The 112,851-nt window shown below is 70.9% G+C and carries 100 protein-coding genes, 1 tRNA gene and 2 pseudogenes (1 of these 103 only partly in view); 46 read left to right on the top strand and 57 right to left on the bottom strand.

Annotation, left to right across the window (positions count from 1 at the left end; genetic code table 11):
* From K8556_RS22440 to K8556_RS22415, 6 genes are all read right to left on the bottom strand, one after another.
* A protein-coding gene (locus tag K8556_RS22440) for a trypsin-like peptidase domain-containing protein (protein ID WP_223742117.1) crosses the window boundary here: on the bottom strand, window positions 1-1,451 show its 5' portion. It extends 85 nt beyond the left edge of the window; only the first 1,451 of its 1,536 coding nucleotides appear in the window; it begins with the start codon at window positions 1,449-1,451; the stop codon falls past the left edge of the window.
* Between the two features lie 73 nt (window positions 1,452-1,524).
* Window positions 1,525-2,115, bottom strand: coding sequence for a nucleotide exchange factor GrpE (locus tag K8556_RS22435; protein ID WP_223742116.1), 591 nt, complete (start codon window positions 2,113-2,115; stop codon window positions 1,525-1,527).
* A gap of 84 nt (window positions 2,116-2,199) precedes the next feature.
* On the bottom strand, window positions 2,200-2,448 hold the full coding sequence (locus tag K8556_RS22430) for an RNA polymerase sigma factor region1.1 domain-containing protein (RefSeq protein WP_014396380.1): 249 nt from the start codon (window positions 2,446-2,448) through the stop codon (window positions 2,200-2,202).
* Window positions 2,449-2,554: 106 nt separating this feature from the next.
* Window positions 2,555-4,600 carry an ATP-dependent zinc metalloprotease FtsH gene (gene ftsH, locus K8556_RS22425; RefSeq protein ID WP_370639956.1) on the bottom strand — a complete coding sequence of 682 codons (2,046 nt, stop codon included), beginning with the start codon at window positions 4,598-4,600 and terminating at the stop codon, window positions 2,555-2,557.
* Window positions 4,601-4,748: 148 nt separating this feature from the next.
* Entirely contained in the window at window positions 4,749-5,687 is a 939-nt protein-coding gene (locus K8556_RS22420) for a hypothetical protein (protein ID WP_370639953.1), read from the bottom strand.
* Between the two features lie 2 nt (window positions 5,688-5,689).
* The gene (locus tag K8556_RS22415; RefSeq protein ID WP_223742115.1) at window positions 5,690-6,097 is read right to left on the bottom strand and encodes a (deoxy)nucleoside triphosphate pyrophosphohydrolase; all 408 of its coding nucleotides are present in this window, start codon (window positions 6,095-6,097) and stop codon (window positions 5,690-5,692) included.
* Between the two features lie 332 nt (window positions 6,098-6,429).
* On the opposite strand from K8556_RS22415, the gene K8556_RS22410 reads away from it, so the two are divergent.
* On the top strand, window positions 6,430-6,666 hold the full coding sequence (locus K8556_RS22410) for a helix-turn-helix domain-containing protein (RefSeq protein ID WP_043321491.1): 237 nt from the start codon (window positions 6,430-6,432) through the stop codon (window positions 6,664-6,666).
* 49 nt (window positions 6,667-6,715) lie between these two features.
* On the opposite strand, the gene K8556_RS22405 is transcribed toward K8556_RS22410, so the two are convergent.
* The 4 genes from K8556_RS22405 to K8556_RS22390 all read right to left on the bottom strand — a co-directional run bounded on the left by K8556_RS22405 (window position 6,716) and on the right by K8556_RS22390 (window position 13,861).
* Window positions 6,716-7,588 (bottom strand): MaoC family dehydratase, encoded by an 873-nt coding sequence (locus K8556_RS22405; protein ID WP_223742114.1) that lies wholly within the window; start codon window positions 7,586-7,588, stop codon window positions 6,716-6,718.
* 58 nt (window positions 7,589-7,646) lie between these two features.
* Window positions 7,647-8,897, bottom strand: a complete 1,251-nt coding sequence (locus tag K8556_RS22400; protein ID WP_223742113.1) for a sigma-54-dependent Fis family transcriptional regulator — start codon at window positions 8,895-8,897, stop codon at window positions 7,647-7,649.
* A 197-nt stretch (window positions 8,898-9,094) separates the two neighbouring features.
* A complete protein-coding gene (locus K8556_RS22395) occupies window positions 9,095-11,323 on the bottom strand; it encodes a hypothetical protein (RefSeq protein WP_223742112.1) in 2,229 nt (742 codons plus the stop codon).
* A gap of 177 nt (window positions 11,324-11,500) precedes the next feature.
* On the bottom strand, window positions 11,501-13,861 hold the full coding sequence (locus tag K8556_RS22390; protein ID WP_223742111.1) for an FdhF/YdeP family oxidoreductase: 2,361 nt from the start codon (window positions 13,859-13,861) through the stop codon (window positions 11,501-11,503).
* A gap of 228 nt (window positions 13,862-14,089) precedes the next feature.
* Here K8556_RS22390 and K8556_RS22385 point away from each other — a divergent pair, with 228 nt between their 5' ends.
* The 5 genes from K8556_RS22385 (at window position 14,090) to K8556_RS22365 (ending at window position 19,267) form a co-directional block, all read left to right on the top strand.
* Window positions 14,090-14,527 carry a hypothetical protein gene (locus K8556_RS22385; protein ID WP_223742110.1) on the top strand — a complete coding sequence of 146 codons (438 nt, stop codon included), beginning with the start codon at window positions 14,090-14,092 and terminating at the stop codon, window positions 14,525-14,527.
* Between the two features lie 129 nt (window positions 14,528-14,656).
* Window positions 14,657-16,312, top strand: coding sequence for a urocanate hydratase (hutU, locus tag K8556_RS22380; RefSeq protein ID WP_120588127.1), 1,656 nt, complete (start codon window positions 14,657-14,659; stop codon window positions 16,310-16,312).
* Between the two features lie 10 nt (window positions 16,313-16,322).
* Window positions 16,323-17,042, top strand: a complete 720-nt coding sequence (locus K8556_RS22375) for a hypothetical protein (RefSeq protein ID WP_223742109.1) — start codon at window positions 16,323-16,325, stop codon at window positions 17,040-17,042.
* A gap of 2 nt (window positions 17,043-17,044) precedes the next feature.
* Window positions 17,045-18,310, top strand: a complete 1,266-nt coding sequence (gene hutI, locus K8556_RS22370) for an imidazolonepropionase (protein WP_223742108.1) — start codon at window positions 17,045-17,047, stop codon at window positions 18,308-18,310.
* 87 nt (window positions 18,311-18,397) lie between these two features.
* Window positions 18,398-19,267 (top strand): class II glutamine amidotransferase, encoded by an 870-nt coding sequence (locus K8556_RS22365; RefSeq protein WP_223742107.1) that lies wholly within the window; start codon window positions 18,398-18,400, stop codon window positions 19,265-19,267.
* Between the two features lies 1 nt (window position 19,268).
* Here the strand turns inward: K8556_RS22365 and tsaE are convergent, their stop codons facing one another.
* The 9 genes from tsaE to tilS form a co-directional block, all read right to left on the bottom strand.
* Window positions 19,269-19,754, bottom strand: a complete 486-nt coding sequence (gene tsaE, locus K8556_RS22360) for a tRNA (adenosine(37)-N6)-threonylcarbamoyltransferase complex ATPase subunit type 1 TsaE (protein ID WP_223742106.1) — start codon at window positions 19,752-19,754, stop codon at window positions 19,269-19,271.
* Window positions 19,751-21,283, bottom strand: coding sequence for an NAD(P)H-hydrate dehydratase (locus K8556_RS22355; protein WP_223742105.1), 1,533 nt, complete (start codon window positions 21,281-21,283; stop codon window positions 19,751-19,753). The genes tsaE and K8556_RS22355 overlap by 4 nt, the downstream gene beginning before the upstream one ends.
* A gap of 14 nt (window positions 21,284-21,297) precedes the next feature.
* A complete protein-coding gene (locus K8556_RS22350; protein ID WP_223742104.1) occupies window positions 21,298-21,672 on the bottom strand; it encodes a holo-ACP synthase in 375 nt (124 codons plus the stop codon).
* A gap of 5 nt (window positions 21,673-21,677) precedes the next feature.
* Window positions 21,678-22,403: a pyridoxine 5'-phosphate synthase gene (locus tag K8556_RS22345; protein ID WP_223742103.1), complete on the bottom strand. Its 726-nt coding sequence runs from the start codon at window positions 22,401-22,403 to the stop codon at window positions 21,678-21,680.
* A gap of 101 nt (window positions 22,404-22,504) precedes the next feature.
* A complete protein-coding gene (glmM, locus tag K8556_RS22340; protein ID WP_223742102.1) occupies window positions 22,505-23,899 on the bottom strand; it encodes a phosphoglucosamine mutase in 1,395 nt (464 codons plus the stop codon).
* A 164-nt stretch (window positions 23,900-24,063) separates the two neighbouring features.
* Window positions 24,064-25,287 carry a dihydropteroate synthase gene (folP, locus tag K8556_RS22335; RefSeq protein ID WP_223742101.1) on the bottom strand — a complete coding sequence of 408 codons (1,224 nt, stop codon included), beginning with the start codon at window positions 25,285-25,287 and terminating at the stop codon, window positions 24,064-24,066.
* A 153-nt stretch (window positions 25,288-25,440) separates the two neighbouring features.
* Window positions 25,441-27,432: a DNRLRE domain-containing protein gene (locus tag K8556_RS22330; protein ID WP_223742165.1), complete on the bottom strand. Its 1,992-nt coding sequence runs from the start codon at window positions 27,430-27,432 to the stop codon at window positions 25,441-25,443.
* Between the two features lie 269 nt (window positions 27,433-27,701).
* Window positions 27,702-29,618, bottom strand: a complete 1,917-nt coding sequence (gene ftsH, locus K8556_RS22325) for an ATP-dependent zinc metalloprotease FtsH (RefSeq protein ID WP_143904946.1) — start codon at window positions 29,616-29,618, stop codon at window positions 27,702-27,704.
* A 181-nt stretch (window positions 29,619-29,799) separates the two neighbouring features.
* Window positions 29,800-31,170, bottom strand: coding sequence for a tRNA lysidine(34) synthetase TilS (gene tilS / locus K8556_RS22320; protein ID WP_370639952.1), 1,371 nt, complete (start codon window positions 31,168-31,170; stop codon window positions 29,800-29,802).
* Window positions 31,171-31,606: 436 nt separating this feature from the next.
* Here tilS and K8556_RS22315 point away from each other — a divergent pair, with 436 nt between their 5' ends.
* Both K8556_RS22315 and K8556_RS22310 read left to right on the top strand, forming a co-directional pair.
* Window positions 31,607-31,816 (top strand): TIGR04563 family protein, encoded by a 210-nt coding sequence (locus K8556_RS22315; protein ID WP_014396356.1) that lies wholly within the window; start codon window positions 31,607-31,609, stop codon window positions 31,814-31,816.
* Window positions 31,817-31,825: 9 nt separating this feature from the next.
* Entirely contained in the window at window positions 31,826-32,107 is a 282-nt protein-coding gene (locus K8556_RS22310; protein WP_120530711.1) for a TIGR04563 family protein, read from the top strand.
* A 48-nt stretch (window positions 32,108-32,155) separates the two neighbouring features.
* Here the strand turns inward: K8556_RS22310 and K8556_RS22305 are convergent, their stop codons facing one another.
* Both K8556_RS22305 and K8556_RS22300 read right to left on the bottom strand, forming a co-directional pair.
* A complete protein-coding gene (locus K8556_RS22305; protein ID WP_223742099.1) occupies window positions 32,156-32,986 on the bottom strand; it encodes a 5'-nucleotidase C-terminal domain-containing protein in 831 nt (276 codons plus the stop codon).
* Entirely contained in the window at window positions 32,986-36,075 is a 3,090-nt protein-coding gene (locus K8556_RS22300; RefSeq protein WP_223742098.1) for a TonB-dependent siderophore receptor, read from the bottom strand. Before K8556_RS22300 ends, K8556_RS22305 begins: the two co-directional genes overlap by 1 nt.
* 112 nt (window positions 36,076-36,187) lie before the next feature.
* Between K8556_RS22300 and K8556_RS22295 the strand changes: the two genes are divergently transcribed.
* On the top strand, window positions 36,188-37,747 hold the full coding sequence (locus K8556_RS22295) for a ChaN family lipoprotein (protein ID WP_223742097.1): 1,560 nt from the start codon (window positions 36,188-36,190) through the stop codon (window positions 37,745-37,747).
* A 60-nt stretch (window positions 37,748-37,807) separates the two neighbouring features.
* Window positions 37,808-38,485 (top strand): hypothetical protein, encoded by a 678-nt coding sequence (locus K8556_RS22290; RefSeq protein ID WP_223742096.1) that lies wholly within the window; start codon window positions 37,808-37,810, stop codon window positions 38,483-38,485.
* 58 nt (window positions 38,486-38,543) lie between these two features.
* Here the strand turns inward: K8556_RS22290 and K8556_RS22285 are convergent, their stop codons facing one another.
* From K8556_RS22285 to K8556_RS22235, 11 genes are all read right to left on the bottom strand, one after another.
* On the bottom strand, window positions 38,544-38,939 hold the full coding sequence (locus tag K8556_RS22285; RefSeq protein WP_223742095.1) for a LysM peptidoglycan-binding domain-containing protein: 396 nt from the start codon (window positions 38,937-38,939) through the stop codon (window positions 38,544-38,546).
* A gap of 109 nt (window positions 38,940-39,048) precedes the next feature.
* Window positions 39,049-39,993 (bottom strand): hypothetical protein, encoded by a 945-nt coding sequence (locus K8556_RS22280; protein ID WP_223742094.1) that lies wholly within the window; start codon window positions 39,991-39,993, stop codon window positions 39,049-39,051.
* A gap of 72 nt (window positions 39,994-40,065) precedes the next feature.
* Entirely contained in the window at window positions 40,066-40,452 is a 387-nt protein-coding gene (locus tag K8556_RS22275) for a hypothetical protein (protein ID WP_223742093.1), read from the bottom strand.
* 127 nt (window positions 40,453-40,579) lie between these two features.
* Window positions 40,580-41,131 carry a hypothetical protein gene (locus K8556_RS22270; protein ID WP_223742092.1) on the bottom strand — a complete coding sequence of 184 codons (552 nt, stop codon included), beginning with the start codon at window positions 41,129-41,131 and terminating at the stop codon, window positions 40,580-40,582.
* A 91-nt stretch (window positions 41,132-41,222) separates the two neighbouring features.
* Entirely contained in the window at window positions 41,223-42,017 is a 795-nt protein-coding gene (locus K8556_RS22265) for a class I SAM-dependent methyltransferase (protein WP_223742091.1), read from the bottom strand.
* Window positions 42,007-42,783, bottom strand: coding sequence for an SDR family NAD(P)-dependent oxidoreductase (locus tag K8556_RS22260; RefSeq protein ID WP_223742090.1), 777 nt, complete (start codon window positions 42,781-42,783; stop codon window positions 42,007-42,009). Before K8556_RS22260 ends, K8556_RS22265 begins: the two co-directional genes overlap by 11 nt.
* Window positions 42,784-43,001: 218 nt before the next feature.
* Window positions 43,002-43,829 (bottom strand): 3-keto-5-aminohexanoate cleavage protein, encoded by an 828-nt coding sequence (locus tag K8556_RS22255; protein WP_223742089.1) that lies wholly within the window; start codon window positions 43,827-43,829, stop codon window positions 43,002-43,004.
* On the bottom strand, window positions 43,826-44,224 hold the full coding sequence (locus K8556_RS22250; RefSeq protein WP_206795532.1) for a hotdog fold domain-containing protein: 399 nt from the start codon (window positions 44,222-44,224) through the stop codon (window positions 43,826-43,828). The genes K8556_RS22255 and K8556_RS22250 overlap by 4 nt, the downstream gene beginning before the upstream one ends.
* The gene (locus K8556_RS22245) at window positions 44,221-45,006 is read right to left on the bottom strand and encodes an OAM dimerization domain-containing protein (RefSeq protein WP_223742088.1); all 786 of its coding nucleotides are present in this window, start codon (window positions 45,004-45,006) and stop codon (window positions 44,221-44,223) included. Before K8556_RS22245 ends, K8556_RS22250 begins: the two co-directional genes overlap by 4 nt.
* A 4-nt stretch (window positions 45,007-45,010) precedes the next feature.
* On the bottom strand, window positions 45,011-45,499 hold the full coding sequence (locus tag K8556_RS22240; RefSeq protein WP_223742087.1) for a hypothetical protein: 489 nt from the start codon (window positions 45,497-45,499) through the stop codon (window positions 45,011-45,013).
* Window positions 45,496-47,046: a lysine 5,6-aminomutase subunit alpha gene (locus K8556_RS22235; RefSeq protein WP_223742086.1), complete on the bottom strand. Its 1,551-nt coding sequence runs from the start codon at window positions 47,044-47,046 to the stop codon at window positions 45,496-45,498. The genes K8556_RS22240 and K8556_RS22235 overlap by 4 nt, the downstream gene beginning before the upstream one ends.
* A gap of 327 nt (window positions 47,047-47,373) precedes the next feature.
* Between K8556_RS22235 and K8556_RS22230 the strand changes: the two genes are divergently transcribed.
* The 3 genes from K8556_RS22230 (at window position 47,374) to K8556_RS22220 (ending at window position 51,582) form a co-directional block, all read left to right on the top strand.
* Window positions 47,374-48,918: a catalase gene (locus tag K8556_RS22230; protein ID WP_304503988.1), complete on the top strand. Its 1,545-nt coding sequence runs from the start codon at window positions 47,374-47,376 to the stop codon at window positions 48,916-48,918.
* A gap of 79 nt (window positions 48,919-48,997) precedes the next feature.
* Complete coding sequence (locus K8556_RS22225; protein ID WP_223742085.1) at window positions 48,998-49,585, top strand: ankyrin repeat domain-containing protein; 588 nt, start codon at window positions 48,998-49,000, stop codon at window positions 49,583-49,585.
* 236 nt (window positions 49,586-49,821) lie between these two features.
* Entirely contained in the window at window positions 49,822-51,582 is a 1,761-nt protein-coding gene (locus tag K8556_RS22220; protein ID WP_223742084.1) for a glycosyl hydrolase family 18 protein, read from the top strand.
* On the opposite strand, the gene K8556_RS22215 is transcribed toward K8556_RS22220, so the two are convergent.
* From K8556_RS22215 to K8556_RS22205, 3 genes are read right to left on the bottom strand one after another with little or no spacing between them, the layout of a single operon-like run.
* Entirely contained in the window at window positions 51,579-52,604 is a 1,026-nt protein-coding gene (locus K8556_RS22215; protein WP_223742083.1) for an L-erythro-3,5-diaminohexanoate dehydrogenase, read from the bottom strand. The two genes, K8556_RS22220 and K8556_RS22215, sit on opposite strands and share 4 nt — an antisense overlap.
* A 13-nt stretch (window positions 52,605-52,617) precedes the next feature.
* Window positions 52,618-53,625: an esterase family protein gene (locus K8556_RS22210; protein ID WP_223742082.1), complete on the bottom strand. Its 1,008-nt coding sequence runs from the start codon at window positions 53,623-53,625 to the stop codon at window positions 52,618-52,620.
* 34 nt (window positions 53,626-53,659) lie between these two features.
* Window positions 53,660-54,673, bottom strand: a complete 1,014-nt coding sequence (locus K8556_RS22205) for a uracil-DNA glycosylase (protein ID WP_223742081.1) — start codon at window positions 54,671-54,673, stop codon at window positions 53,660-53,662.
* A 213-nt stretch (window positions 54,674-54,886) separates the two neighbouring features.
* On the opposite strand from K8556_RS22205, the gene K8556_RS22200 reads away from it, so the two are divergent.
* Window positions 54,887-55,450: an NADPH-dependent FMN reductase gene (locus K8556_RS22200; RefSeq protein WP_223742080.1), complete on the top strand. Its 564-nt coding sequence runs from the start codon at window positions 54,887-54,889 to the stop codon at window positions 55,448-55,450.
* Between the two features lie 5 nt (window positions 55,451-55,455).
* On the opposite strand, the gene K8556_RS22195 is transcribed toward K8556_RS22200, so the two are convergent.
* Window positions 55,456-56,274, bottom strand: coding sequence for a helix-turn-helix domain-containing protein (locus K8556_RS22195; protein WP_223742079.1), 819 nt, complete (start codon window positions 56,272-56,274; stop codon window positions 55,456-55,458).
* A gap of 146 nt (window positions 56,275-56,420) precedes the next feature.
* Here K8556_RS22195 and K8556_RS22190 point away from each other — a divergent pair, with 146 nt between their 5' ends.
* The 3 genes from K8556_RS22190 to K8556_RS22180 all read left to right on the top strand — a co-directional run bounded on the left by K8556_RS22190 (window position 56,421) and on the right by K8556_RS22180 (window position 59,133).
* Complete coding sequence (locus K8556_RS22190; protein WP_223742078.1) at window positions 56,421-56,828, top strand: hypothetical protein; 408 nt, start codon at window positions 56,421-56,423, stop codon at window positions 56,826-56,828.
* Window positions 56,829-56,900: 72 nt separating this feature from the next.
* On the top strand, window positions 56,901-57,800 hold the full coding sequence (locus tag K8556_RS22185; RefSeq protein WP_223742077.1) for a hypothetical protein: 900 nt from the start codon (window positions 56,901-56,903) through the stop codon (window positions 57,798-57,800).
* 130 nt (window positions 57,801-57,930) lie between these two features.
* The gene (locus K8556_RS22180; protein ID WP_223742076.1) at window positions 57,931-59,133 is read left to right on the top strand and encodes a hypothetical protein; all 1,203 of its coding nucleotides are present in this window, start codon (window positions 57,931-57,933) and stop codon (window positions 59,131-59,133) included.
* Between the two features lie 58 nt (window positions 59,134-59,191).
* Here K8556_RS22180 and coaBC read toward each other — a convergent pair whose 3' ends face one another.
* The 5 genes from coaBC to K8556_RS22155 form a co-directional block, all read right to left on the bottom strand.
* On the bottom strand, window positions 59,192-60,409 hold the full coding sequence (gene coaBC / locus K8556_RS22175; RefSeq protein ID WP_223742075.1) for a bifunctional phosphopantothenoylcysteine decarboxylase/phosphopantothenate--cysteine ligase CoaBC: 1,218 nt from the start codon (window positions 60,407-60,409) through the stop codon (window positions 59,192-59,194).
* Between the two features lie 40 nt (window positions 60,410-60,449).
* Window positions 60,450-63,425, bottom strand: a complete 2,976-nt coding sequence (locus K8556_RS22170; protein ID WP_223742074.1) for a carboxypeptidase regulatory-like domain-containing protein — start codon at window positions 63,423-63,425, stop codon at window positions 60,450-60,452.
* Window positions 63,426-63,536: 111 nt separating this feature from the next.
* On the bottom strand, window positions 63,537-64,829 hold the full coding sequence (locus K8556_RS22165) for a Stp1/IreP family PP2C-type Ser/Thr phosphatase (protein ID WP_014396319.1): 1,293 nt from the start codon (window positions 64,827-64,829) through the stop codon (window positions 63,537-63,539).
* Between the two features lie 57 nt (window positions 64,830-64,886).
* Window positions 64,887-65,399, bottom strand: coding sequence for an FHA domain-containing protein (locus K8556_RS22160; protein ID WP_223742073.1), 513 nt, complete (start codon window positions 65,397-65,399; stop codon window positions 64,887-64,889).
* A 70-nt stretch (window positions 65,400-65,469) separates the two neighbouring features.
* Window positions 65,470-66,090, bottom strand: coding sequence for a hypothetical protein (locus tag K8556_RS22155; RefSeq protein WP_223742072.1), 621 nt, complete (start codon window positions 66,088-66,090; stop codon window positions 65,470-65,472).
* 110 nt (window positions 66,091-66,200) lie between these two features.
* Between K8556_RS22155 and K8556_RS22150 the strand changes: the two genes are divergently transcribed.
* The gene (locus tag K8556_RS22150; protein ID WP_223742071.1) at window positions 66,201-66,395 is read left to right on the top strand and encodes a hypothetical protein; all 195 of its coding nucleotides are present in this window, start codon (window positions 66,201-66,203) and stop codon (window positions 66,393-66,395) included.
* 15 nt (window positions 66,396-66,410) lie between these two features.
* Here the strand turns inward: K8556_RS22150 and K8556_RS22145 are convergent, their stop codons facing one another.
* The 3 genes from K8556_RS22145 to K8556_RS22135 form a co-directional block, all read right to left on the bottom strand.
* The gene (locus K8556_RS22145; RefSeq protein WP_223742070.1) at window positions 66,411-66,995 is read right to left on the bottom strand and encodes a DUF2716 domain-containing protein; all 585 of its coding nucleotides are present in this window, start codon (window positions 66,993-66,995) and stop codon (window positions 66,411-66,413) included.
* Window positions 66,996-67,213: 218 nt separating this feature from the next.
* Window positions 67,214-67,753, bottom strand: coding sequence for a hypothetical protein (locus K8556_RS22140; protein ID WP_223742069.1), 540 nt, complete (start codon window positions 67,751-67,753; stop codon window positions 67,214-67,216).
* Between the two features lie 112 nt (window positions 67,754-67,865).
* Window positions 67,866-69,269 carry an RluA family pseudouridine synthase gene (locus K8556_RS22135; protein WP_223742068.1) on the bottom strand — a complete coding sequence of 468 codons (1,404 nt, stop codon included), beginning with the start codon at window positions 69,267-69,269 and terminating at the stop codon, window positions 67,866-67,868.
* A gap of 351 nt (window positions 69,270-69,620) precedes the next feature.
* Here K8556_RS22135 and K8556_RS22130 point away from each other — a divergent pair, with 351 nt between their 5' ends.
* The 4 genes from K8556_RS22130 (at window position 69,621) to K8556_RS22115 (ending at window position 79,689) form a co-directional block, all read left to right on the top strand.
* A complete protein-coding gene (locus K8556_RS22130) occupies window positions 69,621-74,852 on the top strand; it encodes a copper oxidase (RefSeq protein WP_223742067.1) in 5,232 nt (1,743 codons plus the stop codon).
* A gap of 99 nt (window positions 74,853-74,951) precedes the next feature.
* A complete protein-coding gene (locus tag K8556_RS22125; protein ID WP_223742066.1) occupies window positions 74,952-76,958 on the top strand; it encodes a YncE family protein in 2,007 nt (668 codons plus the stop codon).
* A complete protein-coding gene (locus K8556_RS22120) occupies window positions 76,955-78,079 on the top strand; it encodes an SCO family protein (protein WP_223742065.1) in 1,125 nt (374 codons plus the stop codon). Before K8556_RS22125 ends, K8556_RS22120 begins: the two co-directional genes overlap by 4 nt.
* A gap of 11 nt (window positions 78,080-78,090) precedes the next feature.
* Window positions 78,091-79,689 (top strand): ABC transporter substrate-binding protein, encoded by a 1,599-nt coding sequence (locus K8556_RS22115; RefSeq protein WP_223742064.1) that lies wholly within the window; start codon window positions 78,091-78,093, stop codon window positions 79,687-79,689.
* Here K8556_RS22115 and K8556_RS22110 read toward each other — a convergent pair.
* Window positions 79,681-81,084 carry a sensor histidine kinase KdpD gene (locus K8556_RS22110; RefSeq protein WP_223742063.1) on the bottom strand — a complete coding sequence of 468 codons (1,404 nt, stop codon included), beginning with the start codon at window positions 81,082-81,084 and terminating at the stop codon, window positions 79,681-79,683. The two genes, K8556_RS22115 and K8556_RS22110, sit on opposite strands and share 9 nt — an antisense overlap.
* A complete protein-coding gene (locus K8556_RS22105) occupies window positions 81,081-81,773 on the bottom strand; it encodes a response regulator transcription factor (RefSeq protein ID WP_223742062.1) in 693 nt (230 codons plus the stop codon). The genes K8556_RS22110 and K8556_RS22105 overlap by 4 nt, the downstream gene beginning before the upstream one ends.
* A 202-nt stretch (window positions 81,774-81,975) precedes the next feature.
* Here K8556_RS22105 and K8556_RS22100 point away from each other — a divergent pair, with 202 nt between their 5' ends.
* Window positions 81,976-83,346, top strand: coding sequence for an FAD-binding oxidoreductase (locus K8556_RS22100; RefSeq protein WP_223742061.1), 1,371 nt, complete (start codon window positions 81,976-81,978; stop codon window positions 83,344-83,346).
* Window positions 83,347-83,468: 122 nt separating this feature from the next.
* Complete coding sequence (locus K8556_RS22095) at window positions 83,469-83,879, top strand: VOC family protein (protein ID WP_223742060.1); 411 nt, start codon at window positions 83,469-83,471, stop codon at window positions 83,877-83,879.
* Between the two features lies 1 nt (window position 83,880).
* On the opposite strand, the gene K8556_RS22090 is transcribed toward K8556_RS22095, so the two are convergent.
* Entirely contained in the window at window positions 83,881-84,339 is a 459-nt protein-coding gene (locus tag K8556_RS22090; RefSeq protein ID WP_223742059.1) for a GNAT family N-acetyltransferase, read from the bottom strand.
* 34 nt (window positions 84,340-84,373) lie between these two features.
* Window positions 84,374-85,582, bottom strand: a complete 1,209-nt coding sequence (locus K8556_RS22085; protein ID WP_304503987.1) for a multicopper oxidase family protein — start codon at window positions 85,580-85,582, stop codon at window positions 84,374-84,376.
* A gap of 445 nt (window positions 85,583-86,027) precedes the next feature.
* Between K8556_RS22085 and K8556_RS22080 the strand changes: the two genes are divergently transcribed.
* Complete coding sequence (locus tag K8556_RS22080) at window positions 86,028-86,390, top strand: hypothetical protein (RefSeq protein WP_223742058.1); 363 nt, start codon at window positions 86,028-86,030, stop codon at window positions 86,388-86,390.
* 28 nt (window positions 86,391-86,418) lie between these two features.
* On the opposite strand, the gene K8556_RS22075 is transcribed toward K8556_RS22080, so the two are convergent.
* Together K8556_RS22075 and K8556_RS22070 are read right to left on the bottom strand one after the other, a co-directional pair.
* A complete protein-coding gene (locus tag K8556_RS22075; RefSeq protein ID WP_223742057.1) occupies window positions 86,419-86,928 on the bottom strand; it encodes a hypothetical protein in 510 nt (169 codons plus the stop codon).
* Between the two features lie 205 nt (window positions 86,929-87,133).
* The gene (locus K8556_RS22070; protein WP_223742056.1) at window positions 87,134-87,310 is read right to left on the bottom strand and encodes a hypothetical protein; all 177 of its coding nucleotides are present in this window, start codon (window positions 87,308-87,310) and stop codon (window positions 87,134-87,136) included.
* Between the two features lie 125 nt (window positions 87,311-87,435).
* On the opposite strand from K8556_RS22070, the gene K8556_RS22065 reads away from it, so the two are divergent.
* From K8556_RS22065 to K8556_RS22025, 10 genes and pseudogenes are all read left to right on the top strand, one after another.
* Window positions 87,436-89,148, top strand: coding sequence for a serine/threonine-protein kinase (locus K8556_RS22065; RefSeq protein WP_223742055.1), 1,713 nt, complete (start codon window positions 87,436-87,438; stop codon window positions 89,146-89,148).
* A gap of 238 nt (window positions 89,149-89,386) precedes the next feature.
* Window positions 89,387-90,730 carry a hypothetical protein gene (locus K8556_RS22060; protein WP_223742054.1) on the top strand — a complete coding sequence of 448 codons (1,344 nt, stop codon included), beginning with the start codon at window positions 89,387-89,389 and terminating at the stop codon, window positions 90,728-90,730.
* 143 nt (window positions 90,731-90,873) lie between these two features.
* Window positions 90,874-90,947: transfer RNA gene (locus K8556_RS22055), tRNA-Ile, on the top strand.
* Between the two features lie 162 nt (window positions 90,948-91,109).
* Window positions 91,110-93,488, top strand: coding sequence for a zinc finger-like domain-containing protein (locus tag K8556_RS22050; protein WP_223742053.1), 2,379 nt, complete (start codon window positions 91,110-91,112; stop codon window positions 93,486-93,488).
* Window positions 93,437-93,616, top strand: a pseudogene (locus tag K8556_RS39825) (YHYH domain-containing protein); the annotation flags it as partial. The gene K8556_RS22050 and the pseudogene K8556_RS39825, both read left to right, overlap by 52 nt.
* A gap of 123 nt (window positions 93,617-93,739) precedes the next feature.
* Window positions 93,740-93,874, top strand: a complete 135-nt coding sequence (locus K8556_RS39195) for a hypothetical protein (protein ID WP_255652015.1) — start codon at window positions 93,740-93,742, stop codon at window positions 93,872-93,874.
* Window positions 93,875-93,967: 93 nt separating this feature from the next.
* Window positions 93,968-95,509, top strand: a complete 1,542-nt coding sequence (locus tag K8556_RS22040) for an AlkA N-terminal domain-containing protein (RefSeq protein WP_223742052.1) — start codon at window positions 93,968-93,970, stop codon at window positions 95,507-95,509.
* Window positions 95,502-96,023: a methylated-DNA--[protein]-cysteine S-methyltransferase gene (gene ogt, locus K8556_RS22035; RefSeq protein WP_223742051.1), complete on the top strand. Its 522-nt coding sequence runs from the start codon at window positions 95,502-95,504 to the stop codon at window positions 96,021-96,023. Before K8556_RS22040 ends, ogt begins: the two co-directional genes overlap by 8 nt.
* A gap of 25 nt (window positions 96,024-96,048) precedes the next feature.
* Window positions 96,049-96,864, top strand: coding sequence for an isocitrate lyase/phosphoenolpyruvate mutase family protein (locus tag K8556_RS22030; RefSeq protein WP_223742050.1), 816 nt, complete (start codon window positions 96,049-96,051; stop codon window positions 96,862-96,864).
* A 20-nt stretch (window positions 96,865-96,884) separates the two neighbouring features.
* Complete coding sequence (locus K8556_RS22025) at window positions 96,885-97,445, top strand: bifunctional 2-polyprenyl-6-hydroxyphenol methylase/3-demethylubiquinol 3-O-methyltransferase UbiG (protein WP_223742049.1); 561 nt, start codon at window positions 96,885-96,887, stop codon at window positions 97,443-97,445.
* Here K8556_RS22025 and K8556_RS22020 read toward each other — a convergent pair.
* Complete coding sequence (locus K8556_RS22020) at window positions 97,412-97,924, bottom strand: DUF1579 domain-containing protein (protein WP_223742048.1); 513 nt, start codon at window positions 97,922-97,924, stop codon at window positions 97,412-97,414. The two genes, K8556_RS22025 and K8556_RS22020, sit on opposite strands and share 34 nt — an antisense overlap.
* Before the next feature lie 119 nt (window positions 97,925-98,043).
* Between K8556_RS22020 and K8556_RS22015 the strand changes: the two genes are divergently transcribed.
* Window positions 98,044-99,087 (top strand): NAD(P)-dependent alcohol dehydrogenase, encoded by a 1,044-nt coding sequence (locus K8556_RS22015; RefSeq protein ID WP_223742047.1) that lies wholly within the window; start codon window positions 98,044-98,046, stop codon window positions 99,085-99,087.
* Between the two features lie 52 nt (window positions 99,088-99,139).
* On the opposite strand, the gene K8556_RS22010 is transcribed toward K8556_RS22015, so the two are convergent.
* Window positions 99,140-99,706, bottom strand: coding sequence for a TMEM165/GDT1 family protein (locus K8556_RS22010; protein WP_223742162.1), 567 nt, complete (start codon window positions 99,704-99,706; stop codon window positions 99,140-99,142).
* Window positions 99,707-100,076: 370 nt separating this feature from the next.
* Between K8556_RS22010 and K8556_RS22005 the strand changes: the two genes are divergently transcribed.
* Together K8556_RS22005 and K8556_RS22000 are read left to right on the top strand one after the other, a co-directional pair.
* Window positions 100,077-100,331 (top strand): ribbon-helix-helix domain-containing protein, encoded by a 255-nt coding sequence (locus K8556_RS22005; RefSeq protein ID WP_014396286.1) that lies wholly within the window; start codon window positions 100,077-100,079, stop codon window positions 100,329-100,331.
* Window positions 100,332-100,496: 165 nt separating this feature from the next.
* Window positions 100,497-100,964, top strand: coding sequence for a hypothetical protein (locus K8556_RS22000; protein ID WP_223742046.1), 468 nt, complete (start codon window positions 100,497-100,499; stop codon window positions 100,962-100,964).
* 12 nt (window positions 100,965-100,976) lie between these two features.
* Here the strand turns inward: K8556_RS22000 and K8556_RS21995 are convergent, their stop codons facing one another.
* Entirely contained in the window at window positions 100,977-102,050 is a 1,074-nt protein-coding gene (locus K8556_RS21995; protein ID WP_223742045.1) for a lysylphosphatidylglycerol synthase transmembrane domain-containing protein, read from the bottom strand.
* 155 nt (window positions 102,051-102,205) lie between these two features.
* Window positions 102,206-102,409, bottom strand: coding sequence for a DNA gyrase inhibitor YacG (locus K8556_RS21990; RefSeq protein ID WP_120556957.1), 204 nt, complete (start codon window positions 102,407-102,409; stop codon window positions 102,206-102,208).
* Window positions 102,410-102,461: 52 nt separating this feature from the next.
* Between K8556_RS21990 and K8556_RS21985 the strand changes: the two genes are divergently transcribed.
* A complete protein-coding gene (locus K8556_RS21985; RefSeq protein ID WP_223742044.1) occupies window positions 102,462-103,463 on the top strand; it encodes a magnesium transporter in 1,002 nt (333 codons plus the stop codon).
* A 33-nt stretch (window positions 103,464-103,496) separates the two neighbouring features.
* Window positions 103,497-104,486, top strand: a complete 990-nt coding sequence (locus tag K8556_RS21980) for an NAD(P)H-quinone oxidoreductase (RefSeq protein ID WP_223742043.1) — start codon at window positions 103,497-103,499, stop codon at window positions 104,484-104,486.
* A 6-nt stretch (window positions 104,487-104,492) separates the two neighbouring features.
* Here the strand turns inward: K8556_RS21980 and K8556_RS21975 are convergent, their stop codons facing one another.
* Window positions 104,493-104,918 (bottom strand): MmcQ/YjbR family DNA-binding protein, encoded by a 426-nt coding sequence (locus tag K8556_RS21975; RefSeq protein WP_223742042.1) that lies wholly within the window; start codon window positions 104,916-104,918, stop codon window positions 104,493-104,495.
* 77 nt (window positions 104,919-104,995) lie between these two features.
* Here K8556_RS21975 and K8556_RS21970 point away from each other — a divergent pair, with 77 nt between their 5' ends.
* Complete coding sequence (locus K8556_RS21970; RefSeq protein WP_223742041.1) at window positions 104,996-106,033, top strand: agmatinase family protein; 1,038 nt, start codon at window positions 104,996-104,998, stop codon at window positions 106,031-106,033.
* 4 nt (window positions 106,034-106,037) lie between these two features.
* Here the strand turns inward: K8556_RS21970 and K8556_RS21965 are convergent, their stop codons facing one another.
* Window positions 106,038-107,045 (bottom strand): hybrid sensor histidine kinase/response regulator, encoded by a 1,008-nt coding sequence (locus K8556_RS21965; RefSeq protein ID WP_223742040.1) that lies wholly within the window; start codon window positions 107,043-107,045, stop codon window positions 106,038-106,040.
* A gap of 260 nt (window positions 107,046-107,305) precedes the next feature.
* On the opposite strand from K8556_RS21965, the gene K8556_RS21960 reads away from it, so the two are divergent.
* The 4 genes from K8556_RS21960 to K8556_RS39820 all read left to right on the top strand — a co-directional run bounded on the left by K8556_RS21960 (window position 107,306) and on the right by K8556_RS39820 (window position 111,494).
* Window positions 107,306-108,646, top strand: a complete 1,341-nt coding sequence (locus K8556_RS21960) for a trypsin-like peptidase domain-containing protein (RefSeq protein WP_223742039.1) — start codon at window positions 107,306-107,308, stop codon at window positions 108,644-108,646.
* A gap of 53 nt (window positions 108,647-108,699) precedes the next feature.
* Window positions 108,700-110,730: a serine/threonine-protein kinase gene (locus K8556_RS21955; RefSeq protein ID WP_223742038.1), complete on the top strand. Its 2,031-nt coding sequence runs from the start codon at window positions 108,700-108,702 to the stop codon at window positions 110,728-110,730.
* A 61-nt stretch (window positions 110,731-110,791) separates the two neighbouring features.
* On the top strand, window positions 110,792-111,163 hold the full coding sequence (locus K8556_RS21950) for a YccF domain-containing protein (RefSeq protein WP_223742037.1): 372 nt from the start codon (window positions 110,792-110,794) through the stop codon (window positions 111,161-111,163).
* 139 nt (window positions 111,164-111,302) lie between these two features.
* Window positions 111,303-111,494: a Tsi3 family protein gene (locus K8556_RS39820; protein ID WP_223742161.1), complete on the top strand. Its 192-nt coding sequence runs from the start codon at window positions 111,303-111,305 to the stop codon at window positions 111,492-111,494.
* A gap of 27 nt (window positions 111,495-111,521) precedes the next feature.
* Here the strand turns inward: K8556_RS39820 and K8556_RS21940 are convergent, their stop codons facing one another.
* Window positions 111,522-112,148, bottom strand: coding sequence for an IS630 family transposase (locus K8556_RS21940; protein ID WP_370639955.1), 627 nt, complete (start codon window positions 112,146-112,148; stop codon window positions 111,522-111,524).
* Window positions 112,149-112,192: 44 nt separating this feature from the next.
* Between K8556_RS21940 and K8556_RS21935 the strand changes: the two are divergent.
* Window positions 112,193-112,851 (top strand): annotated as a pseudogene (locus tag K8556_RS21935) (ISNCY family transposase); the annotation flags it as partial.

The raw sequence follows: 112,851 nt of genomic DNA, 5'->3' as shown, positions 1-112,851 counted from the left end.
GCGGCCTTCACCGCGGCGGTGTCCTTCACGCGGCGGCGGTTCACCTCCATGACGACGTCACCCGCGCGCAGTCCGGCCTGCTCCGCCGGGCTGCGCGGCACCACGCCGGACACGAGCGCGCCCAGGAAGGCCTCGTAGCCCAGGGGCGCGGCCACCTCTGGCGTCAAATCCCTCAGCACCAGCCCCAGGTCGTTCGCGCTGCTGCCGCCCCGGTGGGAGAGCCCCTCCGTGGCCTCCTGCGCGGGCCGGGCGACGAGCCGCACCGCCACCTCCTGGGTGCCGCCGTCGCGCAGCAGCGTCAGCTTCGCCTCCGTGCCCGGGGCCAGCAGCGCCACCTTGCGCAGGAGCTGGAGGTAGCTGCCAATGGGCCGGCCGTTCACCGCCACCAGCCGGTCCCCGGGGCGGATGTGCGCCTGGGCGGCGGGGCTGCCCCGGTAGACGTCCTTCACCACCGGCGCCGTGGCGGTGGCGTCCGCGCCGTCCTCGTTGATGACGACGCCCAGCCAGCCGCGCTCCAGCTTCCCGTTCTCCCGCAGGTTGGGCAGCAGGTCCTTCACCAGGTTGATGGGCACCGCGAAGCCAATGCCCTGCCCCTCGCTGATGATGGCGGTGTTCACGCCAATCACCTCGCCCTTCATGTTGAAGAGCGGGCCGCCGGAGTTGCCGGGGTTGATGAGCGCGTCCGTCTGGATGAAGTCGTCGAACTGGCCCACGCCCAGCACGCGCTCCTTCGCGGAGATCATCCCGTGCGCCACCGAGTGGTCCAGGCCGAACGGGTTGCCGATGGCCACCACCCAGTCCCCCACCTCCAGCGCGTCCGAGTCCCCCAGGTACACCGCGGGCAGCGTGCCCAGCCCCGCGCCGTTCAGCCGCAGGAGCGCCACGTCCGTGGACGCGTCGCGGCCCACCACCTCCGCGGGGAACTCGCGGCCGTCCGCCAGCCGCACGGACACCTGCTGCACCGGCACCTCGCGGGGGCCGTCCTTGCCCGGCGTGACGCCGGAGCCGGTGGGGTATACCGACGGCCCCTGCGCGTTGGCCACCACGTGGTTGTTGGTGACGACGAGCCCGTCGGGCGTCAGCACGAAGCCGGAGCCGGTGGAGCGCTTCACCGCGCCCGCCACCGCCCCGGGCCCCACCGTGGTGATGTTCACCACGCCCGCCTCCACCGCGCGGATGAGCGGCGCCAGCGACGTGGGGGGCGTGAAGCGGGGCAGGCCCGCGTAGCCGGCGGGGCGCTCGCGCCACAGCGAGGCCGCGCCCGCGGGGGCCGGGGCGTCCACCGTCGGGGGCGGAGGGGACGCGAACCAGGCCAGGTGCTCGCGCACGCGGGCCTGGAGCCAGGGCTTGAGCGGATCCTCGGCGGCCCCCGCCACAGGGGCGAGCGCCACCACGAGAAGGACGCTGAACAGTCGAACGGACACGGGGCGGCAGCTTACACGGCGGGCCATGGCGTCAGGGCCCAACAGACCGCTGGCCGCTCCCCTTCCCGTCCCGAGGGCACCCCGAAGGCCCCGCGGGCCCTCAGGCCTGGGCCGGGGCCACGTACCGGGCCACCTTCACCCGGGCGGGGCGGATGATGCGGTCCTTCAGGCGGTAGCCCGCGCGGAACTCGGCGACGACCTTCTGGTCGTCCGCCGGGATGGGCGTCACCTCCATGTCCGCCGCCTCGGCCACGTTCGGATCGTAGGGGCGCCCCACCACCTGGATGCGCTCGATGCCGGTGGCCTGGGCCTTGGAGAGCAGGCTGTCGCGGATCATCCGCACGCCCTGCACCACGGGGGACGTGTCCTGCTGGCTGGCGTTCAGCACCAGGTCCAGCTCGTCAATGGCCTCCAGCAGCGTGCGGGCCACGTTGCCGCGCTCCACGTCGAGCATGCGCTCGCGCTCGCGGGTGATGCGCTGCTTGAACTCCTCGCGGTCCTTGGTGAGGTCCTGGAGCCCCCGGGCCAGCTCGTTCACCCGGCGGCGCGCCGCATCAAGCTCGGCCTGGAGCCGGGCGACTTCGCCGTCCTCCACGGGCTCGGCCTGCGTGTCGGAGCCCGCGGCCTCCGCCTGCGTCTCGGCGGGGGCCTGCGTCTCCGGGGTCTCGTCGCTGCGGGGATTGCCGTCCATTGTCGAACCTGCGCCAGGGGTTGGGAGAAACGAACCTCGATGAGCGGCGCGAACGTAACCGCGAGGACGGTCCTGTCAACGCGCCTAGTGGTTGGACGGGGCCTGGGGCGGCGCTTCCGCCATGAAGCCGTGATCCACCTGCCCGGTCACCTCGTCGATGATTTCCACCTGCGCGGCCCGAAGCGAGTAGTAGAGGAGCCACCGCTCGGCGGCCGTCAGCGTCCCCGCGGGTAGCGCCTCCTCGATCTCCTGCACCGTGAGCCGGCCGTCCTTCAGGCCCTTGGCGAACAACGCTTTGCGCGCGACGTAGCTCTTTCCAATCCGGTTCTCCACGGCGACGCCTCCTTGTCGTTGGAAAGTAATTTCGCCCACCGGCCACCGCAGGCTGGCGGTGGATCCGGTGGGCGAAGGGCTGCCCGGAGGGCAGGCAGGCGTGGGCTCAGGAGTCGAGCTTGCCTTCGGCGTGCTGCGTGGGCGGTACCGGCGGCTCGGACTCCGTGCCCCCCACGGGGTGCGCGGAGATGACCGTGCGGGCCTCCGGGTGGAGCAGGCCGCGCTGCGCCTGCACCTTGGGCCCCAGGATGGTGATCATCGCCTCCTCCTCGATGACCTCCGTCGCCAGGAGCCGCGCCGCCAGGGCCTCCACCTTTTCACGGTGGGTGTGGAGGACCTCCCGGGCGCGGTCCAGCGCCTCGGCGACCATCTTGCGGACCTCGTCGTCGATCATCCGCGCCGTCTGCTCGGAGTAGCTGCGCGACTCCGGCATGCCCGCGGACCTGAGGAAGCCCGGCCCCTGCTCACCGCTCAGCGCCACCGGACCCAGCGTGCTCATGCCGTAGTCGCGGACCATCATCTTGGCGATCTCCGTCGCCTGCTTGATGTCGTTGGACGCGCCGGTGGACACCTCGCCGATGAAGATCTCCTCCGCCGCGCGGCCGCCCATCATGCCGGCCATCTTGTCGCGAAGCTCGTCGAAGGACATGAGGTAGCGGTCCTCCAGGGGCAGCGACATGGTGTAGCCCAGCGCCGCCAGGCCGCGCGGGATGATGGACACCTTCGTCACCCGCTCCGCGTAGGGCAGCATCCAGCCCACCACCGCGTGGCCCGCCTCGTGGTGCGCGACGATCTCCTTCTCGCGCTCGTTCATGCGGCGGTTCTTCTTCTCCAGGCCCGCCACCACGCGCTCGATGGCCTCCTCGAAGTCCGCCCGCATCACCGCGTCGCGGTTCTTGCGCGCGGCGAGCAGCGCCGCCTCGTTGACCACGTTGGCCAGGTCCGCGCCGGCGAAGCCCGGGGTGCGGCTGGCGATGACCTTCAGGTCCACGTCCGAGGCCAGCTTCACGCCCTTGGCGTGGATCTCCAGCACCCGCTCGCGGCCGCGCTTGTCCGGGCGGTCCACCAGCACCTGCCGGTCGAAGCGGCCCGGGCGCATCAGCGCGCTGTCCAGGATCTCCGGGCGGTTGGTCGCCGCCAGGATGATAAGGCCCGCGCGGCTGTCGAAGCCGTCCATCTCCGCGAGCAACTGGTTGAGCGTCTGCTCGCGCTCGTCGTGGCCGCCGGCCACGCCCGAGTTGCGGCTCTTGCCGATGGCGTCCAGCTCGTCGATGAAGATGATGCACGGCGCCTTCGCCGTGGCCTGGGCGAAGAGGTCGCGGACGCGGGCGGCGCCCACGCCGACGAACATCTCCACGAACTCCGAACCGGAGAGGTTGAAGAAGGGCACGCCCGCCTCACCCGCCACGGCGCGCGCCAGCAGCGTCTTGCCCGTGCCCGGAGGGCCCACGAGCAGCACGCCCTTGGGGATGCGGCCACCCAGGCGGCGGAACTTCTCCGGCGTCTTGAGGAACTCGACGATTTCGCGGAGCTCGTCCACGGCCTCGTCCACGCCGGCCACGTCCTTGAAGCCCACGCCGGTGTCGGCCTCGGCCTGCACCTTCGCGCGCGTCTTGCCAAAGGACATGACGCTCTGCGGGCCCTGCCCCATGCCGCCGGACATCCGGCGCATCATGAAGCTCCAGAAGAGGATGAGCAGGCCCATCGGGATGAGCCAGATCCACAGCACCTCACTGAAGCTGGACTGCGGCACGGCCTCGAACTGGATGCCCTTCTGCTCCAGCAGGGGCACCAGGCCCTCGTCACCGGGGACGCGGTAGGCCATCCACGGCAGGGCGCTGGGCTCGCTGCGCAGCGTGCCGCGCTCGCCCGGAGGCGGCTGGGCGTTCTCCTTGAGGAAGCCCTTCACCCACTCGTTGGAAATCTGCACGCGGCTGAACTGGTTGTTCTCCACCGCGTCGCGCAGTTGGCTGTACGACACCCGGCGCACGCCCGCGTCCTGAAACACGTTCCGGAACAGCAGGAACCCCAGGACGAGCAGGAGGATGTAGCCCAGTGGTGAGCCGAACTTGAACCCACCTTTCGTGGGTGTTGGCTTGTCGCTCTTCTTTCCGCGCGGGCCCATCCCCGGCGGCAGGTCCTGTGGCTTCATCGTCGGCACGCTCGCCCTCCCCCTCCCCCGTGCACACGACACCATGTCGTATGACGGTTCCCTCAGCCGGCCAAAGATGGTCACCACCGCCAAGCCGTCAACCGCAGGGCGTGATCGGATGACGACGAACGGGGTCGGGACTGTCCGATCAGCGGCAGTCGAAGCGGACCAGGGGCTCGCCCGCGAACTCACTGCCCAACAGGTAGCCGCGGCCGTCCTGGAGGAACGTCACGGCCTCCGACTGGGCCTGGCTGGCGCCGGGCACCTCCACCACCTGCGCCTGGACGAAGTCCTCCAGCCGCTTCGCGTCCGGGCGGCGCAGCTCCCACACGCGGGTGTACGTGCGCACCAGCAGGCGCTCGCCGGAGGGGTGCAGGGCGGCGGCGGTGGCCAGGCGGTCCACGTCATCCGGCACGCGCAGGGTGCCCAGCTTCCGCGCCCTGCCGGTGGCGCCGGGCTTCAGGCCCTCCACCGCGTACAGGTCGCCCAGGGACGCGCGCGTCTTGGTGAGGATGCCCACCTGCCCGGAGCGGCTGTCGACGATCAGCGACTCGGCGTCATGGGCGCCGTCCTCGTAGACGAAGGGCAGCGCGTCCACCGGGAGCGTGGCGTTGGTGACGGACGTGGGCTCCGGCAGCCGGAACAGGCGCGGCTCCTTGCGCCGCTCGAAGTTGTCGCCGGTGTCCGCCAGGAAGATGCAGGAGTCCTTGTCCCCGGGCGCGCACGGGCCCACGGCGACGTCCTCGATGTCGCGGGGGGCCGCGCCGGTGAGCGTCAGCGTGGCCTTCACCGCGCCCGTCTCGTCCAGGGCGAACAGCTCGAAGGCGTTGTTGGAGTCGTTGTGCCCCCAGAAGATGCCCGGGTGGCGCTGGCTGGCGGCCAGGCCGGACAGCTCCGGGACCTGGCGGGGCACGGCGCCCGTCGGGTGGCCTTCCGTGTAGAGCAGGCAGCCCTCCATCCCCGTGGCGGGCACCTGCCGCAGGCCGGCGTCCGGGGCCTGGGAGGCCGTGGGCGCCGGACGGGAGCTGGAGCAGGCGGCGGACAGCAGGAGGCCCGCGGCGGCGACGAGGCGGGTGGTGGGGCGCACGGTCAGTGGTCCAGGTCCAGCAGCCGGGCCAGGGTCTTCGCGTCCGCGTCCGGGAAGCGGTACTGGCCCATCTCCTCCAGCGCCACCCAGCGGTGGTCATGCACGCGCAGGTGGTGGATCTGCGCGTCCGGGTCGCTCAGGCGGCAGCGGAACACGCGGAAGTCGATGTCGTAGGTCGGGTACTCGTGGCGGGTGTGCATGACCTGCTCGAGCACCTCGATGCGGACCCCCATCTCCTCCAGCAGCTCGCGGGCGAGCGCCACCGTGTCCTGCTCGCCCTCCTCCACCCGGCCGCCCGGGAACTCCCACAAGAGGGGCAGCGACGCGGTGGGAGGACGCTGGGTGATGAGGTAGCGACCCATCTCGTTCTGGAGCATCGCGCCGACGACGCGCACGTGACGACGGGTCATTCACTTCTCCTCGATTGGGGTCCCAAAGATGGAAGGCAGGGTGCGGCGGCGTAACACAGCCCCTGTCCGGCGCCAATGCGCAAGGCCCTCCTGGGCAGCAGCGTGCGCACGCCCGGGACGCGCGGCCACCCCACCGGGCCCCGTCCTCCAGGGTGGCCCCGGGAACGCGGAAGGCGGGGGGCCGGAGGGGATGGAGCCGCCTGGAACCGGGGGACGGCGGGCTGTTGGGGACTTCACGTCCCGGGGAGGCGCTCCCTGGCCGGCCCACCGTCCATGAGGGGTGCGTGTGGGATTCAAGTGACGCGCGGGCCGGATGGCGCCATGCTCGGGGGATGACACAGAGTCGGAGAGAGCGGGCCGAAGCGCTTGGCGCCGCGCTGAAGGCAGCGCGGCAGCAGGCGGGGCTCTCCATGGAGGAAGTCGCGGAGCATCTGGAACTGGGCGTGGAAGTCCTGGCCCGCGTCGAGCGAGGGGTGATGGTCCCCACCATCCCCACGCTGAGCCGGCTGTGCGCCCTGATGAAGCTGGACCCGGACAGCCTGCCGGACCTCCCGGAGCTGAGTGATTGACGCGTCTGGCGGGCTCCTGACCGGCCCGCCGGCGCGTCGCCCGCCTCCTTCAGCCCAGCCGCCCCACCAGGTGCGGCTTCCCCTCCTCCGACAGCACCCGGAACGCCACGCCCGCGGGCTCGCGGGCCGTCTGGAACGTCACCTGGGACGGCAGGAACAGGGGCTTCTTGAAGTCGCAGTCCAACTGGAGCGCGTCCGCCTGGGCCGCCTCGCCCAGCTCCGCCACGCAGCGCGCGAGCGTCCACATGCCGTGCGCGATGGCGCGAGGGAAGCCGAAGGGCTTCGCGGTGACGGCCGTGAGGTGGATGGGGTTGAAGTCGCCGGAGGCCCGCGCGTAGCGGCGCCCGGTGTCAGCGGGGATGCTCCAGGGCGCGGGGCGGCTGGACGCGAAGCGCGTGTCCTCCGGCGGCGGGGCCTTGCGCGCGCCGTCCTTGTCCTTCCGGTCCGCGTGGCGGCGCAGCATGGTGCTGACGGCCTGCCAGAGCAGCTCGCCGGTCTCCTGGGCCTCGACGCGCGTCTCGATGTCGAACTCGTGGCCGGCTGGCACCTCGCGCTGGCCGTCGAAGCGGCAGGCCACGGTGAGCGCGGCGGTGTCCGGCAGGCGGCGGTGCTGCTGGATGCGGTTGCGCACGTGCACGGTGCCCAGCACGGAGTACGGAAAGTCGGGCTGGCCCAGCAGTTGGAGGTGCAGCGGCGTGGCCATGACCTGGGGGTACGTGAGCGGCAGGAAGCCGTCGGCGTCGAAGCCGCACGCGGCGCGGTAGCGCTCCAGCAGCACGGGCGACGCGCGGCAGCCGTGCGCCCGCAGCGTCAGGGCCGGCAGCGTGGCGCGGCCCCGGGACTTCCCGAAGGGAATGGCCGCCCGCAGGAGCGTGGCGGGCATCGCCGGGAGCGAGTGCAGGTCGAGGATGGGAGCGGACATGCGGCGGATTCTCCGACACCCGCTCCCGCCGCGCGCGGGATTTGTGAGCCCGCTCGCGTCAGCTCTTGAGCCCGTGCCGGCGCAGGAGCCGGTACAGGTAGACGCGGTCCATGTCCGCGGCGGCGGCGGCCCGGGACACCTTGCCGCCGTGCAGCTTGAGGAGCGCTTCGACGTAGTCGTGCTCGAAGGCCTCCAGCGCCCGGCGGCGCGACTCCGCGTACGTCAGCGAGGCGTCCACCGCGCGAGGGGCCACGGGACTCGAGGCCTCGGGCGCGGAGGGCGGCAGCGCGCTCTGGAAGACGAGGCAGCGCTCCAGGTGGTTGCGCAGCTCGCGCACGTTGCCGGGCCAGGCGGCGCGCTGGAGCCGCGCGAGGAAGTCCGGCGAGGTGAGCGTCGCGAGCTGTTCGGGCGTGGCGCCGAGCCCCGCGAGGATGTGCTCGACGATGAGCGGGATGTCCTCCGTGCGCTCGCGCAGCGACGGGAGCGGGATGCCCACCACCGCGAGGCGGAAGAAGAGGTCCGCGCGGAAGCGGCCGGCTTCGACCTCCGCGCGCAGGTCGCGGTGCGTGGCCGCGATGACGCGCACGTTGACGGCCTGGTACGTGTTGGAGCCCAGGCGGCGGATCTCCCGGTTCTCCAGCACGCGCAGCAGCTTCGGCTGGAGCTCGGCGGGCAGCTCGCCAATCTCGTCCAGGAAGATGGTGCCTCCGTCGGCCTCCTCGAAGGCGCCCACGCGGCGCTGGATGGCGCCGGTGAAGGCGCCCTTCTCATGGCCGAACAGCTCGCTCTCCAGGAGGTTGGCCGGGAGCGCGCCGCAGTCCACGACGAGGAACGGCGCGTTCGCGCGAGCCCCGGCCCGGTGGATGGCGAGCGCCGCGCGGCTCTTGCCCGTGCCCGTCTCCCCCTCCAGCAGCACCGTGGCGTTGCACGCCGCCGCGCACGCCATGCGCTCGAAGCTGGCCCTCGCCGCGGCCGACGTGGCCACCAGCTCTCCGAAGGTCGCCTGCTCCCGCGCCGGCTCCGGGAGCGCCCCCACGGGCTCCGGAGCCACCTGCATCCGGAGCGCGCGCTGCGCCTCATCCAGGCTCAACGGCCCGGGCGTCACCGGCTCGGACCGCGCTTCGTGTCGCGCGGGCGGATGGCCCCCCGTGGATCCGCTCCGCACCCGGGCCCGGGACTGGCGCCACCGGACCCCGTCCACGTACGTCCCCGGACGTTCATCCTGGGCCCGCGCGCGCGCCCCCTTGTGCTCCGACTTCATCTCGCAGTGGAAACGCGGCACGGCGGACTCCTCGCTCGACAGGTTCATGGAGGAAGCGGTCCCCCCGGGACCGGTGACGGATGGTGAACGGCGCTCAAGGACACGGCGACGACGCGCGCGTGGAGGCATGCCATCCCGTCAGCCGACGGACCTGTGACCCGGGACCCCTCCCGGGCATGTTCCAGCACCCCTCGTCGTCCATTACGCCCGGGGATCTGGATATTCCCGGACATTTTCCGGCGCGGTCAGCGCACGGTGAGGTCCACCACGAAGCCGGCGGCGGCCTCACCCTCGCGGGAGGCGTCGATGACGTCGGGGCGCTCGTCGCCCACCCACAGGCCCAGCACGTCGTACACCAGCCACTGCGCGAGGGACCGGGAGGCCCCCTGCGCGGCGTCGCGCGGCACGCCGGACAGGGCGCCCTGCGCGTCCATCAGGGCCCGGGTCAGCCGGGCCGGCATCACCCACAGCTCCGGGCGCACGAAGGCGGGCACCAGGAAGAGGCAGAACGCGGCCTCCGTGCGCGCGAGCAGCGCGTCCAGGCGCTCACGGCCCAGGCGGAGCGTCGGCAGCCACTGCCCCTCTCCGCGCTGCTCCAGCTTCGCCACCGGCACGCGGACGACGCGGCGCGTGCGCACGAAGCCCTCGCGCTCCACGGACACGACGAAGGCGATCTCGGACGCGGCCTCCGGCGGAGGCTCGGGGTGGCGGTGCACCGTCATGGAGAGCGACAGCGGCGAGGCCACCAGCGAACCCAGCGCCGCCTGCACGTACGCCAGCTCCGAGCGCAGCCCTTCGAGCAGCCTCGCGACCAGCTCCGGCGTCTCCTCGCGGAAGCGCTGGGGATGGTGCTGGGCGGCCTCCGCCTCCACGCGGCCCACCGCGCCCACCAGCACGTCCTCCAGGTCGCGGTCGCGCAGCCAGGTGCGCCCGCCCAGGGGCACCGCGCGCGTCACGTGCAGGTGGCGCAGGGAGGCCGTCAGCGTCGCGGGCTCGGAGGACTCGGGGGGAGGTTCGTGCTTCCCCTGCCCTGCTCCGGCCTGGAGATAGGACTGGAGTGAGCGGGCGCGGAAGCGGGCCCGGGGGGACGGGTGCTCCAGCATCTTGCGCACCAGTCGCCGATCCGTGGCGTTGCGGACGAGCGACAGCGTGGCCAGCTCCGCCTCCGACGAGGCCTCGTCCGGCGCGCACCACAGAAGGAACTCGATGGCCGCCTTGCGCAGCACGGGCTTCCTGCCCATGCGCCAGGTCACCTCCTTGCGCCAGGCGACCAGCCCATCCAGGCCGGGCCGCGCGGGCGTGCGGAAGCGCGGCCACATCTCCGCGCACTCCTCCGCCAGCCACACCAGGTGCGTGAAGCCGGGCAATGACTCCAGCTTCGCGCGGGCGCGGGTGCGCCGCTCGAACGCCTCCGGCACGCCCCGCCGCACGGAGGCGCGGAACAGGCGCTCCTCCAGCCACAGCAGCGTGAGCGCCAGCGCGGGCTCGGCCTTGCGCATCGTGCCCTGGCAGTGGTCGAGCACGAAGCGCGCGTGGCCCAGGTCGGCGGCGGTCTCGAAGTCGCTCTGCACGAGCGCGCCCAGTGCGCCGCGCAGGCCGTCCACCGGAGGCGCGTCGAAGAGCGTGAGCAGGTCGCAGAGGTTCTCCACCACCGCGGGCGGTCCGCCCACCTCCACGGTGCGCGCCAGCAGGAGCCCCGCGCGCGAGCACCAGTCCGGCTCCTTGCGCCCGTTGGGGTAGCACGCGAGGAAGCCGCGCATGCCGCTCCGTCCGTCCTGCGACGTGGCCAGCGCGAAGAGCCGCTCGCCCAGCACCTCGCTCGCCTCGCGCCACGGGATGCGCGCGGCGCGCGTGCGGATGAAGTCGGTGAGCTTGTCGCGGCCACCGTCCCGGGTGTCGGGGAGCAGCGAGCGCAGTTGCTCCAGCAGGTCCACGGACTTCGCGCCCGTGCCCATGACGTACTTGAGGTCCACCTCCACCGAGTCCTGGAAGCGCAGCGCGCGGCCGTCGTAGGTGCAGGGCACGTCGCGCACCAGCGTCGACAGCGCCTCCGGGTGGCGCTTGAGGTAGCGCGTCAGCACCGTGGAGACCGTGACGGTGCTCTCCCGGTGGATGCGCTCGGCGCTCTCCGCTTCGCCCGCTTCACGCAGCGCGGTCACCGCCGCGTCCCGCCTCGCGAGCAGTTGCTTCAGGAGCCCCGCACGGGGCTCTTCATAGGGCCAGAGCAGCTCGCTGAGCGAGGCCAGGAGGAAGAGGAGCTCGGCCGGGGTGCGCTCGCCCGGGGACAGCCGCTCCCACGCGGCGGCCTGGGCGCGCGTGCGATCCTCCAGCGAAGCCCCGCGCACCCAGCGGGCGAAGTCCTCGCGCCACTCCGCGCTCGACGCCACGGCCTCTTGCGGCGCCGTCGCGGCGACGCGCGCATGGAGGGCCTGGAGCGGCTCCGGCCAGGAGGAGGCTTCAACCAACGGCTGCATGGGACCTCGAGAGGCTCACGCGAATCGCACGCGGGTGCAAGCCATGAGCGCCAGGACGCAGGGGCTCGGGGCCCACCGCCCACGACATTGCATGGCTCACGCGCATCGCGCGGCGGTGCCGGCGACACGCGCCGCGAGGCAGTGGCGCCGGGTTCACCGCAGGGAGCATCGACGGCCTCACCCGGGCCTCGGAGCGCTGGCGGGGACCAGGGCCGTGGGCTCGGGGCTGGGGGCCACGGTGATGATCACGGACTTCGACGTGGGCGTGCGGCTCTTCTCCGCGAAGCTGCCCACCGGCACCAGCACGTTCGCTTCCGGGAAGTAGGTGGCCGCGCACTGGCGCGGGATGTTGTACGGCACCACCAGGAACTCGCGCGCCACCCGCGTCTCTCCCTGGAAGTGGCTGGTGAGGTCCACCTTCTGCCCCGCCGTCAGCCCGCGCGCCGTCACGTCCTCCGGGTGCAGGAACACCACGCGCCGCCCCTGGTGGATGCCCCGGTAGCGGTCGTCCAGCCCGTACACGGTGGTGTTGTACTGATCATGCGAGCGCAGCGTCATCATCATGAGCTGCCCGGGCTCCAGCCGGTGGCGAGGCATCTCGTGCACCGTGAAGTGCGCCTTGCCGTCCTTCGTCGTGAAGCGCCCCTCGCGAGGCCCGTTGGGCAGCGCGAACCCGCCGGGCTGGTGCACGCGGCGGTTGAAGTCCTCGAAGCCCGGGATGCAGCGCTGGATCAGCTCGCGCACCCGGTCGTAGTCCTCCACCAGGGACATCCACGGCACCTTCGAGCGCGCCCCCAGCACCGCGTGCGCCAGCCGCGCCACGATGACGGGCTCGCTGAGCAGGTGCTCGGACGCGGGGGCCACGGCGCCGCGCGACGCGTGCACCATCCCCATCGAGTCCTCCACCGTCACGAACTGCCGCCCCGACGCCTGCACGTCGTGCTCGGTCCGCCCCAGGCACGGGAGGATGAGCGCGCGCCGTCCATGCACCAGGTGCGCGCGGTTGAGCTTCGTGGACACGTGCACCGTGAGCCGCGCGCGCCGGAGCGCTTGCGCGGTGAACTCCGTGTCCGGCGTGGCGGACAGGAAGTTGCCGCCCATGGCGAAGAACACCTTCACGCGCCCGTCGTGCAGCGCCTGGAGGGTGCCCACCGTGTCCAGCCCGGTGTGGCGCGGCGGCGCGAAGCCGAACTCCTTCGACAGCGCGTCCATGAACTCGGGCTTCGCGTGCTCCCAGATGCCCATGGTGCGGTCGCCCTGCACGTTGCTGTGACCGCGCACCGGGCACACGCCCGCGCCCTGCTTGCCGATGCTGCCGCGCAGGAGCGTGAGGTTCACGATCTCCTGCACGTTGCCCACCGCGTTCTTGTGCTGCGTGAGCCCCATGGCCCAGCAGAAGATGGTGCGCTCCGAGCGCGCCAGGATGTCCGCGGCCTCTTCAATCTGCTCGCGAGGCACCCCGCTCTCCTCCACCACGTCGTCCCAGGACACCGTGGCCAGGTGCGCCACGTACGCCTCGAAGCCCGTCGTCCTGCCCTCGACGAACGCCCGGTCCACCACCGTGCCCGGGGCCTGCGCCTCGCGGTCCAGCAGCGCCTTGCCCAGCCCCTGGAGGAGCGCCACGTCGCCGTTGATGCGCACCTGGAGGAACAGCTTGTTCAGCGCCGTGCCCGGGCCGAACAGGTGCAGCACCTCCTGCGGGTGCTTGAAGCGGTTGAGCCCCGTCTCCGGCAGCGGGTTGACGCTGACGATCTCACAGCCCCGGCGCGCGGCGGCCTGGAGCGCCGTCAGCATGCGCGGGTGGTTGGTGCCCGGGTTCTGCCCGATGACGAAGATGGCCTGCGCGTGGTCGAAGTCCTCCAGCGTCACCGACCCCTTGCCAATGCCAATCGTCTCCGACAAGCCCGTGCCGCTGGACTCGTGGCACATGTTGGAGCAGTCCGGCAGGTTGTTGGTGCCGAACTGCCGCACGAACAACTGGTAGAGGAACGCGGCCTCGTTGCTCGTGCGGCCGGACGTGTAGAAGGCCGCCTCGTCCGGCGAGCCCAGCGCGTTCAGCTCCTCCGCCACCAGCGCGAAGGCGTCATCCCAGGAGAGGGGCTCGTAGTGCGCCGAGCCCTCGCGCAGCACCATGGGGTGCGTGAGCCGGCCCGCCTTGCCCAGCCACAGGTCGGACTGCTCCGCGAGCCTCGCCACGCTCCACTCGCGGAAGAACTCCGGCGTCACGCGCTCCTGCGTGCCCTCCTCCGCCAGCGCCTTCGCGCCGTTCTCGCAGTACTCCTGCACGGACCGGTGGGAAGGGTCCGGCCACGCGCAGCCCGGACAGTCGAAGCCGTCGTGCTGGTTGACCTTCCAGATGAGCTTGCCGCCGCGCCACGGGCCCGCCTCCCCCAGCACGTGCTTGAACGCGCTCAGCACCGCCGGCACGCCGCCCGCCACCGTCTTCACCGGCCCCACGTCCGGAGCCCGGTTCTCCAACGGAGGCTGGGCCGCCGGCACCGCCAACGCGCTCCCCTTCCCGTCCTGTCCCTGATCCATGTCCCACCTCTGCGCGGCGGGACTCTACCGCGCCCGCGTCCTCCCGGCAGGCGGGGGCCCGGGCCGGCGGTCCCGCCATCGCCGGGATGGACGCACGTGATGACGCCTGAGTCCACGCAACTCCACGGAAAACCACGATTTCAAGCCTAGCGGGGCTCATGCAGCATGGGTTTCACGTGGAGTGCCCCCCGGCGCTCCGCGTCAACCCCCGCAGCAGGAGGCACCCCCATGAAGGCCTTCCGTTCCGCTGTCGTCGCCGCGCTGTTCCTGTCCCTCCCCGCCCTGGCCGCCCCGGTGGTCCACAGCATCTGGTCCAGCCACGGCCTCTACGTCGCCGACAGCACCGGGCGCTACACGGTGACGAGCTCCAACACCGTCGTCGCCTGGAACCAGTCCACCAACACCGCGTTCGTGAACTTCCACGGGTTCGCGGGCGGCAACGAGTACGACTTCGAGCTGGTGGGCTCGCCCGCGATCGCGACCACCGTCGACGACATCACCGGCGTCTGGAACATCCGCCGCAACGGCGCGTTCATCTGCACCGGCTGCACGGGCACCGCCTACTGGCTGAGCCAGCCCGCGGGCACCGGCAGCTACTTCAAGTTCTACGACTCCACCAACGTGTTCCACTTCAGCGCCTACATCGACGCGCGCAAGGACTACTGACGCACGGCGTCCAGCGTGTCCTGGAGTGACGCTGGCCCTGCACGCAAGCCCCCCGCGGCCCCGGGGGTTCGGTTAGGGTGCCCGCGCTGAGCGCCCCTTCCTGGCGCCCTCTTTCCAGGAGTCTTCCGCATGTCCCGCATCATCCGCGCCTCTCGCGGCACCACCCTCTCCTGCAAGGGCTGGGTGCAGGAGGCCGCGCTCCGGATGCTGATGAACAACCTCGACCCGGAGGTGGCCGAGCAGCCCGGAGACCTGGTCGTCTACGGCGGCACCGGCAAGGCCGCCCGGGACTGGCCCTCGTTCGACCGCATCGTCCAGAGCCTCCAGAGCCTCACGGACGAGGAGACGCTGCTCGTGCAGTCCGGCAAGCCCGTGGGCATCCTGCGCACGCACCCGGACGCGCCGCGCGTGCTCATCGCCAACTCCAACCTCGTGGGCCACTGGGCCAACTGGGAGCACTTCCACGAGCTGGAGAAGAAGGGCCTGATGATGTACGGCCAGATGACGGCCGGCTCGTGGATCTACATCGGCACGCAGGGCATCCTGCAGGGCACCTACGAGACCTTCGCCGCCGCGGGCCGCTTCCACTTCGGCAGCGAGGACCTGGCCGGCCGGCTCATCCTCTCCGGCGGCCTGGGCGGCATGGGCGGCGCGCAGCCGCTGGCCGCGACCATGAACAACGCCGTGTTCCTGGGCGTGGAAATCGACCCGCACCGCGCCCAGCGCCGCGTGGAGACGCGCTACCTGGACGTCGTCGCCAAGGACCTGGACGAGGCGCTGGCGCTGGCGAAGGACGCGCAGCAGAAGCGCGTGGGCCGCTCCATCGCCATCATCGGCAACGCGGCCTCGGTGTTCCGGGAGCTTTACAAGCGCGGCATCAAGCCGGACCTCGTGACGGATCAGACGAGCGCGCATGATCCGCTCAATGGGTACATCCCCACGGACCTGTCGCTGGAGGCCGCCGCGGAGCTGCGCAAGCGCGACCCGGAGGGCTACGTGAAGCGGGCCCGCGAGTCGATGATCATGCACGTGCAGGCCATGAACGACTTCCAGGCCGCCGGCAGCCACGTCTTCGACTACGGCAACAACCTGCGCGGCCAGGCGAAGGTGGGCGGCATGGAGAACGCCTTCGAGTTCCCCGGCTTCGTGCCCGCGTACATCCGCCCGCTGTTCTGCGAGGGCCTGGGGCCCTTCCGCTGGGTGGCGCTGTCCGGAGACCCGGAGGACATCCGCCGCACGGACCGCGCGGTGCGCGAGCTGTTCCCCCAGAAGGCGTCGCTCAACCGCTGGCTGGACATGGCCCAGGAGCGCGTGGCGTTCCAGGGCCTGCCCGCGCGCATCTGCTGGCTGGGCTACGGCGAGCGCGCCAAGGCGGGCCTCGCCTTCAACGAGCTGGTCCGCAAGGGCGAGGTGAAGGCGCCCATCGTGATTGGCCGCGACCACCTGGACTGCGGCAGCGTGGCGTCCCCCAACCGCGAGACGGAGGCCATGAAGGACGGCTCGGACGCGGTGGCGGACTGGCCCATCCTCAACGCGCTGGTGAACGCGGTGAACGGCGCCTCCTGGGTGTCGTTCCACCACGGCGGCGGCGTGGGCATGGGCTACTCGCTGCACGCGGGCCAGGTCATCGTCGCGGACGGCACGCCGGAGGCCGCGCGCCGCATCGAGCGCGTCCTCACGTCCGACCCCGGCATGGGCGTGCTGCGCCACGCGGACGCGGGCTACCCGGAGGCCATCGACGTGGCGAAGGAGCGAGGCGTGCGCATCCCCGGCCTCACCGCCTAGAGTGCGGCGGATGCCACGACGCGTCCGACCCTTCGTGATGACCGCGGTGATGGGGGTGCTCGCGGGCTGCACCCCCACCACCGCCGGGCCCATGGTGATGCGCCTGGGCCCGGGCATGCCCCGGGAGAACTTCTTCCAGCTTGGCCTGCGCGCCGGTCCCCGCCTCAACGCCCCGCAGTTGTCGGAGCTCGGGGAGAACGGCACCTTCCAGGGTGACGCGAAGCCCTTCCAGAATGATCAATGGGGCATCGACCTCGACGGCTCGGTGACGGTGCCCGTGAGCGACCGGCTGTCGTGGCACCTGGGCCTGCAGGGCGAGTTCGTCGGCCTGCCGGTGCCCGGCTACGGCGTGTACTCGGGCGTGTCGTACTACGTCGGCTCGGAGAAGGTGGGCCTGGCGCCGGCCCTCTCCGTGCGCGGCGCGTCCGACTTCGGGCTGGGTGAGCCGAAGAGCACGAACAGCCTGTTCGGCGCGGAGGCCACCTGCGCCTTCACCGTGCAGCCGGAGCCCGGCACGTCGCTGGGGCTGGTGCCGTTCTTCAGCGTGCAGCAGTCGCTGGTGAACCCCGGCTCGCAGGTGACGACGTACTTCTACGGCGCCGTGGTGGCGGCGCAGCTCAAGTTCGGCGAGACGCGCACGAAGCTGGAGCTGTCCGGCGGCTTCGGCCGGGCCCACTCAGGTGACACGAGCTGGAACGCGCCCGTGGTGGGCGCGCGCGGAGGACGCTGAGCATGGAAGCCCTGGACCTGTGGGTGCGCAACACCTCCGAGGTGCTCACCGTGGAGGGCACGCACCGCGAGCCCGCGGAGAAGGCCCTCACCCCCCGCCCGGGCGCGGGCATCGGCGTGAAGGACGGCCGCGTGGCCTACGTGGGCCCGGAGTCCGGCCTGCCGAAGGGCGCGCTCACGGACGCCACGGAGATCCTCGACGCCGAAGGCGGCTTCGTGGGCCCGGGCTTCGTGGATCCGCACACGCACCTGGTGTTCGCGGGCGAGCGCTCCCACGAGTTCGACCTGCGCAACCAGGGCGCCACGTACCTCGAGATCGCCAAGGCGGGCGGAGGCATCGCCAACACGGTGAGCGCCACGCGCGCCGCGAGCGAGGAGGAGCTGGCGAGGCTCGCCCTGCCCCGCATGGAGCGGCTGCTCGCGCAGGGCGTGACGACCGCCGAGGTGAAGAGCGGCTACGGCCTGAACCTGGCGGACGAGCTGAAGATGCTGCGCGCGGTGCGCCGCCTGGGCGCGCTGTCACCGCTGGAGCTGGTGCCCACGCTGCTGTGCGCGCACTCGGTGCCCCCGGAGTACAAGGACCGCCGCGCCGACTACCTGGACCTCTGCATCAACGAAATCCTCCCCGCCGTGGCGCGCGAGGGTCTGGCGCGCTTCTGCGACGTCTTCACCGAGGACAGCGCCTTCACCGTGGAGGAGTCCCGCCGGCTGCTCAACGCGGGCAAGGCGCTGGGCCTCACGCCGCGCCTGCACGCGGATCAGCTCACCGCGTGTGGCGCCTCGGCGCTCGCCGCGGAGGTGGGCGCCGCCAGCGCGGACCACCTGGAGCAGGTGACGGACGAGGGCATCCGCGCGCTCGCCGCCGCCAACGTCACCGCCGTACTCGTGCCCACCTCCACCCTCTTCCTGCGCATGCGCCCCTACGCGCCCGGCCGGAAGCTGCGCGACGCGGGCGTCAACATCGCTTTGGGTTCAAACGTGAATCCCGGCTCCTCCATGACGGAGAACCTGGCGCTGGTGCTGGGGCTCGCCTGCCTGGAGAACGGCCTGTCGGCCGCGGAGGCCTACTGGGCCGCCACCCGAGGGGCCGCGCAATGCTTGGGGTTGCAACGGCAGGGGCGGCTGGCCGTGGGTGACGCGGGCGACCTGGTGGTCTTCTCCTGTCGCAGCTACAGGCATCTGCCTTATCATCTGGGTATCAGTCACGCGCGCGTGGTGGTGAAGGGCGGACGTGTGGTGTTCCACGCGCGAACGAATCACTGCCCCTGAGTGGATGCCGCTGAACAACTGGCATCGGCCGAGGGGGCAGGTGGAACTTCCCTCGTGGGCCGGCCGTTGTAGAGATCAGCTGCCACCATGTGCCGATTATTTGGATTCAGGAGTGCTGTTCCCGCCGCTGTCCACACCGCCCTCGTGACGGAGAGGAATTCCCTCCTCATCCAGTCGCGTGAACACAAGGACGGCTGGGGCATCGCCACGTACGGGCCGGAGTCCTCTCCGCTCGTCGCGCATGGCGTGGGCCCCGCGCACAGCGACCCCGACTTCGAGCGCGTGTCGAGCCAGGTCTCCGCGCGCACGGTGGTGGCGCACATCCGGCTGGCGAGCGTGGGGGCGGTGGAGCTGCGCAACTCGCACCCGTTCCACTTCGGCCGCTGGTCCTTCGTGCACAACGGCACGCTGCGCGAGTTCGCGAAGCACAAGCCCGCCGTGGAGGCGCTCATCCACCCGGAGCTGCGCGTCAACATCAAGGGCACCACGGACAGCGAGCGCTGCTTCTACCTGTTCCTGTCGCGGCTGTCGGCGCGCGGGCCGCTCGACGGCACGGTGGGCGTGGAGGCGATGGCGCAGGCGCTCGCGGAGACGATGACGCTGGTGTCCACGCTGACGGACGTGCCAGGGAGCCGCGAGCCGAAGGAGCGCTCCGCGATGAACTTCCTCGTCACGGACGGCGAGGCGATGGTGGCCACGCGCCGCAACCGCACCCTCTTCATCTCCTCCGGCATCGGCGGTTGCCCGGAAGCGCTGCGCACGCCGAACACGGGCGTGCCGCTGCGGCAGTTCCTGGTCGCCAGCGAATCCCTGTGCGGCGGGCCGCACTGGGTGCCGGTGGACGAGGAGGACGTGGTGGGCGTGGACTCGCGGCTCACGTTCCACCGCTGGAAGGTGCAGACGCTGGCGGACGGGGTGCTGAACCCGCGGCCGGAAGCCCGGCACGCCACGGTCTGAGTCAGCCCAGCCACGCGTCGAGCAGCGCGGCCGGGCGCGCGCCGAAGGCCTCCACGTCGAGGCTCCGCGCGTCCTCTCCCTCATGGCGGAGCGTGACGCGCAGGAAGTCGCGCGGCGCGGCCTGGGGGATGCGGTCCAACCACTCCACCAGCATCGCGTGGTCGCCGCCCACCAGGTCCAGCAACCCGGTGGCGTACAGCTCGTCGTAGTCCGACAGGCGGTACAGGTCCGCGTGGTACAGCGGGATGCGGCCCGCGTACGGGTACACGATGGCGAAGGTGGGGCTGGCCACCTCGGACTGCGCCACCCCCGCCCCTTCCGCCACGCCGCGCACCAGGTGCGTCTTGCCCGCGCCCAGGTCGCCAATCAGCCCCACGAAGTCCCCGGGCTGGAGCAACCGCCCCAGCTTCACGCCCAGCCGGTGCGTCTCCTCCGGCGAAGGCGACACGAGCCGCCGAGAGCGCGTGGGCTGCGCATCTCCGCTCATCGCTCCCACCGCGTCCAGACGTGGCCCAGGCCCACCAGCAGGTCCGTGGCGATGAGGCCCATCAACCCGCGCTCCCGGGCCATCAGGTCGCCCGCGAGCCCGTGCGCGTAGACGGCGGTCCACGCGGCCTTGGGCAGCGGAATGCCCTGCGCGAGCAGCGCGCCGCACACGCCCGACAGCACGTCGCCCGTGCCGCCGGTGGCCATGCCCGCGTTGCCCGTGGGGTTGATGAACACGCGCCCGCCGGCCTCCGCGATGAGCGTGCGCGAGCCCTTGAGCACCACCGTGACGCTGAGCGACGTGGCCAGGTTCAGCGCCACGCCCACGCGGTGCGCCTGCACGTCCTTCGTCGTCCGGCCCCACAGCCGCGCCATCTCCCCGGGGTGCGGCGTGAGCAGCACGGGCCCCTTCGCCTGGCGCAGCACCTTGAGGTCCTCCGCCACCGCGTTGAGCGCGTCCGCGTCCAGCACCGCGGGAACCTCCACGGACGCCAGCAGGTCGCCAATCAGCGCGCCCGTCTCCGGCCCCCGGGGGATGCCCGGCCCCATCACCAGCGCGTCCTTGCCCTCCAGCGCGGCCTTCAGCGCCTCCAGGTCGCCCTTCCCCAGCGGGCCTTCACCCGGCAGCGGCAGGCCCATGATCTCCGGCGAGTGCGCCATCACCCACGGCAGCGCCTCCGGGCGCGTGGCCACCGTGACGAGCCCCGCCCCGCTGCGCAGCGCGGCCAGCGCCACCATCGCCGCGGCGCCCGTCTTGCCCGGGCTGCCCGCCACCACCAGCACGTGGCCGTAGGTGCCCTTGTGCGAATCCGCGCGGCGCCTGGGCAGCGCCTCGCGCGCGTCCTTCTCCTCCACGCGGAACAGCTCCGCCCCGGACACCGCGCGCGTGGACTCACCGCCCAGGCCGATGTCCACGCGCCGCACGTCGCCGCACAGCGACGCGCCGGGCTCCAGCTCATGCGCGGGCTTCACGAAGCCGAAGGCCACCGTGACGTCCGCCTCCACGCACGGCGAGAAGGGCTCCGCCGTGTCGCTCTGCAGGCCGGACGGCACGTCCGCGGCCACCACCTTCGCCCCCGCGCGCCGCCACCGCGCCACGGTGCCGATGGCGTCCGCGAAGAGGCCCTCCGGCGCGCGCTTCAGGCCGGTGCCGAAGAGGGCGTCCACCACCACGTCGCCCGGGCCCGCCTCCGGCAGCGCCTCGAAGGCGCGGGGCGACTCACCGAAGCCCTCCAGCGCCTGGAGGTTTCGCTTCGCCTCCGGCGTGAGCTTGCCGGTGTCCCCCACCAGCGACACCACCACCCGGGCGCCTCCCTCCAGCAGGAAGCGCGCGGCGACCAGGCCGTCCCCGCCGTTGTTGCCGGGGCCGCAGAGCACCGTGAAGCGCCCGCCCGGCCCGGCCACGCTCCGGGCGGCCTCCGCGAGCGCCCGGCCCGCGTTCTCCATCAACAACCCGGACGGCATCCCGTGCTGATCCTGGGCGGCCTTCTCGGCCTCTCGCATCTGGTTCGCGGTGAGCACGCGCTGCATGGCTTCCAACCTCCCTACTTCGTCTGGAGCACCACCGTGGCCGCGGCCACGCCGGCATCATGGGTGAGGGCGAGCATCGCCTCCCACCCCCGCGCTTCCATCACCTCACGGGCCACGCCGGAGAGCACGAAGCGCGGCGGGCCGCCCTCGCGCACCACCTCCATGTCCCGCCACTTCACGCCGGGAGGCACGCCCATCGCCTTCACCAGCGCCTCCTTCGCCGCGAACCTCGCCGCGTACGCGCTGGCCGCGTCGTGCCGGGGCGCGCAGTACGCGCGCTCACCGTCGGTGTACACGCGCGTCAGGAACGCCTCCGCGCGCGGGCCGTCGAGGATGCGCTGGATGCGCTCGATGGAGCAGAGGTCCAACCCCAGTCCGACGATGGGCATGCGGGCTACCCCGGGTCGCGCATCAGTTCGAGCATCTCGCGCACCGCGCGCTCGAAGCCCACCAGCACCGCGCGCGCCACGATGGCGTGCCCGATGTTCAGCTCGTCGATCTCCTGGATGCGAGCGATGGCCTGCACGTTGTCGTAGTTGAGCCCGTGCCCGGCGGCCACGCCCATGCCCAGCTTGGCGCTCGCCTTGGCCGCGTCCACGATGCGCGCCAGCTCCCGCGCGCGCTCCTTCTCGTTGCGCGCCTCGCAGTAGCGGCCCGTGTGCAGCTCCACCCGGTCCGCGTTCACCTTGTGCGAAGCGCGCACCTGGTCCAGGTCCGGATCGATGAACAGCGAGACGGAAATCTCCCCGTCCTTGAGGTTCTTGATGATCTTCGCGATGGACTCGCGCTGGCCGGCCACCTCCAGGCCGCCCTCGGTGGTGAGCTCCTCGCGCCGCTCGGGGACGAGCGTCACCACGTCCGGCTTGTACTCGTAGGCGATCTTCACCATCTCCGCGGTGGCGGCCATCTCCAGGTTCAGGAGCGTCTGCACCGTCTCGCGGAGGATGCGCAGGTCCCGGTCCTGGATGTGGCGCCGGTCCTCGCGCAGGTGGATGGTGATCTGCCGGGCGCCGGCCAGCTCCGCCATCGCCGCGGCCGTCACCGGATCCGGATACACGGTGCGCCGCGCCTGCCGCAGCGTCGCCACGTGATCCACGTTGACACCCAGTCGCTGTCCCATCGTCCCGCTCCTTGCGCTGGCGCGGTGCGGGATTGTCCAGGGACCCGGGCCCGCGCCGGCCCCTCTATTCGTGGCCGGCGTCCGGAAGTCAACCGCTGTCGCTAGCCGTTGAGCGCCTTGGAGAGCGCCTCGACGATTTCGCGGGCGTACGCCTCGTTGCGCGCCGCGTCCTCGCCTTCAATCAGGACGCGGGCCTTGGGCTCCGTGCCGGAGAAGCGCACCAGCACGCGGCCGTTGCTGCCCAGCTTCTGCTCCACGTTCTTGATGGCCTTCATCACCGTGGGCAGCTCACCCAGCTCGCGCTTCTGCTTCACCACGACGTTGAGCAGCGTCTGCGGCACCGGCTGGAAGATGGAGGCCAGCTCCGACAGCGGCTTCTGCTGGCGGCACATCACGGCCAGCAACTGGAGCGCCGCGAGCGTGCCGTCGCCCGTGGTGGTGTGGTTCAGGAAGATGAGGTGGCCGCTCTGCTCGCCGCCCAGGCTGTAGCCGTTGCGGCGCATCTCGTCCACGACGTGCCGGTCGCCCACGCGCGTGCGGACCACCTTCACGCCCCACTGGGACACCGCGCGCTCCAGGCCGATGTTGCTCATCACCGTGGAGACGAGCGTCTTCTTCTTCAGCTCCTTGCGCGCGACGAGCTCACCCGTGCAGATGGCCATGATGGCATCGCCGTCCACGACGTTGCCCTTCTCGTCCACGACGATGAGGCGGTCCGCGTCGCCGTCCAGCGCCACGCCCAGGTGGGCGCCGTGCTTCACCACCGCCTTGGCCAGGCCCTCCGGGTGGAGCGCGCCGCACTTGTGGTTGATGTTCTTGCCGTCCGGGGACACGCCCAGCGCGATGACCTTCGCGCCCAGCTCCTCCAGCACCGCGGGCGCCGTGCGGTACGCCGCGCCGTTGGCGCAGTCCACCACGATGGTCATCCCCTCCAGCGTCAGCTCGCGGGGGAAGGTGGCCTTCAGGTAGACGATGTAGCGGCCGCGCGCGTCGTCCAGGCGGATGGCCCGGCCGATCTTCGTCGCCGTGGGGCGGATGTTGTCGATTTCGCCGCTGGAGACCAGCTCTTCGATCTTGGCCTCGGTCTCGTCCGGCAGCTTGAAGCCGTCCCGCCAGAAGAACTTGATGCCGTTGTCCTGGTACGGGTTGTGGGACGCCGAAATCACGGCGCCCGCGTCCGCGCGCATGGACGTGGTGAGGTTGGAGATGCCGGGCGTGGGCAGCGGGCCCACCTGCTCCACGTCGACGCCCATGGAGATGAGGCCGGCGGACAGGGCCTGCTCCAGCATGTAGCCGGACAGGCGCGTGTCCTTGCCCACGATGACGCGGTGGCGGTGCGGACCGTTGCGGATGAGGTACGCCAGGGCGCGGCCGAGCTTCATCGCGACCTCGGCCGTCATCGGATAGACGTTGGCCACGCCACGAACGCCGTCCGTGCCGAACAGTCGCTCCGTCTTCTGCGCTTCCTTCGGGGGCATGTCCATCCTGTACGCCATGTGTGCCGCTCCACCTTTCCCATTGCCGGAAGGGCTCCGGCCACTCGCGTCCGGGGCTTATACCCCGTCCAGCACATGGGCCCGAAGCTAGGGATGCGGTGCCACCCAGGCAAGCGCCCGGGCGGGGGGACCCGGCCTGTTTCGGACGCCGGGGCTTGTCCCCGTCAGCCGCCGTACAGGTCGCCGCCGCCCCGGGCCCTCCGGATGGCGTCCGCCACCGCCAGCGCGTCCCGCGCCTCTCCCACGTCATGCACCCGTACCACGTCCGCGCCCCCCAGGACGGCCATGGCCGCCACGGAGCCCAGGGTGGCCGCCAGGCGCTCCTGGGGGCCCTTGCCGCCCGTCAGCTTCCCGAGGAAGGACTTGCGGCTGGTGCCCACCAGCAAAGGCTGCCCCAGCCCCCGCAGCTCCTCCAGCCGGCGCAGGAGGAAGAGGTTGTGCTCCAGCGTCTTGCCGAACCCGATGCCCGGGTCCAGGAGGATGCGCTCGCGGGGGATGCCCGCCTCGGTGGCCTGGAACATCCCCTCCTCCAGGTAGTCCATCACCTCGCCCACGACGTCCGCGTAGCGCGGCGCGTCCTGCATCGTCTTCGGCAGGCCCTGGGTGTGCATGAGGCAACACGCGGCGCCCGCGGCGGCCACCACCCCGGGCAGCGCCGGGTCCGAGTGGAAGCCGGTGACGTCGTTGACCAGGTGGGCGCCGGCCTTGAGCGCCTCCTTCGCCACCGCCGCCTTGGTGGTGTCCACGGAGATGGGCACGGTGGAGCGGCGCTTGATGCCCTCCACCACCCGGAGGACGCGCGACAGCTCCTCGTCCGCGGACACCGGGAGCGAGCCCGGCCGGGTGGACTCACCGCCCACGTCGACGATGTCCGCGCCCGCGTCCACCAGCCTCAGCGCGTGCTCCACGGCGCTGGCCGCGTCCGGGAGGCTGCCGCCGTCGGAGAAGCTGTCCGGCGTCACGTTCACCACGCCCATGAGGTACGTGCGCGTGCCCCACTCGAACCGGCGCCCGCTCAGCGTCAGCGCCGGCATGGGCGCGGGGGCCAGCACCTCCTCCAGCACGCGCGCCAGGCCGTCCGTGCGGGGGGACCTGCGGGCGAGGGAGATGAGCCGGTCGAACTGCTGGCGGCTGCCGGACAGGAGCACCTCGCCGGGGTGGTCCACGTGGCCTCCCGCCGTCCAGGTGGGCAGCTTCTCGCGCTCCTTGGAGCCGTACGGCGGCACCAGCTCCTCCTCGTAGGAGGGGCGGCCCCCGGTGACGAGCACGTGCGCGTAGCCCAGCTCGCGCCCCAGGTGTTCGCGGGTGCGGGGGGACAGGTTCAGGCGGCGGAGGACCAGCGACAGGTCGTCGGGACGGTCGCGGGAGATGAGGCGTGCGCGCAGCACGGTCAGGACCCCTTCGGAGCGTGAGGACTGCGAGCGATGAGTGTCGCCGCTTCGCCGGGTCCAGGGAAGGGAGGACGGCGGGAACGCACACAGGGCCCGGCGCCTCGCGAGGAAGGCACCGGGCCCCGTCACGTCACCCCGGCCGCGAGGCCGTCACGGGTTGAACTGGATGAGCCCCATGTCCGTCAGCCCCGAGGAGGAGAACGTCGTGGTCCCCACCGGCGTGGAGCCCTCGAACGTGAAGCCCAGCCGCGTGGAGCCGTCCGGCGACACCGCCATGAACGCGTCGGAGACCTGGGAGCCCAGCATGCGAGACCAGCGGTGGGCGCCCGTGGGGCTGAAGCTGGCCACGAACCGGAGCGCGCCGCCCTGGGGCAGACCGGGCGTGCCCAGCTCGCCGCCGCCCAGGTCCAGCGTGTACGCCGACACACGGCCGTTCACCACGATGTTGCCCGCGCCATCCACCGCCACCTGCTCCGCCACGTCCCCGGAGGGCTGGGTTGTCAGCACGCGCACCCAGCCCTCGCCGCCGGTCGCGGTGAGCGTGCCGAACACGCCGTCATCCGGGCGCACATCGTGGGTGGGGTCATGGCTCGAATACGTCTGGCCCTGGAAGGTGAACGTCCCGTTGAAGCCTCCGGCGAACGCCACGCCCCCGTCGGGCAGGGCCGCCAGGCCGCGGATGCGGCCGATGCCTCCCCCCTTCAATCCGTAGCCCCACACCGGCGTGCCATCCGGCGCGAAGCGCGCCACGAAGGCCGTGCCCACGCGCAGGCCCGGCGTCGCGAGCGTGGCGTTGTTGCCGCGGCCCCCCATGAAGATGTTGCCCCCCGCGTCCGTGGCGAGCGCGGACGCCACCGTGTACTCGTCCACGGTGTAGAAGGCCTGCGACCACTGGTGGCCGCCGCTGTAGTCGAACTTCGCCAGGAAGAGGGACCGGGTCGAGTCATCCCGGCTCTCGCTCATCGAGCCCGCGTAGAGGTCGCCGCCGCCCAGGTCCATGTAGCCCTTGAAGTGGCCCGCGACGATGACGCTCCCGTTGGCGTCGGTGGCGACGGCGGTGGGGACGGCGATGGACGTGTAGACCTGCCCCTCCGCCCAGCCCGGCCGCGTCTCCGCGTGGAAGCCGCGCGCCCAGACGGGGTTGCCGGTGGGGGACAGCTTCAGCACGAACATCCCCACGGCGGGGGTGTTGGGAGCGATGTACGGCAGCGCGCCGGTGCCCAGGTCCGGGCTGCCCTCGTAGGTGCCCACCACCAGCACGTTGCCCAGCGGCGTCACCGTCATCGCCTCCAGGGACACCGGCTGCCCCACCCCGTACGCGCGCGACCACTGGTGCTGGGCCGCCGTGTTGAAGCGCGCCACCAGGAAGCCCGAGGGCCCCGGCAGTTCCGCGCCGCCCGCCTGCGCCGGACCGTCATGGTACGCCCCACCCAGCACGAAGCCGGAGCCATCCGGCAGGTTGAGCAGCGCGCGCGCCTGCTCCCGCGCCGTGCCCCCCAGCGTCTTCGCCCAGGCCTGCGAGGGCGTGCCGCTCCCCCGGTACGTGCACCAGTCGTAGCGGTAGACCGTGTCCAACCGCGGCCGGCGCGAAACGTTGGACGCCTCGCGCGAGGAGAACTCCGCCCCGTCGTCCCCCAGCGGGAGGACGCCCAGGTCGAAGGTGTGGCGGTCGAGCACCGCCCCCTTCACGTCCGCCGTCAGCCAGGCGTCATTGGCGACGGAGGCCACGGTGGTCACCGCGGCGCCCTGCGCCGGCCGGGTGTTCCAGGTGAGGGCGGGTTCATAGACGCTCCCCGTCACCGGGTGGAACGACAGCCCCGTGTGGGTGCCCTGCTTCGCGTACAGCCGCAGCCGCGCCTGGACGAGCTCGCCGCCCTCCCCCTCCAACTGGAAGCGCAGATACGACTGGTAGCGCGTGGGGGCCGCGTCCACGTACAGCGTGGACACGCTGCTCATGTTCACGTCCGGCTGGTCACTGCGCACGGAACCGTCGCCCACCGGCACCAGCGTCCGTGAGTCCAGAGACGTCTGGGGCTGGCATGAGGCGGGCAGCGCCGCCTGCTCCACCGCCGTCAACGCCCCCTCCGTCAACCCGTCCTCCGCCCCCGTCGCTCCGCCGCACCGTGGCAGCACCGCCAGCATCGCCAACGCCGCTGCCCCCTGCGCTCCCCGCTTCCATCCGTTCCGCATCGTCGTGTCGTCCCCCGGCGAGGCCTTCCCAGCGCCGCGGTCCCTTGAAACTGCATCCCAGGTGCCAGCGAGCATCCGCTCGCGGACACGGGACACGGCCCCCAGGGAGGGAAGGCGGAGGGCCCGGAGTGGCGCCTGGAGTTCACAAGGACAAAACGAAAAGGCCCTCCCCGGTTCACGGGAAGGGCCTTCGTCACTTCAGGAGGAAGCCTTGAGCGGCGTTACGCCTTCTTCGGCTCCATGTTGGGCAGGCCCTCGAGCGCGTCGAGGATCTTCCGCTTGTCCTTCTTCTCCGTCGGCTTCGGCGTGGAGCTGATGCGCGGCGCCGGGCGCTCACGGGTGAGCTGGCCCCCCTGGAGGATGATGTTCACGTCCTCGGCGTCGAGCGTCTCGTACTCCACCAGGGCGTCGGACACGCGCTGGAGCACGTCCAGCTTGTCGGTCAGCAACTGCTTGCCGTGCGTGTAGCAGCCCACCACGATGCTGCGGACCTCCGCGTCGATCTGCCGGGCGGTGTCCTCGGAGTAGTCCTTGGACGCGTTGAAGTCGCGGCCCAGGAAGACCTCACCGTCGCTCTTGCCGAACGCCAGCGGGCCCATCTTCTCGCTCATGCCCCAGCGGCACACCATGGCGCGCGCCGTCTCGGTCGCCCGCTCGATGTCGTTCGCCGCGCCGCTGCTCATCTCGTTGAACATGAGCTCTTCGGCGATGCGGCCACCCATGGCCATGGTGATCTGGTCGAGGATCTGCTTGCGGTAGCCGTTCACCTTGTCCTCGGTGGGCAGGCTCCAGGTGACGCCCAGGGCCTGACCGCGCGGGATGATGGTGACCTTGTGCAGCGGGTCGCAGCCGGGCAGCAGCTTGGCGAGGAGCGCGTGGCCGGCCTCGTGGACGGCCGTGTTCCGCTTCTCCTTGTCGGTCATGATCATGGACCGGCGCTCCGGGCCCATGAAGACCTTGTCCTTCGCCTGCTCGAAGTCCGCCAGGTCCACGCGCTCCTTGTTCTGGCGCGCGGCCATCAGGGCCGACTCGTTGACCAGGTTCTCCAGGTCCGCGCCCGTCATGCCGGGCGTCCCGCGGGCGATGACCTCCAGCTCCACCTCCGGGGCCAGCGGCACGCGGCGGGTGTGCACCTTCAGCACGCCCAGGCGGCCCTTCAGGTCCGGACGGGGGACGATGATGCGGCGGTCGAAGCGGCCCGGGCGCTGGAGCGCCGGGTCCAGCACGTCCGGACGGTTGGTGGCGGCGATCAGGATGACGCCGTCGTTGGACTCGAAGCCGTCCATCTCCACCAGCAACTGGTTGAGCGTCTGCTCACGCTCGTCGTGACCGCCGCCCAGGCCCGCGCCACGGTGGCGGCCCACGGCGTCGATTTCGTCGATGAAGATGATGCAGGGGGCGTTCTTCTTGCCCTGCTCGAACAGGTCGCGCACGCGGCTGGCGCCGACGCCCACGAACATCTCCACGAAGTCCGAGCCGGAGATGGAGAAGAACGGGACGCCCGCTTCACCGGCCACCGCGCGGGCGAGCAGCGTCTTGCCCGTGCCCGGGGGGCCCATCATCAGGACGCCCTTGGGGATGCGGCCACCCAGCTTGGTGAACTTCTTGGGGTCCTTGAGGAAGGCGACGATCTCCTCCAGCTCCTCCTTGCACTCGTCCACGCCGGCCACGTCCGCGAACGTGACCTTGTTGTGGCTCTCGCTGAGCAGCTTCGCCTTCGACTTCCCGAACGTCATCGCCTTGCCGCTGCCGCCCTGGAGCTGGCGCATGAAGAAGATGAAGAACAGGAACAGGAAGACGACGGGCATCCACTGCCCGAGGATGGTGAGCCAGAGGCTGTTCTGCTCCTCGCGCTCGTACTTCACGTCCACGCCGGAGGCGCGGAGCTGGTTGAGCACGGCCACGTCCGGCGCGGGCCCCGTCGTCCGGAACTTGTCGTTCGAGTCGCTGAACGTGCCGGAGTAGGTGTTGCCCTTGACGGAGACGGCACGGACCTTCTTCTCCTCCACCTTGGTCAGAAGCTGGGTGAAGGTCGGTTCCTGCACCTGCTCGTTGCCTTGGGAGAAGAAATTGTAGAAGGCGACGAAGAGGACGATCAGGATGACCCAGAGCCCGATGGTCTTGTAGGTCGAACGCACGTTTCAGCTGCCCTTTCGGTACTCGGCGGGATGAGGGCCGTGCCAGGAGGAACCCTGGCGAAGTTCGTCATGTGCCCGGCGCCCGCCCGTGTGCAGGCCAGCGACGGACCGTATCAGCAACAGCAAAAAGCCCTCAACTATTTAGGGGACCGCGACCATCCCCCGTTTCGAAGCTTCGACTCTATAACGGAGGGGTCTTCCGTTCGCTCGTGAGCGGCGGGAAGGCCCACAGCGAGTGTCGGGAAGCCACCTCGCGCGAAGCGGCTCCAGGTTCGACGAAGCGCGGCAGGACGCCGGGGAGCCACAGCGGCTCGCCGCGCGCGTCCACCACCACCGGCTGCGCGTCGCGCGCCTCCGAAGGGACGCGGGCATCCACCAGCACGTCCTGCACCTTGCGGTGGCCCGCGCGCGTACGGACGCGGTCGCCCTGCTTCCTGGAACGCACCGTGAGTGGCCACGCTGTCCCCTCCTCCAACACCAGGGCCAACACGCCCGGGGGCGGCAAACCTTCCGCGGCCACCTGGAAGCGCCACGCGCCGAAGTCCCCTTGCGCCCCCGGCCCCGCGAGCACCAGCGGCGCGGGCGGTGATTCCCCTCCCGCCCCCACGCAGCGCACCCGCCCGCCGGTGGCCTTCAGGAGGAGGCCGTCGCTCAGCGGCATGACGCCCCCGCGCGCCACCACGCCCCACGCGCGCTCCAGCGTGGCGTGGTCCACCCGGGCCCCCGCCGCGCCCAGCAGCCGTGCGAGCACGCGGCGCCACAGCGGCGGCTCCAGCGCGCGAAGGCCCACGGCGTCCAGCCCGCCCCCGGGCAGCTCCAGCCGCGCCCACGCCCCTTGCGCCAGCCCGTCGAGCAGGGCCGCGTCCTCGGAGGCGAGCCGCGCGAAGGTGGCCAGGTGCTCCACGGTGCTGAAGCCCGCCGCGCGGTGGAGCGCGGGCAGCACGTCCTGGCGCACGCGCGTGCGGAAGTAGGAGGGGTCCGCGTTCATCGGATCCACCACGAACCCCACCCCCTCGGTGGCCAGGAAGGCGAGCACGTCCTCGCGCGAGCACGCGAGCAGCGGACGGAGGAGCGTGTCCGCGCGGGCGTGGATGGCGCGCGCGCCCCGGAGCGCCGCGCCCCGGGCCAGCCGCATGAGCAGCGTCTCCGCCTGGTCGTCCAGCGTGTGGCCGGTGGCCACGAAGTCCAGCCCGCGCTCCTGTCGCAGGACCTCCAGGGTCGCGTACCTCGCCTCGCGCGCCCGCGCCTCCAGCCCCGCCCCGGGCGCCAGCGCGAGCCGCCGGACGTGGCAGGTCAGCCCCAGGCGCTCGGCCAGGGTGACGACGGAGGTCACCTCGCGCGCGGCCTCCGCCCGCAGGCCGTGGTCCACCGTCGCCACCTCCACGCGCAGCCCCAGCGCCTCGCGCACGCGCGCCGTCCCCACGAGGAGCGCGGTGGAGTCCGCGCCTCCGGAGACGGCGAGCAGCACCGAGCGCGAGCGGGCACCGTGCCCGGCATACGAGCGGGCGAGCATGGCAGGCAGCGGGGAGCTTTCAGGGGACGCGCGAGGCATGGCGCCAGCGATCGGAATGGAGTGTCGGATGACCGGGTTACAGATTCGCGGTGAACGGAAGGCGTGGGGATGCAGTCCATGATTCCCACAACGCAGGGACGCGGGGCGGAAATAGAACGGCGCCTCGTGGTTGTTGGTTGGACGTTCTGGACTTCATGACGTTGGACCTAGGGGTCCCCCCCCTCCCCCTCTGGGTCCACGGGGCCGCTTGGAGATTCGCTCCCTGCGGTCCCTCTTTCCGAAGCGCCCCGGTCTCCCTCGCGGAGGCCGGGGCGTTTCTCTTTCTTTTTGCTGGCACCCATTGTCGGAAGTGGGGCGTTCAGCCCGCGGGCGCACGCTTGAGTGCTCCGAAACCGTTGACCCTTCAGGGCGTCTGTCGGATAACCGCTCCGGTGTGTTCAGGTCGTCACCTCGAATCCGCCCCGGAGACCCAGGCATGGCAGGCACCGACAAGCGCAAGCAGTCGCTGTACTTCCCCGAGGAGATGCTGAAGGAGATCCAGGAGGAAGCGAACCGGCAGGACCGTTCCCTCTCATGGGTGGTGCAGCAGGCCTGGAAGATCGCCCGCGACCGCATCAAGTCATTCCCTGCCGTGAATGACGTCACGGGCGACGAGCGCACGGACCCGCGCGAAGAAAGGCCGTAAGGCAGGGCAATGGCCACCACGGATCACCGCAAGCAATCCCTCTACTTCCCCGAGGACATGCTGGAAGAGATCCAGCGTGAGGCCACGCGACAGGATCGTTCCCTGTCGTGGATCGTCCAGCAGGCATGGAAGGTCGCCCGCGCGGACATCCGCCGCATGCCTTCGGTCAACGACGTGCTGGGCCCCCTGCCTCCACGGCCGGTGGCCCCCGCGGCGCAGACGGCCACCTCCGCTCCGGCGGTGGTGACCTCCAGCGCCCCGGCCTCCTCGGACGAGCCCTCCAAGCCTTAGGGGCCTCCGTCCACCCCGGCCCCGTGAAGTCCGACACCGCGCATGACGTCAGCGCGGGGCGGGCCGGGCGGGCCGGGCGCAGTTGGTGAAGACGATGCGCGGGGCTTCCTTCAGCGCCTGGACCGGGCTGGGGTACGTGCTCTTCATGTACGCCGCCGCGATGTTGGCGTCCGTGCCGCCCAGCTTGCGCGCCGTCACCGGGTTGCGGTCCGGGTCCTGTCCCGCGTTGCCCAGGATGCCGCCGTAGCCGTCCCCTCCCTCCAGCAGGAACGTGGACATCGCCACCCGGTAGCGGATGGACGTGTCGTCGCGCGCGGGGATGGACACGGCGCGGCCGCGCACGCGCAGCTCCGTCACGCGCTGGCCCGCCGGACGCGCGCAGTCCACGCGCAGGGTGGTGCCGTCGGACACGTGGAGGAAGGCGCCGGACGGCGACACGATGGCCTGCCCCTCCAGGGCCAGCGCCTCCACGGAGTGCTCGAAGACGTCCACGAGCTGCTTCTCCGTGAGGTCCACCGTCACGACGAGGTTCTCGAAGAGGATGACCTCGTGGAGGACGCCGTCGGTGAGCGGCCCCGTGCGCAGGGACGTGCGGGTGACGCACAGGCCCTCGTCGCGCAGCGAGCCGCCGTTGATGATGCCCAGCTCCGTGGCCTTCGCGGCGCCGTCCTCGGCGTGGAGGAACGCGTCCGCGGCCAACTGCCCCAGCGCGTTGTTGTCATGGCGGGTGAAGGCCGAGCCCAACTGGACCTCCTCGCCCAGGTAGCCCACGACGGCGTCGGGGTCGTCCACCAGCGGGGCGCAGGAGTCGTTGTACGCGAGGCAGCCGGGCAGCAGCGTGAGCGCCGCGAGCGCGGCGGTGAGGTGGCGGCGGTCCATCAGTAGAAGGCCCTCAGGGTGAGGTAGCCGGACACGCCCTCGCGCGGCAGCAGGCCGGTGACGCGGTCCGGCCGGGGCACGTCGTCGCGCAGGTCGTGGTCGAAGAGGTTCTGCGCGAAGAGCGTCACCTCGAAGTGCTCCCAGATGGGCTCGGTGCGCAGTTGCGCGGTGATGAGGCTGTAGGCGGGGATCTCGTAGCGGCGGATGAGCTCCAGCGTGGAGCGGTTGTTGTTGCGCCGCTCGGCGCCGGAGCGCACCACCACGTCCAGGTTCACCCAGTCCCCCAGGGGCATGGACACGCCCGCGTTGAAGCGCGCCTGGGGCACGTCCGTGAGCAGCCGGGACTGCTCCGGCACCTCCAGGTCCTGCGCGCGGGACAGGCTGGCGTTGACCCACGCGACGGCGCGCTTGGACGCCTCCAGGCGGGCCTCCGCCTCCACGCCGTACACGCGCACGCCCAGCTCGCGGTTGCGCAGGGGGACGATGTTGCCGCTGGTGTCCACCGGGGTGATGGGCGAGGCGAAGTTCTGCAGGAAGGCGTTGGCGCGCACGCGCACGCGGGTGTCGCCCGCGGCCTGGACCAGGTCCATGCCCAGCTCGAAGGTGTCCACGGTGGTGGGCTTCAGCAGCGGGTTTCCCTCGAAGCGGCCCTGGTTGTAGTCGGTGTCGGGGATGCGCTCGACCAGCTCCTGGGGCGTGGGGGCGCGGAAGGCCCGGCCGTACAGCGCCTTGAGCACCAGCGCGTCCGACGCGGCGATGACCAGGCCCACGCGCGGGTTGATCCGCACCAGCATCTTGCTGGCGTCGAGCGTGCCTGACGCCTCCGCGTCGGGGAGCTGGATGGCGTCCAGGCGCAGGCCGAAGGTGAGCGTGAGCGCGGAGAGCACGGTCCACTGGTCCTGCGCGGACAGGCCCAGGTTGAGGCGGCGGGAGGCCGCGCCCTTCGTAAGGTCCACCAGGCCTTCCGGGGCGGCGGGGCTGGGGCGCAGGCGTCCGTCGAGCGTGTAGTTCGTGGTGTAGTCGTACCGGGACAGCGACTGCTGCTCGGCGACGAAGCCCAGGGTGAGGTGGTTCTCCTTCGCCAGCGCGAGGTCCGCGTCCACGGAGGCCGTCACGGTGCGCACGGTGACCTGCGTCTGTTCCTGGAGCCCGTCGGGGAAGAGGCGGTCCACGCCGTCGCCGGTGCGGAAGGCCAGGGGCGTGAGCTGGAAGCGGCGGTCGGTGGACTGCTGATCGAAGCCCAGCCGGGCGCGCACCTGGCCGCTGTCGGAGAGGGGCCGCTCCCAGGTGAGGTCCGCGAGCAGCACGTCCCAGGACAGCCGGGAGTCGTTGCCCACGGTGTCGAACAGGCCGATGAGGGCATCGCGCTTCTCGGAGAGGTAGCGCGCGGTGACGCCCACGCGGCCGGCGCTGTCCAGGCCGTAGGACACGCCGCCGCCCGCGTTGACGAGGAAGCGGCCGTCACGGGTGCGGCCCGCGGGCTGGTCCACGTCGCGCAGGCCCTGGGCCACGGCCTCGTCGTCGAGCGCGTCATGGGCGATGAGGAGCGAGTCTCCCTCCTGGGTCCAGAGGTCCAGGTCCGCGAACAGGCGCAGGTCGCCGGTGGTGTGCGCGGCGGACAGGTGGCCGTCGGTGGCGAGCGCCAGGCGGCCGTCGTCGCGGGGGACGCCGCCGGTGGTGATGGCGCCCCGGACGCCGTCGGCGTGGTGGGTGACGAGGTTGACGACGCCCTGGAAGGCGCCCGCGCCGTAGACGGCGGAGCCAGGGCCGCGGATGACCTCGATGCGCTCCAGGTTCTCCACCGGCAGGTTCATGAGGGCCTTGCCGTCGAAGAAGTTGTTGAGGCGGTGCCCGTCGAGGAGGAAGAGCACCTCCGCGTCGTTGCGCAGGCCCCGGATGGCGGTGCGGTGGAAGCCCTGCACGTCGCGGCTGACGGACACGCCGGGCACCACGTCCAGCACGTCCGCCACAGTGCGGGCGCCCAGGGCGATCATCTGCGAGCGGTTGAAGGACGCGCCGATGGCCGGCACGGTGCGGACGGCCTCCTCCTGGAGGGTCGTCACCGCGAGCACGTCCTCCGCGCTGTAGAGGGCCAGGTCGTCGTCCATGGCGCTGTGGGAGGAAGCGGACGCGCGGGTGTCGGAGCGAGGTTCCGGAGGAAGGTCCGCGTTGAGCGCGGCCATCGCGTCGTCGGAGTCGTTCGAAGCGCGGGAGTCGCCATTGCCCGCGCGCCCGGGAGTCCGCGAGTCCGAATCCGCCGCGCGAGCCGGAGCGCGAGAGTCGGATGCGTCCGCGTGAACCGGGGCTCGCGAACCGTCCATTCGGGCCGAGGGCGAGGCCGGTGAATTCGTCCGGCTCGAAGCCCGCGAGTCCGTGCCGTCCGTGCGGGTCAAAGCCCGCGAGTCCGTACCCTCCGTGCGGCTCGAAGCACGAGGGTCCGTACCGCTGGGGGCTCCCGATGCTCGTGGGTCGGACGCAGTCGGACGGGAGTCCGCGCTGTCCGCTCGCGTCGAAGTCCGCGCATCGGCGGTCCCCGCGCGCGCGCCTGTTCCATCCGGACGGCCCGCGGAAGGCGGCGGCGCACCTGCCGCGCCATCGTCCTCCCCTGCCCCCGACGGCGGCGCGAAGGCGTCGATGTCGGGCGCGGACCTCGGGGTGTCACGGGTCCCCTTGCGCCCCGGCGGCGCGCGGACCGGCGGGGGCTCCGGCGCCTGCGTCCCCACCATCACCCTCGCGGGCCGGAGCGCGGACATGAAGAGCGGCGTGCGCGCTCCATCCAACATCGCCGCTTCGACGAAGTACTCCACGCCGGGTGGCACCATGTGCTCGGCGGGAATCACCGCGCGGTACAGGTCTCCGTACTGCCGCTCCATGGGGACCTGGACGTACGGCTCGCCCGGGCCGCGATAGCGGACGAAGAGCTCCAGCACCTTGCCGCCATCCACCAGCGTCGCATCCAACTGGAGGGGCTGCCGGGCCTCGGCGCGCGGCGGCGACGCGTGCAGCAGCGCGGCCTCCTGCGCGTGGACGGGGGCCGCGGCGAACACCACGGCACAGAGCATGAGCGTGCGGGGAAGAACGGTCTGCAAGATTGACGACGATGGTCCGTTGCAGGGCCATGCGAGTCAAGCAAGCCACCCGCCCGCGTCCCGCTGATTTTTTGCCGCCTCCACGAGCGCATGCGACGGTGCCTCTCGCTCCATGCGCGCGTCGCTTGCCCTTCACCTCGCCCTCTTCCGCCGTCAACGCGCCCAGATCGCCCGGGTGGTCGAAGGCCGCACCGAAGCCTTCCGCGCCTACGAGGCCCGCTACCGCCGGCGCACGAGCACCTATCAGCGCCTGGTCACCCTGACCCACGTGCACCAGCGCATCGCGGCGTCGGACCTCGTCTACGTCGGCGACTACCACACGCTGCCGCTCGCCCAGCAGACCTACCTGGACCTCGCCGAGCGCGCCCTCGCCTCCGGCCGCCGCGTCGTGCTGGCGCTCGAGTGCGTGGAGGGCCGTCATCAGGCCGCGCTCGACGCGTACCTCGCGGGGCGCCTGCCCGAGCGCACCCTGATGTCCCGGCTGGGCCATGGCCCCACCCCGGGCCCGGGTCCCGGCGCTGGCATCCGCGCCGTGCTGGCCTTCGCGAAGCGCCTCAAGCTCCAGGTGGCCGCCATCGACCGGCGGGCCCAGGGAGAGCGCTCGCTCGCGCTGCGAGACGCCTTCGCCGCGGAGCGCATCGCCCACGTGGCCCGCGCGGAGGATGTCCCGCTGGTGATGGTGCTGGTGGGCCAGTTCCACGCCGCGCCCTGCCACCTGCCCGCGCAGGTGGAGCGCGCCCTGGGAGACGCCCATCCGCGCCGAGGGCTCGTCGTGTACCAGAACGCCGAAGGCCTCTGGTGGCGCCTCGCGCGCGAGGGCCGGCTGGGCGGCGCGGAGGCCGTGGAGCTGGCGGACGGCGCGCTGTGCCTGATGAACGCGTCCCCGGTCCTCTGCCAGCAGAGCTTCCTGGACTACCTGGAGGCCGAAGGCGACGACGCGCCCCTCCTGGACCGCAGCGCCGCGGAGCGCTTCCGGGACATGGCGGAGCTCATCGGCGGGCTCGCGGGCGTGTCCGTGGGCCGCGAGCTGGACTCGGTGGAGGTGACCACGGCGGCGGACGGCGACGTGCTCGCCCGCATCCGCCGCAGGGGCCGCTTCACGCAGGCGGAGCTGTCCCAACTGCGCAAGCACATCCTGTCGCGTGAGAGCGGCTACATCCCGCGCGCGCGCACGGCGTACCTCGCGTCCCTGTCCCTCAACCACGCCGCGGAGGAGGCCGCCCACTTCGTGCGCCACTGCGCCGTGGGCGACGCCATGGACGCACCGCGCGGCGCCTCCGAGGCCTTCTACGCGCGCTGCATGGAAGAGGCCCTGGGCTTCTTCGGCTCCAAGCTGATCAACCCGCGCCGCACCTGCCCCAACGTCACGGAGTGGGCCAGGCGCTTCGGCGAGGCCCGGGGCCTGGAGCGGCAGATCGCCGCCTTCGTGCTCGCGCACAAGGCCACGGAGTCCGAGGCCCCCGACGAGGCCGTGAAGCTCCTCCCCCTGCGCCGCGACCGCCTGTTCCACGGCGTCAGCCACGCGCTCGGCTACCTCCTGGGGGACAGCCTCTACCGCGCCTTCGACGCCGGCCAGGTGGACACCGCCGACATCCGCGCCCTCTTCCGCGACCCGCTCGTGGATCCGCGAGGCGCCTACCTCGCCTGGGCCGCGCGCCTGCGCGGTCTGTAGGTCCGTGGTCGCGGCGACCCAGATGAATCCCGCGCCGGCTTGAAGCTACATTCCGGCGGTATGAATCCCTCTCCTCGTCCGCTCACGGGCATGGTGTCCGCGGTCCTCCTGTCCCTCGCCGTGGGCCTCGTGCTGCCCGGGTGCTTCCCCACGCAGGGCGCCTGCGTCCACGGCTCGTCCATCTACTTCTGCAATGAGGACACCGAAGGCGAGTGCCGCGACTTCTGGTGCGACGGCTGGGACTACTGCGGCTACTTCGACGGCGACTCGTGCGAGGACGTGGGCTTCGCTGACGGCGAGGTGGCGCTGAACAGCTTCTCCGAGCCGAGGACGCCGGAGTGGAGCTGGGGAACGCCCTCCGGAGGTGGCGGCGGAGGGGGTGGCGGCGGCGGCAGCGGCGCGTGCGCCTACTACGATGGGAGCCTGAACCGCGTGCTCTGTGAGCAGCGCACCAGCGCGTCCAGTTGTTCGGGCAAGTGGATGGGCAGCAACACCACCTGCTCCGGCATGAAGTGCACGAGCAACACCGACCCCAACACCTGCACCGTGTCGGGCGGAAGCTCGGGCGGCACCTGCACGCCCACCTACCAGGGCCCCACCGGCGACGCGCAGGTCTATACCCAGTGCGCGTCCGTGTGGAACTACCGCTGCCAGCAGAAGAACGACAGCGCCGCGGACCAGAACTGCCTCGTCTACGACTCGCTCGAGGCGACGGTGGACTGCCCGTACTGTCCTTGAGCCGGAGACCGGCGGGCCGCGAATGAGCGGCCCACCGGACGCAGGAAGCGCTGGAGGCTCAGGCGCGGTTGGCGAGGGTCTTCGGCGGCAGCTTGAGGACCTGGCCCACCTTGATGTGGTCCGGGTCCTTGAGCTGATCCTTGTTGGCCTCGAAGATCTTCGTGTACAGCTTCATGTCGCCGTAGATGTCCTTGGCCAGCTTGCTGAGCGTGTCGCCGGACTTCACGGTGTGCAGGCCGTAGGGCTCGGCGTGGGTCACGGTGAGCATGACCATGATCTCGTCGTTCCACTTCGGGTGCTTCGCCTTGATCTGATCCCACATGCGATCGCGGTCGAAGGCGTGGTCGACGCTGCCCTTGATGACGAGCTTGCCGTTCTCCTCGCGCGTTTCGATCTTCGCGCCCACGTTCTTCGCCACGTCCAGCACGTCCTGGTAGTCGTTCTGCAAGGCCATCCGTGTCCTCCTGTCGTGAGGGCGCGAACTCAAGCATCCCGCCCCATGGGCATGACGGGCCGCCGGGCCAGGCGTGAACGAAGCTCAACACTGCGCGCGCAGGAGCTGTTCAGAGCACCACGTCCGCGCCGGGCTCCGGTTCGACGTTCAGCGACTCGGGCGGTGCGAAGGTGCCGTCCGGCCGCAGCTCGCGCAGGACCTCCTCGCGGCTCAGGCGCACCTCGCGGATGGTGCCGTCCGGAGACAGCGCGTAGACGCGGTCCTGGTCCGCCCCGCCCACGAAGAGGCCGCCCAGCGCGGGATAGAGCATCACCAGCGCGAGCTCCGTCTCCAGCGGCCCCGGGAAGAGCACGTGCGCGTGCGCGGAGAACTGGGGCCGCTCGCCGTCCGCGTCCGGCGCGATGGACACGGGGATGAGCCCCTGGTGCAGGGGCAGCTCCTGGAGCTTCTGGCGGCCGTCCTTGCTGAACTTGAAGCGGAAGTCGCCGCCCAGCAGGTACAGGTTCGAGTCGTCGAAGCCCTGGAGCACGTAGACGGTGATGCCGTCGCCCTCCTCCACCACGACGGGGTTGAGCTGCTTGCGGCCGTGCACCTGGAAGACGCGCTCGCAGGCGGCGCTCACGGCGCGGGCCAGGGCGTCCATGCCCTCGGGCAGGGACTCGACGGGGAAGTCCTCCATCTCACCGGAGAACTCGATGGGCGCGCGGTACGCGTACGCGGGGACGAACACGTCCTCCGGATTGAAGCGGCCGAAGACGGAGTACCAGGCGTTGCCGCGCGGCACGGTGAAGAACCAGTTCATCCGCGCGCGGTCCAGGTCCGGACGCGCGAGCAGCAGGTCCGTGGCGCTGATGGCGCCCTTCTCCGACTCGACGATGTACAGCGCGCGCTTCTGCACGCGCTGGAGCTCCTCGTCCGACACCAGCACCGCCGGGGACTCCGCCGCGTCCGGCGCGTCCACCGGGGCCTGCGCCGCCGCGTCCGGCGTCGCGCGGGAGTGCGCGCGGCAACCGGCGGTCAGGACGACGAGGGCGACGAGGAGACTGCGAACCATGGGGACTCCCGCGGACGAAAGGGCCCGGTCAGTCTGTGCCGGCCGGGGCCTCCGCGTCACGTCCCCCACGCATCAGGCGCCCTGCTGCGTGGGCACCAGCGCCGCCCGGATCTTCTCCCGCAGGGCCTTGCGGCGCTCCTTGAACTGCGCGCGGGTGGCCTCGTCCACCTGGCCATTGCTGGAGGCGCGCGCGGCCTTCATCTCCTCGTGGAGCTGCTTCGCCTCCGCCTTGAAGCTGTCGGCCTGGGCCTGGCTCAGGCGCCCTTCGGCGACCTGCTTGTCCAGCCGGTGCTCCATGCGGCCGAACTTGTGGCCCCCGCCGCCGTGCTTGCCCCGGCGCCCCTCGCACTGGCCGGCCTGGGCGTTGGCGTCGGACGGCGCGGCCGTCTGGGCGAGCACGGGGACGGCGAGGAGCAGCGTGGCGACGGCGGTACCGCGAAGCATGGACTTGAGCGACATGGTGTGTGGACTCCGGGTTCAGGTCAAAACGCGCCGGGAGCAGCCGTGCAGCCTGCTTCCCGTCGCGCCCTGACACCCAAAACCCCGGAGCCCGCCGAAGGTTAAATCGCCTCCGGCGAGCCGCCGGCTACTGGCAGTCCGACATGCTGTAGGTGAAGTCCTGGCGCGGCGTGTGGCCCGGGTCCTGGTTGATGGCCGCGATGCTCAGGTCCGTGTACGACACCGTCTGCGTGCCGCCGATGACCATCTGCGTGCGCTGCACGCGCGTGGTGGACAGCACCACCTTGCCCGTCGTGCCGTTGGACTCGATGCGGAAGCAGTTCAGGATGCGCGGGTCCACCGTGGAGCGGTTGCAGCGCGTGTACTGCCCCAGCACCGTGCGCTGCTCGTACGTGCAGCGGCAGTCCCAGGGGTCGTAGGCCTCCGTCACCGTGGCCGCCTCGTAGCCCGTGGCCGTCTGGACCACCTCCAGGTAGCTGCCGTCCTGCGGCTGCGTGCAGCGCAGCACCGTGTCACCCACCGCGCCCTGCTTCACCTCCGCCAGCGAGGGCTCCACCGCCACCTGGGCGCCCGCCTCGATGGCGTTCAGCGGATCCCGCGAGCCCGCGCCCTCACAGCCCAGGCCCAGCAGCGAAACACCCATCATCACGACCGCGGAAAGACGCAGCGACACCTTCATGGACGACTCCTACGAAAGGGGGGATGTCCGGGAGGACCCGGACAGCTCACCTGTAGGCTTTCGCGGTGGCCCGGCGCAACGCCCTTCTGCGTCACGAACGCGATACGGGCTTGAGGGCCCGCGTGGCGATGAAGGTGGGCAGGAACGTGGAGAGCAGGTCCTTCTCCTCGTACTTGTCCTCGAAGAGGTTCGTGAGCACGAAGCCCGCCTCCATCTGGCCGCCCAACTGATCCTCTAGCGAGTGGCCCACGACCATGGGTTCGTCCTTGTCGGTGTAGCGGCGGCGCTCCTCGTCCGTGAGGCTGGTGAAGTCCGAGTACGGCATCGTGTACTTGAGCCGCATCACGCCCTTCTCCTCCTCCACCGGGTCGAAGAGGTAGCGCACCGGGTTGCAGATGCCGGACAGGAGCACGCCGCCCGGACGCAGCACGCGGAAGGCCTCGCGCCACACCGGCAGGATCTCCTCCGCGAAGCAGTTGGAGCACGGGTGGAAGATGAGGTCGAAGCTCCCGTCGGCGAGCGCGGACAGGTCGCGCATGTCGCCCTCCACGTACCGGAGCGACAGGCCCTCGCGCTCGGCCACCTTGCGGTCCTGCGCCAACTGCGCGGGCGAGTTGTCGAACACGGTGACGTTCGCGCCCGCCGCCGCGAGCACCGGGCACTGCTGGCCGCCCGCGCTCGCCAGGCCCAGCACGTCCCGGCCCTTCAGGTCCCCGAACCACGCGCGCGGCACGGGCTTCGTCGGCGTGAGCACCACGCTCCAGTCGCCCCGCCGCGCGGCGGCGATGACCTCCGGGGACACCGGCAACGTCCACCGGTTGCCCCGCCCCACCTCGCCGTTCCACGCCTCGCGGTTGTACGTCCGCACATCCAGCTCAGTCTTCATGCAGCACCCGTCCTTCCATGCCTCCAGCCACGGTGACGACCTCACCCGTCACGTGCCCGGAGATGCGATCCGACGCGAGCGTCACCACGACGCGCGCCACGTCCTCCGGCTGCCCCACCTTGCGCAGCGGCATGGTCCGCGTGACGCGGCCGACGAACTTCGGGTCCGTCAGCTTGTCGCGGTTGCGGCCCACCTCCGTCCAGCCCGGGCACACCACGTTGACGCGGCCCAGGGGCGCGATGCGGTGCAGTTCGTTCTTCAGGCTCTTCACGAAGCCCGCCGCCAGCGCGCCCTTCGCCGCCGCGTAGTCCGTGTGGCCCGCCTCACCGAAGAGGCCCGCCGTGGAGCTGATGATGACGATGCTGCCCGTGCCCGTGGTCTCCACGTGGCGCAGGAACGCGCGGCAGCTCAGGAACACGCTGTCCAGGTTCTGCGCCAGCGTGAGGCGCCAGCGCTCCAGCGACATCTTCCACAGCGGCTCGTCGGGGGCGGGATAGACGCCGGTGTTGCACACCAGCACGTCCAGCCGGCCCAGCGCCTTCACCGCCTGGGGCACCAGCGCGTCCACGTCCGCCTCCACCGTGAGGTCCGCGCGCACGGCCGCGCCGCCCACCTCGCGCGCGAGCGCCGCCGCCTTCTCCTGACTGCGGTGGTAGTGCACCGCCACCTTCGAGCCCTCGCCCGCGAACGCCCGCACCAGCGCGGTGCCGATGCCGCCCGCGCCCCCCGTCACCAGCACGCCCTGGCCCTGCAGTCCCGTGTCCATCGCTTCGCGGCTCCTCGTGGGCTCCCGTCAGCGCGGGAGGAATGCGCGGCATGATGCCCGAGCCGTCCGGTGCGGACAGCCGGGACGACGGGGCGGTGTTGGGGATGCGCTGCGTGCCGGGCAGCGGGACGAAATGCGCGCCGGACTCCTGACAAACGAAGGCCCGGGGCGTCGTCCGCTCCCGGGCCTCGCTGGATGGCGGCTGGCGCCTGAAGGCCTCAGCCCAGGCGCAACAACTGCCGGGCCTGCTCGGGGGTGGCGAGCTCACGGCCGGCGGCACGGGCCCGCTTCGCGGCCTCCGCCACCAGCTCGAAGTTGCCCTTCGCGAGCACGCCCTTGGACAGGTAGATGTTGTCCTCCAGGCCCACGCGCGCGTTGCCGCCGCGCTTCGCGGCCTCCTCCACGAACGGGAGCTGCTGGCGCCCCACGCCCGCCACCGTCCAGGAGCTCCCCTCCGGCAGCGAGGCGATCATGAAGTCCAGCACCTCCGGCCGCGCCTGGAGCGTGCCCGGCACGCCCAGCACGAAGTCGAAGTGCGCCGGCAGCTCCACCAGCCCCTCCTTCGCCAGGTAGCGCGCCTCGTCGATCATCCCGACGTCGAAGCACTCCAGCTCCGGCTTGAGGCCGATGCTCTTGATGCGCTTCGCGATGTCGCGCACCAGCGGCCGGGGGTTCCAGAACACCTCTTCCCCGAAGTTCACCGTGCCCGTGGTGAGCGTGGCCATGTCCGGCTTGTCCGCGCCGGTGAGCGTGAGCCCGCCGCACCGCTCGTCCACGTCCATGCCCACCGCGCCGCCCGTGGACACCTGGACGAGGATGTCCGTGCGCTTGCGGATGGCGCGGATGGCCGCGCGGAACAGCGCCGCGTCCTGCGAAGGCTTGCCCTCCGCCGTGCGCACGTGGATGTGCACCATCGCCGCGCCGGCCTCGCGGCACTTCGCCGCGTCTTCCGCGATCTCCTCCGCGGTGATGGGCAGGTACGGCGTCTGCTCGCGCGTCGTCTCCGCGCCCACCAGGGCGGCGGTGATGACCATGGGCCTGCTCATCGCTTCACCCGCTGCTTGTCCTTGGGCACCACGCACGTGCCCGAAGCGCGGCACACCACCACCGCCTCCGGCAGCACGTCCGCCGCCGAGTCATTCACGTCCGGCCGGGGCTTGATCACCTTGCGGGCCTCGAAGCGCATCTTCCGCGACGTGTTGCCCTCGCTGACGATCTCGCCCTCCGCCTCGATGAAGTCCCCCGCGTACACCGGGGCCAGGAACTCCACGGAGTCGTAGGCGCGGAACAGGCCCTCGTCCCCGTCGGAGCGGATGCACAGCTCCGTGGCCACGTCCCCGAACAGGCCGAGCATCCGCGCCCCGTCCACCAGGTTGCCGCCGTAGTGCGCGTCGTGGCTGCCCATGCGCAGCCGCAGTACCGCCTTCGTGCCAGTGCTCACGAGGGTTCCCCCTGGTAGTGGGAGTCCGCGGACTCCGTGCCTTCCTTCTTCATCACGGCGTGGACGATGTAGTTCGCCACGTCGGACGGCTTGGTGCCCGGCCCGAAGCCCGCGTCGAAGCCCAGCTCCAGCGCCAGCTTGTGGTCCACGCGCGGCCCGCCCAACAGCAGCAGCGTCTTGCCGTGGATGCCCGCCGCCTTCGCCGCGTCGATGAACTGGCGCGAGTTGTCCTTGTGCACGTCCCGCTGCGTGACGACCTGGGAGACGAGGATGGCGTCCGCGTGCTTCGCGGTGGCCTTCCGGATGAGGTCCTCGTTGGGCACCTGGCTGCCCAGGTTGTAGGCCTCGAAGCCGGGGTAGCGCTCCAGGCCGTAGTCGCCCGCGTAGCCCTTCATGTTGAGGATGGCGTCGATGCCCACCGTGTGCGTGTCCGTGCCCGTGCACGCCCCGAAGACGACGATGCGCCGGCGCACCTTCTCCTTGATGAGCGCGTTGAGGTCGTCAAACCCCATCTTGCGCACCACCACCTCCGGCACGTCGATCTCCGCGTAGTCCAGCGTCACGTTGGAGCGGGCGTAGACGACGAAGAACGTGTACTGGTCCGCCGCGCGCTCGGCGGCGGCCACCTTCACGTCCGTGAAGCCCATCTTCTTCGTGAACTGGGCGGCGGCCTCCTTGGCCTTCTCCGACAGCGGCACGGGCAGCGTGAACGACAACTGCACCATGCCGTCGTCGCGACGGTCGCCGTAGGGGCGGATGATCTGCTTGCTCGGCTTCACCATCGAACTACCCCTTCTTGTTCTTGGGCGGCGTGAACGACACGCTGGTGCCCACCTTCTCGGCCACCGCGGAGAAACGGTCCTTCTTGCCCTGCTCCATGTAGAAGACCACCGACCACGTCGTCTTCCCGTTGCACCCCACGTACGTCACCGTGTCCACGTTGCCGCTGCCGTCCGGCGCCGCGTCCGTGTCCGTCTTCGTGGCGGCCGGCTGACCGCCGACCTTCAGCATCGTCCAGCCATCACCGCCGATGTTCGCGAGGATCTTCGTGCGGCACAGCTCCGCCTTCATGCCCGCGGTCTGCACCGTGCCCACGTCCACCAGGAAGTACGCGTCGCCGGAGGGCGCCAGGAACTTCTCGGAGCCCTCCACGTTGGAGCGCGTCCACGCCGCCGGCGCCTTCAGCGCGATGGTCTTCACCGTCACGCTGCTCAACGCATCCGCGCTGCCGCCGCCCGCGGCCATCATCACAGCCACGAAAGTACCCAGGATCATGACGCCTCCAGCATTTCCAGGAACGGATTGAAGTAATCCGGCGCCTTCTCCAGCACGCCGTCCAGGCCCTTGCCACCGGTCTCCTCGCGCTTCACGTCACCGAAGCGCCCCTTGCCGATGGCCGCCACCATGCCCTCGGTGTGGCACTCGCGCAGCAGCTCCTCCGCCTTGGCGAACACCTCCCGCGCGCGGTTGGCGATCTTCCCGTCCTCGCGGACGGTGAACTCCTCGTCGATGCCGCGGGCCGCGCGGTGGATGTACGACGCGGACTTGAGCGCCACGTACCGGTCCGCGAGCAGCGGCGTGTGCATGGCCTCCGTCATCATGCCCAGGAGCTGGATGCCCTGCCGCGTCCAGATGGCCACCAGGTCCGCCATCACGTCGTACGCGTGGCTGAAGAAGATGTCCGTCTCCTTGTGCTTCGTGGGCGGCATGTACTTGAGCGGCGCGTCCGGGAAGCAGCGGCGCACCAGCATCGCCTGGGACAGCTCCAGGAGCAGCGTGTCGTCCCGGTACGGGTCGATCTCGTACGAGTGCCCGATGCCCAACTGCCAGTCCTTGAGCCCCGCGCGCTTGGCGAAGCACTCGTTGATGAACTGGCTGGCGATGACGGTGTGGGCCGCGTCGTAGGCGTCCGCGGTGGTGATGTAGTTGTCCTCGCCGGTGTTGATGATGATGCCGGCCAGGGCGCAGATGCGGCGGCTGAAGTACTGGTCGATGAACGTCCGCCGCATGTTGATGTCGCGGAAGAGGATGCCGTACATCGCGTCGTTGAGGAGCATGTCCAGCCGCTCGTACGCCGCGCAGAAGGCGATCTCCGACATGCACAGGCCGGACGAGTAGTTGGTGAGCTGGATGTAGCGCTTGAGCTTGCGGCTCTCGTCGTCCAGGGCCTCGCGCATCACGCGGAAGTTCTCCTGGGTGGCGTAGGTGCCGCCGTAGCCCTCCGTCGTCGCGCCGTGGGGCACGTAGTCCAGCAGCGACTGCGCCGTGGAGCGGATGACCGCGATGACGTCCGCGCCCGCCTGGGCCGCGGCGCGCGCCTGGTCCACGTCGTCGTAGATGTTGCCGGTGGCGACGATGACGTACTTGTGCGGCGCGGGCGACATGGGGAACTGCTCGCGCAGGGCGTTGCGCTGGGCGATGCGGGCCTTGAGCTCCGTCATCGCCGCGCGGGCCTCCTCGCGCACGGCGTCGCGCAGGTTGGCCTCCATCTCCGGAGACAGCGCGCCCAGCTTGTCCGTGGGCAGCGCGGTGATGCGCTCCACGGCGTCCAGCGGACTGCTGGCGCCCAGTTGCAGCGCGCGGCCGTACCAGTACGCCGCGCCCCGGTTGAGCACCCCGGCGGACTTCAGCTTGTCCACCATGAGGTTGGCCAGCGGTACGCCGCGCGCACCCGCGCCGGAGATTCCAAAGAAGCGCAAGACGGTGCGCTCATTGGAGACAGTGGTGTTGCGTTGGATGAGGTCGAAGATCGGATTGACGATCTCGTCCGCCAGCTTGCGCGCCTCGGCAATCCGCGCGTCGTCGATAAACGGGCCTGACATGCGCGCACCCTACCCGAGCCCCGCGTCCTTCGGCTCAAGAACGCGGGCCCCCGCACCGTCAGCGAACGATGCCGCACCGCGCCTCTTGAATGGCGAGAAGCATCACGCGGAGGCCGCGCCGCCCCAGGCCCCACCGAAATCTCGCGGCGGCCCTTCACACCGAAAAGACGGTGGACGTCGACACCGGCCAGTCGGTGAAATCACCGAGCGGTCGGTGGGCGCGGCCGCCCCAAAGCCTTCAACCCATTGAAAACACAGGGGTCGGATGGGCGGCATGGGGCGTGCTCTGGGGGATGGCGCGGTCCCCCGTAACCCAAGGAGCACCCCTTGAACCGACGCTCGTTGATGCTCGCCGTCCTGCTGTCTGGCGCTCCCGTCCTCGCCGCCGGCAACCCTCCCCCCATCACCACCGACTCGGGCGCGCCGCTGGGCACGAACCAGAGCTCCAAGACGGCCGGCCCCCGGGGCGGCATCCTCCTGGAGGACTTCGCCCTCATCGAGAAGCTCGCGAGATTCGACCGCGAGCGCATCCCGGAGCGCGTGGTGCACGCGCGCGGCGTGGGCGCGTACGGCACCTTCGAGAGCTACGGTGACTTCTCCCAGCTCACGCGCGCGTCCGTCTTCTCCCAGAAGGGCAAGAAGACGCCGATGTTCGTGCGCTTCTCCACGGTCATCCACCCCAGCGGCTCCCCGGAGACGCTCCGCGACCCGCGCGGCTTCGCGCTGAAGTTCTTCACGGACGAAGGCAACTGGGACCTGGTCGGCAACAACCTGCCCGTCTTCTTCATCCGTGACGCCATCAAGTTCCCGGACATGGTGCACTCGCTGAAGCCGTCCCCGGTCACCAACCGGCAGGACCCGAACCGCTTCTTCGACTTCTTCAGCCACCAGCCGGAATCCACGCACATGCTGACCCAGCTCTATTCGGACCTGGGCATCCCGGCGAACTACCGGCAGATGGACGGCAACGGCGTGCACGCCTTCAAGTTCGTCAACGCGAAGGGCCAGGTGAAGTACGTCAAGTTCAACTGGAAGTCGCAGCAGGGCGTGAAGGGCCTCACCGTGGAGGAGGCCACGAAGCTGGGCGGCGAGGACTTCCAGCACGCCACGCACGACCTCTACACGAGCATCCAGGCCGGGAAGTTCCCCTCGTGGGATCTGAGCGTGCAGGTGCTGGATCCCAAGGACCTGGACGGCTTCACGTTCGATCCGCTGGACGCCACCAAGGAGTGGCCCAAGGACAAGCTGCCCCCGGTGAAGCTGGGCCGGTTCACCCTCAACAAGATGCCGGACAACTTCTTCGAGGAGACGGAGCAGTCCGCCTTCTCCCCGGGCGTGATGCCGCCGGGCATCGAGCCGTCCGAGGACCGGCTGCTGCAGGGCCGCCTCTTCTCCTACGCGGACACGCAGCGCTACCGCCTGGGCGCCAACTACCTGTCCCTGCCGGTGAACCGCGCCCGCGCCCCGGTGAACAACAACAGCCAGGCCGGCGCGATGAACAGCGGCCACACGAAGTCGGACGTGAACTACGAGCCCAGCATCACGCGCGAGACGCAGGACACGCCCGCCGCCCTCTTCTCCAACGCGCCGCTCACCGGCACCACGCAGCAGCGCCCCATCGAGAAGACGGACAACTTCGCGCAGGCGGGCGCCTTCTGGTCCGCGCTCGACGCGGGCGGCAAGGAGCGGCTCATCCAGAACCTGGCCGGCGACCTGGGCCAGGTGCGCGACGCCAAGGTCAAGGCGCGCATGGTGGGCCACTTCTACGCGGCCAACGCGGACTACGGCGCGCGACTGGCCAAGGCCGTGAACGTGAAGCTGGACGACGCGAAGGCCACCCTCGCCCCGCTCGCCACCCAAAGCGTGCCGTGACCTGACGCACCGGGGCCGCCGGTGACGCCACGGCGGCCCCGCCCCCCCCCTTCACCCTACCTTCGCTGGAGATGCCCTCATGGTTCGCAAGCTGCTGCTCGGTTCGCTGGGTCTGGTGATGCTGGTGTGCACGGTGCTGACCGCCGCGTGGATGTCCCTGCGCGCCCCGGCGACGCCCGCCGGACGGCTGCTCGCCACCAGCGACGCGGAGCGCTACCTGCTCGCCGCCGCGCGCGAGGGCGAGACGGACCTCGTCCAGGGGCTCATCCAGGCCGGCACGCCCGTGGAGGCCCGCGACGCGCGGGGCTTCTCCCCCCTCATCCTCGCCGCCTACCACGGCCACACCCGGACGGTGCGCGCGCTGCTCGACGCCGGGGCGGACGCGTGCGCGGGCGACAGCCGGGGCAACACCGCCCTCATGGGCGCCGCCTTCAAGGGCTACGCGGACGTGGTGAAGCTGCTCTCCGCCCAGCCCTGCGCGGTGGACCAGACCAACCGCCTGGGCCAGACGGCCCTGATGTTCGCCGTCCTCTTCGGCCGCACGGAGGTGGCCGACCAACTGCGCCACCAGGGCGCCTCTCCCGCATTGCGCGACGCCAGCGGCCGCTCCGCGGAGGATTGGGCCCGGACCCAGAGCCCCGCCCAGCCCACCGCCCAGGCGCGGTGAGCCGCCGCCCCGAGCCTGCCGGCAGCCCCCCGCACCAGCCGTCCTCACGAGGCCGATTTCCTACCTGCTGAGGCTTTGTGATTCTCTGGAGGAACAGGATTAGTCGGCTTAATGCACGAATTCCAATTCATACAAAATTGCCACAGTTTTCCAACTAGCCTTGACTGCGACTGGGGGGTTGGCCGCATAACATCCCGCGACATTTCAGGAGCGCAGGGATGAAAAGCCATCGGGCAATGCCAGTGCGTGGGTGGGTGGGTCTGGCCCTCGCGGTGATGTTGAGCGGTTGCGATTTCGGCGGAGGGCCGGACACGCCCCCACCTCCGCTCACGCCTCCCGAAGCGCCGAAGCAGGTGGTGGCGCAGGCCGCGGACGCCTCCGCGCTGGTGACGTGGACGGTGCCGCCCGGCGATGGCGGCAGCCCGCTGCTCTACTACGTGGTGCGCTGCGTGCCCGAGTGCGGCGGCGCGCTGGTGAAGGCGCCCGACACGCAGGCCACGGTGCTGGGGCTGAACAACGGCTTCACCTACGTCTTCAAGGTCGCCGCGGTGAACGCGATGGGCGAGGGCCCGTCCTCCGTGGAGACGGACCTGGTGACGCCGAAGGCGGGCATGAGCATCCCGAACCCCACGGTGCCGGGACAGCCGCGCTCGGTGGTGCCCACCGCGGGCAACGGACAGGCGTACGTGAGCTGGCTCGCGCCCGCGAGCTTCGGCGGCCGGCCGCTGTCCTACTTCAAGGTCATGGTGGAGCCGGGCGGCCGGGTGCAGCGGGTGGACGCGCCGGCGTCGGGCGCGCTCATCGAGGGCCTGGACAACGGGACGGCGTACGCCTTCACCGTCTGCGCCGCCAACGAGATGGGCGAAGGCCCGTGCACGCGCCGGACGGACCCGGTGACGCCGCGTCCGGGCGGCGCGCCCACGAACTGGGTGATGGGCTACTGGGTGGGCTACCAGCGCGACCTGTACCCGGTGGACGCGGTGGACATGTCGCTGCTCACGCACGTGGTGGTGGGCCGCATCCGTCCCCGCATCGACGGCACGCTCTACACCGACTTCGACGTGGACGCCGTGGAGGGCCCCAAGATGGCCCGGGCCCTGTCACACCGGGCGCACGCGGCGGGCAAGAAGGCGCTGCTGATGCTGGGCGGCATGGGCGAGTACGACGGCTTCAAGGGCGCGACGGCGACGCTGGAGAAGCGCCGCAACTTCGTGCGCAACATCATCACCACCATGCGCGAGCTGCAGTTCGACGGCGTGGACGTGGACTGGGAGCCCATCCTCCTGCCGCAGGACAGCGCGCCGCTGCTGGCGCTGCTGGATGAGCTGCGCGCCGCCGACGAGAAGATCATCATCACGGTGCCGGTGGGCTGGGTGAACTCCAACTTCGCGCTGGGCCCCGTGGACGCGGAGTTCCACCGGCAGCTCGCCGCCCGCGTCGACCAGATGAACATCATGGCCTACAAGATGAGCGGCCACTGGGGGCAGTGGCAGAGCTGGCACTCCAGCGCGCTCTTCGGTGAGAGCCCCGGACACCCCAGCTCCGTCGCCAGCTCCGTGCAGGCGTTCCTGGACGCGGGCGTGCCGCCGCAGCGCATCGGTGTGGGCGTGGGCTTCTTCGGCACCTGCTGGAAGGGCATCACCGAGCCGGGCACGCCCCTGGACGGGCGCGACGACATCGCGGAGGAGCAGAGCGACAACGCGATGAGCTACGCGAACATCCAGTCGCTCTACTACTCGCCGGAGGCGTACCGCTGGGACGACGCCGCCAAGGCGCCCTACCTCTCCTTCCCCACCGCGTACGGCCCGCAGTCCTGCAACTACATCTCCTACGAGGACGTCGCGTCCGTGTCGGAGAAGGGCCGCTGGGCGCGGGAGAAGGGCCTGGGCGGCAGCATCATCTGGACCATCAACCAGGGACACATGCCCAGGACCCTGGCGGGCGGCTCCAAGGATCCGCTGATGCAGGCCGTGCACACGGCCTTCCTCAAGCCCTAGACGTAGCGGGACTCGAAGAGCTGGCGCAGCGACGGTTCGGTGCGCAAGAGGTCCAGCGTGAGGGCGGCGTGGTTCGGCACGTAGCCATTGCCCACGAGCATGGTGACGTCCTTGCCCACGCCCTCCGCGCCCAGGGCCGCCGTGGTGAAGCTGGTGGCCATGGAGAAGAAGATGACCGTGCCGCCGTCCTTCACGGACAGCAGGGACGCCATCTCCGTGTTGCCCACGCTGGCGCAGTTGACGACCAGGTCGCAGAGCTGACCGCCCGTCGCCTTCGCCACGGCCTCCATCACGTCCACGCCCTGGGTGGCGTCCACCTTGAGGGCCTCGTCGCACAGGCCGATGGCGGACAGCGCGTCCAGCGCCTTCTGGGAGATGTCCAGCGCCAGCAGCTTGCCGCGGCTCTCCAGGCTGCGTCGGGCCTGCGCCAGGCACAGCGCGCCGCTCTTGCCCGCGCCCAGCACCGCCACCGTCATGCCCGGGCGCACGTGGCGCGCCACCAGCGCGGGCGCGCCGCAGACGTCCAGCGCCGCCAGCGACAGCGTGTCCGGCATGTCCTCCGGGAGCTTCGCGTAGATGCCGCTCGCGAAGAGCAGCGCGTGGCCGCGGATGTCCACGCGGTCGATGTCCGCGTGCACCGCCTTCACCTCTTCGATGACGAGCGGCGTGAGCGTCAGGCTCACCAGGGTGGCGATGCGGTCCCCTGGCTTGAGCACGGCGTTGGCCGGGTGCTTCGGGCCCAGCTCCTTCACGCGGCCGATGAGCATCCCGCCGGAGCCGGTGACGGGGTTCTGCATCTTGCCGCGCTCGCGGACGATGTCCTGGATGCGAGCCGCGATGCGCGCGGGGTCACCGCCCACGTCGTCCTTGATCTGCTTGAAGGACGCGGCGTCGATGTTGAGGCTCTCCACGTCGATGAGCAGCTCCGCCTCGCGGCAAGGCAGCGAGGGGTCCAGCTTGCGAGCGCGCTGCGGCAGCACGCCCTTCTCTCCCATGACGCGCGACAGTCCGTAGGTATCCATGGGCTCCCCCTTATCAGTCCCGAGCCAGGAGCGGCACCAGCACCGACAGCGACCGCTCGAAGCGGTACGACACGCCCGAGTGCCCGTCCTCGAACTCCTCGTGCGCCACGTCCACGCCACCGGCCTTCAGGTCGTCCGCCACCATGCGCGTGCCCCAGCGCAGGTTGAACTCGTCGCGGGTGCCGGCGTCCAGGTAGACCGTCTTCAGCTTGCGGAAGGAGTCCATGAACTTGGGCACGAAGCGCACGGGGTCGTGCACCAGCCACCGGTTCCACACGTCCAGGCGCAGCTTCGCGTTGTGCTGCTCGAAGGGCAGCTCCAGGTTCAGCGGCTCACCCTTCTTGGGGGAGTACGCCGCCGCCATGGCCAGGATGTTGATGACCGGGAAGTCGTCGCCGCGCACCTTGGTGGCCACGGCGCGCTGACGCAGCTCCGTCACCCACGCGTCCACGCCGCCCGCCTTCATCAGCGCGGTGGCCGCCTTGGGCAGGTCCGGCATGTACGAGTACTCGAAGTACGAGTCCGGCGCGTGCGCGCCCACCAGGGAGAAGATCTCCGGGTGGTAGCGGCCCATGACGAGCGCGCCGTAGCCGCCGGAGCTGTGGCCCACCACCGCGCGGGACGCGGCCCTGGGCAGCGTGCGGAAGGTCCTGTCCACGAAGCCGACGACGTCCTTGACCAGGTAGTCGCGGTAGCGGCCGATGGCGTCGCTGTTCACCCACTGGCTGCCGCCGAGCTTCGTCCACGCGTCCGGGAAGACGCCGATGACGGGCGGGATGGCGCCCTGTTCGATGAGCGCGTCCAGGCGGTCCGGCACGCTGGGCGAGAAGCCGGACGCGTTGGTCCACGAGCCGCCGCCGTTGCCGAAGGCGTGCAGGAAGTAGACGACCGCGTAGCGCTGCGAGCCCTCCGCGTAGCCCGGCGGCAGGTACACGGTGAGCCGGCGGCGGGCCGGATCTCCCAGCGGGTTGTTCTCCAGCGCGGGGGAATGCACTTCACGCGTCTCGAGCACGCCCTTCATCGGTGCTTCTCCTGGTCGCGGTGCGCCGCGCTTTCTAAGCGCCGGAGCCCGGGTGCTTGCCGAACAGCTTCATCACCTGCTGCAGGTCCTCCCACGCCTTGCGCTTCTCCGCGCTGTTGCGCAGGAGGTACGCGGGGTGGAAGGTGGGCATGAGCTGGATGCCCTCGTATTCGCGCCACTGCCCCCGCATGCGGGTGATGGGGGTGGTGTCCCGGAGCAGCGTCTGCGCCGCGAACTTGCCCAGCGCGACGATGACCTTCGGCTGGAGCGCGAGCAACTGCGAGCGCAGGAAGGGCTCGCACGCGGCGATCTCATCCGGCTCCGGGTTGCGGTTGCCGGGCGGGCGGCACTTCACGACGTTGGCGATGTAGACGTCGTTGCGGCTGAAGCCCATGGCGCCGATCATCTTGGTGAGCAGGTCACCCGCGGCGCCCACGAAGGGCACGCCCTGGAGGTCCTCGTTCTCACCGGGGCCCTCGCCCACGAACACCAGGTCCGCGCGGGGGTTGCCGGAGCCGAACACGATGTTCTTGCGGCCCGTGCACAGCTTGCAGCGGCGGCAGTCGCCCAGCTCGCGGCGGATCTGATCCAGCGTGGGGCGCTCGCCCTCCACGACGCCGGGCAGCGCGCCGTTGTAGCGGGGCGTGGACCTGGGCACGTCCAGGAGCATCCCCGGAGCCGGAGCGGCGCGGGGGGCCGGGGCCTCGGAGGCCAGGGGGCGCGACGCGGCGGGAGGCGGCGTGGCGGCGGCCAGCGGCCGGGCGGCGCCCAGGGGCTGCTTCATCGCGGCGTGCAGCGCGTCACGGGTCGGGGACTCCACCGGGGGCCGGGGAGGCGGGGAGGCGGCGGGCGGCTCGGGGGCCTTGGTCCGGGCGATCATCGTGCGCACGGACGAGGCGGCGGCACGCTGCTGCTGGAGCTCGGCGGCGACCTTCGCGTCGACGAGGAGCGAGCGGCCCGCGGTCTCCTCCTGCCAGAGGAGGTGGCGGCGCACGTCCTGGAGCACGTCGGCCAGTTCCTGCGTGGAATCAGGCGTGTCGTCGTTCACGGGGGTGATCGGTATCGAAGGGGCCGTCCCGGTGCAAGGAAGCAGCCGGGGAAGTTGCCTGTACGCTTAGCCCAGGGTCGGGGCTTGCGCCACCTTCCGGGCGGACGCACCGGGCACTGGTCGAATCAGGACACACCCCCGGCGTAACGCCCTTGGTCCCCGGGCGGACCTGGGGAAGATGCCGGCCCTTCTCTCCACAGGAGCAGCTCCCCCATGATCAAGGTGGCCATCGTCGTCGGCAGCACGAGGCCCGGCCGCAAGGCGGACAAGGTCGCGGCCTGGGTCCACGACCTCGCGAAGAAGCGAGGCGACGCCGCGTACGACATCGTCGACATCCAGGACTTCCACCTGCCGCTGCTGGATGAGCCGACCCCGCCGTCCTCGGGCAAGTACACGCAGGAGCACACCCAGAAGTGGTCCGCGGCGGTGGCGGCGTATGACGCCTACGTCTTCGTCACGCCCGAGTACAACCACGGCCCGTCCGGCGCGCTGAAGAACGCGCTCGATTTCGTCTACCGCGAGTGGAACAACAAGGCCGCCGGCTTCGTGGGCTACGGCAGCGCGGGCGGCGTGCGCGCGGTGGAGCAACTGCGCCTGGTCGCCGCAGAGCTGCAAATGGCCACGGTGCGCGCGCAGGTGCAGTTGTTCCTCTCCACCGACTTCGAGCACTACACCGTCTTCAAGCCGGATCCGGCCAAGGAGAAGCAGGTGAACGCGATGCTGGATCAGCTCGTGTCCTGGGGCACGGCGCTGCGCACGGTGCGCGTGAAGCCGTAACGGCCTCAGGTGTCCTGGCGGGACCGCGCGGTGGCGGCCCGCCGCAGCGCCTCCGCCGTGTCGGGGTCCGCGGGGAAGAACGACTCGATGGCCAGCTCCGCGAGCGTGATGTCCACGGGCGTGCCGAACACGGTGGTGGTGCTGAACAGCGACAGCCGCCCCAGCGACGTGCGCAGGCGCAGGGGCACCACCACGCCCGCGAAGTCACGCGCCCTGGGGCCCGGAGTGGCCTCCGGCACCGGGTAGCCCTTCAGCTCCTCCAGCAGCGCCGCGAGCGTGGCGTCCGCGCTGGCGTCCACCTGCCGGTGCAGCCGCGTGAGGACGTGGTCGCGCCACTGGCGCAGGTTCTCGATGCGCGGCGCGAGCCCGGACGGATGCAGGCTCAGGCGCAGGACGTTGACGGGAGGCTCGAGCATCTCCGGGGCCACGTCCGCCAGCAGCGCGCCCACGGCGCGGTTCGCGGTGACGAGCGTCCAGTGCCGGTCCACCGCGAGCGCGGGGTACGGCTCCTGGCCCGCGAGCACCAGCTCCACGGCCTCGCGGGTGGCGCTGAGCGCGGGGTCGTCCAGGGGGCGCTCGGCGTAGACGGGCGCGAAGCCCGCGGCCACGAGGAGGCCGTTTCTTTCGCGCAGGGGCACGTCCAGTTCCTCCGCCAGGTGGAGCAGCATCTCGCGGCTGGGCTGGGAGCGGCCGGTCTCCAGGAAGCTCACGTGCCGGGTGGAGACCTCCGCGCGCAAAGCGAGGTCCATCTGGCTCAGCCCGCGCCGCTGACGCCAGCCGCGCAGCAGCTCTCCCACGGGCCGGTTCTGCTGAAGGCTCGTCATGGAGGGGAAGATAGGGGGCGCACGTCAGCGCTTCCATTCCCTCGGAGGTAATCGACACCGCGCGGGCCGGCTCGCATCTTGTGCACCGTCGACGGACGGCCATCACGGCCGCCGCCGCTTCCACCCATCGCAAGGATTCGTGTGCCATGAGCGTCAAGAACGTGTCGGGAACCTTTCTGCGCCGCGCGCTGCTGCTGGACGCGGTCGCCAGTGGAGCCATGGGGCTGTTGATGGCGGTGGCCGCGGGACCCATGGGTCCGCTGCTGGGCCTGGAGCCGGGGCTCCTGCGAGCGGCGGGGCTGGGGCTCATTCCGTTCGCCCTGCTGCTCGGCTACCTGGCGTCGAGGGACACCCTGCCCTCGTGGCCGGTGTGGTTCGTGGTCGCGGTGAACGCGCTGTGGGTGGTGGACAGCGTGCTCCTGATGGCGCACGGCCCGACGGCGCCCACGGGGCTCGGGGTGGCCTTCGTCACGGCGCAGGCGCTGGCGGTCGCGCTGTTCGCGGCGCTGGAGTACGCGGGCCTGCGGCGAGGCGCCACGGCGGCCATGGCCTGAGTGTCCAATCCACGCGGCGCGAGCGTCATGCCGCGCCGCGCGGAGGGACGGGCGTTGTTATCGTGGCGGGACATGGCCTCCTTCGCGCGCCCGTGGCTCGTCATCGCAGCGTTGTCCTCCGGGGTCATCGGTTGCGCCACGGTGGGTGGCGCCAGGGGGAAGGACCTGGTGACGCTGCGCTACGCGTGGCCGGAGCAGTCGACCCTCCGGGTGATGCACACGGTGGACGTGCGGACGGACTGGAGCGGACGGCAGACGGCGCAGCGCCGGTATGTGATGCGGCTGGGGCCCATGGACGCGGAGGGCCGCCGGCGGTTGGTGTTCCAGGACGTGGAAGTGATTGAAGCCCCCTTCCCTGCCTTCGTGGAGCCGCTGGCCGCGTCCATCATCGACGCGCAGGGAGACTTCCAGGGGATCGATCCGCTGGAGGACGGCCCTGGCCAGGACCTGCTGGACGCGCTGCCGGTGAGCCCCACGAAGAAGGCCCAGATGGCGAAGGCCCTCAGCAACGGGCTGGAGCGCGAGGCCCGCAACCGGTGGAACGAATGGGTCGGGAGCTGGCACGGGTCGAGCTTCACGCCCGGGAGGACGGAGGTCGTGCCGACGACGTTGGCGGTGGGCACCGGCCGAAAGAAGAGCGAGGAGGTCCCCGCAGAGGAGCGAGTCCGGCTGGACGTGGGAGTGCCCTGCTCCGAGTCAGTGCCGGAGCCCAGGTGCGTGCGGCTGAAGCTCGTGCGTGAACCTGTCGGACAATCGGACGAGACGCAGGGAAGGTACGCGCACCTGGAGCTGGAGTTGGTGACGGATCCGGCGACGCTGCTGCCGTACTCATCGCGAGTCATCCGCATGGACCGCGTGGACTGGAACGGCGGTCGCGGTGAGCCTGACTTCCATGAGTCCGTGCATGTGGAGCAGCACACGTTCATCCACGGGGTGGAAGGGCCTCCTGGGCAGGTCGCTGGCAGGTGGTAACGAGTACTTCTGGATCGAAGACTGAGGCCATTCCGAAGCAAGTCCTCCAATCGCGCTGCGAGCGCCGAGGGCATTGCTTATTGACACCCTGCGCGTTGACTGCGGGGGACGTCTTTGCGTCGATTACTTCATGAAACCGCATCAACTGATGGCTGCCCTAGTGGGGGCACTGGTGGCTGGCTGCGACACCGGCACGTCGGCGCCCCTCTCCCCTGCTCCATACCCCGAGTGCGCGCTGACAAATCCTGTGGAGGCTGGGATTTCCGGACTCAGCCTGACCTCTGCGACACGAGATCGTTGCCAGGTTCCAACCGCCTACGAGAATGACCTCTGCACAAGCAAGGACGCACAGAACTCTCTCGCATCCATGCCTTTCACCAGCGTCTACCAGGATCTCGTCAACACGCTGGTCAATCACGCCAGCATCGGAGGAAACGTGGTGCGCGTTGTTCCCGACCTGATGTCGCTGAAACCTGCGGGCGGAGGCGTAACCGGGCACCTCATCGTCGTCATGGACGGGAAGTTCTTCGATATTCTCACAGAGTACACAAACTACCTCGCGGCTCACGACACGGGTCTGACGACAACGGGGCGCGTTCCAGCGGTGAACGCTATCGTTGCGAGTCACAACTCGATCCGTGGCGGGGCAGCCCCTCAGTCGCTCTTCCCAACGGCCGCACTGGACTCATATGCAAGGAAGAGGGCCCGACACTACCTGCTCGACTACGCAGGTGCGATTCTTGCTCATGAGTTCGGCCACTTCTGGGCCTGGGGTTGCGTCGATCAACTCCGAATGCAATCCGCTAGCGCGAACGGCTTCTACATCTACCCTGCAATGGTCGAAAATGATGCCGACTTCATTACCGGCGCGCTCACCGCCAAATCCGGACACGATCTCACACGAGCCCAGGAGATGATCGACTTGATGGCGTACTACGCCCTCCAGCGACAGTCCCCGAGCGCGTCGATCCTTGACATTGAAGTCTCTTACGATCAGCAGTTTCGACAGCAATACCCGACATACGAATCGCTGGCCGGCCGCAAGCAATTGATCGCCCAGGGCTATAACGCATACGTGGCGTCTGGGCGCTATTCTCGGCCACAGGACCCGCTCCCCCCAGTGTCCCCGCCTGCGGAGACGTTCACATGCAACGGGAAAACATACAGTTGCGCGTCGGTCACGGGTGTCGCGGGCTGTTGCCAGTTAACTGGCGATGCCGTTCAATGCCCTAAAGACAAACCGCGTTTTTGCACCTTCGGCGGGTACTGTACCGCGGATGCGAACTGCGGGAATCCACCATTCGCATCCTGCGTCCTCCCCTATTGTGGGTAGCCACAAGCTCGCCACGAACCCGGATCCGCATCCGTCCAGTTGTGTCAGAGAAGGGCGCTCAGCCGCGCGGGGACACGAGCAACAGTGACAGGATCTCCGCCGCCACCGCGCGCTTGCTGCCCTGCAACACCCGGTCGGGTCCACCACGTGAAATCACCGTCACCCGGTTCGTCTCCGTCCCGAACCCCGCGCCCTCCGCGGTGACGTCGTTGGCGACGATGGCGTCCAGACCCTTGCGCTCCAGCTTCTCGCGCGCGTGCTCCACCACCCGCTCCGTCTCCGCCGCGAAGCCCACCAGCACCGGACGCTTCGCCCTCCCCGCCACCTTGCGGGACGCCTCCAGCAACACGTCCGGCGTGCGCACCAACTTGAGGCTCTCCGGCCCCTCGCCCTTCTTCACCTTCTGCGGCGCGCGCGTCTCCGGCCTCCAGTCACTCACCGCCGCCGTGGCGATGAACGCGTCCGCGGACTCCACTCGCGACAACACCTCGCGCGCCATGTCCTCCGCGCTCACCACGTCCACCACTTCCAGGCCCGTGCGGTCAACCGCGCCCACCGGACCCAGCACCACCGTCACCTTCGCGCCCAGCGCCCGTGCCTCGTGCGCCAGCGCCAGGCCCATCTTCCCCGTGGACGGATTGGAGATGAACCGCACCGGATCCAGGTACTCGCGCGTGGGGCCCGCCGTCACCAGCACCGTCTTGCCCGTGAGCGGACCTCCACCCAACCGCGCCGCCGCCGCGGACACGATGGCGCCCACGTCCGCCAGCCGCCCCGCGCCCACATCTCCGCATGCCAGCATCCCCGCGCCCGGCCCCACCGTGCTGAAGCGCGCCTCCTTCAGCAGCGACTCCACGTTCTCCTGCGTCCGGGCGTTCTCCCACATCGCCACGTTCATCGCGGGCGCCAGCACCACCGGCCCCTTGAACGCCAGGAGCGACGTCGTCACCGCGTCCCCGCCGAAGCCCGCGCGGATCTTCGCGATCAAATCCGCCGTCGCGGGCGCCACCACGTACAGCTCGCCCCAGCGCGCCAGGTCCAGGTGGCCGAAGTTCCCCTCCTGCGCCGGGTCGAAGTAGTCCGTGAGCGGCGGGTGCCCCACGAGCGCCTGGAAGGTCAGCGGGGTGACGAACTGGCGCGCGGCCTCCGTCATGGCCACGCGCACGTCCGCGCCCGCGCGGCCCAGCTCACGCACCAGCTCGCAGGCCTTGTACGCCGCGATGCCGCCACCCACGCCGACGATGATCCGGCGACCCTTCAATGCGGATGCGTCCATGCGGCTTCATTACGCGCCAGTCCGCCCGGTCGCAACACGACTACCGCAGGGACACCTCACCCTGGGTCGGAACGTCCACCAAGCGCACCACCGGGCCCGCCCCCGGCATCTCCGCGTGGAAGTAGCCCCACACCAGCGTGTAGCGGCCCGGCCGCAGCCCCTGCACCACCACCCGCTCCGACATGGGCTGGTACACCAACTGCGCATACCGCGAGCGCAGCAGCTCCGTGGGCGGATTGCCCACCGCGCCCACGTCTCCCGGCACCACCCACAGCGCCTTGCCCCGCTCCGGTTGGACCAGCACCGTCACCGAGCCCGTCCCGGGCACCGGCCCCAGGTCCAGCGTCATCTCCGTGCCCGCCACCTGCACCACCACCGCCGGCTGGCCCGCGCCCCGCCCGCCCACCACGAAGCGGTAGTTGCCCGGCGACAGGTCCGCGCTGTAGCGGCCATCCGCGCCGGTGATGAGCGACACCGTCTCGCTGCGATCCGCGTTGAGCCCCTCCACCTGCGCGCCCGCCGCGGGCTGCCCGTCCGCCAGGTACACCCGGCCCGTCAGGTGCGTCGCAGGCTTGAGGGTCAGCTCCACCGGCGCCGTGCTGCCTCGCGGCACCTCCTGCGTGCCGCTCACCTTGCCCTTGCGCGCGGACACCGTGAAGCGCGGCACGAAGGGCGGGCTCGCCAGCGTGAACTGACCGTCCGGCCCGGACAGCACCGACCCGTCGCACACGTCGCACGTCACCACCGCGTCCGGCACCGCGCCGCCCGACGCGTCCCGCACCCGCCCGGACACCGACGGCGCCTTCACCAGCACGATGTCGCCCATGTCCTGCGCCGTCGAGGGGCGGTCCACCACCTGCGGCTCGTACCCCGCCGCGTCCACCGCGACGATGAGCCGGTCGCCCGCCGTGGACAGCGGCACCTCGAAGCGCCCGTCCGGGCTGTTCACGTCGTGCTCGTCCACCCGGAAGCGGCGCACCGGCTGGCCCGCGTCGTCCATCACGCGGCCCCGGAACGTCGTGCGCCGGCGCATCTTCACCTGCACCGGCGGCCCGCCCGGCTTGCCCTGCGGCCGCTCCATCGGCTCGTAGCTCGCGTGGCGTGCCTCCACGAAGTACGTGCGGTCCGGCCGCAGCGCGCGGAACTCGAAGTGGCCGCTCGAGTCCGACTGCGTCGGCTCCGCCATGCGCGGCGCCACGCTCATCGCCGCGCCCACCACCGGCTGGCCATCCTCGTCCACCACGTCGCCCGTGAGCTGCGCGCCGGGCTCCAGCTCCACCGTCACCTGCTGCTTCGCCCCGTCCTGCACCGTCACCGGCCGGGGACTCGACGGCAGGTACTCCGGATGCGACGCCACCAGTTGGTACGTGCCCGGCGGCAGGCCGCGCATGGGCACCACGCCGTCCGGCCCGGAGGGGCGGTCGCTGCGGAAGATGTTCTCCGGATCCGCCCACATCGTCACGTCCGCGCCCTCGACCCGCCGGCCGCCGCTCGTCACCGTCACGTCCGCGCCCGCCTTCGCCTCCAGCGACAGCGTCACGTCCGTCGCGGGCGCGGTCGCCTGCACGCTGCCGCCGCCCCACTCGGAGTGGTGCGCGTGCAGCGTGTAGAGCCCCGCCATGGGCACCTGCGCCGTGAAGCGGCCGTCCTCGCCCGCGTTCACTACGCCGCCCGTGGGCTGCACCAGCACGGACACGCCCGCCGCGGGGCGCCCGTACTCGTCGATGACCTGCCCACTGATGACCGTGGCCTTCGCCAGCTCCAGCTCCAGCGGCGTCTCCCCCGGCGCCACGCGCGCGGGCAACTGCGCCGCGGTGAAGCCCTCCGCCTGGCCTTCCAGCACGTACTCGCCCGGCGCCAGCGGCCCCAGCTCCGCCAGGGCGCCGGTGGGCACCGCGTCGCGGCGGATGAGGTCGCCCGCCACCGTGCGCAGCAGCAACTGCGGGTTGGGCACCGGCTGGCCGTCCTCGTCGACAATCGTGACGAGCAGCCGGCCCGCGGCCTCCAGCACCAGCGTCACCTGCGTCACCCGCTGCGACAGCGTGAGCGTCTGGGGCGCGGAGCCGAAGCCCGGCGCCTCCGCCGTCACCACCACCTCGTCCGGGTACAGGCCGTTGAAGCGCACCGGCCCGCCCTCCGCCTTCGCGTGCTCCTCGCGCGTCAGGTGGTCGCCGCGCAGCCGCACCGTCGCCGCCGCGGGCGCCCCGTCGCGCGTCACGCGCACCTCCAGCGTGCGGGACGGCGTCAGCTTCAGGCGCAAGGGCTGCGAGTCCGCCTCCACCTGCTGCGCCACCGCGGGCTGGAAGCCCTCCGCGTCCGCGAGCACGTAGAAGGGGCCCTCGCCCAGGCCCGACAGCGTGAAGGCCCCGCCCGCGCCCGCCACGGCCTCGAAGGGCAGCGGCACCTTGCGCGACACCGCGCGCACGCGCGCCCCCGGCCTCGCCTGGCCGGAGTCATCCACCACCGTGCCGGTGATGCTCCGCAAGGGCGGCAGGTACAGCTCCACCGGCTCCCCCGGCGCGGCCCGGTCCTTGAGCGCCACGCCCAGCCCCGCCGAGCGCGCCCACACCGTGAAGGACACGCCCGCCAGGTGCTCGAAGCGGAACTTCCCTTGCGCGTCCGTGCGCACCGTGGCGCGCGCCGTGAGGAAGCCCTGCCGCTGTTCGAAGAAGGCCCGCGTGTGAAGCGCCGTCTCATGCGCGGTGCAGGCGAGCAGCGCCAGGCCGCACTCGTCGCACCTCACGTCCGACAGCGTCCGCTCCGCGGAGGCCGCGAGCGACACCTCCGCGTCCGCCACCGGCCGGCCATTGCCGTCCAGCACGCGCCCGGTGAGCGTCAGCCCCTCCTGCGCGCCGGAGGACACCGCCACCGCGTTGAAGGCGGGCATGCCCTGGCGGATGGAGCTGGCGGAGACGGGGGAGACGGGGCGCGCGGCCGGAGCGCCCCACCGGGGCCCCAGGACGATGGCGGCGAGCGCCAGCACGGCGGCCACCGCGATGAAGACCCATTTGCGCATGTGTACGCGGCCGGGACCTTACTCCCAGACCGGCCCCCCAACGACGGTTTCCCCCGGAAAATTCCAGAGCGTCCTCTTGAGGACGCCCCGGGGGCCGCTGGAGTTCCCGCTTCAGTCCTCCGCGAACGGTTGGATGGCCTGCGCCACCGCCAGCTCCTGCCGGGCCTCGCTCAGCTCCGAGTTGGTGGCGCGCAGCCGGTCGCTCAGCACCTGCACGAAGCTCCAGAGCATCTTCACCGCGAGGATCGCCTCGCGCTTCATCAGCCCCATCAGGTCCGAGCGGGCGATGACCATGGTCCGCGTGGGCTCCGTGGCGCGCACCGTGGCGGAGCGGGGCGCGTTGTCGATGAGGCCCATCTCGCCGAAGTGGCCGCCCGAGCGCAGCTCCGCGATCTCCACGCCGTTCTTCTCGATGGCCACCCGGCCCCGGATGACGACGAAGAGCTCCTCGCCCGGCTGCCCCTCCACGACAATCTCCCGACCCGCCGGGTAGGTGCGCGTGGTGGCGATGGACAGCACCGCCGTCTGCTCCTTGTAGGTGAGGTGGCGGAAGAGCGGGATCTTCCGCAGCGCCTCCATGCGCGACTGCGCCTCGCTCGTCTCCTCGCTGGCGAGCGCCGCGCTGTCCCCAGCCACCTTCACCACCACGGCGGTGATGTTGTCCTTGCCGCCGCGCTCGTTGGCCATCTCCACGAGCTTGCGCGGCAGGTCCCCGGGCTGGAGCCCCGCGACCAGGGGCAATATCTCCTCGTCCTCGATGTAGCCGTGCAGGCCGTCCGAACAGAGGAGGAACACGTCGCCGGGCATCAGGTCCACGATGAGCGTGTCGACCTGGACGGACTCCTGGATGCCCACCGCGCGGGTGATGACGTTGCGGTACTGCGAGGTGGCGGCCTGCTCCTTGGTGATGGTGCCGGCCTTGAGCTGGGCGGCGACGAGCGTGTGGTCCTCGGTGAGCCGGTGGCACTGTCCGTGCCGCACCAGGTACACACGGCTGTCACCCACGTGGCCGATGACGCCCTTGTTGCCGCCCACGGCCAGGCACACGAACGTGGTGCCCATGCCGCGCTTGGAGGCGTCCGTCATCGCCGTGCGGTAGATGTCCGCGCACGCGCGCTGCACCGCCACCTCCACCAGCGCGGCGGCGGCGGAGCGGCTGTCCGCCGTGGGGTTCTGCGCCAGGTCCTTGAGCAGGTGCCGGTTGGCCGCGATGTGCTGCTTGACGACCTCCGTGGCCCGCGCGCTGGCGACCTCACCCGCGGCGTGTCCGCCCATGCCATCGGCGACCATGAACAGGCCGAGCGACGCGTCCACCATCATCGCGTCTTCGTTGTGTTGCCGTTTCCGGCCGACATCGGTCAGCCCGAAGGCTTCTGTGGTCAAGGCCACCGCGAACGCTCCCATCCGTGCCTAGAGGGTGACTCCGCACGTTACGCAGGCCGCCGAAGACGTGGCAAGGCTTCAGGGTTGCAGGCGCACCGCCAGCAGGCGCGCGAAGGCTCCAGCCGTGTAGAAGCTGACCTCCACCTGACCGAAGCGCAGCCGCATCCCGTCCTCCACCGCCATGGGTTTGCGAGCCAACAGCCGGCTCCCGGTGACGTACGAGCCGTTCTTCGAACCCGCGTCCGTCAGCAGAAAACCGGTATCCCCCGCGTCCCGCGAAAACCACGCGTGAAACCGGGACACGCTGCCGTCATCCAGGACGACGTCGTTGTTGCCGGTGCGCCCCACGGTGATGCCGCGGCCGAAGGCGTTGCCCCGGCACTTGAGCAGCGGGAAGACGACGGGTTCGTCCTGACCGAGCGTCGGAGGGCCCGCGTTGGTCACCGTGCGCACGGGGTACTCCTCCAGGTCGGAGGGGGCGACCCCGCCCAGGGGCGGCGTGAAGAGGAGGAGGCCCGCAGGGAGCCCCCGTTCGAACTCCTCGCGGTTGCGCAGGTAGCGCGCGACGTGGGCACTGAGCAGCTCGGCCATGGGCATGGAAGCGGCGCCCTACCCGCACCGGCAGGCGGGGCCGCGCTCGCTCAGGGAGTGTACAGCGCCGCTACCGCCAATCCGCGAAAAATCCGATGTTCACGCCACCCACGAAGTCACGCGCGAAGCTGCGGTTCTTGAGGCCGAAGGGCTCCGAGTACCCCAGCGCCAGGCCCACGCCCACGTCCTGCGGGAGCTGGTAGCCAATCTGGATGCGGCCCTGGACGGAGCCCGCGACGCGGCGGTCCGGCGGCTGGGTGGTGAAGTGGGCGCCGTAGAAGGTGGGGCCGCCCGTCACCTGGAAGCCCCAGTGGACCTTGCCCGGCAGGTGGTTGCGGTAGCCGAAGCCCACCTGCGCGTTGTGCTCGTAGTAGGAGGACACCGGAAGGTAGAGGTTGCGGCTCTCCAGCGCGCTGTCGGGCAATGACGCCGCCCACCCCACCCCACCCTCCAGGATGGCGATCCACGCGTCCTTGCGGTCCTGGAAGATGGTGAACTCCCACTGGATGCGCACGTTGGGGATGACCGCGCCGTTGTTGAGCTGCGTGCCCAGGAACACGCCTCGGGGCAGCCAGAAGGGCGTGGGCGACACGTGGCCCCGCAGGTCCTGCGCCTCACGCGACTGCGCGGCGGCGGTGGTGGAGACCAGGGCAAGCGAGACAACCAGCAATGCGCGAGCGAGGTGGAGCATGGGTCCCTATCCACCGTGGCAGCGCGCACTTGTCAACGAAGTGTTCCGTTGGCTATGACACGCAGCGCCCTTCCTGCCGTCGCGGGAGGTCACCAGGAGCGGAACACCGAATGCCAGTCGTCACGGTCCGGGCCAGCAGCAAGCAGGGTCCGGCACAGCTCGACACGCTGGTCCGCAAGGTCGCGCAGAAGACGTCGGGGCTCCTGGAGGAGAACGACCGGGTGCTGGTCGTCTACGGCGAGGGGCGCGCCAACCTCTACTACGAGTCCGCGCCCCGCCCGCGCGCCGTGTCCCGGCCGGACTGACGTTCCGGGTTCCCCTCAGTCGTCGGGGCCCAACCTGCGCGCGCGCTGGAAGAGCGCCGGCGGGTTCCTGTCCACGGCGGCGATGAGGCGGTGTCCCAGCAGCTCGTAGGTCTCCGTCTCGATGGGCCCCTTGCCCGGGGCCTCCAGCCCGTCGAAGTTGCCCACGCGGTAGCGCGCGGCGAAGACGAAGTGGAAGTCCGGCGGCGCGAAGAGGTGCTCCGGGTCTCCCGCCGGGTGGACATCCATGGCCCAGCGCGGCTCGAACGACGGCGGGTGGATGCCGCGCTCCACGCGCTCCATGTGTTCACGCGTGTAGAGCCCGGTCATCTCCTCCAGCGTCGCGCCGGCCTCGAAGCGGACGTGCGGGGAGAGGCGGTAGCAGGGGTGCTGCGGGTCCAACGCGTAGAGCCAGCCCCCGGGCGGGGTGAGCTCGCGGAACACGGCGAGCATCCGCTCCGCAAGGTCGCGGTAGAGCTCCAGCCGGACGTCGTGCTCCAGGCGGAAGAAGTCCTCGCCCACGACGAAGCGCACGCTGCCCTGCTCCGGCGAAGGCCACGGATGGTCCAGCGCGTGGCGCTCCGCATCGCCCGACAGAGGCATCCAGGCTTCGGCTTCCGGTTTGAGTTCGATCACGACCCCTGCCCCCCTTGTCGCGAAAGCCCGGGTATGCGCGCAACGCAGGAATCACGCAAGCACCTGCCGGGAGGGGTCTGTGCATGGCACCCGACGTCCACCGCGACGAGGGCCGGATGTGGAAAGCCGCTGGGGCCACTCACACCCGGTGTCGCGCGATGGACGCTGGGATTGCGCCGGGTGAATCAGGGCACCGCCACTTCGTTGCCCTGGAACGTGTAGTCGAAGGTCCCCACGCGGATGCCCTGTCCGTTCGAGACCTCATCGAGCGTGCCGCGCACCACGGTGCCGTCGTAGTCGATGATGAGCTGCTGTTTCTCGACGCGACCCAGGCCCAGGCGGAAGTGCAGCCAGAGGTTCTCCCCCAGCTCCGCGGGCACGGGGCACACGAGGATCTGATCCGGGCGCACGTCGCTCAGCAGCTCGACCTCCACCTCTTTGCCGTCCGCACCGGGCAGCGCGACCTTCGCCCTGTAGCTGGCGGAGAGGGTGCACAACAGCTTGTTCATCGAGATGATGGCTTCATCGTCGTTGTAGACGTTGAAGCCCACGTCCAGGTCTCCCTCGGACACCTTCGCGCCGGTGTCGAGCTGGAGCTCCAGTTCGTACGTCCCCTGGTACTTGCGGTTGATGTCGTCCTGTCCGCAGCCGGCGAGCGCCGTCGCGGTCAGCAGCAGGCCCGCGATGAGCGACTTCGAGCCGGAGTTCTTGCGTGCGTAGGTCATGGGATTCCTCTCCAAGGTGGGGGTGTCTGTCCATGAAGGGCCTTCCCGCCCTTCCCTGTCCCTTGGACTCCGCGGCCCCTTGGATTGATCAAACAATCCACGGCGTCAGCCTTCAGAATGGCGCGAGCGAGGCGAATGCCAGACGCTCGCCCGTGCGTGGATGCACGAAGGCCAGCGCGTCGGCATGGAGCATCAGCCGCACGTCCTCTCGTCCAAAGCGCGCGTCCCCGGCGATGGGCAGTCCCAGCCCCAGGTGATGCGCGGCATGGATACGCAACGCGAGGGGAAGCTGGGTCGCGGGAACGAACTCCACCCGGGTCCGGGCCGCGTCGCGATGGAGGACCTTCCACGCGCTCCGGGTCCGCTTGCCGTGGCGGGCGTCCACGCAGTCCTCCAATGACGCGTGGGCCGCCGGGCGCAGCGGCAGGTCGATGAGGCCTGAGCCCCCGTCCACGCGGCCGTCCACCCAGGCGACGTGGCGGTGCTCCGCCTCGCCCTGGGAGAACTGGCGCTGGAGCGAGGCGCGGGTCACCGCGTCCCGGGCGATGACGAGGAGGCCCGAGGACTCGGGGTCCAGTTCGTGGAGGAAGCTGGCGGGGGACAGGTCCGGGAACCGGGGCTGGAGCCGGACGAGCACCGAGTCGCGCGTGGGCGCATGGCGTCCGGGGAGCGTGGGCAGGCCCTCGGGCTTGTCGACCACCAGGAGCCACGGGTCCTCATGGACGACGCGCGGTCCGGCGACGGCTGGCGCGGCGGGAGGCGGCAGCTCCACGTCCAGCCCTTTCAACATGTACGGCAGCACCGTGCCGCATTTGTTGTCACACGCCGGATAGTACGCACCGGATTCCCGGCGGCCATCCACGGGCGGCGCGCCCCACCAGAACTCCGCGAGTTCCAGGGGCGTCAATCCGTTGCGAAAGGCATACGCCAGCAGCTTGGGCGCCGCGCAATTACCGGCGCCACCGGGAGGAGGCCTGGGCGCGAACAGCGAGGCCAATGTCTGGGTTTCACCGCGTGCATTGGGAATGACATATCCTTGCGTCACCTGCCGCCACAGGGAGCGCGAGCGCTCGGCGCGCACGTGCTCCACGTCCGCCAGTCGCGCTTCCACGTCGCGCAGCGAATCAGCGCGCCCCTGCGCTCGCAACGCCTCGGCGTCCCGGCACAGCGCCGCATGCTGTTGTTCCAGCGCGGCCAGCTCCGCTTCGCCCGCGGGCCAGAACGCGTCGCGGGCCACCGGGTCGAACAGGGGCGGCACGAAGCCCTCCACGTTCCACGCGCCGTTCAGCATCCCGGAGAACGCCCGCAGGAACCCGAGCCGCCCCCCGGGCCCCGCGACGCCCAGCACGCCGAACATCTTCCCGCCCCCCGGCCGCCACAACGCCTCCGAGCACGCGGCGTCGCGGCGCAGCGCCTGCTGGAGCGCCTCCGCCGCCTTGCGCCCCCAGGCGCCAGGCGGGCCTCCGCGGAAGGGGCTCGCCAGCCGCTCCGGTGGGCGCTCCCCGGTCGTATCCATCCAAAGCATCAGGGTCGATTCCATGACTTCACCCGCGGGCACCTCCGGAGAGCTTCGCGCACCCGGCCCTCCACTTCCTTTGAATCCTCTTAGAGAGGACGACCTCCCGCATCGCCACGTCAACAAATCCGGAGCCTTGGACGGCCTGTTTACTTTCGATCAGCACCTCCCCTAGTGAAATGAGGTCACTCGAAGTCCGTCTGTGTTTCATCCGATTCCCCGCCTGCGAGCGGCGGGGGAAGCCTGAGAATTTCCTCATCAAAGGCTCTCATCCACCACATCGGGCAATGCCGAGGGGGCGTTGTGTTTCCACACCAGAAGAGAAGCATTGCGTCAAGACACGGGAGGACCGTGCTCTTCGCCGCGCTCTGCGGCGTGATGGCCTGCGGGCCGCGCGCGCCCGGGGACGCGCCCGAAGCCACGGGCGCCACCGCCCAGGGCATCCAGATCGTCAACCTGCCCTACCGGGACAAGATCGTCCCCCAGCCCGTTGCTCCGCCCTCCCCCGCGTGCGCCCGGACCGTCAGCGCGGAGGTGGTGGCCCTGGATCAGGTCTACACCTACAACCGCCTGGGTTCCTACAACCCGACGGGGATGATCTACGCGCTCCGCGACGACGTGGAGGCCATCGACGGCAAGCCCGGGCTGATCCCCGGCAACGTCCGCCTGAAGCCGGACAAGCGCCCGCGTCCGCTCACGCTGCGCGCCAACGTGGGGGACTGCCTCACGGTCGTGTTCCACAACATGCTGGCGCCCACGCGCTCGGCCATCCCCAGCCCGTCCCAGTCGCAGCCGGGCGTGAGCCGGGCGTCGGGCTCCAGCAATGGCTGGACGTTCCTGCGCAAGGTGCTCCCCGCCTGGGTGCTGACGCCCACGTATGACCGGGTCAAGTCGCTGCTCCAGAATGAGCCCGCGGGCGGCTTCTGGGTCGCGCTGGGTGACGAGGGCAAGTTCGACGACGCGCACCGCGAGGACTCTCCGGCCACGCGCACCGCGTCCATCCACGTGCAGGGCTTGCAGTACCTCACCATGGGCTCGGACGGGGCCTGGGTGGGCAAGAACGCCAGCAGCCTGGTGAGCCCGGGCGGCAGCACCACGTACACCTGGTACGCGGACCACGAGGGGGTCTTCTTCTTCTACAGCATGGGCGCGTCGTTCGGCGGCCAGGGCGACGGCGGCTCCACGGCGCACGGCCTCTTCGGCGCCCTCAACGTCGAGCCGCCGGGCGCGCGGTGGTACCGCTCCAAGGTCACCGGCAAGGTGATGGAGGCCGTCACCACGTCCCGCAACCCGGACGGCACGCCCGTCATCGACTACGAGGCGAAGGACGGCTCGGGCCGGCCGCTGCTGGCCATCCTGGACGAGGACCATCGCATCCGCCACGGCGACCTGGAGGCGCTCATCACCGGCTACAGCAGCACGGTGATGGGGACGTCCACGTCGCGCGACACCGGCAGCTTCCGCGAGCTCACCGCCATCTACCACGACGAGGTGAAGGCGGTTCAGGCCTTCGACGAGCTGGAGTGGAACCCCACGTTCCACAGCGTGCGTGACGGCTTCGGCATCAACTACGGCGTGGCGGGCCTGGGCGCGGAGCTGCTCGCCAACCGCGCGAAGATCGGCCCCACCAAGGACTGCGTCACCTGCGAATACGAGGAGTTCTTCCTGGAGTCGTGGGCCAACGGCGACCCCGCGATGAACGTGGAGAAGGACGCCTCCGGCCGCGCCACCCAGGCGCTCTACCCGGATGACCCCACCAACGTGCACCACAGCTACCTGGGAGACCCGGTGCGCATCCGCAACATCCACGCGGGCCCCGCGGAGACGCACGTCTTCCACCTCCACGCCCACCAGTGGAAGTTCTCCCCCAGCGTGGAGGCGTCCAACTACCTGGACTCGCAGACCGTCGGGCCGGGCTCCGCCTTCACCTACGACATCAACTTCGGCGGCTCCGGCAACCGCAACTTCACCGCGGGCGACTCCATCCACCACTGCCACCTGTACCCGCACTTCGCGCAGGGCATGTGGGCGCTGTGGCGCGTGCACGACGTCTTCGAGGCAGGCACGAGCGACCGCCTCCTCCCGGACGCGGAGATCAAGAACGGCACGCCCAACCCCGCCGTCGTCCCGCTGCCCGACCGGGCGATGCCGCCCATGCCCACCTACGCCAGCACCACCGTCACGGACGCCAACGGCCGGCCGGTGACGCGCCCGGCGTTCCCCGGCTACCCCTTCTACATCGCGGGCCTGGCCGGCCGCCGCGCGCCGCAGGCGCCGCTGGACCTGGAGTTCGACGGAGGCCTGCCCCGCCACATCGTCACGCGCGCCGTGGGCCCCGTGACGTACGGCGCCTCCGGCCGCTTCGACGTGGATCCCTCCGCGCTCAACATCAAGCTGCTGCCGCAGAACGGCACCCCCCTGGAGCAGAGCGCCATGGCGTTCCACTCGGGGAGCTTCCCCAACGCCTCCAGCGTCACCACGCTCTACGGCGACCTGGCGGCCGGCTACCCGTCCTACACGCCGCTGGGCGGCAGCGGGACGTTCACCGTCAACGGGCGCAAGCCGGTGGCGGGCGCGCCCTTCGCGGACCCCTGCCCGGAGAACGTGGGCGTGCGCAACTACCGCGCGGCCTATCTCCAGATCGACCTGCAGCGCATCAACCGCGCCGGGTGGCATGACCCGCAGGCCCGGCTGATGGTCCTCAACGAGGACGTGCCCGCGACCCAGGACGGCCTGCGCCCGCCGGAGCCCTTCTTCTTCCGGGCCCAGTCCGGCGAGTGCATCAACTTCTACGCGACCAACCTCATCCCCAAGCACCTGGAGCCGGACGCGTTCCAGATCTACACGCCCACGGACGTCATCGGGCAGCACATCCACCTGGTGAAGTTCGACGTGACGTCGGCGGACGGCGCGGGCAACGGCTGGAACTACGAGGACGGCACGCTGTCCTCCGACACCGTGGCGGAGCGCATCCACCTGGCCAACGCGGCCGGCGGCGCCTTCGCGGCGGACGGCGCCACCGGTGAGACGGGCACCCGGGTGACGCTCAGCGCCCCGGCGTCGCACCCGCGCATCAGCCGCGCGCCGGGCACGGCGCAGACCACGGTGCAGCGCTGGTGGGCGGATGACCCGTCCCCGCAGCGCACGCTGGAGACGGTCTTCACGCATGATCACTTCGGCCCGTCGTCGCACCAGCAGCACGGCTTCTTCGGCGCGCTCATCGTGGAGCCCAAGGGCTCCAAGTGGCGCGACCCGCGCACGGGCGTCTACTACGGCTCGCGCGTGGCGGACGGTGGCCCCACCAGTTGGCGCGCGGACGTCATCACCGCGGACCCCAGCCAGAGCTTCCGCGAGTTCACCCTGGGCTTCATGGACTACAACCCGCTCTACGACGAGTGCGGCCAGCCGGTGAACCCTCCCAACTACAAGGAGGACGCGCTGCCCTGGGCGGTCGGCTTCGAGTCCGTCGCCATGCCGGAGGCCATCAGCGCCGCGGACCCGGGCGGCATGATGATCAACTACCGCAACGAACCCATCCCGGTGCGCATCTCCTCGCGCTCCACGCGCTGCGGCACCCGCAAGCTGCTCGCCACCAAGGCGGGGGAGATGTCCAACGTCTTCCGCTCGGACATCCACGGTGACCCGTACACCCCGCTGATGGCGGGCTACGAGGGCGACCGCATCAAGATCCGCTTGGTCCAGGGCTCGCAGGAGGAGCAGCACAGCTTCAGCCTGCACGGACACAAGTGGCTGCGCGAGGGAGGCGACCCGAACAGTGGCTTCCAGAACGCCCAGGCCATTGGCATCTCCGAGCACTTCGAGTTCGAGCTGACCGGGGGCCTGCCCGCCATCGGCGGCACCTACGAGACGGCGGACTACCTCTACATGAGCGCGTCCAACGGAGACCTGTGGAACGGCATGTGGGGCCTCTTGCGCACGTACCGCAACAAGCAGAAGGGGCTGCGCTCGCTGGGGGACGTGGCGATGCTCGCGGTGGACCTGAACCCGCGGCTGGATCTGGCGGTGTCCGCGGGAGGCAAGGAGCCGCTCCAGGCCTACCCGCCCGTGTCGCTGCTGGAGATGCCGGAGCGCGCGGGCCTGCCCCGGCTGAGCGAGGACGACGAGACCATCCAGGCCTCCTATGAAATCAACGAGAAGGGCGAGGAGGTGAAGCAGCGCACCGTCGCGTTCGCGCTGGAGGAGCGCGAGGCGATGCTGAAAGTCGACCGCGAGTTGGTGCTCCAGTACGAGAGCAGCGGGAAGCTGGGCATCAAGCCGGTGAAGGTGGACTCGTGCCCCCGCAACGCGCCGGTGCGGCTGTACACGGTGTCCGCCATCGACTCGCGCAACTGGCTGCCCGGCGGCAGGCTCGTCTACAACAGCAAGTACGGCTTCTATGATCCGGACGCGGTCATCTTCGCCCGCGACGAGTACCTGTCCGACCTGAAGCTGGGCAAGCGCGCGCCGGAGCCGCTCATCCTCCGCGCGCGGGCCGGCGAGTGCGTGCAGGTGGTGCTGACGAACCGGCTGCCCGCGACGGTGCCCACGAAGAAGGACGTGTGGGCGCACCACTCGGCCATCACGTCCAGCTTCAACGTCAACCAGACGCGGATGTCCAACCACGTCTCGCTGCACCCGCAGTTGGTCAACGTGGACGTGAACACGGACGACGGCGCGAACGTGGGCCTCAACGCCCAGCAGACGGTGCCGCCGGGCGCGACGCGCACGTACCGCTGGTTCGCGGGCGAGTTCAAGAGCTCCCCCTGGACGTCGCCGTACCCGGTGGGCCAGGTGACGCCCATGGAGTTCGGCATCGTCAACCTGCGCAACATGGCGGACGTGGTGAACCACGGCATGCACGGCGGCATCGGCGCGCTGGTCATCGAGCCGAAGGACGCGGACTGGAGCACCGACCCCGGCACGGACGCGCAGGCGCGCGTGCGCTACACGCGCCCGGACGGCGGCAAGCAGACGTTCCGCGAGTTCGTCCTGCTCTACCAGGACGACCTGGGCCTGCACACCGACAACCCCCGCTTCCAGGACTCCGGCACCAGCGGCCTGAACAGCGGCACCGCGCTGCGCAACACCAGCGGCATCGACGACTCGCAGGACACCGGCCAGAAGGGCTTCAACTACCGCACCGAGCCCCTGTGGGCCCGCCTGGGGGTGCCTCCGCAGACGCCGCCGGAGGACACGAACAACTACGACCTCACCGCCATCCTCAGCTCCGCCACTCATGGTGACCCGGCCACGCCGGTGTTCACCGCGAAGGTCGGTGAGCCGGTGCGCTGGCGCGTGGGACAGCCGTCCGGCCACTCGCGGCAGCACGCCTTCGCCATCCATGGCGCGGAGTGGCGCCGCAACCCGTGGGCCGAGGGCGCGCAGTCGCGGGTGATGGGCCCCAACGCCACGTCGCCGGTCATCTCCACGCAAGGGGGCTCTTCGGTGATGCACCACTGGAACATCGTCCCGGAGTACGGCGCGGGCGGTGCCTACGGCGTCACGGGGGACTACCTGTACCGCGACATGCCCAGCTTCCTCTGGAGCAGCGGCGGTCTGTGGGGCGTGTACCGGGTGGAGTAGCCCCGGGAGCCCGCCCCGGGCGGCGCGAGCGGTGGAAGGCCTCTTCTTCCCCTCGCGCCGCCCCTCCTTCCTTCCTGGCCTCACCGCTTCAAACCGCCCATGCGCAAGCCCTTCGTTTTCGCCACCGCCGGTCTGCTGTCCACGGGCCTCCTCGCCGTGGGGGGACATGCCTTTCTCACGCGGGCCCCCGCCCAACCCTCCGAGCCCTCCGAGTCCTCCGAGCCTGGGGGCTCGCGGCCCGCGCCCCTCACCGCGCCCGCCGCGAAGGTGACGCGCGACGGGGTGTCGCTCGCGTTCGACCTGACGTTGATGCCCCGGCGGATGGAGGCCGAGCAGGGCTCGCCGCTCCAGGCGCTCGCCCGCGTCGCCGTCACGGATGCCCGCACGGGAGAGCCGCTGGCGGGGCGCCGCCCCCTGGCGTGGATGCGCCTGCGCCCCCCGGGCGAGCCTGCTCCGGACGACGCCGCGTGCAAGGCGCGGGTGCGCTCGTATCTGGGCGGGTTGCTGTCCGCGCAGGCGGACGTGGACTTCAACGCGTACTGGTTCCTCACGCTCAATCACGACCAGACGGTGTCCGTCATCAACCCGCAGATCGCCTTCGACCGCACGAAGCTCCAGCACCTGGTCTCCGTGGGCGGCGGGGCGGCGGACTGGGCGCTGCTGCCGGACCGCTCCGCGCTGTACGTGACGGTGCCGGCGCAGGACACCGTGTCCGTGGTGGACACCCAGCGCTTCGTGGTGACACGCCCGCTGCGCGTGGGGAGCCAGCCGGGGCGCATCGCGCTGTCCCCGGATGGCCTCACCGCGTGGGTGAGCAACGACGGCGACGGCACGGTGAGCGTCATCGACACGCCCGCGCACGCCGTGCGCGACCCGGTGGACGTGGGGCCGGGCCCGCATGCCTTCGGCTTCTCCGACAGCGGACGCACCGCCTGGGTCTCCGCCCGCGACGCCACGGCGCTGACGGCGCTGGACGTGGCCTCCGGCGAGGTGCTGGGCCGGGTGGAGGTGGGCGCGGGCGTCACAGCGCTGGCCTGGAGCGACGTGGCCCGGGCCCTCTTCGCTTCAAGGCCCGGGGCGCGGGAGGTGGTGGTGGTGGACGCCGCGCGGCGCGAGGTGTCGCGCCGCATCCCGGTGAAGGGCGGCCTGGACGCGCTGCGCTTCGACAACACCGGCCGCTGGGCCTTCCTGGTGCACCGGGACACCCACACGGTGGACATCCTGGACGCGGCCTCCGGCCAGGTGGCCCACACGCTCACCGGCTTCTCCGCGCCGGACTCCGTCGTGTTCACGGACGCCTTCGCCTACGTGCGCAACACCACCGACAGCCGCGTGACGCTGGTGGAGCTGAAGACGCTGGAGGGCACCGGCACGCCCGCCCAGGTGCACATCACCGCGGGGCAGCGCCCCGCCGCCGACGCACGGGAGCTGGGCCGCTCGGACCCCATCGCGCCGCTGCCGGAGGGCAATGGCGTCATCATCGCGGGCAACGCGGACCGCGCGCTGTTCCTCTACCAGGAGGGCATGATGGCCCCACGCGGCACGCACCTGAACTACGGCCGCGAGCCCCGCGCGGTGAAGGTGTTGGACCGCTCACTGCGCGAGGTGGAGCCCGGCGTCTTCACCGCCCGGGGCAGCGTGCGCGAGAACGGCACCTATGACGTCCAGTTGCTGCTGGACAACCCCCGGGTCGTGGCGTGCCTGGAGTGGAAGGTGGGCCAGGTCCCGCTGGACGCGTCGCTCGCGAAGACGCTGCCCTTGAAGCTCACGCCGGAGTTCGACGCGAAGCGGACGTACGCGCCGGAAGAGACGGTGCCGCTGCGCTTCCGCCTGGAGCCCACCGCCGGCACGGGCGCGCCCGCGGTGGCGCCGGAGGAGATCCGCGTGCTGCTGTTCCGCACGCCCGGCACCTGGCAGGTGCGCACCGAACCCCGGCGCGTCGCGGATGGCGTGTTCGAGGTCGACTTCCGGCCGCCGTCGCCGGGCCAGTACAAGTTCGTGGTGGGCGTGGAGGGCCGGGGGCTGGACCTCGGCCGCCTGCCCACCTCCACCCTCGGCGTGTCGTCCCCGCTCGCGGCCGCCGTCACCTCCGAGTCCACCCCATGATGATTCCGACCCTGAAGCAGGCGGTATTCGCCCTGGCGCTGGCGTGCGCGCCGCTCGCGCACGCGCAAGAGGACGCGCGCGTGCCGCTCCCCTCCCCGCCCGCGGCCCCCGCGTCGCTGGACGTGACGGTGCCGGACGTGACGCTGGTGGATCAGCACGGCCGGCAGGTGAAGCTGTGGTCGGACCTGGTGCGCGGGCAGACCGTGGCCATCAACTTCATCTTCACGCGCTGCAAGACCATCTGCACGCCGGTGACGGCGACGCTCGACCGGGCGCGCCAGCAACTGGGGCGCGGCGCCAACGTGCGCTTCATCTCCATCACGCTGGACGTGAACAACGACACGCCGGAGCGGCTGGCGAAGTTCGCGGAGCCCTTCCATCCGGGCCCGGACTGGTCCTTCCTCACCGGAGAGCCCGCGAAGGTGAAGGAGGCGCTGGTGGCGCTGGGCGGGTATGTCCCGGACAAGGAGTCGCACCGGCCGCTCGTGCTCGTGGGCAACGCGCTCACCAGCCGGTGGACGCGCGTGGACGGGCTGGGCAGCCCCTCGCGCATCGTGGAGGCGGTGAAGGAGGCGCAGGCGTCCTCCGCCGCGCCGCCGGAGCTGGCGGCCGTGGACGGCACGGCCGCCCAGGACGCCGCGGCGGCGAAGTACTTCACCAACACGGAGCTGGTGGATCAGCACGGCAAGACGCACCGCTTCTACGAGGACCTGGTGCGGGGCCGGACGGTGCTCATCAACTTCGCGTTCACGTCGTGCAAGGGCGCGTGCTCCCCCATCACCCAGCACCTGGCGGAGGTGCAGAAGAAGCTCTCGGCGCGCATGGGCAAGGACGTGCACATGCTGACGCTCTCCGTGGACCCCACCAACGACACCCCCCGGAGCCTGGCGAAGTTCGCGAAGAAGTTCGGCGCGCAGCCGGGGTGGTACTTCCTCACCGGCTCGCGGGAGAACATCACGCTCGTGCTGAAGAAGCTCGGCGGCTACGCGGAGAAGCCGGACGAGCACAACACGACGCTGCTCATCGGCGACGCCTCCACGGGCATGTGGGTCAAGTCCCCGGCCATGGCGATGGCGGACAACATCGTCGCCGCGGTGGAACACCTGAACGATCCCCGGTGAGGGAGCACGGCATGCGGCAAGAGCGCGGTGGCGCAACGGGAGCCGGATGGAGCGTGGTGCTGGCGCTCGTGGCCGGACTGCTGGGGGCCGGTTGCAGGCGCGAGGCACCTCCGCGGGCCGCGACGCCCGAAGAGGTGAAGCGCGGGCGCGCCTTCTTCCAGCGGGGCCAGTCCCCCCAGGGCTCGCCGCTCACCGGCTTCCTGGGGCCGGAGCGGGTGGAGCTGGAGGGCGCCGTCGCCGCGTGCGCCCGCTGCCACGGGCCCTCCGGGCGGGGCAGCCGCGAGGGCGGCGTGGAGGTGCCGGACATCACGCCCGGCTCGCTCCAGCACGCGCGCGCGGTGGGGCTGGAGGACATCGAGGACCGCTCCCGCCCCGCGTACACGCGCGCCACGTTGCTGCGCGCCATCACGGAGGGCGTCTCCGCCAGCGGCCGTCCCCTGGGCGTAGCCATGCCGCGCTACGCGCTCGCGAAGGCGGACGCGGACGCCCTGCTCGGCTACCTCCAGGCGCTGGACGCGGCGCCGGATCCCGGCCTCTCCGCGACGACGCTCACGGTGGGCGCGGCGCTGCCGTTGACGGGGCCGCTGGCGCCGCTGGGGCAGGAGATCCAAGCGGTGGTGCGCGCGGTGTTCGCGGACGTGAACGCGCGCGGCGGCATCTTCCGGCGCAGGCTGGTGCTGGTGGTGGAGGACGACGCGGCGCTGTACGCGACGGCCGCCTCCCCCTCGGGCACGGACGCCACCGCGCGGCTGCTGGAGCGGGACGTCTTCGCGCTGGTGGCCAGCCTCCGCCCCGCGCGGCTCGCGTCCGACGCGAGGCTGGAGCGCGAAGGCGTGCCGCTGGTGCTGCCCCTCCCGCTGGAGCCGGGGCCGCCGCCGGACGAGGAGCCGGTGTTCCTCCTCTACCCGGAGCCCTCCATGCTCGCCCGGCTCGCGGTGCAGCACCTGGCCAGCACGGGGGAGCCCCGGCTGCGCCGGCAGCCGCTCGCGGTGGTGCACCCGGACGACGAGGCCGGCCGCGCGTGGTGGCAGGCCGTGAGCGCGGAGGCGGGGCGGCGGGAGCTGGCCACGCCGCTGGACTGGGGCCTCGCGCTGGATGAAGCGGAGCCGGGGCCCGCCCCCTTCGCGGTGCTGTACACCGGCACGTCCGACGGGCTGGCCACGCTCTTGAGGACGCTGGCCGCCCGCGCGCTGACGGTGCCGGTGTTCGCCCCGGCGGCGCTCGCGGATCCCCGGCGGCCGGAGCACACGGGGGGCCAGGTCACGTTCCTGTCCCCCGTGGGGCTGGGCGAGCACGCGCCCGACCTGGAGGCGCTGACCGCGTTCATGGACCGGCACGGCATGAAGCCCGGCCACACCGCCTTCCAGTTGGGGGCCTACGCCGCCGCGAGGGTGTTGGTGGAGGCCGTCACCCGCGCGGGCGCGGACCTCACGCGCGCGAGCCTGCAACAACAACTGGAGTCCCTGCGCGACTTCGACACCGGGGTCTCTCCGCCAGTCAGCTTCGGCGTGAACCGGCGGGTCGGCGTCCAGGGCGCGCAGCTCGCGACGCTGGAGGCAGCGACGGGGCGCCTGCGGGCCGCGTCGGATTGGATTCCCCTCTCACCCTGAGGCCCGCTCGTCCCCGGGAGCCACCACCGGCAGCTCCAGCACGAGCTCCGCTCCGGGAGCCGTCCCGGGCGCGACATAGGCCCGTCCCCCATGCCGCCGCGCGACCTCGCGCACGATGGCCAGGCCCAGCCCCGCTCCGGGGCTGGGCTCCGCGCCAGCGACGCGGTGGAAGGGTTCGAACACCGCGTCGTGCTCCGCCAGGGGAATGCCCGGGCCGGTGTCCCGCACGCTCACGCGGAGGCGTCCCGACTCCTCCGCGAGCCGGACGTGGATGTCCCCACCCTTCGGGGCGAACTTGAGGGCGTTGCCCAGGAGGTTGTCCACGGCCTGCCGCAGGCTGCCCGCGTCGAACGGGGCCTCCACCCCGGCGGGCGCGTCCAGGTGGATGAGCAGCCCCCGCTGCTCGGCCGCCGCGCGGGCCCCCTCCACCGCCTGCGTCAGGAGCAGGGCCAAGTCGCCCTTCTTCCAATCCCACGCACCGCGCCCCGCCGTGGCCATGTCCAGCAGCGAGTCCGCCAGCACCGCCAGCCGGTCCACCTCCGTGCGCGCGTCCTGGAGCGCGACGCGCAACACCTCCGCGCTCCGCTCGCGCCGCAGCGCCAGGTCCAGGCTGGTGCGCATCAGCGCCAACGGCGTGCGCAGCTCATGCGCCGCGTTCGCGATGAGCCGCTCCTGCGCCTCGCGCGCGCCGCGCACGCGGGCCGTGGCCTCGCGGAGCGCCGCGCCCACCTGGCCTATCTCGTCGGTGCCCGGGCCCTCCGCCGGGGACAGCGTGAAGTCTCCTTCGCGCAGCCGCTCCAGGTTCCGGGCGATGGCCGCCAGCCGCCGTGACAGCCGGCGTGCCAGCAGGGTCTGCACGATGAGCAGCGCCCCGCCCATCACCGCCGTCAGGGAGAACGCCATCCGGAAGAACGAATCCACCGAGCGGTCCACCTGTCCCAGCGAGGCCAGCAGCCGCAGCCCGTACCACTCCCCTTGCGGCGACCGCACGTTCACCATGACCTCGCGCCATCGGCTTCCGTCCGGGGACACCTCGGTGGTCAGCGTGGGCTCACCCTCCCGGGTGCCCGGCACGCGGCGCGGCGGCTCGGGCGCGCCCTCGGAGACCGGCGGATAGCGCATCACGAGCCGTCCATCCGATTGATAGAGGTAGCCCTGCGGGGCGAAGGGGCGCACCTGCTCCACCAGCGGAGAGACGGCCATGTGGAGGTGGACCTTCTGCCCGGGACCGTCGAAGAGGCTCACGCTCTCCACCGCGGCCTGCGCCAGCAGCGCGCGATCCAACGAGCGCTCCAGGTCCGCGCGGAACAACTGCCCCGCCACCGCCAGCGCGCCCAACGTGGCCAGCGCGGGCAGCAGGGCCCCGTGCAACCACAAGCGCCGCGCCAGCCTCATGCGGGGTGGCCGCCGGACGGCGCGACCACGAGCTTGTAGCCCACGCCCCGCACGGAGCGGATGGACACGTGCGCGGCCCCCAGCCGCTCCAGCTTCGTGCGCAGGTAGCCCACGTACACGTCGAGCACGTTGGCGCTGCCGTCGAAGTCCGGCCCCCAGGTCTGCTCCATCAGCCGCGCCCGCACCTGGGGCTCACCGGGGTGTCGAGCCAGGGCGCTGAAGAGGGCGAACTCGCGCGCGGTGAGCGACTCCTCCCGCGAGCCGATGCGCAGGACGCGCCGGCCGGGCTCCAGCACCAGCTCCCCCAGGCGCACCACGCCGTCCTTTGTGTCACCTCGGCGCCCCAGGACCTCCAGCCGCGCGAGCAGCTCCTCGAAGTCGAAGGGCTTGACCAGGTAGTCATCCGCGCCAGAGCGAAGGCCCTTCACCTTGTCGGCGGTGGTGCCCCGCGCGGTCAGCATCAGCACCGGGGTGCGCACGCCGGCCTCGCGCCAGCCCTTGAGCAGCGTCATGCCATCCGTGTCCGGCAGCGACCAGTCGAGGACGATGACGTCGTAGGACTCCGGGCTGCCCAACGCGAGCGCCTCGCAGCCCCGGGAACAGACATCCAGGGCGTGCCCCTCCTCCCCCAGGCCCTTGCGAAGCAGGAGCACCATCTTCGCCTCGTCCTCGACGAGCAGAAGTTTCATGCGCTGTACCGCCTCCTCGAACCGTGCCATTCGGACCCGCGGTGTTACGGATTGTTTCATGGCCGCCTACTTGGGGACCAGCCTCCCTCGAAGGCAGGTGGAACGCGCGAGGCCCTCCTGGCCGTCACCTGAATGTCACACAGCGCGATGAAGCGGCCCCGGCTCCGGGGCATGCTCACGGTCCAGAGCCTGGGAGGCCCTCATGACGGTCGACGTGGAGCGAGCGCTGGCGGAGGTGTTGCCGGCGGAGGCGGTCGTCACGGATCCCGACGTGCTCGCGGCGCACCGGCGCGACCAGGCGGAGTGGGCGCCCTCGGGCATGCCGAGGGTGCTGGTGCGGCCCGGGTCCACGTCCGAAGTGCAGGCCGTGCTGCGCGTGGCCACGGCGCTGCGCGTGCCGGTGGTGCCCCGGGGCGCGGGCTCGGGCCTGTCGGGGGGCGCGAACGCGAGCGACGGCTGCATCGTCCTGTCGCTCATGCGGATGAACCGCATCCTGGAGGTGGACCGGCGCGGCCTGCTGGCCGTCGTCCAGCCCGGCGCGCTCAACGGCGCGGTGAAGGCCGCCGCCGCGGAGCAGGGCCTCTGGTACGCGCCGGATCCCGCGAGCTGGGAGTTCTCGTCCATCGGCGGCAACCTGGCCACCAACGCGGGGGGCCTGTGCTGCGTGAAGTACGGCGTGACGGGTGACGCGGTGCTGGGGTTGGAGGCGGTGCTCGCGGACGGCACCGTGGTGCGCACCGGCGGGCGGACGGTGAAGAACGTGGCGGGCTATGACCTGACGCGCCTCTTCATCGGTTCGGAGGGCACGCTGGGCGTCCTCACGGAGGCGACGCTGCGGCTGCGGCCCCGGCCGCCGAAGGCGACGACGCTGGTGGCCGCGTTCCCCACGCTGCTCAGCGCGGGCACGGCCGTCTGCGACATCATGGAGCGCTCGCGCCCGTCCGTGCTGGAGCTGATGGACCGCACCACCGTGCGCGCCGTCGAGGACTGGAAGCCCATGGGCCTGGACGTCACCGCGGAGGCCCTGCTCATCGCGCGCTCCGACGCGGGCGGAGTGCAGGGCGAAGAGGAGCTGGCGTTGATGGTCGCGGCCTGTGAGCGGGCCGGCGCGACCACCGTGATGAGCACCGCCGACGAGACCGAGGGCGAGCTGCTCATGGGCGCCCGGCGCTTCGCCTTCCCGGCGCTGGAGCAGCGCGGCGCCACGCTGCTGGATGACGTGGGCGTGCCCGTCGTGCGCATCCCGGAGCTGCTCGCGGCGGTGGAGCGTATCGCGCAGGAGCACGGGGTCCTCATCGGGACGTTCGGGCACGCGGGCGACGGGAACATGCACCCCACCGTCGTCTTCGACCGGAAGGATCCGGCGGCGCTGGCACGGGCGAAGGAAGCGTTCGACGCCATCCTGCACGCGGCGCTGGCCCTGGGAGGCACCATCACGGGCGAGCACGGCGTGGGTTCCCTCAAGCGCGGCTTCCTGGCCGCGCAGTTGGGCCCGGAGACGCTGCGTCTTCACCAGGCAATCAAGGGCGCGCTCGACCCGCTGGGCCTGCTCAACCCCGGCAAGGTGCTGTGATTCCGGCGGGTTGGCGGCGGCGCGGGGGAAAATAAATCCGGTGTCGATCCCACCGGGGCGCGTTCGTCGCGTGGATGAAGGCGACGTTCACCTCATCCCCTTCTTCCGCCAGGAGACGCACCATGGGCACCAAGATCTTCGTCAACCTCCCCGTCGAGTCGCTGGACCGCGCGGTCGGTTTCTTCACGAAGCTGGGCTACACGTTCAACCCCCAGTTCACCGACGCCAACGCCACGTGCATGGTCATCAGCGAGGACATCTACGTGATGCTGCTGGTGAAGCCCTTCTTCAAGACGTTCACCCCGAAGGAGGTCGCGGACGCCACGAAGACGACGGAGGTGCTCATCGCCCTGTCCCAGGAGAACCGCGCCGCCGTGGACGCACTGATGGAGAAGGCGCTGGCGGCGGGCGCGAAGGAGACCAAGGAGAAGACGGACATGGGAATGATGTACCAGCGCAGCTTCTGCGACCTGGATGGCCACCAGTGGGAGCCGTTCTGGATGGACCCCGCCGCCGTGCAGCCGCAGCCGTGATTCACAGGGGGCGCTTCATGCCCTCGTGGCTCGCCACGAACCCCAGCCGCGCGTAGAAGCGGTGGGCTTCGTGGCGGAGCTTGTCCGTCGTGAGCTGCATCAGGCCGCAGCCCCGGGCCCGTGAGCGCTCCATGGCGTCCACCATCAACGCCTCGCCAATGCGCTGCCCCCGCAGGTCCGAGCGCACGCGCACCGCCTCCACCAACGCCCGCCGCATCCCGCCCCGGCTCAGGCCCGGGATGTACGTGAGCTGCAACGTGGCGACGACCTGCCCGTCCTGCTCGCCCACGATGAGCTCGTTGTTCGGGTCGGCGGTGATTTCGTCGAACGCAGCCTGGACGGACGGGCTGACCTCCGCCGTGTAGCCGGTGCGAGCCTGCGCGACGGCGTCATCCGCGAGCAGCTTGAGAATGGTGGGCAGGTCGGCGGCACGGGCGACGCGGAAGGTGGTGGGGGCCATGGCCCTCCAGCCTGCCCGGAAGCCCGTTCCAGCCTCAAGCCGGTGAGCCGGGCTCCACCGGAGCCGGGGCCTCCACGTCGATGCCGTCCCGGCGCAGCGCGTCCGTGCTCGCCGCCTGGGCCAAGGTGCCGGGCGGGTTGTCATACCAGCCCGGGTCCTTGTCTCCGTCCAGGCGCTCGCGGACCTTGAGCACGGTGAACATGCCGCCCATGGTGATGTAGTCGTGCTTGCCCTGGTGTCCCATCATGGGGATGGAGTTGGACGGGACAGGCATCCCCATCTCCCCCATCTGCGCCATGCCCGACTGGCCCATCATCATGTAGCCGGGCAGCAGCGCGCGCACCTTCGCGTCCAGCGCCCCCGGCTTCACGCCAATCATGTTGGGGAAGCCATGGCCCATCTGGTTCATCATGTGATGGGTCATATGGCAATGCAGGGCCCAGTCGCCGGGCGCGTCCGCCACGAACTCGATGGCGCGTGCGCTGCCCACGGGGACGAGCACCGTCGTCTCCGGCTGCTGCGCGGACTCGGGGACACGCCCGGCGTCAGTCTCGGTGATGCGGAAGTGAAAGCCATGCAGGTGGATGGGGTGGTGATTCTGCGGGCTCAGGTTGCCGAGCCGGATGCGCACCCGCTCCCCCTGGCGGACGACGAGCGGCTCCGTGCCCGGGAACGCCTTCGCGTTCATGGTGAGCACGTTGAAGTCCGTCATCTCGTTCGGATTGGGCCGGCTGGTGCCTGCGTCGATGCGCCACTCATGCAGCAGGATGACGAAGTCCCGGTCGATGCGGGGCCCCGTGGGCCGACGCGGGTGGATGACGAACATGCCCGTCATGCCGAGGCCGATCTGCGTCATCTCGTCATGGTGCGAGTGGTACATGTTCGTCCCTGACTGACGCAGGGTGAACTCGTACTGGAACGTCTCACCCGGGGCGATGGACTTCTGGTTGAGGCCGCCCACGCCGTCCATGCCGTTGGGCAACAGGATGCCGTGCCAGTGCACGGTGGTGGGCGCGGGCAGCCGGTTGGTGACGTAGATGCGCACCCGGTCCCCCTCCACCGCCTCGAGGGTGGGCCCGTGGACCCGGCCGTTGTAGCCCCAGCAGGAGGCCTTCAGACCGGGCGCGAACTCGTGCTCCACCTCCTCGGCGACCAGGTGGAAGACCTTCGCGCCATCCACCACCTTCCACGGCAGCTTGGAGCCATTGGGCACCACCACGGGCCGGTAGTCCCGGCCGGGCATCCCGGGGCGCAGCCAGTCTTGCCGCGCCTGTCGTGGGCTCGTGCTTGCGGTAGAGCCCTCGTGAGGCCCCGGGACTTCCGACCGGGCATGGGCCGCCGAGCCGCTCAGCAGCATGGCGCCCCCCGTGAGCGTGGCGCCCGCTGTCGCCAGCATGCTTCGCCGGGTCAGGGTTCCCGGCCCTCCTGCCTCGGGAGGACCTCCAGCGTGCTCGGTCTCAAGGGTTCGGGTGCTCATGGGGACCTCGTGGCCATGCCGCGATGGCAGCCAGGATGAGGCCCCCTGTCGATGTCCCGCGGTCCATGAGGTTCACCACCTCACGTCTCCGCCAGGGATTCAGACGGCAATCCACCGCCTACACCGCCGTCCTCCGATCGCTCGGGCAGGCCATCCTCCAGCGCCGGCAGCAGCTTTTCCCTGGGGAAGTTCAAACCTGGGAGGCATTGCCATGAGGAAGCTTGGATACGGTCTGCTCGTCACCACGGGGCTGCTCTTCGGACCGCTCGCCGGAGCCCAAGGCACTCCGAGCCCCGGGCGCCAGACGAACGCACCCGCGCAGCAGCAGACTGGCTGCCCCTGCGGGATGATGGGCCATGGCATGGGCGGAGCGGGAATGAGCTGCCCCATGCGCGGAAAGGCGGACGTGAAGGTGGAGCAGACGCCGACAGGGGCCGTCCTGCGGCTCACCGCGAAGGACCCCAGTCAGGTCGACGACGTCCAGCGCATGGCGGAGAGGATGCAGCACTGCATGAGCGGAAGCGGCACCCCACAACAGGGGCAGCCATCCTCGCCCGGTCAGCAGCAGCGCTGACGAGCCCGCCCTCCGCGTGGCAGCCTCGCTAGAGGGAGAACCGCACGCCCACCCGTTCATGCAGCAGATGAACGCTCGTGCCGAGCAGCCGCACGTAGGTATAGGCAACGCCCAGGTTGAGCGCGAACCACCGGTTGGGGTGCCACTCCACCCCGGCCCAGACCTCCGGGAAGGCGCCCAGGCGTGACTCGAAGTTGGGATCATCGGAATCGCCGTCGTCGTCATCGAAGTCGAGGTCGAGCGATTGCACGGTGGTGACGAGCGGGAGCCCCAGAAACGCCCTGCCCGCTCCAGCGGCTCCGAGCTTCAGCCCGCCGCCGAGATACGGAACCCATCGCTGGTCCGCATCGGAGCGCCAGCGGTAGAGCAGCCCCGGCGTGAGGCCCAGCTCGGAGAAGGTGGAGTCCCCGGAGCCGCCTGCCCCCAGCTCCAGCGGCAGGCGGAACGCCCACCGGGTACCGAGATCCACCTGGAGCGCGGCCTGGAGGCTGATGCCTACCGCCGCTCGGCCTCCCGAGAACGCCTGCACGGGCCCCACTGCCAGGGGCTCCAGATTGACTCCCGCACCGAAATAGCCCGAGCGCGGCACGTCAGCCGAGGGCGCGGTCGATGCGAGGACGACGACAAGAAGCGGTGCGAGCGTCACTTCATCTCCAAAGGTTCGGAAAGGAGTCTCAGGCCAGCCGAGGGCCGCGGAGCCACCGCCCCGACTCTACCTGGGTCACCCGGCCCGAGCCACGCGGTCACCGCGCGTCGCCGCATCCAGCAGCGTCCACGGGGCTCAGGGCGTAGGCGACCACTGCGGCCGCGAGGAGCTTCGCGTACCAGGGGACGCCGGGGTGCCGGGCCGCGATGAAGAGCGCCGCCACCTCCGTCTTGAGCTGCCGGACCTTCTGTCTCCACCGTTCCAGGCGCTTCATCCTCGCGGGAGTCCAAGCCGAGGCCGGACGTTCCACCGCGCGTGTGTGGACGAACCGACGACAGGTGAGCATCGGTTTCGCGCCTGCACTTGTTATCGTGCGCGCCCATGAATGAGCCCACGGCCGTGACGGATCCTCGCATCGGCTCGGTTTTGCAGGAGCGCTACCGCATCATCGAGCGGCTCGCCGCCGGTGGCATGGGCATGGTGTACCGGGGCGAGCGGCTGGAGGTGGGCAAGCCCGTCGCCATCAAGTTCCTGCACGCGTGGGCGGCGCGGGATGACGACTTCCGCAAGCGCTTCCAGGTGGAGGCGCGCGCGATGAGCCGCCTCACCCATCCGTGCTGCGTGTCGGTCATCGACTTCGGCGTGGATCAGGAGTCGCCGTACATGGTCATGGACTTCGTCACCGGCGAGACGCTGCGGGCGCTGCTGCGCGACGGCCCGCTGCCGCCGGCCCGGGCCCTGAGCGCCGTGCGGCAGGTGCTCGCGGGGCTGGCCCATGCGCACGACCAGGGCATCATCCACCGCGACATCAAGCCCGAGAACATCATCGTCACCCACGCCGTGGGGCTCGGGGAGCAGGTGCGCATCCTCGACTTCGGGCTCGCCAAGCTGCGCGACGAGGTGACGGGCCTCACGTCGGGGATGATGCTCGGGACTCCGTCCTACATGGCCCCGGAGCAGATCCACGGCGAGCCGGTGGGTCCGCCCACGGACCTGTACGCCACCGGCGTGCTGCTCTACGAGCTGCTCACCGGGAAGAAGCCCTTCAACGCCACCAGCAACGCGGAGCTGCTGCGCATGCAGCGCGAGGTGACGCCGCCCCGGTTGCGCGACGCCGCCCCTGACGCGGGCTTCAACGCGGAGCTCGAAGCGACGCTGGCGAAGGCGATGGAGAAGGCCCCGGGGGATCGCTTCCAGTCCGCCACGGAGTTCCTGGCCGCGCTGGAAGGGGCCGGGACAGGTCCGGAGGTGCGCTCCGTGGCGCCCGTGGCCGGCGATGCACCGGGGGCGGTGCGTGCCTCCTCGCCCACGCCGTCACGTCCCAAAGAGGAGGTGCTCGCGACCCGGAACGCCCGGGCGCAGCCCCGCGCGACGCCGGTGGGCGTTCAGGCCGAAGCCCGCGCTCCGGAACCCCTGCCGGTGGCTCCGACGGAAGCCGTGGCCAGGAAGGAGGAGTCCGAGGCCACGGTCCGCTCTGGCCCCGGTACGGCCCCGCCCGCCCGGGGCCGCTCGCGCCGGGTGGTGGGAGGCGCCGTCGTGCTCTCCGTGGTCGCGGTGGGTCTTGGCGGGTGGGCGTTGATGTCCAGGTCCGCGGGCCCGGCGCCGGTGTCCCCGGAGCGCCCGTCGCCCAAGGCCCCGGTGGAAGAAGAAGCACGGGCGGAGGCTCCTCCGCGCGCCACGGCCTGGCAGCCCGTCGTGGAGCAGCTCCCGGGCATCGACGACGTCCATCGGTTGATCAAGGCGCAGCGGCGGGACGCGGCCCTGGCGGCGTTGAAGAAGCTGGCGGCGAAGTACCCGACGAGCGCCTACGTCCGCTACCTGGAGGGGAACGTCGACTTCGACAACCTCCGCTGGGTGGATGGCGTGGCGGCCTACCGGGCGGCGCTGCGCAATGACGCCGCGTACCGCAACGCGCCGGTCGTCATCCAGGACGCCATCCGCTGCCTCGTCAGCGACCGGTTCCACGGCACCTGCGAGGACTTCCTCCGCAAGGACCTGGGCGAGGCCGCGGTGCCCTCATTGGAGGAGGCCGCCCGCGAGCACCCCATGGCCAGCGTCCGGACCCGGGCCGCGGCGCTGCTCCGCCAGCGTGGGACGGAGCGACGGGAGTGAAGACGGCTCGGGCGCCAGGGCCCCAGCCGTTGCCTTCTGATCACGCGGAGGGGACTCGCGGACACTGACCCCATCAGGGGGACAGGGAGTAGATCCAGGCGCTGTCCCCATGAGAGTCCATTCCCGTTGCGTCGTGCTGTTTGTGATGGGATTGATGCTGTGTGAGCTCGGGTGCGCGACCTGCCCCCTGGGGACGCCCCCCTCCCCGCACAGTCCGATCGCGGGGGCTTCGAGCATCATGCACTGGAGCAAGCCCCAGCGGCTCTCCACCGGACCGTCGCTGTCCTGGGAGCACACGCGCGTGGTGGCGGGCCCCTCCGGGAGCGCGATCGCCGTCTTCGCGCATGTCACGACGCAGAACGCGCCCTACGACTACACGGCGCTCTACGCCAGCCGCTATGCCGCCACGTCCGACACATGGACGCCCGAGCAGCCGCTCCAATCCCAACCCGGCCACGTACTCCGGAGCAGTCTGGCCGCGGATGAGCAGGGCAATGCCATCGCTGTCTGGCTCCAGCAGACCCCGGCCGGCGACACCCTCTTCGCGAGCCGCTTTGCGGCGGCGACGGGCCAATGGAGCCCCGCGCTACAGCTCACGTTCCCCCTGGACGACACCCCCACCCTGCGGCTGGCCATGTCCCCCACGGGCGACGCTGTCCTCGTCTGGACCACGCTCTGCAAGACGCTGTGCAAGCCCGCCGAGCACCGGGTGATGGCCATGCGCTACGCGGTGGCCAGCGACCGGTGGATCCAGCCGCCGGTGCCCCTCAACTCGGCGCGTGACACCCCGTCGCTCTGGCCCGCCGCCGCCCTCGACGCGAACGGCAGTGTGCTCGTGCAGTGGCAGCAGGCGGATGCTCGCGGGACCCAGGCCATTCATGGCAGTGCGTTCAACGCCGACAAGCTCCAGTGGTGTAGCGACTCGATCCTGAGCCGGACGAACTACGGCGCGGCTTCGACGCCCGCCATCGCCATGGACGCGGCGGGCAACGCGATCGCCGTCTGGCCACAGCAGCTTTCGACGCTGGACGGCAAACTGATGCAGGGAATCGACGCACGCCGCTACGACCGTGCGAGCAACACATGGCAGCCCTCCGTGCGCATCGATTCGCACATCTCCGATTACGGAGGCATGTTCAACCCATCCATCGTCATCGCGACGAACACGGGCGATGCATTGGCCGGCTGGCTGTACCTCCCCCACCCTCCGCCCCTGACCGGAGCCGCCGAGGGGCGCGTGTACCTCGCGGCGAAGGACGACTGGGACATCCGTCCGCGCTTCGACCGCAGCGTCGATCCGAACAACCCGCGGCTCGGAGGCACCGTGCTGGGCGGCTATCCCGTGCTCGCCTCCGACCCGGCCGGTGACCAGGTCGCCTTCTGGGCCCAGTCCGACCACACGGCCTGGGCGAGCTACCAATACGCCCCTGGCAACTTCCGGGCCCCGGAACCCCTGCGGTCCGCGCCGGGAGCCATCGTGGGCGCCATCACGGGGGCCATGGACCTGAATGGGCACGCCACGGCGGTGTGGATCGAGACTTCCGCGGACGGCGACAGCCTGTGGGTGGCGCGCTACCAGTAGCCCTGGCGCCCAGGCAGGCAGCCTGTCCAGGGGCGAACGCCGGGAGGCGCCCCCTCCCACGGCCCCGTCAGGAAGGGCCCCTGGCACCCCGTCCGAAGTTCTTGCGGTGACGGCCCCGGCCCGGTATACGGGCGGGGCTTCACGGCCAGGTAGCTCACCTGGTTAGAGCGGCGGTCTCATAATCCGCAGGTAGTCAGTTCAAGTCTGACCCTGGCCATCAAGCAGCCCCGGAGTCACTTTCCCAAGTGATTCCGGGGCTTTTTCTTTTCCACCACGCCCGCGTCCTCCCCCATTCGGGGGATTGGAAGTCCCTTCCTGGCGCGGTCCGATTCGCTCCGTCCCGATGCGCAGCACCCACGCTCCGGGGGGAGTTCGCACGATGCTGGACGAGGGAATCGACTCGAAGGCCCGGGCTGCGGCCATCCGCTGGGCGCGCTGGCGGCTGGGCCCCCTTGGCTTCGCGGACCTCATCACCCGGGTAGACACCTCCGTGCTCCGTTACGGGCGGCTCGTCACCCGGTACGCCGTCCGCACCGGCACCTGGGCGGAGGAGGCCTACGCGGGAGGCGTGAACACGAGCCGGCACTCCCGGTCCTCCGCCCCCGTCCGGCTCGAAACGCTGGATCTATGGAGCGGCTCTCCCGAAGCCCTCGCGCAGCAGTCGTCGCACCTCGTGTCCTGCGACTCCTGTCAGGGCGCGGGACAGGTCACCTGCCCCACCTGCGATGGCTCCTTGCGCGCGGATTGCTCCGGCTGTGGCGGCTCCGGCAGGCGGATGAGCCGGGCCCGCAAGAACTACAGCATGGTCACCTGCTCGGATTGCCGAGGCAAGGGCACGAAGAAGTGTCTTCGCTGCTCGAAAGGGCTCGTGAGCTGCGGCCCCTGCCGGGGTTCGGGGACCCTGCGCCGGTGGTTGGAGGTGACCACCGTCCAGCGCACGCTTGTTCGCGCCTGGCCGGATGAGAAGGCGCTCTCCGCGCACAAGGGCCTCCTGGAGGATTCCCCGCGCGCCCTCCAATGGCAGGGCGCCCAGGCCCTGGCCTCCGTTGAACACGCCGGCCCGCTGCCGGACATGAAGGTGGGGGAAGCGGCCCGGTCCGCGGGGTTTGCCTCCGCACGGTCCTCCCTGGAGCCGGAGCTGGAACCGCTGCGCGGACGGATCCTCTCCCAGACCTTGGATGTCTTTGAAGCGCCCTCCGCCACCGTCTGTTTCGAGTTCGCGGGCCGGACGGGCTTCGTCCACCTGCTCGGGCGCGACCTCAAACCCACCCGGGCCCGTGACACGTCGTCCTTCCACAAGCGCTTCTGGGCCCTGCTGGGCACGGCGGTCGCGGGCTTCTTCGGTGTGCCCTTCCTGGCAGACGCGTTCTCGGGACGTCACGCCTTCTACGATGAGCCCTCCCAGAGCGGACTCGCCATGCTCGCGATCCTTGGACTCTGGCCCGGGACCTGGTGGTGGACGGCGACATGGCTGCGGCGTCGCAGGACCGGCGGAGCGGAATCCCCCGCGCGGTGGCATGACCGGATCGGCATGGGTCTGACGGGAGCCTCCGCGCTCGTGCTCGCGGGATGCTTCCTGTTCATCCAACCATCGGTCTCCGAGCTGGCCCGCCTCACGACCGCGGGACAGCTCCGCGAGGCCGGGCTTCATGCGGACCTGCTGGAGTCACGTGGCGAATCCAGTCCCGCCTACGTCGAGGCACGAAATGCGTTCGTGCTGGCGCGGCTCCCGGGCATGGACAACCGCGCGGCGATCGCGCTCATCCACCACTACATGGGCTCCCGGAACGGCACCGCTCCGCTGGAGGCCGAACTCTGGAAGCTGCGCGAGGCCTGGGCCCACGACGCGCTGGCGCGAGGCGAGGAAGGGCCGGTGGAGGCGGAACTGGAAGCCCTGTCCATCGAACGGGCCCCGGCGTCCGTCCTGGACGGGCTCCGCACCAGGCTGGAGGACTTCCGCATCACCCAAGGAAAGGCGGCGCTGGAAAAGGGAGACCTGGCCAAGGCAATCCAGATTCTGTCGCGCATCCAGGCCCGGACGCTCGTCTCGGAGCGCCCCGAGCCACTGCTCACCCAGGCCTACCTGCTCCAGGCACACGCGTGCCCTGCTCGCGATGTGCGCTGTCGCGCCACGGCCCTCCACGACGCGGTCGCGGTCGACCACGGCGAAACAGCCCGGACGGCTCTCACATCCTTCCGAGGCACGGAGCTCTCCCGGCTGGCCCGGGCCGCCGGCAGCCACACGGGAGGCCTCGGTGCTTCGCTGCGCGAGCTTCGGAGCGCAGACGAGGATGCGAGCGTGCTCCTCTCGGTGCTCGGCAGTGATGCCGAGGTGACCGCGGCGCGGGCCGCGCTCCTGGGTCGCAAGGAAGCGCTGCTGCGGGACCGTTTTCCGCTCAATGAGCCCGTGGAGGTCGCCCAGACGTTGCTGGGGCCCTCCGGCCTGGAGATGCAGCGTTCCGATGTGTTGCGCGTCGTGGACGCGCCCGCTGGCACGCTCACGTACCTGTTCGTCGGCCAGGGCATGACCCGTGGGCTCTACGTCACCACGCCGGAGCATGGGCAGACGGGGCTGGCTCCCACCGCGCTCCAGGAGGCCGTGAAGCGCTTCACGGGCCAGGAGTTTTCCGCGAAGGACCTCGTGCGTTCCGGCAAGGGTGTGGCCCATGTCCCAGCGCGCCTGGGGCGGCATGCGGCCCTGCTGGGATGGCACAACGACACGCTGGTCGAGGCACAGATTGGACGGGTGGAGCCATGAGACGCGGCGGGAAGATGGTGCTGGGATTGGGGCTCATCGCAGGACTCGTGTGTTCGCATCTTGCGTGGGCACATCCGGGACGGACCAACAGCTCGGGCTGTCACAACGAACGGGCCACGGGGGGTTATCACTGTCACGGAGGAGGAGGCGGCGGCCGTGGAGGCTGGAGTGAGCTCGCGGAAACCCCCACGCGCCTCAAGGTCATCGCCATCCCGCGTGCTCGCGTATGGGTCAACGGCGCCTTCGTGGGCATGTCCCCAACGCCCGCGATCCGGGTGGAGGGCACGAAGGTCAAGGTGTTGTTGGAGCATGCGGCGTTGGGCCGCTACGAGACGACGGAGACGATTGAACCGGGAGGGACGACCGCACTGACGGTGAGGTGGTAGGCGAGCGCCGACAAGGCCCGTCTCCAGGTGAGGAACGTCCACGTCCGAAAACGGCCAGACTTCGAGGACCCGCCGTGGGAGGTTTCCCCCCCCATGAACGGCCTGGACCCCGCCGCCTGCTACCGCGCGCTGACGACGCGGGACTCCCGCTTCGACGGGCGGTTCTTCACCGCCGTGAAGACGACGCGCATCTACTGCCGCCCCATCTGCCCGGCCCGCGCGCCCCGCTTCGAGAACTGCACGTTCTACCCCTCCGCCGCAGCGGCCCAGGAGGCCGGCTTCCGGCCGTGCCTTCGCTGCCGGCCGGAGACGTCGCCTTCCCTGGCGCCCTGGCGCGGCACCTCCGTCACCGTCTCGCGCGCCCTGGCCCTCATCGCGGAGGGCCTGCTCGACGCCGAGGACGCCAGCGTGGACGTCCTGGCGGGCCGGCTCGGCGTCGGGGACCGGCAGTTGCGGCGGCTGTTCCAGCAACACCTGGGCGCCTCTCCGGTCGCCGTGGCCCAGACGCGCCGCGTGCTCTTCGCCCGCCAGCTCATCCACGAGACCGCCCTCTCCATGTCCGAGGTCGCCCTCGCATCCGGCTTCGGGAGCGTGCGGCGCTTCAACGCCGTCTTCCAGTCGCTCTACGGCCGGCCTCCCGGCGCCCTCCGCCGGGCCCGGGCCTCCCCCCTGACGTCCGCCGGCCCCGAGGTGACGCTCCTCATCCCCTACCGGCCTCCCTACGACTGGGACGCGATGGTGGCCTGGCTGTCAGTCCGCGCGCTCACCGGCATGGAGCACGTCGAGCCCGGCCGCTATCTGCGCACCTTCACGAACGCCTCGGGCCAGGGCGCCATGGAGGTGTCGCCCGCTCCGGGGCTCGACGCCCTGCGCGCCACCCTGCGCGTCAGCGACGTGCGGATGCTGCCCTCCGTCGTCGCCCAGGTCCGGCGCGTCTTCGACGTGGGCGCGGACGTGGAGGCCATCCGCGCGCACCTGTCGACGGATGCCCTGCTCGCGCCCCTGCTCGCCGCGCGTCCCGGCCTTCGCGCCCCGGGCGGATGGGACGGCTTCGAGCTGGCGGTCCGCGCCATCCTGGGTCAGCAGGTGACGACCACCGCCGCGCGGCAGTTGGGGCAACGGCTCCTGGACTCCCATGGGGAACGCCTGGACCCGGCGCTCACCGGCGATGCCCGCCTCCTGCGCGCCTTCCCCCGGCCCGAAGCCCTCGCCACGGCGGAGCTCACCGGCATGGGCATGCCGGCGGCTCGGGCCCGGGCGATCACCCAGCTCGCGGCGGCGGTCGTGGCGGATCCCACGCTGTTCCAGCCCGGCCCGTCGCTCGCGGACACCGTGGCCCGCTTCACACGGCTGCCCGGCATCGGCGAGTGGACCGCCCAGTACATCGCCCTGCGCGCCGTCCGGGAGACGGATGCCTTTCCCGCCTCCGACGTCGCCCTGCTTCGCGCCGCGACGGAAGCCGGAGGCCCACGGCCCACGCATGAAGCGCTCCTCCAACGCGCCGAAGCCTGGAGCCCCTGGCGCGCCTACGCCGCCCAGCACCTCTGGACCTCGGTCGCGCTCCAGCGCGACCTGCCGTCTCGCACCAGCACACGCGCCGCCGCCTCCCCTTCCCGCCGGAAACCCCATGCCTGACCGCCAGCGCTTCTTCATCGATTCCACACCCACTCCCGCTGGGGTGGCGCTCCTCGTCTGTGATGAACAGGGCCGCCTGCGCGCGTTGGACTGGCATGGCTACGAAGCCCGCATGCACCGGCTCCTGCGCCTGCACTACGGCGAGGACGGCTGCGTCCTCGAACCCGCTCGCGACCCCTCGGGCCGCACCTCGGCGCTCCATGCCTATCTGCGCGGAGACCTGAGCGCCATCGCCTCCCTCCCCGTGGAGACCGGCGGCACGCCCTTCCAGCGCGAGGTCTGGCGCGCCCTCCGGGAAATTCCCGCGGGGACGACGACCACCTACGGCCGGCTCGCTGAACGCATCGGACGGCCCAAGGCCATCCGCGCCGTGGGCCTGGCCAATGGCGCCAATCCCATCAGCATCGTCGTCCCGTGCCACCGCGTCGTCGGTGCCAATGCCTCACTCACCGGTTATGCAGGAGGCCTGGAACGCAAACGCTGGCTGCTCAATCATGAGCAGACGCACGCCTGAATCCCTCTCACCGGAGCGCCCACGCATGACCGCCCGTCCCGACACCGCCCTCACCTTCCGCGCGCTGCACCAGGGAACTGAACTGCTCATGCTCCCGAATGCCTGGGACGCCGGCAGCGCTCGCCTCTTCGAGAGCCTCGGTGCAAAGGCCATCGCTACCACCAGCGCGGGCGTCGCCTGGGCCCTGGGCTACGCGGACGGCAACGCGCTGCCCGTGGACGCGCTCGTCCACACGGTCCGCGCCATCGCCCGCGCCATCCGCGTCCCCCTCACCGTGGACGCCGAAGCGGGCTACTCGGACGACCCGGCCACCGCCGCGGAGAACGTGGCCCGCCTCCTGTCCGAGGGCGCCGTGGGCTGCAACCTGGAGGACGGCAACGGTCCTCCGGAGCTGCTCGCCGCGAAGATTGAGCGCGTGAAGCAGGCCGGCGCGCGACTGGGCGTGGACGTCTTCGTCAACGCGCGCACGGACGTCTACCTGCGCAAGCTCGTGCCGCCCGAGCGCCGCGTCGAGGAGACCCTCGCCCGCGCCGCCCGCTACCAGCAGGCCGGCGCGGATGGCCTCTTCGCCCCAGGCGTCACGGACGCGGCCGAGATCCAGGCCATCACCCGGGGCACCCCGCTGCCCGTGAACGTCCTCGCGCGGCAGGACCTCCCCGCTCCGGCGGAGCTGCGGCGGCTGGGAGTGCGGCGGCTCAGCGCCGGATCCGCCATCCCGGAGGCCCTCTGGGGCCGGGCCGGTGCGCTCGCCTCCGCCTTCCACCGCGAGGGACACTCCGCGAGCCTGTTCGAAGCCGCCGCCAGCTACCCGTCCCTCAACGCGCTGATGAACCCGAAGTAGCCCCCCGGAGGAGCCGAGCCATGTCCCAGGAGGATCGCCAGCGCTGGAATGACAAGCACCAGCAGGCCACCGGGCCCCGGGAGCCGTCCGCCTTCCTCCGCTCGCTCGAGGACCGGCTGCCTCGCACAGGCCGGGCGCTGGACCTGGCCGGCGGCGCGGGACACGACGCGTGCTGGCTCGCGAAACGCGGGCTGGACGTCACCCTGGTGGACATCTCCGACGTGGCGCTGGCTCAGGCGGAAGCACTCGCGCGCGACGCGGGCGTGTCCCTCACGCGCCTGCGCCTGGACCTGGAGTCCGACGCGCTGCCGCCCGGCCCGTTCGACCTGGTGGTGTGCCTGAACTACCTCTGGCGGCCGCTCTTCGCCGCCGTGCCCGGGTTGCTCGCACCGGGCGGACTGTTCGTCTTCGCCCAGCCCACCCTGCGCAACCTGCAACGCCATCCGCACCCGTCCGCGCGCTTCCTCCTGGAGGAGGGGGAGCTGCCCACCCTGCTCCAGGGGCTCCAATCCCTCTCACTCACCGAGGACTGGACGGACGCCGGGCGTCACGAGGCGCGCGTGCTGGCGCGCCGGTACTGAAGCTCGATGGCCTTCTGCGGCGCCGCTCCGGGCTCGATGTTGAAGTGCGTGATGACCAGCGCGTCCGGGCCTGTCCACTCGAAGTCCACGCGCCAGCCCCAGCGGGGCGACTGCTCACCGGTGAAGTAGCTGCCGGTGACGGAGATGCGGTCGCTCACCCCGGCCTCTCCCTGCAGCGTCATGAGGTCCGTGCCGACGTGGAAGGTGTCCACCCACGACATGGTGAACCGCTGCCCGTCCAGGTGGTGGCCCAGCGTCGCCATGCCGGACAGCGGCTTGCCCCCGAAAGCGGACGTGTACTCGTACACCACGAACCGTCCGTCGAGCACGCTCCGGAAGGTGCCGGAGCTGGGCGACTCATCCTCCAGCTTGTCGGGCTGGAACCACGTGCGCGCGACGCCCTCCCACGCGCCGACCAGGCGGGAGAGGAGGTGATGCGGACCCGCGGACAGGGATTGCTGCAGACGTTCCTGGCTCATGGGCGCGGAGTCTTCCGGATGCCCCCCAGGCAGGTCCACTGCTCCGGAGGTCTCCCCGGGCACGAAGGCCCCGGCGTCGCTACATTGCCCCCTGCTTCGCTTCCCCTCAGGAGCCTTTCTTGCCTACGACCCCTGCCTATGCCGCCCCCAGCGCGAAGGCCGCGCTCGGCCCCTTCACCGTGGAGCGCCGCGAGCCGCGTCCCCAGGACGTGCTCATCGACATCCAGTACTGCGGCGTGTGCCACTCCGACATCCACCAGGCCCGCGACGAGTGGGGCGGCGCCCTCTTCCCCATGGTCCCGGGCCACGAAATCGTGGGCAAGGTGTCCCAGGTGGGCAGCGCCGTCACCACGTTCAAGGTGGGGGACACCGTGGGCGTGGGCTGCTTCGTGGACTCGTGCCGCGAGTGCCCCCAGTGCCTCAAGGGCGAAGAGCAGTACTGCGACCGCGGCGCGGTGAACACCTACAACGGCCGCGAATACGACGGCCAGCCCACCTACGGCGGCTACTCCACGCGCATCACAGTGGACGCGAAGTACGTGGTGCGCATCCCGGAGGGCATCCCCCTGGACCGCGCCGCGCCGCTCCTGTGCGCGGGCATCACCACGTACTCGCCGCTGCGCTATTACGGCGTGAAGGCCGGCAGCACGCTGGCCGTGGTGGGCCTGGGCGGCCTGGGCCACATGGCCGTGAAGCTGGCCAGGGCGATGGGCGCCGAGGTGACGGTGCTGAGCACGTCGCCCTCCAAGCGCGACGACGCGCTCGCCCTGGGCGCCGCGCACTTCGAGGCCACGTCCGACAAGGCGACGTTCAAGAAGCTGCGGCGGTCCTTCGACTTCATCCTGGACACCGTCTCCGCGCAGCACGACTACAACGCCTACCTGAGCCTGCTGAAGACGGACGGGACGATGATCCTCGTCGGCGCGCCGGAGAACCCCACGCCGCTGGCGGCCTTCTCGCTCATCCCCCGCCGGCTCAAGCTGGGCGGTTCGATGATTGGCGGCATCCGTGAGACGCAGGAGATGCTCGACTTCTGCGCGAAGCACCAGGTGGCCGCCGACGTGGAGGTCATCCCCATCCAGAAGATCAACGACGCCTACGAGCGGATGCTCAAGAACGACGTGCGCTACCGCTTCGTCATCGACACCGCGAGCTTGAAGTAGCCGTCACCGTGACGCCCCGGCGTCCCTGCACGCCGGGGCCCTTCGCGACGCCTCAGCCGCGCCAGGCGGTCCAGAGCGACACGAGGCCGAAGAGGAAGAAGAGCGCGGCGGTCACCCACCGCACGTACTTCATGTTCACCCGCCCGGACAGCCGGTCGCCCAGGAACACCGCGAGCCCGTCCGACACCAGCATCCCCGCCGTCGTCCCCAGCGTCACCAGCACCGGGGCCTGGTAGCGCGCGGCCACCGCCATGGTGGCCAACTGCGTCTTGTCCCCCATCTCCGCCATGAAGAAGAGCGCCACCGTGGTGAGGAAGGCGCCGAAGCGTGGGGGCTTGCCGCCGTCCTCCTCCAGCGTGTCGGGCTTGAGCGTCCACAGGCCGAAGCCCAGGAACAGCACTCCCAGGATCAACGCCATCACCCGCGCGGGGACGTGCACGGACACCCACGTGCCCACCGAGGACGCCAGCGCGTGGTTGGCCACCGTGGCCACGAAGATGCCGCCCAGCACCACCCACGGCTTGCGGAACCGGGACGCCAGCGAGAACGCCAGGAGCTGCGTCTTGTCCCCCATCTCGCTGGCGGCGACGAGGACGAATGATCCGACAATGGCTTCCAAAGACACGATGACACTCCATCCCAGTTCCTGGCGCGGAGGCTGTCGTGGGGTGGAGCGCTTCAGGGAGGAGCGCGCACGACGGACCTCGGCCAGGGAGCGTTGAATCCCTGTCCGAAGGTCTCGTTCGTCTCGCGCGCTTGCGCGGGATGGGGGCCCGGGCTGTCACCAGCCAGTGTGTCGAGCGCCCCTCCGCCCCTCGCTGCCGGGCGGGAACTACTCCCCTTACGTGAAAGCGCGAGTAACAGCGCTCCGGGTTCCAAGTCAACCCGGCGCGCCGCGTGTCCCTTTTTTTGACGGCACGAGAGGCCGGCCCCCTAATGCCCACGCCAGGTCGGTAGCGGCCTGTAGCAGCATTCCTGGAGGAAGCCCGATGCAGGATGGAAGCGCCAGCCCGCTGAGCCCCGACGCTCCGTCGTCCCCGTCCGCGGTGGAACCCGGCGAGGTCCGCAGCCCCGAGGCCGACATCGTCTCCACCCACGTCCTCGTTCCCGAGGAGCAGGTGCACAAGCTGCGCGAGCTGGCGCGGCGCACCCGCATCCACCAGAGCGAGTACCTGCGCGAGGCCGTGGAGGACCTGCTGTCCAAGTACGGCCGCATGCCCGCCAAGACGGAGGGCGAGTCGTGAGCGGCCCCCTGCTCCGCCGCCGCGTCCGGTCGTTGAGCGAACGGCTGTGGCGGTGGCTGGAGCAGGAGCTGTAATCCTCCCGTCATCCCCTCCAGGCCCCACCTGGAGCGCTCCGGGAGGAACACGCTAGCGTCCTGCGCCTCTCCTTCCAGGAGTCGCGCCCGGATGCGTCCCTCCCTGCTGTCCGCCCTGTTCGCGCTGGCCGCCACCGGCTGCGCCACCCCCGCCTTCGAGAAGCTCTACCCCGGCATGACGGCCGCCCAGGTGGCGGACACCATGGGCAGGGGACCGGAGCGGGCGCAGGAGTTCGCGGACGGCTCGACGGCCTGGTACTTCGACGAGGACCACTGCGTGCTGATGCGCGGCCACATGCTCGTGGCCAAGTCCACCACGCAGACGCGCACCCAGGTGCACACGCCCGTGGGCTCGCTGAAGGACGCCACCAAGGCCTGGTGCGGTCCGCCGGGCACGGACGGCCGGCACGAGCAGTACCTCAAGACGCCCTTCGGCACGTTCAAGGGCAACGTGGACCCCGCCGCCGTCACCGACCAGGTGAACAACAGCGTGCGCGCCCAGCAGGTGCCCCCCGCGTCCCCGCCCGCTCCCGACGCAGGGCCCCCGCCCGCCCCGTAGCGGCGGCGGGCCTCAGGCCACCGACGAGCGGGTGACCGCGGCGTCGTCGTCCTTCTTCATCTTCCCCGCCAGCTCCCGGAAGGACATGTGGCTGATGGACAGCAGGATGAGTCCGAAGACGATCTGCTGGAGCGTCTGGCACAGCCACAACACGTTCGCGTAGGCGAGCCCGTGCGCGTTCACCATCGCGGCGGGCATGAACAACCCCAGGCCCACCTTGGTGGCGGCCTGGAAGGTGCCCATCATCCCGGGCGCGGCGGGGATCATCACGCCCACCACCAGCACGCACATCACGATGTAGGACTGGAACAGCGTCAGGTTCATGGGCTCGCAGGCCGTGCCCGGCGCCGCGCCCGAGCAGTCGAAGGCGCGCGCGAGCAGCGCCATGCCCAGGCCGTTCACGCCCCAGTAGACGACCGTGTAGAGGAAGAAGAGGGCGATGTGCTTGCGGTCGGGGAGCTGGCGCATGGCCCCCACGAAGGTGTCCACGACGTCCGCCACCTTGTCCGCGATGCCCGGCGAGAAGCGGCCCACGGTGGCGCGCACCAGCCGCACCGTGCGCTCCTGCTGCCACAGGCCCAGCAGCAGGAACACCAGGCCGCCGCCGAACACGGCGAACATCAGCCACGCGCCCAGCTTCACGTACCGGACCTCGGGGGTCTCCGTGGGGATGAAGAAGAGCAGCACGCGGAACATCGCCGCGACGAAGAGGCCGTCCACGATGCGCTCCAGCACCACGGACGTCATGGCCGCGCTGCGGCGGATGGAGCTGCGCTGGGCGATGAGGAAGGGCCGCGCGAACTCCCCCAGCCGGAACGGCAGCACCAGCAGCATCATGAAGCCGATGCCGGAGGCTTCATTCAGCTTGCGGAACGGGACGTGCTCCAGGCCCGACAGCAACGACCCCCAGCGCAGCGTGCGGAAGATGTGCACGAAGGCGAGGCACACGCAGTAGGGCAGGATCCACGCGTAGTTGGCCGCCTTGAGGCTGGCGACCTGCGTGGACAGGTCCGTGTCCCGGAAGGCCCACCACATGAAGGCAACGGTGACGAGCAGGCTGGCGATGAGGTTGACGGCGCGTTTCACGGAAGGCGGGTATAGCGTCACTCTCCCCGCGACTCCAGCGGCACGCCCGCCCCCTGCCCTCCAGGGCGCACGGACGTGGACCTTCCGCTGGCACGCTCCCCTGCCCCGTCGTTCAAGCGGCCCGGGAAACTTCCAACGCCAGACGCCGGCAACGGCTAGGCGTCGTGGCGGCGCGGCTCGCCGTCGGAGGGCAGCTCGTCCTCCTGCTGCTCGGCCTGACGGTCGGGCACGCGGTACTCCTCACCCAGCCAGCGGCCCAGGTCGACGGCGCGGCAGCGGCGGGAGCAGAAGGGTTGGGAGGTGTTCTCCGGACGCGGAGGCACGGGCTTCTGACAGATGGGACACGGCGCGAGTGGCATGGCGGATGGAGTCCTAGATAAGCCTTGACGCTCCGGCGGGCCAGGACGTTTCGTGCCCCGCTTCGTGCAAACGCCTCCGGAGACCGCTCACACGCTGCTGCAAGGCGACCGGCTGTCCCTGGACTTCACCGCCGTGGGCGTGGAGGACACGGTCGCCCAGGCGCTGGAGAAGCTGCGCGCCCACCCCGGCACGGGGGAGATCTTCTACTGCTACGCGTGCGACCCGGCCGGCCGGCTGGTGGGCGTGGTGCCCATCCGCAAGCTGATCCGCGCGGCCCCCGACGAGCGCATCGCGTCGCTGATGTTCACGCGGGTGGTGAAGCTGCCGGTGGACGCGTCCGACGCGGTGGTGGAGGACTTCTTCGTCACCTACCGCTTCCTGGCGTTCCCGGTGGTGGACGCGGAGGGGCGCATCGTGGGCGTGGTGGAGATGAACCAGTTCGTGGACGCCTTCTCCGACACGCTCTTCGACGAGGTGGAGGGCCGCGTGCGCGACGAGGTCTACCGCTTCGTGGGCCTGCCCCAGGGCGAGGCGCGCGAGACGCGGCCGGGGCGCATGGCGCTCAAGCGCTTCCCGTGGCTGCTCGTGAACATCGCCGGCGGGTTCCTGGCGGCCACGACGACGCGGCTGTTCGAGCGCACGGTGGCGGAGCTGGTGGTGGTGAGCGCCTTCATCCCCATGGTGCTGGTGTTGTCGGAGAGCCTGGGCGTGCAGACGACGGCGGTCTCCGTGTCGATGGTCACGCACGGCGAGGTGGACAAGAAGTGGGTGGCGCGCGAGGTGCTGGCCGCGAGCCTGGCGGGGTTGATGGCGGCGGCGGTGGTGGCGCTGCTGGGGCGCGTCTACTCGCCGGGGTTCGGCTTTCCCCTGGCGCTGTTCGTGGCGGTGACGGTGTCCGCGACGCTGGCGTCGTGCCTGGGCGGCGTGCTGCCGTTCCTCTTCAAGCGGCTGAAGGTGGATCCGCACCTGGCGTCGGCGCCGCTGGTGCTGGCGGTGTCCGACAACGTGACGCTGCTGGCGTACTTCGGCTTGGTGACGCGGTTGTTGTTGTAACGGCGTGTTTTTCCTCGCGGAAGGGGGCAGGTCATGAAGGTCGTGCGCATCACGAAGCCGGGCGGTCCGGAGGTCCTCGCGTTCGACGAGCGGCCGGAGCCGGTGCCGGGCCCCCACGACGTGCAGGTGCGCGTGCGGGCGAGCGCGCTGAACCGGGCGGACCTGCTCCAGGTGCGCGGAGCCTATCCGCCGCCGCCCGACGTGCCGCAGGACGTGCCGGGCCTGGAGTACGCCGGCGAGGTGGTGGCGGTGGGCCCCCGCGCGCGGAAGTTCCAGCCCGGAGACCGGGTGATGGGGCTGGTCGGGGGCGGCGCGTGGAGCGAGGTGCTCACCACGCACGAGCGCGAGGTGCTGCGCATGCCGAAGGGGCTGGACTTCGCGGACGCGGCGGCGCTGCCGGAGGCGTACCTCACGGCCTACGACGCGCTGGTGCTCCAGGCGGACCTGCGGCCCGGGGAGACGGTGCTGGTGCACGCGGTGGCGAGCGGCGTGGGCTCCGCCGCGGCGCTCCTCTGCCGGGCCATGGGCGTGCGGGTGGTGGGCACGGGGCGGAGCAGGGACAAGCTGGCGCGGGCCTCCGAGTGGGGCGTGGGCCAGACGGTGCTGTGTGAGAGCAACCCGCCGGTGTTCGCGGACGCGGTGCTCGCGGCGACCGGGGGCCGGGGCGCGGACGTGTGCCTGGACCTGGTGGGCGGCGCGTACCTGCCGGAGTCGGTGAAGGCCATGGCGCGGCTGGGTCGGCTGATGCAGGTGGGCTCGGTGGCGGGCGCGCGAGCGGAGCTGGACCTGGGGCCGGTGATGCGCAAGCGGCTCACGCTCAAGGGCACGGTGCTGCGCAGCCGACCCGCGGAGGAGAAGATGCTGCTCACGCAGGTGGCGGAGCGGCAGTTGTTGCCCCTGTTCGACTCCGGCGCGCTGAAGGCCGTGGTGGATGCCGTCCTGCCCATGACGGAGCTCCGCTCCGGGCTGGAGCGGATGGCGGGCAACAGCACCGTGGGGAAGATCGTCGTCCGCTGGGATTGAGCGCCGCTACACGCGCCGCTTGCGGGCGGGAGCCTTCTTCGCCGGCTTGGGAGCAGGCGCGGCGGGCTCCAGCGCCTTGAGCACCCTGGCGGAGGCGCTGCGGCGCCAGGCCTCCTTGAGCAGGGCCTCCAGCAGGCTCCGGTTCACGGTCTTCAGACGCACGATGACCATGGGCCAGTCCTGGTAGTGCGGCGTCACCTCGAACATGTCGGGCTTGGAATCCAGCAGGGCCTCGCGGTGGTCGAAGTCCACCTTGATGACGATGGAGTCGTCGTCCAGCACCCGCGCGAAGAGCTTGTCGCTCACCCGGAACCCGGGCGTTCCATAGGAGGGGCGCTCCTCCGTCGACGGCAGGGCCAGCGCCATTTCGCGCACGTCGTCCACCGTGAGCCCGCCCCCGCGCTTCGCCACCGTCTTCTTCCGCGTCGCCATCCGTTTCCTCCCTGCCCTGCCGCCAGGCGTCACCGAAGCCATTGCGCCCGGGGTGCGGAACCGTATCCTGCGCCGCCATGGCTACCCACTTCGACCCCGCCGCCGCCGCGCAGCCGGGCTCCGGCATCTTCGGCCTCCCCCACTCTCCCGACGAGGCCCACGTCGTCGTCATCCCCGTGCCCTTCGAGGCCACCACCAGCTACGGCGGCGGCACGTCCAACGGCCCCGCCGCCCTGCTGGAGGCCAGCAAGCAGGTGGACCTGTTCGATGTGGAGACCGGCCGCCCCTACGAGCGCGGCATCGCCATGCTGGAGGCCCCCGCCGAAATGCACGAGTGGAACGAACGCGCCAAGGAGCGCGCCCAGCTCGTCATCGAAGCGGGTGGCATCGAGTCCGGTGAGGCCGAGCTGCTCGCCGCCGCGAAGGACGTGAACGGCTTCAGCGAGAAGCTCAATGACCACGTCTACCGCACCGCGAAGCAGTGGCTGGAGCAGGGCAAGCTCGTGGCCGCCGTGGGCGGAGACCACGCCATCTCCTTCGGCATCATCCAGGCCCACGCGGAGAAGTACCCCGGCATGGGCGTGCTGCACCTGGACGCGCACGCCGACCTGCGCGTCGCGTACGAGGGCTTCACCTGGTCGCACGCGTCCATCTTCTACAACGTGTGCGAGCGCATCCCGGGCGTGAAGACGCTGGTCCAGGTGGGCCTGCGCGACATGAGCGAGAACGAGCACCGCTACATCGAGGACTCCGGCGGCCGCATCCACGCGTTCTACGACGCCGTCCTCCAGCAGAACCGCTTCGACGGCCTGCCCTGGAACCAGCAGGTGAAGCAGATCGTCGACAAGCTGCCGCAGCAGGTCTACCTGTCCTTCGACATCGACGGCCTGGACCCCGTGCTGTGCCCGAACACCGGCACGCCCGTGCCCGGCGGCCTGTCCTTCCCGGAGGCCACCGCGCTCGTCGCGGGCGTCGTGCGCTCGGGCCGCACCATCGTCGGCTTCGACCTGACCGAAGTGGCCCCCGACCCGGAGGGCAGCGAGTGGGACGCCAACGTGGGCGCCCGCCTGCTCTACAAGATGATCGGCTGGATGCTGAAGTCGCAGAAGGCCTGAGGCCTCAGGCCACGCGCGGCAGCGACACGCTGAACGTCGCGCCCTGCCCGGGGCGCGACTCGGCGGAGAGCACGCCGCCGTGCAGCTTCGCCAGCTCCGAGGCCACGTAGAGCCCCAGCGCCTCTCCTCGCGCGGGGCCCTCCGGGAAGGGCTGGAACAGCCGGGGCAGCTCCGCTTCGGGGATGCCCGGCCCCGGGTCGCTCACCCGCACCAGCACCTGCTCCGCGGAGGCCTCCAGCTCCACGCGCACCCCGCCCTGCCGGGCCGCGTGCGACAGGAGCACGTCGAACACCTGCTCCAGGCGCTCCGGGTCGAAGCGAAGGCCCACCGCCTCCGGGGGCACCTTCACCTCCACCGGCACGCCCGGCCCCAGCGTGCGGCACCGCGCGACGGAGGCCTCCAGCGGCTGGCGCAGGTCTCCCTCCACCGGCCGCAGCGTCACGCTGCCCGCGCTCAGCCGGGCGGCGTCCTGGAGGTAGCGGCCCATCCGCTCCAGCGACTGGAGCTGCGCGCCCAGCGCCTCCACCGCGCCCTTGCCCGGCGGCGGCAGGTCCCGAAGCGTGCGCAGCTCATTCCTCGCGGCCTCCAGCGGGCCCTGGAGCGACTGCGCCACCCAGCGGCTCAGCGCCTCCACGGGCGTGGCGGGCTCCGGGGGCGCGGCGGGGGCCCTCTCCAGCACGTCGTGGATCAGCGTCTCGAAGTCGGTGATTTCAAAGGGCTTGTTGAGGAACGCGGACGCATCCGGCGATCCCTGCTGGAGCACCGCGCTCAGGAGGATGATGGGCACCTCGCGCAGGCCCGGCTCCTGCTTCAGCCGGCTGCACAGCTCCATGCCGCTCATGCGCGGCATCATGTGGTCCGTCACCACCAGCCGCGGACGGTGCGCCCGGGCCAGCGCCAGGGCCTCCTCGCCATCCCGCGCGCGCACCACGTCGTGCCCCAGGTCCTCAATCACCTGGCTCAGGACTTCCAGCACCGCGGGTTCGTCATCCGCGACCAGGACGAGACTCATGCGCCACCACTCCCAAGGCCCCCGCGGGCAGCCAGCGACACGCCGCGCCGGGACCCCCAGAGGACGGCCCTGGCGCCCCCAACGCCGCAATCGGGCCAGGGCCAGGACGTTCTGCCTGAAAGTGCGTTCGATCACGGCCGCGCCTTCTGGTCTATGAAGAGCGGGACGCCGCTTCCAGACACCCAGGGAATGGCTGAGGCCTTCCCGACATTCAGACTGTCTTCCGGGAGACAATTCCCGGCGGCGTACGGAGGAAGGGCATGAGGGCAGCACACATCCGGTGGGGGCTCTTGCTGTGGGGGCTCGTGCTGGCGCTCCCGGCGCGGGCGGACCTGGCCCGGCGCCGCAGCGACGTGGTGGAGGTGGTGCAGAAGGTCTCCCCGGCGGTCGTCTACATCGGCACCGAACAGGAGGTGGAGTCGCGCTTCCGGGGCCGGCCCCGCTCGCCGCTGGAGGAGTTCTTCGGCCAGGGGATGGCCCAGCCGGAGACGCGCCAGCGCATCACCGGCCTGGGCAGCGGCGCCATCATCGACCCGTCCGGCATCATCGTCACCAACGACCACGTCATCCGGGGGGCCTCCGCCATCCACGTGGTGCTGGCGGACGGGCGCACCTTCGACGCGGAGGTGGTGGGCAGTGACGCGAACAATGACCTGGCGGTCCTCAAGGTCAACGCGAAGGAGCCCCTGCCCACCGCGAAGCTGGGCACCAGCTCCGACCTGATGATTGGCGAGACGGTGGTCGCCATCGGCAGTCCGTTCGGCCTGAGCAAGACCGTCACGGCGGGCGTGGTGTCCGCCACGGGCCGCACCTTCCGCGCGGACGACCGCGTCTACAACGACTTCCTCCAGACGGACGCGGCCATCAACCCGGGCAACTCCGGCGGGCCGCTGCTCAACGTGGACGGGGAGATCATCGGCATCAACACGGCCATCTACGCCAACGGGCAGGGCATCGGCTTCGCCATCCCCGCGGACAAGGTGCGACGCATCGTGGAGGAGCTCACGCGCTTCGGGAAGGTGCGCCCCGCGTGGGTGGGCATGGACACGGCGGACCTGCCGGCGCAGGTGGCCGCGCGGCTCGGGTGGGACCGCACGTACGGCGTCATCGTGACGAACGTGGATCCGGACAGCCCCGCCGCGCAGGCCGGCGTGCAGCGCGGTGACGTGGTCGCGGAGCTGGGCGGCTCCCGCATCCAGGACGCGGAGGATTTCGATTCGCGCGTGCGCGGTTATCCGGCCCGCTCGGTCTTCCCCCTGGTCCTCTTCCGAGCAGGCGGCAACCGCACGGTGCAGGTGACGCCGGTCGAATTTCCGGCTCGCCTGCTCGAGAACCTGGCGTGGGAGAAGCTGGGACTGCGCGTGAAGGAGAGCAAGGGCGGGATGGCGATTGCGTCCGTGCGTCCGGGGTCGGCCGCCTCGGAGATTGGCCTGGAGCCGGGGGACGTGCTGTTGCGGATGAACAATCAGCCCGTCCCCACGGGTGACACCTTCCGTGAAGCGCTGCTGACGGCGCGACGGGGACGTAGCGTGCTGTTGCTCGTGCGGCGCGGGCGCTACGGCTACCACCTGACGCTGCCTTTCGAAGGCCAGCGACTCTAGGCGCGACCCGGGGATTCCAGGATCGACGGGAAGGGCACTAGCATGCCGTTCCCATGAGTTCGCCTCGCTATCAGTCACTCGGCCCCCTCCTCGCCGGAGAGGGCTCGCGTGCCTTCCTCGGACTGTCGCTGGAGGAAGGCGCCACGCCCCGCCCCGTGGTGCTCATCTGGGCACCGCCTGAGATCGCGCAGAACCCGGAGCTGGTGGCGCGCCTGGAGCGCGAGACGAACCGCGCCATCGTCTTCGACCATCCGAACATCCTGCGCGTGCACGGCCTGGAGAAGCTGGACGGGGGCCTGGCGCGCGTCACCGAGTTCGCGGACGGTGAGCCGCTGCGGCGCGTGCTGGAAGCCAACCCGCGCATGACGCCGGGCTTCGCGGCGCTGGTGGTGGCGGACGCGGCCATGGGGCTGCACTACGCGCACGTGGCGGGCAACGACGACGGTTCACCGCTGGTGCACGGAGACATCCGGCCCGAGACGCTGATGGTGTCCTTCAGCGGCTACACGAAGGTGACGGGCTACGGCGCGCTATCCGTGGCGCCGCGTGAGCGCGGTGGCAAGCGCGTGAAGAACCGCCGCGCGTACACGTCCCCGGAGCAGCTCCTGGGCGGGCGTGAAGCCGTGAACGTGCAGTCGGATGTGTTCCTGCTGGGGCTCACGCTGCACGAGTGCCTCACGGGGAAGATGCCGTTCAAGGAGTCGGCGGATCCAGACAAGGCGGTGCTCAACCGCGCCCTGCCCCCGATGCCCGCGGACGTGCCGCTGAAGCTGGATGCGGTGGTGCGCCGCGCGACGACGAAGCGGGCGCTGGAGCGCTACTCGTCGGCGCTCGCGTTCCGCGAGGCGCTGGTGGATGCGATTGGGAAGCTGCCCACGCACGAGGAGTTCGCGGAGCACCTGGCGAAGCTGTTCCCGCCGGAGGCCGAGGCTCGCGCGGCGCGGCGGGCGACGATTGAGAAGGGCATCGCGGAGGCGCTGGCGAAGGCGGGCATGCCGGCGCCGCAGATCGCGGAGCTCATCGCGAACGGCGTCGGACTGCCGGAGGCCGTGAAGAGCAAGGTGCCGGAGTTCTCCTCGGCGGAGGGAAGCAAGCCGGCGCCCGTGGCCGCCGCGCCCGCGCAGACGCCGATGGCGCAGACCTCCGCGCCCGTGCAGACGCCGGTGGCGCAGACCTCCGCTCCCGCGCAGGCGCCGGTGGCACAGACCTCCGCTCCCGTGCAGGCCGCGCAGGCGTCGACGGCCGCTGTCACGCAGAGCGCGCAGGCAGCGACGCCCGCTAAGGACACGTCTACCGCTCCGGTCGCGGCGTCAGCGCAGGCCTCGGTGCCTGCTGGCGCCACGGCGCAGACGGTGACGCCCTCCCCTGCTCCGGCCGCATCCCCGGAGACGCGGTCCTCGGGTCCCATCTTCGGCGGCGCGGCGAGCCCCACGGCGCAGACGGTGGCCGCGCAGAAGCCTTCACGCTCCTGGGTGCCTTACGTCGTGGGCGGTCTCGTGCTGACGCTCGGCGCGGGCGCGGTGATCGTCCAGCGCCAGCTCCAGGGCACGATGACGGTGGAGACCTTCGACGCGGGCCTGCCCATCGTCGTGGCCGAGCCCTTCGACGCGGGCGTCGAGGACGCGGGCGTGGACGCCGGTGTGGATGCGGGGCCCACGATGGGCATCCTGGACCTCACCGTGGAGCCGCGCGTGGAGGTCACGCTCAACAACGCGCTGCTGGGCCGCACGCCGCTGTCCGCGTCGCTGCCGCCGGGCAAGCACCTGCTGACCTTCACCAACGGCGCGCTCGGCATCTCCGTGTCGCGCACGGTGACGGTGGCCCCCACGGGCCGCTCCGCCTACCAGTTCTTCCTCAACAAGGCCTTCATCAACGTGCGCGGCCCCGCCGGCGCCAACGTGTCCGTGGACGGCAAGCCCGTGGGCACGGTCCCCGTGGAGGAGCTGGACGTCTACGAGGGCTACCACCGCCTCAACGTCAACGTGGGCCCGTCACACTGGCAGAAGACCTTCACCATCGAGCCCGGCCAGCGCGTCAACTTCGACGTGGACTTCCAGGAGCCGCAGGAGGCCGTGGAGGAATAGCCGCTTCGTTCATCAGACGGGTTCATGTCATCAACTGACGACTCCAACGTATAAGCCGATCATGAACCTGCTTCTGAACCTGTTGTGGATCATCTTCGGCGGAGGGCTGGTGCTCTGCCTCGAGTACCTGCTCGGTGGGCTGCTGCTCTGCCTGACCCTCGTCGGCATCCCGTTCGGCGTGCAGTGCTTCAAGATGGCCGGCCTCGCGCTGATGCCCTTCGGCAAGGACATCGAGGATCTTCCCAGCGCGGGCGCGATGAGCTTCGGGCTCAACGTCGTCTGGGCACTCTTCGCTGGAATCTGGATCTTCCTCACCAACGTCGTCATCGGCGTCAGCCTGGCGCTGACGATCATCGGCATTCCGTTCGCGCTGCAGCACCTCAAGCTCGGAATGGTCGCGTTTGCTCCCTTCGGCAAGCGCATTCGCGGCTGAGCGCTTCCTCCACCCGGCTCCCGCCGCGTGAGGTCGCGGCGGGGACGGTCGCCCTAAAAGCATCTCGCAGTAGAAGAGGGGCATGGACTCACGAACTCAGGCTTGTCTCCCACCATGAGGCCAAGACACGCGAGCGCGGCTGGTCACGCCGGATTCAGATGCCCACGAAACTCGCGATCCAATCCAGATCGCTGTCGACATCATCGCGGGCCCCGCCTCGGATGCTGGGTCGTCGGAGCGCGTGGGCGCACGGCGGCTGCGTCGTCTGGTGGAGACCTCCGAGGGCGGTTCCAGCGGGGAGGCCGTGACCCTGACCTATGTCGAGGCTTAGGACCAGAAGCCTACGTTAACGCGGGGCTCAATTGAGCTGAAGGAAGGATAGGCAGTGGCAGAACCAAGCCGCGAGCTTTGCGAGCGGAGTGGTCGCGCGTAACTGCCTTACCGTCCGCGCCAAGTCCTCAATGGCCCGAGGTGCGATCCGCCGCAGTTGGCGCTTCAGGTCTGCCCACCACAACTCGATGGGATTGAAGTCTGGGCTGTAGGTGGGCAAGTACACGACGCAGGCGCCGACAGCTTCAATCGCCTGACGGACACCCGACACCTGGTGCGCCCCGAGGTTGTCCATCAGCACCACGTCACCAGGACGGAGCCACGGGCAAAGCCGCTGGCGGACGAAGCGCACGCAGATGCGACCATTGATGGCGCCTCGGTGCGTCATCAACTTGGGCCGGCAGCCCACGCGAATGGCGCCTACGAGCGTCAAGGTCGTCCAGTGGCCTCCCGGCCGTACACCTCGGGCACGTTGCCCCACTGGCGCCCAGCCGTATTCGCGAGCCATGGAGGTATTGCAGAACGACTCGTCGAGGAAGACGAGTCGTCGCACGTCGACGACGCTCAGGAGCGCGGCGAGGACGCGCCGACGCCAGAGGTTTTGCGGCGCGTCGCGCTCGCTGGCGACGAAGGACTTTTTTCTACGCCGGCAAATATGGCCTGAGCCCCAGGTGTTGCCCCTCTGAGAGGAGGAGCACCATGGCGCGGACGACAGCTCGCCCGGTGGCCACCCGTGAGGTGAGAGTCGACAGCGCGCGGCGGCGCTGTGAGGCGTGTGGCACGCGGACGCGAGCGGATTGGCGCTCGCGTCGCTGTGTGACGACGCTGGCGGGGTGCGTGGGGCTCTCGGTGCAGGTGCGAGTGTGCCACCGGGAGGAGTGCCTGCTGAAGGGCGTGCCACTCAGGGCCGAGGGTGAGGGCCGCTGGGTGCTGCCCGAGCATGAGTTCGGCTTGGACGTCTTGGCCTTCATCGGAGCCCAGCGCTACCGGGAGCACCGCAGCGTGCCGGAGATTCACGCGCTGCTGCGCCAGAAGGGCGTCGCCGCCTCCGAGCGCGCCTGCACCAACCTGCTCGACCGGTACGATGAACTCGTCAGCCTCCAGTTGCTGGATGCGGGGCGGCTGCATGCGACGCTCAAGCGCCAGGGCCGGGTGGTGCTTGCCATTGACGGCCTCGCTCCGGACGTAGGGCATGAGGTGCTTTGGATGGTGCGCGAATGCCTCTCGGGGCAGGTGCTGCTGGCGCGTCCCCTGCTGGCTGGCGGCGAGCAGGAACTCGTACCGCTGCTGGCGGAAGTGAAGCGTGCGCTGGGCCGGGTGCCCCTCGTCGGCGTGGTGTCGGATGGGCAGCGAAGCAT

Source organism: Corallococcus sp. AS-1-12 (assembly GCF_020036995.1).
Taxonomy (GTDB): domain Bacteria; phylum Myxococcota; class Myxococcia; order Myxococcales; family Myxococcaceae; genus Corallococcus.
The sequence above is the reverse complement of the archived record's forward strand: the minus strand, read 5'-3'. Positions and strand labels throughout refer to the sequence as shown.

Bases quoted from the DNA above. Each gene is read 5' to 3' on its own strand.
- K8556_RS22435 (WP_223742116.1), bottom strand. From the start codon at position 2,115: ATGGACGGCAATCCCCGCAGCGACGAGACCCCGGAGACGCAGGCCCCC.
- ftsH (WP_370639956.1), bottom strand. From the start codon at position 4,600: ATGAAGCCACAGGACCTGCCGCCGGGGATGGGCCCGCGCGGAAAGAAG.
- K8556_RS22415 (WP_223742115.1), bottom strand. From the start codon at position 6,097: ATGACCCGTCGTCACGTGCGCGTCGTCGGCGCGATGCTCCAGAACGAG.
- K8556_RS22410 (WP_043321491.1), top strand. From the start codon at position 6,430: ATGACACAGAGTCGGAGAGAGCGGGCCGAAGCGCTTGGCGCCGCGCTG.
- K8556_RS22405 (WP_223742114.1), bottom strand. From the start codon at position 7,588: ATGTCCGCTCCCATCCTCGACCTGCACTCGCTCCCGGCGATGCCCGCC.
- K8556_RS22400 (WP_223742113.1), bottom strand. From the start codon at position 8,897: ATGAACCTGTCGAGCGAGGAGTCCGCCGTGCCGCGTTTCCACTGCGAG.
- K8556_RS22395 (WP_223742112.1), bottom strand. From the start codon at position 11,323: ATGCAGCCGTTGGTTGAAGCCTCCTCCTGGCCGGAGCCGCTCCAGGCC.
- K8556_RS22390 (WP_223742111.1), bottom strand. From the start codon at position 13,861: ATGGATCAGGGACAGGACGGGAAGGGGAGCGCGTTGGCGGTGCCGGCG.
- K8556_RS22385 (WP_223742110.1), top strand. From the start codon at position 14,090: ATGAAGGCCTTCCGTTCCGCTGTCGTCGCCGCGCTGTTCCTGTCCCTC.
- hutU (WP_120588127.1), top strand. From the start codon at position 14,657: ATGTCCCGCATCATCCGCGCCTCTCGCGGCACCACCCTCTCCTGCAAG.
- K8556_RS22375 (WP_223742109.1), top strand. From the start codon at position 16,323: ATGCCACGACGCGTCCGACCCTTCGTGATGACCGCGGTGATGGGGGTG.
- hutI (WP_223742108.1), top strand. From the start codon at position 17,045: ATGGAAGCCCTGGACCTGTGGGTGCGCAACACCTCCGAGGTGCTCACC.
- K8556_RS22365 (WP_223742107.1), top strand. From the start codon at position 18,398: ATGTGCCGATTATTTGGATTCAGGAGTGCTGTTCCCGCCGCTGTCCAC.
- tsaE (WP_223742106.1), bottom strand. From the start codon at position 19,754: ATGAGCGGAGATGCGCAGCCCACGCGCTCTCGGCGGCTCGTGTCGCCT.
- K8556_RS22355 (WP_223742105.1), bottom strand. From the start codon at position 21,283: ATGCAGCGCGTGCTCACCGCGAACCAGATGCGAGAGGCCGAGAAGGCC.
- K8556_RS22350 (WP_223742104.1), bottom strand. From the start codon at position 21,672: ATGCCCATCGTCGGACTGGGGTTGGACCTCTGCTCCATCGAGCGCATC.
- K8556_RS22345 (WP_223742103.1), bottom strand. From the start codon at position 22,403: ATGGGACAGCGACTGGGTGTCAACGTGGATCACGTGGCGACGCTGCGG.
- glmM (WP_223742102.1), bottom strand. From the start codon at position 23,899: ATGGCGTACAGGATGGACATGCCCCCGAAGGAAGCGCAGAAGACGGAG.
- K8556_RS22330 (WP_223742165.1), bottom strand. From the start codon at position 27,432: ATGCTGGCGGTGCTGCCACGGTGCGGCGGAGCGACGGGGGCGGAGGAC.
- tilS (WP_370639952.1), bottom strand. From the start codon at position 31,170: ATGCCTCGCGCGTCCCCTGAAAGCTCCCCGCTGCCTGCCATGCTCGCC.
- K8556_RS22315 (WP_014396356.1), top strand. From the start codon at position 31,607: ATGGCAGGCACCGACAAGCGCAAGCAGTCGCTGTACTTCCCCGAGGAG.
- K8556_RS22310 (WP_120530711.1), top strand. From the start codon at position 31,826: ATGGCCACCACGGATCACCGCAAGCAATCCCTCTACTTCCCCGAGGAC.
- K8556_RS22305 (WP_223742099.1), bottom strand. From the start codon at position 32,986: ATGGACCGCCGCCACCTCACCGCCGCGCTCGCGGCGCTCACGCTGCTG.
- K8556_RS22295 (WP_223742097.1), top strand. From the start codon at position 36,188: ATGCGCGCGTCGCTTGCCCTTCACCTCGCCCTCTTCCGCCGTCAACGC.
- K8556_RS22290 (WP_223742096.1), top strand. From the start codon at position 37,808: ATGAATCCCTCTCCTCGTCCGCTCACGGGCATGGTGTCCGCGGTCCTC.
- K8556_RS22285 (WP_223742095.1), bottom strand. From the start codon at position 38,939: ATGGCCTTGCAGAACGACTACCAGGACGTGCTGGACGTGGCGAAGAAC.
- K8556_RS22280 (WP_223742094.1), bottom strand. From the start codon at position 39,993: ATGGTTCGCAGTCTCCTCGTCGCCCTCGTCGTCCTGACCGCCGGTTGC.
- K8556_RS22275 (WP_223742093.1), bottom strand. From the start codon at position 40,452: ATGTCGCTCAAGTCCATGCTTCGCGGTACCGCCGTCGCCACGCTGCTC.
- K8556_RS22270 (WP_223742092.1), bottom strand. From the start codon at position 41,131: ATGAAGGTGTCGCTGCGTCTTTCCGCGGTCGTGATGATGGGTGTTTCG.
- K8556_RS22265 (WP_223742091.1), bottom strand. From the start codon at position 42,017: ATGAAGACTGAGCTGGATGTGCGGACGTACAACCGCGAGGCGTGGAAC.
- K8556_RS22260 (WP_223742090.1), bottom strand. From the start codon at position 42,783: ATGGACACGGGACTGCAGGGCCAGGGCGTGCTGGTGACGGGGGGCGCG.
- K8556_RS22255 (WP_223742089.1), bottom strand. From the start codon at position 43,829: ATGAGCAGGCCCATGGTCATCACCGCCGCCCTGGTGGGCGCGGAGACG.
- K8556_RS22245 (WP_223742088.1), bottom strand. From the start codon at position 45,006: ATGGTGAAGCCGAGCAAGCAGATCATCCGCCCCTACGGCGACCGTCGC.
- K8556_RS22240 (WP_223742087.1), bottom strand. From the start codon at position 45,499: ATGATCCTGGGTACTTTCGTGGCTGTGATGATGGCCGCGGGCGGCGGC.
- K8556_RS22235 (WP_223742086.1), bottom strand. From the start codon at position 47,046: ATGTCAGGCCCGTTTATCGACGACGCGCGGATTGCCGAGGCGCGCAAG.
- K8556_RS22225 (WP_223742085.1), top strand. From the start codon at position 48,998: ATGGTTCGCAAGCTGCTGCTCGGTTCGCTGGGTCTGGTGATGCTGGTG.
- K8556_RS22220 (WP_223742084.1), top strand. From the start codon at position 49,822: ATGCCAGTGCGTGGGTGGGTGGGTCTGGCCCTCGCGGTGATGTTGAGC.
- K8556_RS22215 (WP_223742083.1), bottom strand. From the start codon at position 52,604: ATGGATACCTACGGACTGTCGCGCGTCATGGGAGAGAAGGGCGTGCTG.
- K8556_RS22210 (WP_223742082.1), bottom strand. From the start codon at position 53,625: ATGAAGGGCGTGCTCGAGACGCGTGAAGTGCATTCCCCCGCGCTGGAG.
- K8556_RS22200 (WP_223742080.1), top strand. From the start codon at position 54,887: ATGATCAAGGTGGCCATCGTCGTCGGCAGCACGAGGCCCGGCCGCAAG.
- K8556_RS22195 (WP_223742079.1), bottom strand. From the start codon at position 56,274: ATGACGAGCCTTCAGCAGAACCGGCCCGTGGGAGAGCTGCTGCGCGGC.
- K8556_RS22190 (WP_223742078.1), top strand. From the start codon at position 56,421: ATGAGCGTCAAGAACGTGTCGGGAACCTTTCTGCGCCGCGCGCTGCTG.
- K8556_RS22185 (WP_223742077.1), top strand. From the start codon at position 56,901: ATGGCCTCCTTCGCGCGCCCGTGGCTCGTCATCGCAGCGTTGTCCTCC.
- K8556_RS22180 (WP_223742076.1), top strand. From the start codon at position 57,931: ATGAAACCGCATCAACTGATGGCTGCCCTAGTGGGGGCACTGGTGGCT.
- coaBC (WP_223742075.1), bottom strand. From the start codon at position 60,409: ATGGACGCATCCGCATTGAAGGGTCGCCGGATCATCGTCGGCGTGGGT.
- K8556_RS22170 (WP_223742074.1), bottom strand. From the start codon at position 63,425: ATGCGCAAATGGGTCTTCATCGCGGTGGCCGCCGTGCTGGCGCTCGCC.
- K8556_RS22165 (WP_014396319.1), bottom strand. From the start codon at position 64,829: ATGGGAGCGTTCGCGGTGGCCTTGACCACAGAAGCCTTCGGGCTGACC.
- K8556_RS22160 (WP_223742073.1), bottom strand. From the start codon at position 65,399: ATGGCCGAGCTGCTCAGTGCCCACGTCGCGCGCTACCTGCGCAACCGC.
- K8556_RS22155 (WP_223742072.1), bottom strand. From the start codon at position 66,090: ATGCTCCACCTCGCTCGCGCATTGCTGGTTGTCTCGCTTGCCCTGGTC.
- K8556_RS22150 (WP_223742071.1), top strand. From the start codon at position 66,201: ATGCCAGTCGTCACGGTCCGGGCCAGCAGCAAGCAGGGTCCGGCACAG.
- K8556_RS22145 (WP_223742070.1), bottom strand. From the start codon at position 66,995: ATGCCTCTGTCGGGCGATGCGGAGCGCCACGCGCTGGACCATCCGTGG.
- K8556_RS22140 (WP_223742069.1), bottom strand. From the start codon at position 67,753: ATGACCTACGCACGCAAGAACTCCGGCTCGAAGTCGCTCATCGCGGGC.
- K8556_RS22135 (WP_223742068.1), bottom strand. From the start codon at position 69,269: ATGGATACGACCGGGGAGCGCCCACCGGAGCGGCTGGCGAGCCCCTTC.
- K8556_RS22125 (WP_223742066.1), top strand. From the start codon at position 74,952: ATGCGCAAGCCCTTCGTTTTCGCCACCGCCGGTCTGCTGTCCACGGGC.
- K8556_RS22120 (WP_223742065.1), top strand. From the start codon at position 76,955: ATGATGATTCCGACCCTGAAGCAGGCGGTATTCGCCCTGGCGCTGGCG.
- K8556_RS22115 (WP_223742064.1), top strand. From the start codon at position 78,091: ATGCGGCAAGAGCGCGGTGGCGCAACGGGAGCCGGATGGAGCGTGGTG.
- K8556_RS22110 (WP_223742063.1), bottom strand. From the start codon at position 81,084: ATGAGGCTGGCGCGGCGCTTGTGGTTGCACGGGGCCCTGCTGCCCGCG.
- K8556_RS22105 (WP_223742062.1), bottom strand. From the start codon at position 81,773: ATGAAACTTCTGCTCGTCGAGGACGAGGCGAAGATGGTGCTCCTGCTT.
- K8556_RS22100 (WP_223742061.1), top strand. From the start codon at position 81,976: ATGACGGTCGACGTGGAGCGAGCGCTGGCGGAGGTGTTGCCGGCGGAG.
- K8556_RS22095 (WP_223742060.1), top strand. From the start codon at position 83,469: ATGGGCACCAAGATCTTCGTCAACCTCCCCGTCGAGTCGCTGGACCGC.
- K8556_RS22090 (WP_223742059.1), bottom strand. From the start codon at position 84,339: ATGGCCCCCACCACCTTCCGCGTCGCCCGTGCCGCCGACCTGCCCACC.
- K8556_RS22085 (WP_304503987.1), bottom strand. From the start codon at position 85,582: ATGCCCGGCCGGGACTACCGGCCCGTGGTGGTGCCCAATGGCTCCAAG.
- K8556_RS22080 (WP_223742058.1), top strand. From the start codon at position 86,028: ATGAGGAAGCTTGGATACGGTCTGCTCGTCACCACGGGGCTGCTCTTC.
- K8556_RS22070 (WP_223742056.1), bottom strand. From the start codon at position 87,310: ATGAAGCGCCTGGAACGGTGGAGACAGAAGGTCCGGCAGCTCAAGACG.
- K8556_RS22060 (WP_223742054.1), top strand. From the start codon at position 89,387: ATGCACTGGAGCAAGCCCCAGCGGCTCTCCACCGGACCGTCGCTGTCC.
- K8556_RS22050 (WP_223742053.1), top strand. From the start codon at position 91,110: ATGCTGGACGAGGGAATCGACTCGAAGGCCCGGGCTGCGGCCATCCGC.
- K8556_RS39195 (WP_255652015.1), top strand. From the start codon at position 93,740: ATGTCCCCAACGCCCGCGATCCGGGTGGAGGGCACGAAGGTCAAGGTG.
- K8556_RS22040 (WP_223742052.1), top strand. From the start codon at position 93,968: ATGAACGGCCTGGACCCCGCCGCCTGCTACCGCGCGCTGACGACGCGG.
- ogt (WP_223742051.1), top strand. From the start codon at position 95,502: ATGCCTGACCGCCAGCGCTTCTTCATCGATTCCACACCCACTCCCGCT.
- K8556_RS22030 (WP_223742050.1), top strand. From the start codon at position 96,049: ATGACCGCCCGTCCCGACACCGCCCTCACCTTCCGCGCGCTGCACCAG.
- K8556_RS22025 (WP_223742049.1), top strand. From the start codon at position 96,885: ATGTCCCAGGAGGATCGCCAGCGCTGGAATGACAAGCACCAGCAGGCC.
- K8556_RS22020 (WP_223742048.1), bottom strand. From the start codon at position 97,924: ATGAGCCAGGAACGTCTGCAGCAATCCCTGTCCGCGGGTCCGCATCAC.
- K8556_RS22005 (WP_014396286.1), top strand. From the start codon at position 100,077: ATGCAGGATGGAAGCGCCAGCCCGCTGAGCCCCGACGCTCCGTCGTCC.
- K8556_RS22000 (WP_223742046.1), top strand. From the start codon at position 100,497: ATGCGTCCCTCCCTGCTGTCCGCCCTGTTCGCGCTGGCCGCCACCGGC.
- K8556_RS21990 (WP_120556957.1), bottom strand. From the start codon at position 102,409: ATGCCACTCGCGCCGTGTCCCATCTGTCAGAAGCCCGTGCCTCCGCGT.
- K8556_RS21980 (WP_223742043.1), top strand. From the start codon at position 103,497: ATGAAGGTCGTGCGCATCACGAAGCCGGGCGGTCCGGAGGTCCTCGCG.
- K8556_RS21975 (WP_223742042.1), bottom strand. From the start codon at position 104,918: ATGGCGACGCGGAAGAAGACGGTGGCGAAGCGCGGGGGCGGGCTCACG.
- K8556_RS21970 (WP_223742041.1), top strand. From the start codon at position 104,996: ATGGCTACCCACTTCGACCCCGCCGCCGCCGCGCAGCCGGGCTCCGGC.
- K8556_RS21965 (WP_223742040.1), bottom strand. From the start codon at position 107,045: ATGAGTCTCGTCCTGGTCGCGGATGACGAACCCGCGGTGCTGGAAGTC.
- K8556_RS21960 (WP_223742039.1), top strand. From the start codon at position 107,306: ATGAGGGCAGCACACATCCGGTGGGGGCTCTTGCTGTGGGGGCTCGTG.
- K8556_RS21955 (WP_223742038.1), top strand. From the start codon at position 108,700: ATGAGTTCGCCTCGCTATCAGTCACTCGGCCCCCTCCTCGCCGGAGAG.
- K8556_RS21950 (WP_223742037.1), top strand. From the start codon at position 110,792: ATGAACCTGCTTCTGAACCTGTTGTGGATCATCTTCGGCGGAGGGCTG.